Annotated in this window: 100 protein-coding genes, 1 tRNA gene and 1 pseudogene (1 of these 102 running past the window's edge); 46 read left to right on the top strand and 56 right to left on the bottom strand. The window is 64.0% G+C overall.

Going from position 1 to position 114,221, the window contains the following annotated elements; all coding sequences use genetic code 11:
* The 3 genes in view from ACKLLE_RS08550 to ACKLLE_RS08540 are tightly spaced (at most 43 nt apart) and all read left to right on the top strand, a layout consistent with a single transcriptional unit that may run on beyond the window.
* A protein-coding gene (locus tag ACKLLE_RS08550; RefSeq protein ID WP_064303593.1) for a hypothetical protein crosses the window boundary here: on the top strand, positions 1-426 show its 3' portion. The gene continues 144 nt to the left of window position 1, outside the view; the window shows 426 of its 570 coding nt (coding positions 145-570); the start codon falls outside the window, past its left edge; its stop codon occupies positions 424-426.
* A 12-nt stretch (positions 427-438) separates the two neighbouring features.
* Complete coding sequence (locus ACKLLE_RS08545; RefSeq protein ID WP_064303592.1) at positions 439-1,467, top strand: hypothetical protein; 1,029 nt, start codon at positions 439-441, stop codon at positions 1,465-1,467.
* A 43-nt stretch (positions 1,468-1,510) separates the two neighbouring features.
* Entirely contained in the window at positions 1,511-1,819 is a 309-nt protein-coding gene (locus tag ACKLLE_RS08540) for a YkgJ family cysteine cluster protein (RefSeq protein ID WP_279897865.1), read from the top strand.
* Between the two features lie 193 nt (positions 1,820-2,012).
* On the opposite strand, the gene ACKLLE_RS08535 is transcribed toward ACKLLE_RS08540, so the two are convergent.
* Positions 2,013-3,104, bottom strand: coding sequence for an NADH:flavin oxidoreductase/NADH oxidase (locus ACKLLE_RS08535; RefSeq protein WP_064303590.1), 1,092 nt, complete (start codon positions 3,102-3,104; stop codon positions 2,013-2,015).
* 81 nt (positions 3,105-3,185) lie between these two features.
* On the opposite strand from ACKLLE_RS08535, the gene ACKLLE_RS08530 reads away from it, so the two are divergent.
* Both ACKLLE_RS08530 and ACKLLE_RS08525 read left to right on the top strand, forming a co-directional pair.
* Positions 3,186-3,497: an ArsR/SmtB family transcription factor gene (locus ACKLLE_RS08530; protein WP_009406529.1), complete on the top strand. Its 312-nt coding sequence runs from the start codon at positions 3,186-3,188 to the stop codon at positions 3,495-3,497.
* A gap of 144 nt (positions 3,498-3,641) precedes the next feature.
* Positions 3,642-4,943: a transposase gene (locus tag ACKLLE_RS08525; RefSeq protein ID WP_420057606.1), complete on the top strand. Its 1,302-nt coding sequence runs from the start codon at positions 3,642-3,644 to the stop codon at positions 4,941-4,943.
* 33 nt (positions 4,944-4,976) lie between these two features.
* On the opposite strand, the gene ACKLLE_RS08520 is transcribed toward ACKLLE_RS08525, so the two are convergent.
* Positions 4,977-6,152 carry an MFS transporter gene (locus ACKLLE_RS08520; protein ID WP_420057605.1) on the bottom strand — a complete coding sequence of 392 codons (1,176 nt, stop codon included), beginning with the start codon at positions 6,150-6,152 and terminating at the stop codon, positions 4,977-4,979.
* 122 nt (positions 6,153-6,274) lie between these two features.
* On the opposite strand from ACKLLE_RS08520, the gene ACKLLE_RS08515 reads away from it, so the two are divergent.
* Complete coding sequence (locus tag ACKLLE_RS08515) at positions 6,275-6,850, top strand: TetR/AcrR family transcriptional regulator (protein ID WP_420057603.1); 576 nt, start codon at positions 6,275-6,277, stop codon at positions 6,848-6,850.
* A gap of 147 nt (positions 6,851-6,997) precedes the next feature.
* Here the strand turns inward: ACKLLE_RS08515 and ACKLLE_RS08510 are convergent, their stop codons facing one another.
* From ACKLLE_RS08510 to ACKLLE_RS08500, 3 genes are all read right to left on the bottom strand, one after another.
* Entirely contained in the window at positions 6,998-7,234 is a 237-nt protein-coding gene (locus ACKLLE_RS08510) for a hypothetical protein (protein WP_420057602.1), read from the bottom strand.
* Between the two features lie 349 nt (positions 7,235-7,583).
* The gene (locus tag ACKLLE_RS08505; protein WP_420057601.1) at positions 7,584-8,741 is read right to left on the bottom strand and encodes an MFS transporter; all 1,158 of its coding nucleotides are present in this window, start codon (positions 8,739-8,741) and stop codon (positions 7,584-7,586) included.
* Positions 8,742-8,844: 103 nt separating this feature from the next.
* The gene (locus tag ACKLLE_RS08500; RefSeq protein WP_420057600.1) at positions 8,845-8,988 is read right to left on the bottom strand and encodes a hypothetical protein; all 144 of its coding nucleotides are present in this window, start codon (positions 8,986-8,988) and stop codon (positions 8,845-8,847) included.
* A 332-nt stretch (positions 8,989-9,320) separates the two neighbouring features.
* On the opposite strand from ACKLLE_RS08500, the gene ACKLLE_RS08495 reads away from it, so the two are divergent.
* The gene (locus tag ACKLLE_RS08495; RefSeq protein ID WP_420057599.1) at positions 9,321-10,376 is read left to right on the top strand and encodes a hypothetical protein; all 1,056 of its coding nucleotides are present in this window, start codon (positions 9,321-9,323) and stop codon (positions 10,374-10,376) included.
* 139 nt (positions 10,377-10,515) lie between these two features.
* Complete coding sequence (locus tag ACKLLE_RS08490) at positions 10,516-10,980, top strand: NHL repeat-containing protein (protein WP_420057597.1); 465 nt, start codon at positions 10,516-10,518, stop codon at positions 10,978-10,980.
* Here ACKLLE_RS08490 and ACKLLE_RS08485 read toward each other — a convergent pair.
* Positions 10,974-12,314, bottom strand: a complete 1,341-nt coding sequence (locus tag ACKLLE_RS08485) for a sensor domain-containing diguanylate cyclase (protein WP_064304793.1) — start codon at positions 12,312-12,314, stop codon at positions 10,974-10,976. The genes ACKLLE_RS08490 and ACKLLE_RS08485 overlap by 7 nt on opposite strands.
* Between ACKLLE_RS08485 and ACKLLE_RS08480 the strand changes: the two genes are divergently transcribed.
* From ACKLLE_RS08480 to ACKLLE_RS08470, 3 genes are all read left to right on the top strand, one after another.
* Entirely contained in the window at positions 12,313-12,474 is a 162-nt protein-coding gene (locus tag ACKLLE_RS08480; RefSeq protein ID WP_158467821.1) for a hypothetical protein, read from the top strand. The two genes, ACKLLE_RS08485 and ACKLLE_RS08480, sit on opposite strands and share 2 nt — an antisense overlap.
* 49 nt (positions 12,475-12,523) lie before the next feature.
* Positions 12,524-12,600, top strand: a tRNA-Met gene (locus ACKLLE_RS08475).
* Positions 12,601-12,802: 202 nt separating this feature from the next.
* Positions 12,803-14,287 (top strand): methylenetetrahydrofolate reductase C-terminal domain-containing protein, encoded by a 1,485-nt coding sequence (locus ACKLLE_RS08470; RefSeq protein WP_420057596.1) that lies wholly within the window; start codon positions 12,803-12,805, stop codon positions 14,285-14,287.
* Here the strand turns inward: ACKLLE_RS08470 and ACKLLE_RS08465 are convergent.
* Positions 14,284-14,892, bottom strand: coding sequence for a LysE family translocator (locus ACKLLE_RS08465; protein ID WP_420057594.1), 609 nt, complete (start codon positions 14,890-14,892; stop codon positions 14,284-14,286). The genes ACKLLE_RS08470 and ACKLLE_RS08465 overlap by 4 nt on opposite strands.
* Positions 14,893-15,023: 131 nt before the next feature.
* Between ACKLLE_RS08465 and ACKLLE_RS08460 the strand changes: the two genes are divergently transcribed.
* On the top strand, positions 15,024-15,887 hold the full coding sequence (locus ACKLLE_RS08460; protein WP_420057593.1) for a LysR substrate-binding domain-containing protein: 864 nt from the start codon (positions 15,024-15,026) through the stop codon (positions 15,885-15,887).
* Positions 15,888-15,987: 100 nt separating this feature from the next.
* Here the strand turns inward: ACKLLE_RS08460 and ACKLLE_RS08455 are convergent, their stop codons facing one another.
* On the bottom strand, positions 15,988-16,506 hold the full coding sequence (locus tag ACKLLE_RS08455; protein ID WP_167654069.1) for a D-Ala-D-Ala carboxypeptidase family metallohydrolase: 519 nt from the start codon (positions 16,504-16,506) through the stop codon (positions 15,988-15,990).
* Between the two features lie 104 nt (positions 16,507-16,610).
* Between ACKLLE_RS08455 and ACKLLE_RS08450 the strand changes: the two genes are divergently transcribed.
* On the top strand, positions 16,611-17,759 hold the full coding sequence (locus ACKLLE_RS08450) for a hypothetical protein (protein WP_420057591.1): 1,149 nt from the start codon (positions 16,611-16,613) through the stop codon (positions 17,757-17,759).
* Between the two features lie 118 nt (positions 17,760-17,877).
* Here the strand turns inward: ACKLLE_RS08450 and can are convergent, their stop codons facing one another.
* The 3 genes from can to ACKLLE_RS08435 all read right to left on the bottom strand — a co-directional run bounded on the left by can (position 17,878) and on the right by ACKLLE_RS08435 (position 19,817).
* Positions 17,878-18,516 carry a carbonate dehydratase gene (can, locus tag ACKLLE_RS08445; protein WP_064304819.1) on the bottom strand — a complete coding sequence of 213 codons (639 nt, stop codon included), beginning with the start codon at positions 18,514-18,516 and terminating at the stop codon, positions 17,878-17,880.
* A gap of 67 nt (positions 18,517-18,583) precedes the next feature.
* The gene (gene rimI, locus ACKLLE_RS08440; protein ID WP_420057589.1) at positions 18,584-19,036 is read right to left on the bottom strand and encodes a ribosomal protein S18-alanine N-acetyltransferase; all 453 of its coding nucleotides are present in this window, start codon (positions 19,034-19,036) and stop codon (positions 18,584-18,586) included.
* Positions 19,029-19,817 (bottom strand): energy transducer TonB, encoded by a 789-nt coding sequence (locus ACKLLE_RS08435; RefSeq protein WP_420057587.1) that lies wholly within the window; start codon positions 19,815-19,817, stop codon positions 19,029-19,031. The genes rimI and ACKLLE_RS08435 overlap by 8 nt, the downstream gene beginning before the upstream one ends.
* Positions 19,818-19,993: 176 nt before the next feature.
* Here ACKLLE_RS08435 and mksB point away from each other — a divergent pair, with 176 nt between their 5' ends.
* The 3 genes from mksB to mksF are packed head-to-tail and all read left to right on the top strand — an operon-like array spanning position 19,994 to position 24,805.
* Positions 19,994-21,283: an Mks condensin complex protein MksB gene (gene mksB / locus ACKLLE_RS08430; protein ID WP_279897882.1), complete on the top strand. Its 1,290-nt coding sequence runs from the start codon at positions 19,994-19,996 to the stop codon at positions 21,281-21,283.
* The gene (mksE, locus tag ACKLLE_RS08425; protein ID WP_009398996.1) at positions 21,273-21,977 is read left to right on the top strand and encodes an Mks condensin complex protein MksE; all 705 of its coding nucleotides are present in this window, start codon (positions 21,273-21,275) and stop codon (positions 21,975-21,977) included. Before mksB ends, mksE begins: the two co-directional genes overlap by 11 nt.
* Positions 21,974-24,805: an Mks condensin complex protein MksF gene (gene mksF, locus ACKLLE_RS08420; RefSeq protein WP_420057586.1), complete on the top strand. Its 2,832-nt coding sequence runs from the start codon at positions 21,974-21,976 to the stop codon at positions 24,803-24,805. Before mksE ends, mksF begins: the two co-directional genes overlap by 4 nt.
* A gap of 106 nt (positions 24,806-24,911) precedes the next feature.
* Here the strand turns inward: mksF and ACKLLE_RS08415 are convergent, their stop codons facing one another.
* The 5 genes from ACKLLE_RS08415 to rplU all read right to left on the bottom strand — a co-directional run bounded on the left by ACKLLE_RS08415 (position 24,912) and on the right by rplU (position 28,600).
* A complete protein-coding gene (locus ACKLLE_RS08415) occupies positions 24,912-25,367 on the bottom strand; it encodes a CreA family protein (protein WP_064304824.1) in 456 nt (151 codons plus the stop codon).
* Positions 25,368-25,379: 12 nt separating this feature from the next.
* The gene (gene proB / locus ACKLLE_RS08410) at positions 25,380-26,498 is read right to left on the bottom strand and encodes a glutamate 5-kinase (protein WP_009398993.1); all 1,119 of its coding nucleotides are present in this window, start codon (positions 26,496-26,498) and stop codon (positions 25,380-25,382) included.
* 84 nt (positions 26,499-26,582) lie between these two features.
* Positions 26,583-27,806: an Obg family GTPase CgtA gene (cgtA, locus tag ACKLLE_RS08405; RefSeq protein ID WP_064304825.1), complete on the bottom strand. Its 1,224-nt coding sequence runs from the start codon at positions 27,804-27,806 to the stop codon at positions 26,583-26,585.
* Positions 27,807-27,992: 186 nt separating this feature from the next.
* Positions 27,993-28,250, bottom strand: a complete 258-nt coding sequence (gene rpmA, locus ACKLLE_RS08400; RefSeq protein ID WP_009398991.1) for a 50S ribosomal protein L27 — start codon at positions 28,248-28,250, stop codon at positions 27,993-27,995.
* 35 nt (positions 28,251-28,285) lie between these two features.
* On the bottom strand, positions 28,286-28,600 hold the full coding sequence (rplU, locus tag ACKLLE_RS08395) for a 50S ribosomal protein L21 (RefSeq protein ID WP_009398990.1): 315 nt from the start codon (positions 28,598-28,600) through the stop codon (positions 28,286-28,288).
* Positions 28,601-28,849: 249 nt separating this feature from the next.
* Here rplU and ACKLLE_RS08390 point away from each other — a divergent pair, with 249 nt between their 5' ends.
* From ACKLLE_RS08390 to ACKLLE_RS08380, 3 genes are all read left to right on the top strand, one after another.
* A complete protein-coding gene (locus tag ACKLLE_RS08390; protein WP_075801499.1) occupies positions 28,850-29,818 on the top strand; it encodes a polyprenyl synthetase family protein in 969 nt (322 codons plus the stop codon).
* Between the two features lie 98 nt (positions 29,819-29,916).
* Positions 29,917-30,258, top strand: coding sequence for a zinc ribbon domain-containing protein YjdM (locus ACKLLE_RS08385; RefSeq protein WP_064304826.1), 342 nt, complete (start codon positions 29,917-29,919; stop codon positions 30,256-30,258).
* 133 nt (positions 30,259-30,391) lie between these two features.
* Positions 30,392-30,640 (top strand): PA4570 family protein, encoded by a 249-nt coding sequence (locus tag ACKLLE_RS08380; protein WP_009398987.1) that lies wholly within the window; start codon positions 30,392-30,394, stop codon positions 30,638-30,640.
* A gap of 113 nt (positions 30,641-30,753) precedes the next feature.
* Here ACKLLE_RS08380 and ACKLLE_RS08375 read toward each other — a convergent pair whose 3' ends face one another.
* The 5 genes from ACKLLE_RS08375 to ACKLLE_RS08355 form a co-directional block, all read right to left on the bottom strand.
* Positions 30,754-31,371 carry a BamJ family beta-barrel-assembly machinery protein gene (locus tag ACKLLE_RS08375; protein ID WP_009398986.1) on the bottom strand — a complete coding sequence of 206 codons (618 nt, stop codon included), beginning with the start codon at positions 31,369-31,371 and terminating at the stop codon, positions 30,754-30,756.
* Positions 31,372-31,457: 86 nt separating this feature from the next.
* Entirely contained in the window at positions 31,458-31,763 is a 306-nt protein-coding gene (locus tag ACKLLE_RS08370; protein ID WP_064304845.1) for a DUF6482 family protein, read from the bottom strand.
* A gap of 124 nt (positions 31,764-31,887) precedes the next feature.
* Complete coding sequence (locus ACKLLE_RS08365; protein ID WP_009398984.1) at positions 31,888-32,376, bottom strand: TIGR00645 family protein; 489 nt, start codon at positions 32,374-32,376, stop codon at positions 31,888-31,890.
* 93 nt (positions 32,377-32,469) lie between these two features.
* Complete coding sequence (locus ACKLLE_RS08360) at positions 32,470-32,778, bottom strand: PA4575 family protein (protein WP_009398983.1); 309 nt, start codon at positions 32,776-32,778, stop codon at positions 32,470-32,472.
* Positions 32,779-32,945: 167 nt separating this feature from the next.
* A complete protein-coding gene (locus tag ACKLLE_RS08355; protein ID WP_420057584.1) occupies positions 32,946-35,384 on the bottom strand; it encodes a Lon protease family protein in 2,439 nt (812 codons plus the stop codon).
* 273 nt (positions 35,385-35,657) lie between these two features.
* Here ACKLLE_RS08355 and ACKLLE_RS08350 point away from each other — a divergent pair, with 273 nt between their 5' ends.
* The 4 genes from ACKLLE_RS08350 (at position 35,658) to ACKLLE_RS08335 (ending at position 39,196) form a co-directional block, all read left to right on the top strand.
* On the top strand, positions 35,658-36,146 hold the full coding sequence (locus ACKLLE_RS08350; RefSeq protein WP_009398981.1) for a DUF3015 domain-containing protein: 489 nt from the start codon (positions 35,658-35,660) through the stop codon (positions 36,144-36,146).
* A gap of 81 nt (positions 36,147-36,227) precedes the next feature.
* On the top strand, positions 36,228-38,081 hold the full coding sequence (locus tag ACKLLE_RS08345; RefSeq protein ID WP_420057583.1) for an Lnb N-terminal periplasmic domain-containing protein: 1,854 nt from the start codon (positions 36,228-36,230) through the stop codon (positions 38,079-38,081).
* A 193-nt stretch (positions 38,082-38,274) separates the two neighbouring features.
* A complete protein-coding gene (locus ACKLLE_RS08340; protein WP_420057581.1) occupies positions 38,275-38,622 on the top strand; it encodes a hypothetical protein in 348 nt (115 codons plus the stop codon).
* 70 nt (positions 38,623-38,692) lie between these two features.
* Positions 38,693-39,196, top strand: coding sequence for a GreA/GreB family elongation factor (locus ACKLLE_RS08335; RefSeq protein WP_064304849.1), 504 nt, complete (start codon positions 38,693-38,695; stop codon positions 39,194-39,196).
* Here ACKLLE_RS08335 and gdhA read toward each other — a convergent pair.
* Both gdhA and ettA read right to left on the bottom strand, forming a co-directional pair.
* Entirely contained in the window at positions 39,193-40,530 is a 1,338-nt protein-coding gene (gdhA, locus tag ACKLLE_RS08330; protein WP_064304850.1) for an NADP-specific glutamate dehydrogenase, read from the bottom strand. The genes ACKLLE_RS08335 and gdhA overlap by 4 nt on opposite strands.
* A 295-nt stretch (positions 40,531-40,825) precedes the next feature.
* On the bottom strand, positions 40,826-42,490 hold the full coding sequence (gene ettA, locus ACKLLE_RS08325; protein WP_009398974.1) for an energy-dependent translational throttle protein EttA: 1,665 nt from the start codon (positions 42,488-42,490) through the stop codon (positions 40,826-40,828).
* 329 nt (positions 42,491-42,819) lie between these two features.
* Here ettA and ACKLLE_RS08320 point away from each other — a divergent pair, with 329 nt between their 5' ends.
* Complete coding sequence (locus tag ACKLLE_RS08320; protein ID WP_420057580.1) at positions 42,820-46,662, top strand: sensor domain-containing protein; 3,843 nt, start codon at positions 42,820-42,822, stop codon at positions 46,660-46,662.
* Between the two features lie 119 nt (positions 46,663-46,781).
* Positions 46,782-48,035, top strand: coding sequence for a serine hydroxymethyltransferase (gene glyA / locus ACKLLE_RS08315; RefSeq protein ID WP_009398971.1), 1,254 nt, complete (start codon positions 46,782-46,784; stop codon positions 48,033-48,035).
* A 242-nt stretch (positions 48,036-48,277) separates the two neighbouring features.
* Here the strand turns inward: glyA and yjiA are convergent, their stop codons facing one another.
* The 3 genes from yjiA to ACKLLE_RS08300 form a co-directional block, all read right to left on the bottom strand.
* Positions 48,278-49,246 carry a GTPase gene (gene yjiA, locus ACKLLE_RS08310; RefSeq protein ID WP_420057578.1) on the bottom strand — a complete coding sequence of 323 codons (969 nt, stop codon included), beginning with the start codon at positions 49,244-49,246 and terminating at the stop codon, positions 48,278-48,280.
* Between the two features lie 80 nt (positions 49,247-49,326).
* On the bottom strand, positions 49,327-49,524 hold the full coding sequence (locus ACKLLE_RS08305) for a YbdD/YjiX family protein (protein WP_064303554.1): 198 nt from the start codon (positions 49,522-49,524) through the stop codon (positions 49,327-49,329).
* 15 nt (positions 49,525-49,539) lie between these two features.
* On the bottom strand, positions 49,540-51,606 hold the full coding sequence (locus ACKLLE_RS08300; RefSeq protein WP_009398968.1) for a carbon starvation CstA family protein: 2,067 nt from the start codon (positions 51,604-51,606) through the stop codon (positions 49,540-49,542).
* Between the two features lie 182 nt (positions 51,607-51,788).
* Between ACKLLE_RS08300 and ACKLLE_RS08295 the strand changes: the two genes are divergently transcribed.
* The 4 genes from ACKLLE_RS08295 (at position 51,789) to ACKLLE_RS08280 (ending at position 56,468) form a co-directional block, all read left to right on the top strand.
* Complete coding sequence (locus ACKLLE_RS08295) at positions 51,789-52,172, top strand: PilZ domain-containing protein (RefSeq protein WP_420057577.1); 384 nt, start codon at positions 51,789-51,791, stop codon at positions 52,170-52,172.
* A gap of 245 nt (positions 52,173-52,417) precedes the next feature.
* Complete coding sequence (locus tag ACKLLE_RS08290) at positions 52,418-53,941, top strand: nucleobase:cation symporter-2 family protein (RefSeq protein ID WP_037060104.1); 1,524 nt, start codon at positions 52,418-52,420, stop codon at positions 53,939-53,941.
* Positions 53,942-54,117: 176 nt separating this feature from the next.
* Complete coding sequence (locus tag ACKLLE_RS08285) at positions 54,118-55,653, top strand: tyrosinase family protein (protein ID WP_064303556.1); 1,536 nt, start codon at positions 54,118-54,120, stop codon at positions 55,651-55,653.
* A 2-nt stretch (positions 55,654-55,655) separates the two neighbouring features.
* The gene (locus tag ACKLLE_RS08280) at positions 55,656-56,468 is read left to right on the top strand and encodes a copper chaperone (protein WP_420057575.1); all 813 of its coding nucleotides are present in this window, start codon (positions 55,656-55,658) and stop codon (positions 56,466-56,468) included.
* On the opposite strand, the gene ACKLLE_RS08275 is transcribed toward ACKLLE_RS08280, so the two are convergent.
* The 8 genes from ACKLLE_RS08275 to radA all read right to left on the bottom strand — a co-directional run bounded on the left by ACKLLE_RS08275 (position 56,378) and on the right by radA (position 67,702).
* Positions 56,378-57,727: a TolC family outer membrane protein gene (locus ACKLLE_RS08275; RefSeq protein WP_420057574.1), complete on the bottom strand. Its 1,350-nt coding sequence runs from the start codon at positions 57,725-57,727 to the stop codon at positions 56,378-56,380. The genes ACKLLE_RS08280 and ACKLLE_RS08275 overlap by 91 nt on opposite strands.
* Positions 57,727-59,046, bottom strand: a complete 1,320-nt coding sequence (locus ACKLLE_RS08270) for an HlyD family type I secretion periplasmic adaptor subunit (RefSeq protein WP_420057572.1) — start codon at positions 59,044-59,046, stop codon at positions 57,727-57,729. Before ACKLLE_RS08270 ends, ACKLLE_RS08275 begins: the two co-directional genes overlap by 1 nt.
* A gap of 3 nt (positions 59,047-59,049) precedes the next feature.
* On the bottom strand, positions 59,050-60,816 hold the full coding sequence (locus tag ACKLLE_RS08265) for a type I secretion system permease/ATPase (RefSeq protein WP_420057571.1): 1,767 nt from the start codon (positions 60,814-60,816) through the stop codon (positions 59,050-59,052).
* Between the two features lie 169 nt (positions 60,817-60,985).
* Positions 60,986-61,591: a heme acquisition protein HasA gene (locus tag ACKLLE_RS08260; protein WP_009398960.1), complete on the bottom strand. Its 606-nt coding sequence runs from the start codon at positions 61,589-61,591 to the stop codon at positions 60,986-60,988.
* Positions 61,592-61,692: 101 nt separating this feature from the next.
* Positions 61,693-64,368, bottom strand: coding sequence for a TonB-dependent receptor (locus tag ACKLLE_RS08255; protein WP_420057706.1), 2,676 nt, complete (start codon positions 64,366-64,368; stop codon positions 61,693-61,695).
* A gap of 310 nt (positions 64,369-64,678) precedes the next feature.
* Positions 64,679-65,677, bottom strand: coding sequence for a FecR family protein (locus ACKLLE_RS08250; RefSeq protein WP_420057570.1), 999 nt, complete (start codon positions 65,675-65,677; stop codon positions 64,679-64,681).
* 68 nt (positions 65,678-65,745) lie between these two features.
* Positions 65,746-66,249, bottom strand: coding sequence for an RNA polymerase sigma factor (locus ACKLLE_RS08245; protein ID WP_009398957.1), 504 nt, complete (start codon positions 66,247-66,249; stop codon positions 65,746-65,748).
* An 82-nt stretch (positions 66,250-66,331) separates the two neighbouring features.
* The gene (radA, locus tag ACKLLE_RS08240; protein WP_420057569.1) at positions 66,332-67,702 is read right to left on the bottom strand and encodes a DNA repair protein RadA; all 1,371 of its coding nucleotides are present in this window, start codon (positions 67,700-67,702) and stop codon (positions 66,332-66,334) included.
* 168 nt (positions 67,703-67,870) lie between these two features.
* On the opposite strand from radA, the gene mscL reads away from it, so the two are divergent.
* On the top strand, positions 67,871-68,284 hold the full coding sequence (gene mscL / locus ACKLLE_RS08235; RefSeq protein WP_009398955.1) for a large-conductance mechanosensitive channel protein MscL: 414 nt from the start codon (positions 67,871-67,873) through the stop codon (positions 68,282-68,284).
* Positions 68,285-68,387: 103 nt separating this feature from the next.
* Here mscL and ACKLLE_RS08230 read toward each other — a convergent pair whose 3' ends face one another.
* Positions 68,388-69,164, bottom strand: a complete 777-nt coding sequence (locus tag ACKLLE_RS08230) for a ferredoxin--NADP reductase (protein WP_064303562.1) — start codon at positions 69,162-69,164, stop codon at positions 68,388-68,390.
* A 247-nt stretch (positions 69,165-69,411) separates the two neighbouring features.
* On the opposite strand from ACKLLE_RS08230, the gene ACKLLE_RS08225 reads away from it, so the two are divergent.
* A complete protein-coding gene (locus ACKLLE_RS08225; RefSeq protein WP_420057567.1) occupies positions 69,412-70,116 on the top strand; it encodes an autoinducer binding domain-containing protein in 705 nt (234 codons plus the stop codon).
* Positions 70,117-70,200: 84 nt separating this feature from the next.
* On the top strand, positions 70,201-71,325 hold the full coding sequence (locus ACKLLE_RS08220) for a methyltransferase (RefSeq protein ID WP_420057566.1): 1,125 nt from the start codon (positions 70,201-70,203) through the stop codon (positions 71,323-71,325).
* A 109-nt stretch (positions 71,326-71,434) separates the two neighbouring features.
* On the opposite strand, the gene ACKLLE_RS08215 is transcribed toward ACKLLE_RS08220, so the two are convergent.
* Genes ACKLLE_RS08215 through ACKLLE_RS08205 form a run of 3 tightly spaced genes read right to left on the bottom strand, consistent with a single transcriptional unit; the run spans position 71,435 to position 74,054 of the window.
* Complete coding sequence (locus ACKLLE_RS08215) at positions 71,435-71,590, bottom strand: DUF2474 domain-containing protein (protein WP_420057565.1); 156 nt, start codon at positions 71,588-71,590, stop codon at positions 71,435-71,437.
* 13 nt (positions 71,591-71,603) lie between these two features.
* Positions 71,604-72,611, bottom strand: a complete 1,008-nt coding sequence (gene cydB, locus ACKLLE_RS08210; RefSeq protein WP_064303566.1) for a cytochrome d ubiquinol oxidase subunit II — start codon at positions 72,609-72,611, stop codon at positions 71,604-71,606.
* A gap of 3 nt (positions 72,612-72,614) precedes the next feature.
* Positions 72,615-74,054 (bottom strand): cytochrome ubiquinol oxidase subunit I, encoded by a 1,440-nt coding sequence (locus ACKLLE_RS08205; protein WP_009398949.1) that lies wholly within the window; start codon positions 74,052-74,054, stop codon positions 72,615-72,617.
* Positions 74,055-74,431: 377 nt separating this feature from the next.
* Here ACKLLE_RS08205 and ACKLLE_RS08200 point away from each other — a divergent pair, with 377 nt between their 5' ends.
* The 3 genes from ACKLLE_RS08200 to trmA all read left to right on the top strand — a co-directional run bounded on the left by ACKLLE_RS08200 (position 74,432) and on the right by trmA (position 78,325).
* Complete coding sequence (locus ACKLLE_RS08200; protein WP_064303567.1) at positions 74,432-75,664, top strand: MFS transporter; 1,233 nt, start codon at positions 74,432-74,434, stop codon at positions 75,662-75,664.
* 283 nt (positions 75,665-75,947) lie between these two features.
* Complete coding sequence (locus ACKLLE_RS08195) at positions 75,948-77,243, top strand: NCS2 family permease (protein ID WP_009398947.1); 1,296 nt, start codon at positions 75,948-75,950, stop codon at positions 77,241-77,243.
* On the top strand, positions 77,240-78,325 hold the full coding sequence (gene trmA, locus ACKLLE_RS08190) for a tRNA (uridine(54)-C5)-methyltransferase TrmA (protein ID WP_420057563.1): 1,086 nt from the start codon (positions 77,240-77,242) through the stop codon (positions 78,323-78,325). The genes ACKLLE_RS08195 and trmA overlap by 4 nt, the downstream gene beginning before the upstream one ends.
* A 90-nt stretch (positions 78,326-78,415) precedes the next feature.
* Here the strand turns inward: trmA and ACKLLE_RS08185 are convergent, their stop codons facing one another.
* On the bottom strand, positions 78,416-79,570 hold the full coding sequence (locus ACKLLE_RS08185; RefSeq protein ID WP_420057562.1) for an alkaline phosphatase family protein: 1,155 nt from the start codon (positions 79,568-79,570) through the stop codon (positions 78,416-78,418).
* A 157-nt stretch (positions 79,571-79,727) separates the two neighbouring features.
* On the opposite strand from ACKLLE_RS08185, the gene ACKLLE_RS08180 reads away from it, so the two are divergent.
* Entirely contained in the window at positions 79,728-80,588 is an 861-nt protein-coding gene (locus ACKLLE_RS08180) for a shikimate dehydrogenase (protein ID WP_420057560.1), read from the top strand.
* Positions 80,589-80,624: 36 nt separating this feature from the next.
* On the opposite strand, the gene ACKLLE_RS08175 is transcribed toward ACKLLE_RS08180, so the two are convergent.
* Positions 80,625-81,293: a TetR/AcrR family transcriptional regulator gene (locus ACKLLE_RS08175; RefSeq protein WP_009398943.1), complete on the bottom strand. Its 669-nt coding sequence runs from the start codon at positions 81,291-81,293 to the stop codon at positions 80,625-80,627.
* Between the two features lie 203 nt (positions 81,294-81,496).
* A complete protein-coding gene (gene quiC / locus ACKLLE_RS08170; protein ID WP_009398942.1) occupies positions 81,497-83,413 on the bottom strand; it encodes a 3-dehydroshikimate dehydratase QuiC in 1,917 nt (638 codons plus the stop codon).
* A 286-nt stretch (positions 83,414-83,699) separates the two neighbouring features.
* Between quiC and ACKLLE_RS08165 the strand changes: the two genes are divergently transcribed.
* Positions 83,700-85,040, top strand: a complete 1,341-nt coding sequence (locus ACKLLE_RS08165) for an MFS transporter (RefSeq protein WP_009398941.1) — start codon at positions 83,700-83,702, stop codon at positions 85,038-85,040.
* A 59-nt stretch (positions 85,041-85,099) separates the two neighbouring features.
* On the opposite strand, the gene ACKLLE_RS08160 is transcribed toward ACKLLE_RS08165, so the two are convergent.
* The 3 genes from ACKLLE_RS08160 to ACKLLE_RS08150 form a co-directional block, all read right to left on the bottom strand.
* Entirely contained in the window at positions 85,100-85,960 is an 861-nt protein-coding gene (locus ACKLLE_RS08160; protein ID WP_009398940.1) for a DMT family transporter, read from the bottom strand.
* A gap of 31 nt (positions 85,961-85,991) precedes the next feature.
* Complete coding sequence (locus ACKLLE_RS08155; protein ID WP_420057558.1) at positions 85,992-86,807, bottom strand: sugar phosphate isomerase/epimerase family protein; 816 nt, start codon at positions 86,805-86,807, stop codon at positions 85,992-85,994.
* A 198-nt stretch (positions 86,808-87,005) separates the two neighbouring features.
* Positions 87,006-87,782, bottom strand: a complete 777-nt coding sequence (locus ACKLLE_RS08150; protein WP_009398938.1) for an IclR family transcriptional regulator — start codon at positions 87,780-87,782, stop codon at positions 87,006-87,008.
* Between the two features lie 162 nt (positions 87,783-87,944).
* Between ACKLLE_RS08150 and ACKLLE_RS08145 the strand changes: the two genes are divergently transcribed.
* Positions 87,945-89,660 (top strand): FAD-dependent oxidoreductase, encoded by a 1,716-nt coding sequence (locus tag ACKLLE_RS08145; RefSeq protein WP_420057557.1) that lies wholly within the window; start codon positions 87,945-87,947, stop codon positions 89,658-89,660.
* Here the strand turns inward: ACKLLE_RS08145 and ACKLLE_RS08140 are convergent, their stop codons facing one another.
* Positions 89,661-90,065 carry a VOC family protein gene (locus ACKLLE_RS08140; protein WP_009398936.1) on the bottom strand — a complete coding sequence of 135 codons (405 nt, stop codon included), beginning with the start codon at positions 90,063-90,065 and terminating at the stop codon, positions 89,661-89,663. It abuts the gene before it with no gap.
* Between the two features lie 60 nt (positions 90,066-90,125).
* Here ACKLLE_RS08140 and ACKLLE_RS08135 point away from each other — a divergent pair, with 60 nt between their 5' ends.
* A complete protein-coding gene (locus ACKLLE_RS08135; protein WP_420057556.1) occupies positions 90,126-90,434 on the top strand; it encodes a putative quinol monooxygenase in 309 nt (102 codons plus the stop codon).
* Positions 90,435-90,537: 103 nt separating this feature from the next.
* Here ACKLLE_RS08135 and pcaG read toward each other — a convergent pair whose 3' ends face one another.
* Positions 90,538-91,143 carry a protocatechuate 3,4-dioxygenase subunit alpha gene (gene pcaG / locus ACKLLE_RS08130; protein ID WP_064303574.1) on the bottom strand — a complete coding sequence of 202 codons (606 nt, stop codon included), beginning with the start codon at positions 91,141-91,143 and terminating at the stop codon, positions 90,538-90,540.
* Positions 91,144-91,154: 11 nt separating this feature from the next.
* Positions 91,155-91,874, bottom strand: a complete 720-nt coding sequence (pcaH, locus tag ACKLLE_RS08125) for a protocatechuate 3,4-dioxygenase subunit beta (protein ID WP_009398933.1) — start codon at positions 91,872-91,874, stop codon at positions 91,155-91,157.
* A gap of 194 nt (positions 91,875-92,068) precedes the next feature.
* Between pcaH and ypfJ the strand changes: the two genes are divergently transcribed.
* The 3 genes and pseudogenes from ypfJ to ACKLLE_RS08110 all read left to right on the top strand — a co-directional run bounded on the left by ypfJ (position 92,069) and on the right by ACKLLE_RS08110 (position 95,180).
* Complete coding sequence (gene ypfJ / locus ACKLLE_RS08120; RefSeq protein ID WP_009398932.1) at positions 92,069-92,947, top strand: KPN_02809 family neutral zinc metallopeptidase; 879 nt, start codon at positions 92,069-92,071, stop codon at positions 92,945-92,947.
* Between the two features lie 448 nt (positions 92,948-93,395).
* Positions 93,396-94,277, top strand: a pseudogene (locus ACKLLE_RS08115) (methyl-accepting chemotaxis protein); the annotation flags it as partial.
* 39 nt (positions 94,278-94,316) lie between these two features.
* Positions 94,317-95,180 (top strand): methyl-accepting chemotaxis protein, encoded by an 864-nt coding sequence (locus tag ACKLLE_RS08110; RefSeq protein ID WP_420057705.1) that lies wholly within the window; start codon positions 94,317-94,319, stop codon positions 95,178-95,180.
* Between the two features lie 104 nt (positions 95,181-95,284).
* Here the strand turns inward: ACKLLE_RS08110 and ggt are convergent, their stop codons facing one another.
* The 3 genes from ggt to mdaB all read right to left on the bottom strand — a co-directional run bounded on the left by ggt (position 95,285) and on the right by mdaB (position 98,588).
* Positions 95,285-96,952 carry a gamma-glutamyltransferase gene (gene ggt / locus ACKLLE_RS08105; protein ID WP_420057555.1) on the bottom strand — a complete coding sequence of 556 codons (1,668 nt, stop codon included), beginning with the start codon at positions 96,950-96,952 and terminating at the stop codon, positions 95,285-95,287.
* An 81-nt stretch (positions 96,953-97,033) separates the two neighbouring features.
* Complete coding sequence (locus ACKLLE_RS08100) at positions 97,034-97,930, bottom strand: LysR substrate-binding domain-containing protein (RefSeq protein ID WP_420057553.1); 897 nt, start codon at positions 97,928-97,930, stop codon at positions 97,034-97,036.
* Positions 97,931-97,997: 67 nt separating this feature from the next.
* Entirely contained in the window at positions 97,998-98,588 is a 591-nt protein-coding gene (mdaB, locus tag ACKLLE_RS08095) for an NADPH:quinone oxidoreductase MdaB (RefSeq protein ID WP_420057551.1), read from the bottom strand.
* A 184-nt stretch (positions 98,589-98,772) separates the two neighbouring features.
* Here mdaB and ACKLLE_RS08090 point away from each other — a divergent pair, with 184 nt between their 5' ends.
* On the top strand, positions 98,773-99,087 hold the full coding sequence (locus ACKLLE_RS08090) for a putative quinol monooxygenase (RefSeq protein ID WP_420057550.1): 315 nt from the start codon (positions 98,773-98,775) through the stop codon (positions 99,085-99,087).
* Here the strand turns inward: ACKLLE_RS08090 and ACKLLE_RS08085 are convergent.
* Positions 99,077-99,841: a sulfite exporter TauE/SafE family protein gene (locus ACKLLE_RS08085; protein ID WP_009397675.1), complete on the bottom strand. Its 765-nt coding sequence runs from the start codon at positions 99,839-99,841 to the stop codon at positions 99,077-99,079. The two genes, ACKLLE_RS08090 and ACKLLE_RS08085, sit on opposite strands and share 11 nt — an antisense overlap.
* Before the next feature lie 111 nt (positions 99,842-99,952).
* Between ACKLLE_RS08085 and ACKLLE_RS08080 the strand changes: the two genes are divergently transcribed.
* Positions 99,953-100,840, top strand: coding sequence for a LysR substrate-binding domain-containing protein (locus tag ACKLLE_RS08080; RefSeq protein WP_064303581.1), 888 nt, complete (start codon positions 99,953-99,955; stop codon positions 100,838-100,840).
* An 84-nt stretch (positions 100,841-100,924) separates the two neighbouring features.
* Entirely contained in the window at positions 100,925-101,269 is a 345-nt protein-coding gene (locus ACKLLE_RS08075; RefSeq protein WP_009397672.1) for a cupin domain-containing protein, read from the top strand.
* Between the two features lie 101 nt (positions 101,270-101,370).
* Here the strand turns inward: ACKLLE_RS08075 and mmsB are convergent, their stop codons facing one another.
* Entirely contained in the window at positions 101,371-102,258 is an 888-nt protein-coding gene (gene mmsB / locus ACKLLE_RS08070; RefSeq protein WP_420057549.1) for a 3-hydroxyisobutyrate dehydrogenase, read from the bottom strand.
* 10 nt (positions 102,259-102,268) lie between these two features.
* Entirely contained in the window at positions 102,269-103,795 is a 1,527-nt protein-coding gene (locus ACKLLE_RS08065; protein WP_009397670.1) for a CoA-acylating methylmalonate-semialdehyde dehydrogenase, read from the bottom strand.
* A gap of 131 nt (positions 103,796-103,926) precedes the next feature.
* Here ACKLLE_RS08065 and ACKLLE_RS08060 point away from each other — a divergent pair, with 131 nt between their 5' ends.
* The gene (locus ACKLLE_RS08060; RefSeq protein WP_064303589.1) at positions 103,927-104,874 is read left to right on the top strand and encodes a LysR family transcriptional regulator; all 948 of its coding nucleotides are present in this window, start codon (positions 103,927-103,929) and stop codon (positions 104,872-104,874) included.
* Positions 104,875-104,885: 11 nt separating this feature from the next.
* On the opposite strand, the gene recD is transcribed toward ACKLLE_RS08060, so the two are convergent.
* The 3 genes from recD to recC are packed head-to-tail and all read right to left on the bottom strand — an operon-like array spanning position 104,886 to position 114,126.
* Complete coding sequence (gene recD / locus ACKLLE_RS08055; RefSeq protein WP_420057546.1) at positions 104,886-106,967, bottom strand: exodeoxyribonuclease V subunit alpha; 2,082 nt, start codon at positions 106,965-106,967, stop codon at positions 104,886-104,888.
* The gene (gene recB / locus ACKLLE_RS08050; RefSeq protein ID WP_420057545.1) at positions 106,964-110,653 is read right to left on the bottom strand and encodes an exodeoxyribonuclease V subunit beta; all 3,690 of its coding nucleotides are present in this window, start codon (positions 110,651-110,653) and stop codon (positions 106,964-106,966) included. The genes recD and recB overlap by 4 nt, the downstream gene beginning before the upstream one ends.
* Positions 110,650-114,126 (bottom strand): exodeoxyribonuclease V subunit gamma, encoded by a 3,477-nt coding sequence (gene recC, locus ACKLLE_RS08045; RefSeq protein ID WP_420057544.1) that lies wholly within the window; start codon positions 114,124-114,126, stop codon positions 110,650-110,652. Before recC ends, recB begins: the two co-directional genes overlap by 4 nt.
* Between the last annotated feature and the right edge of the window lie 95 nt (positions 114,127-114,221).

Genomic DNA, 114,221 nt, shown 5'->3' with positions numbered 1-114,221 from the left:
ATCGTCACCGGCGACGCCGAACGCGAGCTGATCGAGGAACTGGTGCAGTCCACCGGCAGTGCTTCGGCCTTCGACAGCTTCTTCTCCTCGTCCTGCAACGTGGAACGGCGCCTGATCGATGCGCTGAAGAAGCTGCCGATGATCGTCGCCGAGAAACCGGAATATCGCGTCCAGGCCGCCACCAGCGTACTGCGCGAGCTGCTCAACGCGACCAGGTTCGAACTGCCGTCCACATCGAAGGTGGTGCTGTTCGAACTGTTCCTGGTGGCCCTGCGCGACGGCCACATTTCCAGCGTGGAATGGGCCCTGCTCAAGGAGTTCCAACTGCACCACAAGCTGGAAGACTTCATCTTCGACGACCTCCTGGAACGTGCCGAAACCATGAACCGTGAAGTCAGCAAAACCATCTCGCTCATTCTCGAATAAGGACACGAGCCCATGCCAATTCCACTCATCATCGGTGCGGTCGCTGCGGCGGCCGGCATCTACGGCGCGGTCAAAGGCGTCAGCGGCGCCATGGACCACAGCGAAGCCAAGGACCTCAATGCCAGTGCCGGCTCGATGGTCGATGCCGCCAACGCGAAGGTCGAGGAGCAGCGCACCAAGACCAACGCCACCCTGGAAGACTACGGCCAGCGCAAGCTGCGTGCCTTCAACGGCGTGGTCGACGAGTTCATCGAAACCTTCGAACGCCTGAAGAACGTCGAGCTCAGCCAGAGCCCGGAACTGGACAAGCTCAACGCTGGCGACTTCACCGGCAAGACCCTGGCCGGCCTGCGCCAGGACTACCAGGCCCTCAAGGACGCCGGCCTTGGCCTCGGCGCCGGCATGACCGGTGGCGCGGCACTGGCCTTCGGCGCCTACAACGGCACCATGCTGCTGGCCACGGCGAGCACCGGCACCGCCATCTCCTCCCTGGGCGGCGTAGCCGCGACCAACGCCACCCTGGCCTGGCTGGGCGGCGGGTCGCTGGCGGCCGGTGGCTACGGCATGGCCGGCGGCATGATGGTACTGGGCGGCATCGTCGCCGGCCCGGCCCTGGCGATCTTCGGCCACGTGCTCGGCAGCAAGGGCGAGGAAGCCCTGAACACTGCGCGCAGCAACATGGAACAGGCCCGGACCATCCACGAGCAGGCCAAGCTGATGGCCGGCAAGCTGCAAGCCATTGATGCGGTGACCTCGCTGGCCAACACCACCTTCTCCAACATCAGCTCGCAGTTGCGGCGTAGCGTCAGCGAGCTGAAGAAGGTGATCGAGAACAACGGCGTCGACTACCGCACCTTCTCTGAAGAAAGCAAGAAAGTGGTGTTCCGCGCGGTCAAGTTCGCCCAGCTGATCAAGGCGATGATCGACACCGCCATCCTCGACGAAGCCGGCAACCTGGTGCTGTCGACCGAGAAGCGCATCAAGGATGTCGCCGCGGTAGCCAGCGGACAGAAAGCCAGCCTCGACGCACCTGTCGCGTAAGGCAATGGCCCGCGCCTGGCGCGGGCCACTTCGAGCGACCGCCATGCCTTGCCAGATCACCTCGCCCTTCCCCTGCACCCAGTGCGGCTTGTGCTGCCAGCACGTGGACATGGCCGATGAAACCCGTTTCCTCGACCGTGGCGACGGCACCTGCCGGCACTACGACGCCAACAGCAAGGGGTGCGGGATCTACCAGGACCGCCCGGATATCTGTCGGGTGGACCTGCAGTTCACCGAGCGTTATGCCCGTGACTACAGTTGGGATGAGTTTGTGCGGCTGAACCTGGAGATCTGTAGCTATCTGCAGCACCAGCACGCCGTGACGACCATTCCCCTGGTCGCGGTGGACTGACGAATACTTGTGGGACTCCGCCCAGCCTTTTCGGGCTGCGCTGTCGCACAGAGAACAGCTCCAAGGCACAACGCGCACCCTGTGGGAGCGGGTTTACCCGCGATGGCTATAGTGAATTCACTACAGCAAATCGCGGGTAAACCCCACACAGGACGCTTAGCTGCCTAGGTTAGAGCGGTTGCACCAACCGTATTCAGCGATAGCGTTCCAGCCAGTGCGCATAAGGCGCCGGCAGGGTCCACGACGCTTTGTCCACACCCAGCTCCTTGGCCGCGAAGTACGCCCAATGCGGATCCGCCAGATGGGCGCGGCCCACCGAGACGATATCCAGTTGCCGCGAGCTGACCGCTTCTTCCGCCAGTTGCGGGGTACCGAAGCCCCAGGCCGAGGTCACCGGGATACCGGCCTCGTCACGCACCCGGCGCGATACTTCACCGAGAAAGGCCGGGCCCCACGGAATGTTGGTTTCAGCGATGGTGAAGCCGACACTGACGCTCAGCAGGTCCAGGCCACCGGCCTTGAAACGACGGGCCAGTTCAATGGACTCGGCGAGGGTCTGCTCGTCGCGGCCGTCGTATTCGATCACACCGAAACGGGCAGTCAGCGGCAGGTGCTCGGGCCAGACTTCACGCACGGCGGCCAGGGTTTCCAGAAGGAAACGGCTGCGGTTGTCGAAGCTGCCGCCATAGGCATCGGTGCGCTGGTTGGAGTGCTCGGAGAAGAAGCTCTGGGCCAGGTAGCCATGGGCGAAGTGCAGTTCGATCCACTCGAAGCCGGCGTCGCGGGCACGGCGCGCGGCATCGACGAAGTCCTGGCGGACCCGGGCGATATCGTCGAGGGTCATTTCACGCGGGGTTTTCGGCAGATGATGACCGAAAGCAATGGCGGACGGGGCGATGGTCTGCCAGCCGCGGGCGTCGGACTCGGCCATATGGTCGTCACCTTCCCATGGGCGGTTGGCGCTGGCCTTGCGCCCGGCGTGGGCGATCTGGATGCCCGGCACCGAGCCTGCCGCCTTGATCGCCTTGACCACCGGCACGAAGGCCTGGGCATGGGCATCGCTCCAGATCCCGGCACAGCCCGGGGTGATGCGGCCTTCAGGAGCGACCGCCGTGGCTTCCACCACGACAAGGCCAGCGCCGCCACGTGCCATGCTGGCGTAATGAACTTGATGCCAGTCGTTGATAACGCCATCCTCGGCCATGTACTGGCACATCGGAGGAATGGCGATGCGGTTGCGCAGGGTGACGTCCTTGAGGGTGAAAGGCTGGAAAAGTGCAGTCATGCGGAAGCTCCTGGGAGAGGACATGGATAGTTACGATTGTTCGATAGTATTCGAACTTTGGCATTTAGTGAAGCCTCCGGTATGATCCGCCCCATGCGTGCCTACAAACATCCAGACCCACAAGACTTCGTCCTCGAGCGCGTGCTCTACGCGCTGAGCGATCCCGTGCGCATGGAAATCGTCCGGACCCTGGCCAACTGCACCGAAGCCAGTTGCGGCGACCTGGACGGAGGGCGGCCGAAGTCGAGCATGTCCCACCACTTCCGGGTATTGCGCGATGCGGGGCTGGTGCAAACGCGCGCGGTGGGCACCACGCACATGAACTCCCTGCGCATCGAGGCGCTGGACGGGCGTTTCCCGGGGTTGATCGGGGCGATTCTGCAGCACGTCTGAGCTCCTGGACTTGTGTTGTTGCTGATGGCCTAATCGCTGGCAAGCCAGCTCCCACAGGACCTGTGGGAGCTGGCTTGCCAGCGATAGGCATAGGTATCTACACAACTCCCATCATGGTCTATAAAAGGACCGCATGGATTCGAAATGACCGGGCTCGATGCCCGACTGATCAAGCGGTACGACGAGTTAGTGATGGGACATACCAACGCACTGGCGGGCTTGGCCGCCGGAATGAAGGCCCTGCCGCGTAGCGACAGGGCCTTTGCGCAAACACAGGCCATGTGGCGGTTTCTGGGAAACGATCGGGTTAAACCCAGTGATCTGGTGAAACCCTTGCTGGCGTTGGCTCATGAGGGATGCAGCGAGGATTGCGATGAGTACGCATTGGTCATGCATGACTGGTCGCGTATCAACTTCATGCACCACCACAGCAAGACTGATCGACTGCAGATGACCCACAAGGGCGATGTCGGTTACGAACTGCAAAGCAGCCTGCTAGTGAGTGATCGTGATGGATCACCCATCTGCACGCCCGCTCAAAACCTGTCTGTGAAGGACGGAATACTCAGCACCCGTACTGATGAGCTCATTGCTCATGGCAAGCACATGGACGAGTTGGTGGACCGTGCTGCATGGCTTGAACAGCAAGGCTTTACCAAACCGCTGGTGCATATCGTCGATCGCGAAGCAGACTCGGCGGGACATCTGAGGCAACTGCAAGCTGGCAACCATCTTTGGTTGGTGCGGGCCAGGATGAACTCCACGGCTCAGTACCAGAATCGATCCCTCTCACTGAAGCTCATCGCTGAAGACTTGCCCTTCAGAGCCGCCCGAGGCGTCGTTTTCAAGGGAAAGCCGGCGATACAGTGGGTCGCAGAAACAGACGTAGTACTGACCCGAAAAGCCCAGCCAGCGGCTAAAAGCAGAGCAGAACGATTCAAGCTCCGCCAGCCAGGAACGCCTCTTCCTGCGCGCCTGGTTGTCAGCCGAGTCATGAGCGAGGCAGGAGAGCTGCTAGCCACCTGGTATCTGCTGAGCAATGTGGGCGAGGACGCAAATGCTGAGCAGATTGCGCTTTGGTACTACTGGCGGTGGCGAATCGAGTCCTACTTCAAACTGCTCAAGGAAGGTGGACAACAGCTCGAAAGCTGGCAGCAGGAAAGTGGTGAGGCCGTGTTCAAGCGACTGCTTATCGCAAGTCAGGCCTGTGCAGTAGCTTGGCGACTGATGCGTGCCGAGGGTCAGTTTGCCGAGCAAACCCGAACATTCCTGGTGCGGTTATCTGGCCGCCAGATGAAACGATCCCAGCCTGTGACTGCTTCAGCGTTGTTGGCAGGGTTGTACATGCTGTTAGCCATGACAGAAACGCTGGAGCAGTACAGTCCTCAGGAGCTTGCCGCATTTGCAAATGAAGCTGTTGGCTGGCTACCGAGGCAAAGGCGTTAGAGATGTGTAGATACCCATGCAGCGATAGGGCCCTCAAGTTCGACCACCCAACCGCCTGAATCCCCACCCGCCCACCAGCACCACGATCCCTCCCGCCACCACCGCCACCTCGAACCCTGCCCCTCCCAGATCCACCCCCTGCCCCGCCAGCGCCGCGCCCATTGCCACGCCGATATTCAACCCCGCCAGCAACCAGGTCATACCCTCGGTCAAGCGCTGCTCCGGCACACTGCGCTCGATCAGCGACATCGCCACGATCATGGTCGGTGCGAAAGACAGTCCGGCAATGAACACCGCCAGCGCCAGGCCCGGAATCGACCCGGCGAACCACACCGGCAAGGTGCTCGCCGCCGTCGCCAGGGCTCCGATCAACAGCAACCGCGGCAAAGGCTGGTTCAACTTCAACGCACCGAACACCAACCCCGCCAGGCACGACCCCAGTGCATACGCCGACAACACCAGGCTCGCCGCCCCCGCTTGCCCGCGCCCACTGGCGAAGGCCACGCTGGCGATATCCACGGTGCCGACGATCACCCCCATCGCCATCATCAACAGGGTCAGCAGGCGAACCTCGGCAACACGGATCAGCGAAGCACGCTCGCCCTGCCCGGGAGCCAGGACCGGCGGCTCGCTGCCTCGCTGCAGCACCAGCGCGCTTACGCCGAGCGTCAGTAATAGCGCCGCCAGCAACGGCCCGGCCTGGGGAAACAGCGCCACACAGAGACCCACCGACAACGGCGGCCCGACGATGAAGGTCAGTTCATCCAGCACCGTTTCCAGCGAATAGGCGGTCTGCAACTCCGCTCGGCCGCGATAGAGCACGGTCCAGCGCGCCCGCACCATTGCCGACAGGCTGGGCATGGCGCCGGCCAGCAATGCGCCGAGGAACAGGCTCCAATCCCCCAGCGGCCACCAGGTCCCGGCCAGCAGCAAGGCCGATCCGCTAACGCTGACCAGCGTCGCCAAGGGCAACACCCGGGATTGCCCCTGGCGATCCACCCACCGCGAGATCTGCGGCGACAGCAGCGCATAGGTCATTACGAAGGTCGCGGCCAGCGCGCCGGCCAACGCATAACTGCCGCGCAACTGGGAAACCAGGGTAATGATGCCGATTCCGGTCATCGGCAATGGCAGCCGCGCCAGCAATCCAGCCAGGGCGAAACCGCGGGTGCCGGGAAGGTCGAACAGTGATCGATAAGGGTTGGCCATCTTGCGCTCCTTTGCCTGTCCGCTTGCCTTCGGACAGGCATGCGGGGAAGATACATACAGCTCGTATGTTTAAAAGCCTATTTACATACGCCACGTATGTAAAGCCCCAAAGGAGTGTGCCAATGGCCCGCCGCACCCGCGCCGAAATGGAAGAAACCCGCGCCACTTTGCTGGCCGTGGCCCGCCAGGTCTTCACTGCAACCGGCTATGCCGACGCTTCGATGGACGACCTCACCGCCCGCGCCGGGCTGACCCGGGGTGCGCTGTATCACCACTTCGGCGACAAGCAGGGCTTGCTGGCGGCAGTGGTGGCGCAGATCGACGGGGAAATGGATGAGCGGCTGAGGGCGATTTCAGAGCGGGCGGATACGCCGTGGGAAGGCTTTCGCGAGAGATGCCGGGCGTACCTGCGGATGGCGCTGGAACCGGAGATCCAGCGCATCGTGCTGCGGGATGCGCGGGCGGTGCTGGGTGGGGTGCCGATGGCCGAGGAACAGCACTGCATCGCCTCGATGCGCGGGCTGATCGAGCGGAGTGCGATTGTCGGAGTAGATGCCGAGGCGTTGGCGCGGATGGTCCATGGCAGCCTGACGGAGGCGGTATTGTGGATTGCTGCCGGGGAGGAGGGTGAAACGCGGTTGGAGCAGGCCGACGCGACGCTGGATCTGCTTCTGGGCAATCTCTCGCCTGGAATATGATTTACAGGATGCACACAGCCCCTGTGGGAGCTGGCTTGCCAGCGATTTGGCCGGCACGTGCACCGATGCTGTCAGGTCCGCCGCTATCGCTGGCAAGCCAGCTCCCACAGGGACCATGCCAGCCAGCGATTGCGAGGCGGCCTCAACTCAGACAACCACCGCCCGGTGGTTCGCACAGACCTTCAACAACGCCAATCCAATCCTTATCTGCAATACGGCATCGCCAATCAGGGTTTCCTGCTTGAGCGGCGCGTCTTCCGCTGCCTCGTGGGCGTTATCGATGGCTCTGGTCAAATGCTGGCGCGCGAGGTACAGCGCCTCGTCGAGGGATAGTCCTTCGCGAATGCAAAGGTCCGGGGGTGGGTCGGGGACGAGCTTTTTCATGGGCATCTCCTGAAGTCATCGGGGCTGCCATCGGCTCGCTGTCAAACGAGAGGGTGGCAACTGTGCGTGGGTTGACAGACCAGGGACTTCAGGAGAATTAACCCGGCGCACCCGCAGGTGCCCACACGCACAGCCGCCATAACGACCGTTTGCGTCAACTGAAGTATTCCTCGGCCTGTCAAAGCCGGTCGTCACTCTCGCAACGACCGCCGAAGACTAGGCACTGATCTCCAAGAGCGCAACGGACAATCAGGCGCGGAAGTATGCTTGGGAAATTGCCTACACAAAAGACGGAAATGTCCGGTTTTTCGTAGCTGAATACGACACCTTATAAGCGTGCGGGTTAACGTTACTCCACCGCCGAAACCCGCCACACCCTCCGACTCGCCGACTGCGCAAAGCACACGAACAACGCCGCCATCACCGCCAGTGCCATCGGCAACCCTTCCGGCGCTACGTCCATCGCTGCGCCACTGACCAGCGGCCCGACCAGGCTGCCCACGCCCCATAACAGGCCGACACTGGCATTGGCCGTGACCAGGTCCTGCCCCTTGAATTGCTGTCCGATCAGCACCAGCGCCAGGGTATATACCCCGCCCGCCACCGCCCCGAGCAGCACCAGCGCCGGCCAGAGCAGCCATGGCACCTGGATCAGCCACGGCAGGGCCAGGCCGATCAGCATCGCCAGCACGCCACACACCAAGTGCACCATGGTTCGCTCGCAGCGGTCGGCGAGCCAGCCTATGGGCAACTGGAACAGCATGTCGCCGGTGAGGATCACCGTGACCATCAACGCCGCGACGCCGACCGCGTAGGCGTGGTGGGTGGCGTAGACCGGCAGCAGCGAGAGGATCACCGCGTCGAAGAAAGAGAAGAACAGCACGCCCATGCACAGCGCCGGGGCGACGCGGAAGAAGCCGGCCAGGGAGAAACTCTTTTCGCCGTCCTCACCATGTTCGACGTGGTCGTTGGGCACCGTCCAGACGATGCAGGCCAGCGCCAGCGCATAGCCCACCGACACCATCAGCACCAGCCACGGCCCCTCGGCCCCGAGCAGCGAGAGCATGGCCGGGCCGAGCATCTGGCAGCCGGTGAAGGCCGTGGCGTACAGGGCCATGATCTTGCCGCGGTTGTGCTCCTCGCTCAGTTCGTTGACCCAGGATTCGCCCAGGATGATCGCCACGCCCATGCCCAGGCCCAGCGCCAGGCGCAGCCCGGCCAACAGGTAGATCGAGGAAAACGCCCACTCGATCAGGCCGACGCTGAGGGCACAGACACTGAAGCTGAGCAGGTAGATAGTGCGCCGGGTCAGGTGCCGGCAACAGGCATCGACGAGAAACGCCGAGAGCATCATGCCGGCAGCCGGCATCGCCGAAAGAATACCGATCTGCAGGCTGCTGGCACCGGCCTGCAGCAAACGCAGGGACACCAGCGGCAAGGTCGCCCCCAGCGAGAAACCGACCACGGAAACGACGAACAGCACACCCACGAGAAAACGCTTGTTCACAACTCACTCCACCACCGCCGACGCACAGGCTCGATGCCTTGCGCGCGAGCGCACAGACGCTGAAATCGAAAGAAGACGAACGAGCCCGAAAGGCTCGCAGAGGTCAGGCGAAGCGGCGGTGTGGCGAGAAGGTGAAGGCGAACAGCACGCTGCGCCGGCGCTTGAGCACGGTGTCCTGCGGCCAGGCACGGCGAAGGGCCCGGAAAAGGGGCAGCCTGGCAGTGAAAGGACGGGCAACGGCGTTCATGTTCGGCAACAGCAAGGACGGAAAAGAGGGTCGGCACTCTAGGCCATGGCTGACATACCCGTCAATCGCCCTCGCCCCACACCGGCAACTTCGGGGGACCTGATATTTCTGCCAGTAGATGGGGTTGGCTCGCGGGCGTAGAAAATTGATCTCAACCCATCTCTACGAGAACTGCTGATGAACGCTCCGCAAACCACCAGAAACCCAGGCGATCTCGATGTCGATTTCGGATTTTCGGGCAGGGCCCCTTTCCGCCAGCCATGCGCAGCGGCAAATCGAAACTCCTCGGTGACCGCAGGATTCTTAGCGCCTGCTCCGACACCGTGACCCCGATGATCACCATGGCGCGCCATCTGTGGACCGGCGACCTTGATGTTTCATACGGCCCATCGGGCCTTGTCCACATCCAGCTACCGGAGGGTCCGGCCCCGAACACGGCCAATCTGGTCGAGCTCCTGGTACTGCCCGACGATAGCGCCCTTGTGTATGGCGCATTACGGGCCATGGATAAGGAGAAGTCGTCCGTGTTCCGGGTATTACCCAACGGAGAACTGGACAGCGCATTTGGCGTGGGCGGGTTCTGCATCCTCGATTTTGGCGACCAAAGCGCCATCATCACCGCGCTGGAGTTGCTGGATGACGGCAAGATCATGGCGTGCGTGATCTCGCACAGAACTACTGCTCCTGCATTTCACGGCAGCTACCTGGTACGCCTGGATAACGGGGTCGTGGACACCACCTTCGGCGATAACGGCATGGGCTACGTCGAGGCCAGCAACCATCCATTGCGTCACCTGGCAGTGTCCGCGGATGGCGGCTACCTGCTGGCCGGCCGCTCCGATGACCTGGGCAAGGCCGAGTTCCGCCAGTATCACGCCGATGGCAGCCCTGATCTCGCCTTTGGGGAAAACGGCCAGGTGCTTTTGCCCCTTCCCCCGGGCCAGGCGGAAATCCTTCAGGTGAAAGTGCAAACGGACGGCAGGATCGTCGGGGTCGGCATGGCCAACGTCGGCTTCGGCAATCACACGCTGACCACCCGATTGAATCCCGATGGCAGTCTGGACGGCACGTTCAACAACGGCGAACCGAAGATCATGGTCTTCCAGGGCCACGAAACGCAGAGTACCGGCGTCGATTTTCTGCCCGACGGCAGGATCGTGACAGCAGGCTACACCACCGACCCGATCGACGTGATTCTGATGCGCATGGAACCCAACGGCATGATGGACATGAGCTTCGGTATCAACGGCCAGGTCATAAGCGATCTGGGTGGACAGGAAACCTGCGAGGGCGTTGAAATCCAGGGCGATGGCAAGATCCTGGCATCCGGTAGACGCATCACCGACTTGCCGTTCAACCACCTGTTCCTTGCCCGGTATCTGGGCTGACGGAGGGAAGTCGCCCGTTATCGATCACTCCGCTTACAGCGCTCGATAACCGTCGGCACCTGACATTTTTGCCAGTAGACGGCCATCACTCCAAGGCTTAAAAAACAGGCTCCGTCCCCCAAGTTCCGCAGGCACGACCATGGCAACCCACTACAACAACCAAGCCGCGTTCGCTTCCGCTGATTTCCTGCCGCTGCCGTCCACCACCTACTGGGAGCAGTCGGTGCTGCTGCCCGACGGCAGGATCCTCATGGCCGGCATCGACCGCGACGCCGGGGCCTTCATGCTGGCTCGCCATCTGAAGAGTGGTGCGCTGGACGAGACCTTCGGCGACGCTGGGATCCAGCGTATCGCTGCTGATGTCGCCCGCGATGTGACCCATTTGTCGTTGGAGCTGGAGGCCGACGGCCGCCTGATGCTCGAAGGCACCCTGGGCGACCGCTTCAGCGCCCGTGACGGCTCTTGCCTGCTGTGGGTGCGTCCAACGACGGCGGCCTGGGTGCGCTTGGGGGTGGACGCCTTCCTGAGCATTTCCCGCTCGCCACTGGCCAGCGAGTTGCTGGTATCTCCCAACGTGGACTGCCCGGTACCGATGACTCAGTGAGGCGCAGCGGGCTCTTCCTGCCCGCCTTGCACCAGCCGGTTGCGTCCGCCCTGCTTGGCCCGGTACAGCGCAAGGTCGGCCACGCGCAACAAGGCACCGAGGGCGACGCTGTTATCGGGGTGGTCAGGGTCGTGGCTGGCACTGCCGATGCTGAGGGTCACCCGCTGCAGCGGACTCGCCAGATGTTCCAGATGGGCGTCGAAGACCTGCCGACAAAGATCCCGGGCAACGCTGCGAGCGCCATGGACGTCGGTGTCCGGCAGGATCACCGCGAATTCTTCGCCGCCATAGCGGCAGACCTGGTCGCCCGGCCTTTGCAAGGACTGGCCAAGGAGCACGGCGATACGTCGCAGGCATTCGTCTCCAGCCTGGTGCCCATAGTGATCGTTGAACACCTTGAAGTGGTCCACGTCCACCATCAGCAGCGACAGCGGCCGGCCTTCGCGGCGCGCGCGGGCCTTTTCCTGCAATAGGGCTTCGTCGAAGCGACGGCGGTTGGGCAGGCCGGTGAGAAAGTCTTCGCTCGCCAGCGCCTGCAGGCGCGCATTGGCCTCGGCCAGTTGCGCGTTGCTTTGCGCCAGGGCTTCGCGCATCAGGCGTTGCTCGGTGATGTCGCTGAAGGCCAGGGTCATGCCGAGGATCTGCTGGTCCAGGTCCCGGACCGCGCCGATACTCAGCAGATAGGTGCGCTCGCGCCAGTCCAGTTCGCAGTCGGCAACGGACCGGCCCAGCTCCAGCTCGGCCAGGCACTGCGCCAGATCGAGCTGCGGCATCAGCAGGGGCTGGCCCACCAGTTGCGTCGCATCACCACCGAGCAACTGGCCCAGGGCATGGTTGACATTGACCAGTATCCCTTGCCGGTCCACCAGCCCAAGCGCCACCGAGGCGGCGGCGTACAAGGCTTCGAGCTGTACTTCGCGGCGGTCCAGGGGACCGATGGCCGGTGTCACGTCGCGGTCGATGCCGCGATAGCCGATCAAGCTGCCCTGCTCATCGAACAGCGGAACCCCGCTGGTCTCCAGCACTACAAGACGGCCATCGGCACGCAGGTTGCGATTGATCAACCCGGCGAACGGCCGCTGCTCGGCGACGATGCCGGCGAAGATCGCACCGACCCGCGCCGCCTCTTCGGCCGGCATGAAATCGAAGGGTGTCTTGCCCAGCACCTCGCTCGGCGCGTAACCGAGCATCTGCCGGCTGTGCTCGGAGCAAAAGGTGTAGCGGCCCTGGCTATCGACTTCCCAGAGCCAGTCGGAGTTGTGCGCGATGATTTCCCGCAGACGAAGGACTTCCTGTTCCTCGGGGAGCGGCTCGGGTACGGAAGCGTTGGGCATGGAAGGCGACTTCGACGAACGACCAGGCAATTGCAAAACGCCACGTTACTGGATCGAAGCCCTTGCGGGCAAATCCGGCGTGACCTGGCGGAACTGCCCTGTGCGGGCCGTCTGGCCGGTGAATCCGGCTAAGCGGTTGAATGCGCGTAAAATTTTTTGAAAAAGAGTGTTGACAGATACCCGTTTCGAGCGAATAATGCGCGCCACTTGGCTACATAGCTCAGTTGGTTAGAGCATAGCATTCATAATGCTGGGGTCCGGGGTTCAAGTCCCTGTGTAGCCACCATACCTCGCCAGAGAGTCTCCGGATTCGATGGCAAACGAAGAAGCCCGCCTAGCGCGGGCTTTTTCGTGTCTGTCGTTCGGGCTTTTCCCTGTCAGGGACGCGCCCTGTCTTTTTCACGACATTTTCCTGCGCTCCCGGACAAGGGTCTCTCGATGCACTGGCCCACAATGCACCGTCATGTCCTGACCCCATGGCGCAGCTTATGAATTCGTTGAAACAGGCGCTCCGCGACCGTCAGTTCGTCTGCGTGATGGAGTTCGTCCCCAAGCCACAACGTTTCGCCGCCTTCGAGCAACTGATGCAGCGCGGCCACCTGTGCGGCTGGCCGATGCTCGCCGGGATCGCCGACCGGGTAGGCAGCAACCTCGACCTGTCGCCCCTGGATACCTTCGCCGCCCTCTCCACGCCCGTGCCGGTGATGCCGCATTTTTCCGGCAAGGACCGCGAACGCCAGGACCTGCTGGCACAACTCGAGCGCATGGACCGGCTGGGGCTCGACCAGCTTCTGCTGCTCACCGGCGACCGCCTGCACGGCCATGAACCGGGCCAGCGGCCGGTACGTTACCTGGAGTCGGTGGCAGCCCTCGGCATCGTCCGCCGGGCCCGTCCGGACTGGCTGCTCGGCGCCGCGCTCAATCCGTTCAAGTATTGCGAGGAAGAAGGCGGCGCGCAGTACTTCAAGGCCCAGAAAAAACTGGCCGCCGGTGCCGACTTACTGATCCTGCAACTGGGTTTCGACATGGCCAGGTACCGCGATGCCATGGACTGGATGCAGCGCCAGCCAACGCCGCGCCCGATGCTCGCCTGCATCATGGGCCTGACCCATGGCCGGGCGAAAATGCTCGAGCATGTGGCAGGCGTGACCGTATCGCCGTCGATGCTGGCACTGGTTGCGGCGGAAGAGGCGGTTTCGAAAGCCCATGCCCAGGCACGCAGTGTCGATCGCCTGGCCTTGCAGATCATCGGCCTGCAACGGATGGGCTATGCCGGGATCAACCTGTCCGGCGTGCATGACATCGCGCAATTGCTGGCGCTCGAACAGGCGCTGGACGCCTGGCGGGAAAAGATCCGCACCGATGAAGAATGGGCCCTGGCCTGGGCCCGAAGCTGGGAAATGCCGGGCGTGCCCGCGGTGACCTTCAATCCGCCGGAGTCGGACTGGAAAGCCGGGGAGTCAAGGGTAAGCGCTACACCGAAGGAAAAGCTGCGGTATCACCTGCTCTCTACGCTCCACTCGACCCTGTTCAACCGCACGACGCTGCTGAGCCGGGCTTTCGCTTGGACGGTGCGCCGGCCCCTGTGGTCTACGCAGGCCGGACAGCGCTGGCTGCACCGCCTCGAACGCGGCGTGAAACGCCCGCTGGTGGGCTGCGACACCTGCGGCAGTTGCCGCCTCGAAGACACGCTCTATATCTGCCCGGAAACCTGCCCCAAGGGTTTGGCCAACGGCCCCTGCGGCGGCACCCGGCTGAACCGCTGCGAGTTCGGCGACCGCGAGTGCATCCACAGCATCAAGTACCGCACGGCAAAGTCGGTGGGGCAGACGGCGGTGCTGACGCAGCGGTTGATTCCGTGCGTGGAGGTAGAGGGACGGCAGCGTAGCTCGTGGCCGGAGTGGTTTGCGGTTGGCGCAGAGCCGGCTGCGTCCGCAATGGCCGCCGACCTGAGCCCCGACCAGCCACGCTAGCGCACGCTGGCGAACAGCACCGTCACGCCCAATCCGAGCAGGGCCATGCCGATCACCCGGTCCACCAGGCGCTGGCGGTCGATCATCAGGCGCCGCAACGAGGTGCTGGAGAAGCACAGTGCGACCAGGCTGAACCAGAGCCAGTGGGCCAGGGACATGAACAGCCCGTAGGCGAATTGCCGGGCCAGCGAGCTGTCCGGCCCGACCACCTGGGTGTAGGCGCTGACCACGAACAGCAGGGTCTTGGGGTTGAGAGCGTTGGTGAGGAACCCCGAGAGGAAAGCGCCTCCGGCCTTGCGCCCACTTTCCCCTTCCAGCGACAGCCGACTGGTGTTGGTCAACGAACTGTAGCCGAGGTAGATCAGGTATCCGGCACCCAGCACCTTCATCACCAGGAACAGCGTCGGCGAATGCTGCACCAGCAGGGAAACGCCGAGCACGGTATAGAGCACATGCACCTGCACGCCACAGGCGATGCCCAGGGCGGCGAACAGTCCGTTGCGTCGCCCGAAGGCGTAGCTGGCGCGGGTGACCATGGCAAAGTCCGGGCCGGGGCTGATAACGGCCAGCACGGTGAATAAAGCGACGGCGATAAGTTCGTTCACGCGGGCTTTCCCTGTTTTCGATAAGCGATGAAATAACGCAGATGGGTTAGGTATTTGCCATTATCGAAAGCCTTACTGGCCTGGAAAAAGCGATTTATAGTGCGACAAATCCGCTAGTTTTCCTCACCGATATGAAACTGCCCGCACTCACCGCCTTGCGCTATTTCGACATGGCCGCCCGCACCGAAAGCTTCGTCCGTGCCGCCGAATTGCTGCACGTCACCCATGGCGCTGTCAGCCGCCAGGTGCGCCTGCTTGAGGCGTCGCTCGGGGTGGAACTGTTCGAGCGGCGCAACCGCGCGATCTTCCTGACAGCCGCCGGGCGCACCTTGCTGGGCACCACCCAATCGATCTTCGAACAACTGGAAGGCACGGTTTCGCGCTTGCAGCAACACTCGCGGGAAAACGTGCTGGTGCTGTCCTGCGAGCCGACCCTGGCGATGAAATGGCTGATCCCGCGGCTGGCGGATTTCCAGGCGCGGCATGCGGATATCCAGGTGCACCTGATGACCGCCGGAGGGCCGGTGGATTTCGTCCGCAGCGGGGTCGATCTGGCGCTGCGGCGGGATGATTTTCAGTGGGAGGACGGCCTGCATGTGCAGAAGATCTGCGATGAGTGGGTCGGGCCGGTGGCCAGCCCCAACCTGGCGTTGCCGGCCAGGGGCTTTGCCGGTCAGCGCCTGCTGCATAGCGCCACGCGGCCGGGGGCCTGGGCGACCTGGCTGCGACTGAACAGGAAGACCGGGCGTGGTACCGAGCGGGCGGATTACGAACATTTCTACCTGTGCATCCAGGCGGCGGTAGCGGGGCTCGGAGTGGCGATGGCATCGCGGTTGATGGTGGGCGATGAACTGGCCAGCGGGCAGTTGGTGGCGCCTCATGGGTTTGTGCCGGATGGGTCGGCATATGTGCTGTTGTGTCCGCAGGTGCTGGCGGAGACCGAGAAGGTTCAGCGCTTCACCGAGTGGGTGATGGAGCAGGCCAAGCCTCGCTAGCAAGCACGACGCGTACCCGCTCCCACAGGGTCCTTGTAAATCAAAAAGTTATGTTTTTTCTATGAGAGCTGGCTTGCCACCTCCCACAGGGTTATGTGAGTCAGTTGCAACCGGGTTCCATTCCCCAGGTGCGATAACCGGCGGTATCGATATGGATCCTCCCGGTCGGATACCGCCCCAGCCCCATGTTCCAGGCCTTGCCGTAGTGTTGCCAGAAATGGCACAGCGCCTGTGCATCGCCGTTGTTCGCCAGCAACAGATCCATCGCGAAGGCGCGCATATGGGCACTGCCTGCAGCACCGCCGGCACAGCGGTTGAGCGCAGGATCCCGATACCCGGACACCACCTCGAACGCCCCGAGAACCCGCTCATCCTGCAATAGATCGAGCAAGCGCAAGGTACTGCGTACATCCGCCCACTGCGCCTGCGGCGGCACGGCGAACGGCTGGCCCCGGCATTTACGCCAGTCACTCGCCGACCTCAGCAACTGATACAGCGGCACCACGCCATACAGCCGCGCATCCACCAGCATCTCGCGAAAGCCGCGGGTGGCGTGATCGCCGGTCCACTGGGCGAACATCCATGGATCCCGCTCGTCCGCACGGACGACGCCAAGCATCAACAGGGTCACCAGCGCCACCGCCCCTCTTCCCACGACCACGGCATGTCCTCCAGTATGGCGAGCCTCCCCTGCGCAGGGAGCCATCTGACAAGGAGTTAAGCATGAAGATCGCACCGATCGCCCTGGGCCTGCTCGCCCTCGGCATTGCCGGACAGTCCGTCGCCGATGCCCGCATCGATTTGGGCGACCAGGCCCGGGTCACCCGGCTGTTCGCCTATCCCAACAATTGCAGCGTGATCTGTTTCCGCGACTGGACGCTGGAACAGACCGTCGAGCACTACCTGAAGCAGAGCGTACAGCGCGACGGCTACCCGGCCGCGACCGTGACGGTCCGCCGTGACAACGACAGGTACTACGCCGATATCGCCGGCGTTCCCGGCGAATACCACAAGCCCCTGGATGCCCTGCTCGATGCCGGCGAACTGGCCTACAACGGTGCGAAAAAACTCAACAGCGATGGCAAGTGGGCGTACGACTGGTATCTGTTCCTGCCCCTGGGCATGGCCCTGGAAAACCGCCGCAGCATCGAACTGCTGCACTTCCCGCCGGATTATTCGCTGACCCAGGCCCAGGACTACCTGCGCTCCAACACCACCGACCGCTGGGCCAGCCTGCTGACCTTCAACGGCATCCCCGCCGAGCAGACCCCGGCCTACCAGACCATCGTCGATATCGCGCCGATCGCCGCACCGGCCAGCGCGGGCTCGACGCTTGAAGGTACCTACGGCTACTTCCAGGACTACCAGGTGCGCATGGTCAAGGACGTTACCCTGACCTCGAAAGGCCAGTCGCTGCCGATGGTGGCCTTCGGCGCGCCGGTGCGCAGCTGGATCAAGCAGCAGTACGGCGCCGACCTCAAGGTGCTGGGGCTGGCCGTCATCAGCCCGAATGCCGGGCAGAAGGTACCGGTACTGGGCTCCAACCACCCGAGCGCGATCTGGTATGCGGCAGACAAGGACAACAATGGCGGCGACCAGGACAAGGCCGATGCGGCGGGCCTGAAAATGATGGGCCAGGACCTCAGCGCCGCCTGCTGGCAAGCCGGAATGGGACGCAACCCAAGCGCCGACCCGCAACTGACGCTCAATGCCTGCACGCAGAAATGGCAGGTAACGGCGAAGAAGCAGACCTGTGAACTGTTCTATCGGACGATTCGCAACATGACGCCGGAGCAGGCCAGTGCGAAGTGCAATACGGGATCGGTGACGCGGGAACTGCGGGAGCTGCAGAAGCCTGCCGCAGAGATATGAGATAGCTGAGGCGCTGCTGGCCTCATCGCCGGCAACGCCGGCTCCCACAAGGACCGTGTAGAACGCCGAACCTTGTGGGAGCTGGCGTTGCCAGCGATGAGGCCAGCACAGGCAACACTTACTCCTGCGGGCGCAACCGGTACTGCGGCGGCAACTGCTCCAACCCGCTGATGGTCACGTCCAGGCTCTTCCAGCGACCATCCTGGATGCCATAGATGCAGCCATGCACCGACAGCTCCTGGCCGCGATGCCAGGCATTCTGGACGATGGTGGTATGCCCCACGTTGGCGACCTGCTGGATGACGTTGAGCTCGCACAGGCGGTCTACCCGCGCCTCCTCGGTCGGCAGCTTGCCCAGCTCCACCCGGTGCTCGTAGTACAGGTCGCGGATCGAACGCAGCCAACCGTCGATCAGGCCGAACTGGCGGTCCTGCATCGAGGCGCGCACGCCGCCACAGCCATAGTGACCGGTCACCAGGATATGGCGGACCTTGAGCACATCCACCGCGTACTGGATCACCGACAGGCAGTTCAGGTCGGTGTGCAGCACCACGTTGGCGACATTGCGATGGACGAACAGGTCGCCCGGCAGCATGCCGACGATCTCGTTGGCCGGAACCCGTGCATCCGAGCAGCCGATCCAGAGGAATTCAGGGGTCTGCTGGCGGGCCAGCTTGGCGAAGAAGTCCGGGTCCTTCTGCTTGATGCCGTCGGCCCAGCGCGCGTTGTTGTCGATCAGTTCCTGCAGGTCGTGCATGGTCAGGCCTCATGGATTGATGCGCTGTTGTGACAGGCAGCGACCCGCGCAGGTCTCGCTGCCGTTTTTATTCGATCAGGGTGCAGGCCATCACCAGGGCATCCTCGCGACCGCCCGGGGCCGGGTAGTAATCGCGGCGGCGCCCGACTTCGTTGAAACCGTAGCGCTCGTACAGGCGATAGGCCGACTGGTTGCTGGCACGCACTTCGAGGAAGCATTCGCGGCCATTGAGTTCATAGGCACGCTTCATCAGGTGTTCGAGCAGGCGCAAGCCGAGGCCGCGGCCCTGGCTCTCGGGCTTCACGGTGATATTAAGCAGGTGGGCTTCGTCGATGATCACGTTGATCACACCGTGCCCGACCTGCTGCTCACCTTCGAACATCAGCCAGATTTCATAGCTCTTCAGGCCGTCGAGGAAGATCCCGCGCGTCCACGGGTGGCTGAAGGCGGCGTATTCGATCTTCAGTACGGCATCCAGGTCCGCCTCGGTCATCCGGCGGAAGCTGAGGGTGTCACTCATTGCTCGTTTTCCAGCGCGCCATCAGCCGGCGCATGGCTTTCCAGACGTCCGCCTTGCGCTGCGGCTCGTCCATCAACACTTCAAGGCCGGGCAACGCCCAGGCGGTGCCCAGGCCCTCGACCGGAAACTCCTGGTAATACACAGACTCGTCGCGCTCGCCGGCATGGCGGATAGCGGGCAGGCCGACCAGCCACAGGCAGGCCGCAGGCTCGCGCTCCAGTTGCACCTGGGTGAAACCGTGGACGAAGTCGCGGGCGGCGTCCGGGCCCTGGTCGAGGCTGCCGCGGGCCAGCAGCGGCCAGCGGATCGGCTCGCCAAGGATCTGCGGGCTGTCCGGCAGACCGGCGGCACGCAGCATGTCCTTGAGCAACAGGTAGGAAGGATCGCGGCTCTGGAACGGCTGCCCGGTGGCCAGTTCCACCAGCAGCAGGCAATTGCCGGCGCGCAGCAGTTGCAGGGAAAAACGCGGGGGCGGCGCTGCGACCACCTTGGCCGGGGCCGGTTTCTCTTCCTCGCTTTCCACCGGTTTGCCAACGGCCTTGGCCGTGGCGCCCGGACGCGGAATCTCGATCTTCGGCCGTTCCGCTGGTTTCACCGTCGGCTGCACGGCAGCCGGTGCGGCCTGCTTCGGCATTTCCACCGGCAGCGCTTCCGGCACCGGCTCCAGCGGCAGCAACAGCTCGGGCCGCGACGGCGCGGCGAACGGCAGTTCGGTACGCGGCAGCCAGTGCACCACTTGCATGGCGTTGAGGTAGGCGCGGCGGCGGGACTCGGTCAGCAAGGAAGTTCGGCCATCTGTGGATAAGTCAGGGCGCACATTCTAACGCCGTTGCGCTGGTCGCGCCGCTGTCGATCGCACAAATCCGCCGGACAACCGCCGAATCGATCAAGGGTGAAACCATTGCGGTTCAATGCAGTACAATCCGGCGTTTTATTTGGCAGCGAGTCGACCCGCCAATGATCGAACCCAAACGCGTCCTGCGCGCCCTGGCCGAACACTGGAACCTGCTGGAACCTTTGTCGGAGCGTTTTGACGGCGGCACCCTGAGCCTGGGCGAATTGCGCCAGCAACTGGCCGCCCAGCAGCTGGAAAGCACGCCACAGGACATCACCGCCCTGCTCGACGTGTGGATCCGCCTGGACATCCTGGTTCCGGTGGCGAAAAGCCCCAACCGCTTCGAGCTGAACGCGCAGATCCACGATTTCCTCGCCTACCTGCGCCGCGAGCACCGCCTCGGCCTGTGCCTGGAGATCGAGGCCTACCTGCGCCACCTGGAGCGCCTGGCCGGGCATATCCAGGACGCCTTCGACATTCGCGACGGCCACGACCTGGCGCGCCAGTTGCGCCTGCTCGACATGCGCGTGCGCGATGTGCTGAAGAAGCTCGACAACGACGAACAGGCGCTGGTCGCCGTGGCCGAGCGGGCCAAGACCAGCGACCGGCAGATCCCCCTGCGCCAGCGCTATGCCGAGGTTTTGGCGACCTGGGACGAGTACGTCGAGCCGATGATCCAGTTGGTCAACGCCGACGGCGCCTTCGAGCAAGGCGTGCGCAAGGTCGAGACGGTGCTGCTGCGCCTGCTTGGCGAACAGGCCCGGCTCGGTCACCTGGTCGATGACGACATGCTCCTGCGCACCCACGCGCGCATCCTCGAAATGCAGACCAGCGCCCAGCTGACCCTGCGCCACGCCCGCGAGCTGCTCCTGCCCCTGCGTGAAGAAGCGCGTCGGCACAACGCCGTGACCCGCGGCGCCGCGCTGGCCCTGTCGGTGATCCGGCGCAAGGGCATCGACGCCGTGCCGCAGGCTGCCATGCCGCTGTTCACCCGGCCGCAGAGCACCTTCCTCGGCAGCGCCAGCCAGGTCGAGGCCTACGTCTATGCCCTGGCCCGCTTCGAGCCCAAGCCTGCGCGCTTCCCCAAGGCGCACAAGACCCAGAAGGGCGAGCCGCCGCGTGCGCCGCGCACGGTCAAGGAAATGCTCGAGCGCTGCGAGGACGCCCTGCCCTTGCCGGACCTGATGGTCTGGCTGCTGGAGCAGGAGCCGGAAGGCGCCACCGACGAATTGCTGTACTGGTTCTCGCGACTCTCGCGGGAAAAACGCTTCACCCGTGAACGCCTCGACCGCCGCGAGTACACCACCCGCGAACACCTGGTCAGCCTGCGCTCCTTCGCCCTGACTTCCAGCCGCGAGACCTCGCCCCAACTTTCGCCCGAACCTGCTGCGAGCCCTGCCCATGCATCTTGATCTTTCCGAACTGTCCCAGCTCGCACCGATCTTCCGCGAGCTGTTCAAGGGCTTCCACATCAGCCGGCGCGACCCCGAGCTGTACGCCCAGCTGTCGAACTTCCAGGACCAGTACCGCGGCCTGTTCAAGGCCCTGGGCTTCGAGCTGGTCTGCGATACCCGCGGCTTCTACTACTTCGTCCCCGAGCAGGCTGCCGCCCAGGTCAACAAGACCGCGCAACGCCTGGCGCTGTTCACCTTCATCCTGGTCGAGCACCTTGCCGACCAGGGCCGCGACCCGATGTCGGTGCTCGACGGCGGCAGCCTCGGCCGCGACGAACTGCCATCGATGCTCGACAAGTACCGCGACCTGTTCCTCCAGGCCGAGGTGCAGACCCCGGACGAGCTGGAGGAAAAGATCATGCGCCGCATGACCCAGCTCGGCTTCGCCTTCGAGGAGAACGGCATCTACCGCTTCCTGCCGCCGATGCACCGCTTCCTCGATGTCTGCCTGTCGGTCCAGCAGGACCGCGACCTGGCCGCCAGCCTGCACAGCAACCTGCCGCTGCCGACCCCGGTGCTGGTGGTCGAGGAAACCCCGGAAGAACTCAACCGTACCGACGACCCGCTGGACCTCGCGCCCTTCGCCGAGGAAAGCGAAGAAGAAGCGCTGGCCCGGGCCATCGCCGAAGAGCAACAGGAGATTGACGCATGAGCCAGGAACGCTACGGCATCCGCCGTTTCGCATTGCTCAACACCGCCGGCTACAGCCTTGGCCTGTTCCCGCTGGAGCATCCGCTGTCGGTCTATGGCGCCAACAACCTGGGCAAGAGTGCCTCGATCAACGCCCTGCAGTTCCCGATCCTGGCGCGCATGTCGGACATGAGCTTCGGCAAGTACAGCCTGGAGCAGTCGCGGCGCTTCTACTTCGCCAGCGACACCAGCTACATCCTCTGCGAAGTCAACCTGCCCCACGGCCCACATGTGATCGGCGTGGTCGGGCGCGGCCCGGGCGGCGGCTTCGGCCACCAGTTCTTCGCCTATGCCGGCGAGCTGGACCTGGGCCACTACCAGAAGAACGACACCTGCCTGCGCCAGAAAGAACTGTTCAGCAACCTCGAGCGCAACGGCCTGAAGGCCTACGAACTCAAGCCTGACGAACTGCGCCGGCTGCTGGTCGGCGGGCACACCTCGATCCCGCTGGACCTGACCCTGATCCCGCTGCGCTCCACCAGCGAGCAGAGCCTGAAGACCTTCCGCGCCCTGTTCATCAACCTGCTGCACATGCGCGAGATCACCGCGGCCAAGCTCAAGCAGCTGTTCCTCGATGCCTTCGAGCACAGCCTGCGCTCCGGCAGCGTCGATTACATCGCTGCCTGCGACGAAGCCTTCCGCGACGTACGGCGGATGGAGCAGGACTACAACTCGCTGGTCGCCGCCGGACCGCTGGTCGAAGCCCTGGCCAACGGCGTGGCCCAGCGCGACATCCTGCGCGGCAAGCTGCATCGCCTGTCGCCGCTGCTCGACTCGCTGCTGGGCACCTGGCAGGACTACTCCAGCGCGCGCAAGGAAGAGCTGGTCATCCAGGCCGAGCACTACCGCAACGAGCAGGACGCCCTGCAGAACGACCAGCGCAACGGTACCCAGGAGCTGATGCGCCTGGAGCGCGAGATCAGCGGTATCCAGCGCTGGCTCGGCGAATTGTCGGTGCTGAAGAACCGTTTCGCCCTGGTCGATGACGTCAAGGTCCTGGAGCAGCAGTTGCTGGCCGCCAAGGACGCCCACGACGAGTTGGCCGGTGCCCTGGCCCAATCCCGCCAGTTCAGCGCCGAGGACCTCGACGAGCGCCTGCGCGAGCTGGAAAAGCGCCTGAAATCGGTGAAGCAGCAACTCGATCACGCCGACAACAACAGCTATGCCCGCCTGCGCGAGGAATTCTCGCAGCAGGACGTCGAGCGCCTGATGCGCCTGTTCAACGGCGCGCTGTTCAGCCTGCCGCTGGGCGAGCGCGGCATCGAGCTGGACGAGAGCGACGTCTGGATCAAGACCCTCGAAGCCCTGCTCGACGGCTTCAAGGGCGAGCGCTTCGAAGCGCCGGGGATCTCCGTCGACCTGTCGCATATCGAGCCGCCGGCCCTGCAGGCCCTGGCCGATCGCGCCGCCCTGCGCGACCAGAAGGAGCGCCTGGAGAAGGAGCTCAAGCAGCTCAAGACCCAACAATCCGTAGCCGCCGACCGCGCCGCCAGCAAGACCCAGACCGAAGCCCTGTACCAGCAGGTGCTGGACGCGCAGAAGGCCCTCGAGGACTTCCGCCGCAGCCAGACCCTGAGCGCCGAGGAAGGCGACAAGCTGGAACAGCTGGCGCAACTGGAAGCTGCCCAGGACGAGCTCAAGCGTTCCAGCGATGCCTTCACCGAGCGCGTCCAGCAGCTCTCCGCCAAGTTGCAGCTGGTGGGCCGGCAGATCGCCGATATGGAAGCCAAGCAGCGCACCCTCGACGACGCCCTGCGCCGCCGCCAGCTGCTGCCGGCGGACCTGCCGTTCGGCACGCCGTTCATGGAGCCGGTGGACGATTCCATGGACAACCTGCTGCCGCTGCTCAATGACTACCAGGACAGTTGGCAGGGCCTGCTGCGCATCGACAACCAGATCGAAGCCCTGTACGCCCAGGTGCGCCTCAAGGGCGTGGCCAAGTTCGACAGCGAAGACGACATGGAGCGCCGCCTGCAACTGTTGATCAACGCCTACGCGCACCGCACCGACGAAGCCCTGACCCTGGGCAAGGCGCGTCGCGCGGCAGTCACCGATATCGCCCGCACCCTGCGCAACATCCGCAGCGACTACGACAGCCTCGAACACCAGCTGGCCCTGTTCAACCGCGAGATCAACCGGCGCCAGGTGTCCAACCTGGAAAGCTTCCGCATCGTCCTCGCGCCGAACAAGGAAGCGCTCAAGCACATCGACCAGATCATCCACAGCGCCGGCCAGTACGAGGAAGGCGAGACCCTGTCGGTATTCGACCTGAGCCAGAGCGCCGAGCAGGACAACAAGAACGAGGAAGCCAAGGAGTACCTGGCCCGCCTCGTTGCGGCGAACCACAACCAGCTGGGCCTGAAGGACCTGTTCGAACTGGCCTTCGAGATCACCAAGGTCAATGGCCAGCCGGTGATCCACACCGATATCGATGGCGCGGCGTCCAACGGCACCACCATGACCATCAAGGCGCTGACCAACATGTACCTGTTGCTGCACCTGATGGACCGCGACCTTGCCGGCCGCGTGAGCCTGCCCTACTACCTCGACGAAGCGGCGGACATCGACGAACGCAACCAGGCCGCATTGCTGGAAACCAGCCTGCAACTGGGCTTCGTACCGATCCTGGCGAGCGTGAAGCCGCAGGTGTCGGCGCGGGTGGCGATCGACCTGGAAGGGGGTAGCGGCCCGAACGGGATCTACATCGACGAGGCGGACTGGAAATACATCAGCCGGCGGGATGTGGAGAAGGCGGTGGTGCGGGAAGAGGCGGAAGAGACTTCAGCCTGAGCGTACGCGGTCAATGTGGGAGCGGGTTCACCCGCGATTGCGGCAGTGAATCCACTACCGCAATCGCGGGTGAACCCGCTCCCACAGGGTCCGCGCTCGACAGGGACTACCTGGCCCAGGGCAGGATCGGAATCGCCGTCACCGCATTCTGCGGGCTGCCCTCGATCAACCGGTCGCTGTACACCAGGTACACCAGGGTGTTGCGCTTCTTGTCGAGGAAGCGCACCACCTGCATGGTCTTGAACACCAGCGAGGTGCGTTCCTTGAACACTTCCTCGCCATCCTTGAGCTCGCCCTTGAACTGGATCGGCCCGACCTGGCGGCAGGCGATGGAAGCCTCGGCGCGGTCCTCGGCCAACCCCAGGCCGCCCTTCAGACCACCGGTCTTGGCTCGCGACAGGTAGCAGGTCACGCCTTCCACCTTGGGATCGTCGAACGCCTCGACCACGATCCGGTCATTCGGCCCGACGAACTTGAACACCGTGGATACCTGGCCAATCTCTTCAGCCGATGCCAGCAGCGGCAACGCCAGCACGGCGGCGGCAAACAGTCCCTTGAACACGCAATTCACTCCTCAGACCAGGATCAGGTTGTCGCGGTGCACCAGCTCCGGCTCGGCACTGTAGCCCAGCAGGCCTTCGATGGCGTCCGACGGTTGGCCGATGATTTTCTGTGCTTCCAGAGCGCTGTAGTTGGCCAGGCCGCGAGCCACCTCGGCGCCGTCCGGCCCGACGCACACCACCATTTCGCCGCGACGGAAGCTGCCCTGCACGGTCTTCACGCCGACCGGCAGCAGGCTCTTGTTGGCCTGGCGCAGGGCCTGCACGGCACCGGCATCCAGCACCAGGGTGCCACGGGTCTGCAGATGGCCGGCCAGCCATTGCTTGCGCGCCGCCAGCATGCCGCGCTCCGGCGACAGCAGGGTGCCGATGCGCTCGCCGGCCTTGAGACGATCCAGCACGCGCTCGATACGCCCGCCGATGATGATGGTATGGGCACCGGACCGGGCCGCCAGGCGCGCGGCCCGCAGCTTGGTCTGCATGCCGCCACGGCCCAGGGCACCGCCGGTCCCGCCGGCCACGGCGTCCAGGGCCGGATCGTCGGCGCGGGCTTCGTAGATCAGCTGGGCCTCGGGGTTGTTGCGCGGGTCGGCGTCGAACATGCCGTCGCGGTCGGTGAGGATCACCAGCAGGTCGGCCTCGACCAGGTTGGCCACCAGCGCCGCCAGGGTGTCGTTGTCGCCGAAGCGGATCTCGTCGGTGACCACCGTGTCGTTCTCGTTGATCACCGGCACCACGCCCAGCTCCACCAGGGTGCGCAGGGTGCTGCGGGCGTTGAGGTAACGCTTGCGATCGGACAGGTCGTCGTGGGTCAGGAGAATCTGCGCGGTGTGCTTGCCGTGCTCGGCGAAGCTCGACTCCCAGGCCTGCACCAGGCCCATCTGGCCGATGGAGGCGGCGGCCTGCAGCTCGTTCATCGCGCTCGGTCGCTTGGTCCAGCCCAGACGGCTCATGCCGGCAGCCACGGCTCCCGAGGAGACCAGCACCAACTCGACGCCCGCTTCGCGCAGGGCCACCATCTGTTCAACCCAGACACCCATCGCCGCGCGATCCAGGCCCTTGCCATCCGCCGTCAGCAGGGCACTGCCAATCTTCACGACCCAGCGCTGGGCACCTGTCACCTTGCTCCGCATCTTCTTCCAACCTATCGATCTGTGTGGATTCTGTAGATAACAAAACGCCGCTTGAAAAAGCGGCGTTCAGTGTACTGCAACGGATCAGTCGCGCACGTAAATGATTTCCGGGCCGTCCTCGTCGTCCTCGTCGTCCCAGAAGTCATCGTCGTCGCTGACATCGTCGACGCTCTTGACGCCGGTACGGCGCAGGGTGCGTGCATCGTCCAGGGCCTGCAGCTGGGCGCGGGCCTCGTCTTCGATGCGCTGGTCGAGGTCGGCCAGCTCGGCGGCGTAGGCCGGGTCGGCGGCCAGGCGGTCGGCGCGGTCTTCCAGGTAGCGCATCAGGTCGTGGCTGATCTGCTCGGTACCCTGGCGCGAGATGGCCGAGATCAGGTAGACCGGGCCTTCCCATTGCAGGCGATCGACCACTTCCTTGACCCGTGCTTCACGCTCATCTTCCGGGATCATGTCCGCCTTGTTCAGCACCAGCCAGCGCTCGCGCTCGCACAGCGACGGGCTGAAGCGCTCCAGCTCGTTGACGATGACTTCGGCGGCATCGGCCGGGCTGCTTTCGTCCAGCGGCGCAAGGTCCACCAGGTGCAGCAGCACGCGGGTACGCGCCAGGTGCTTGAGGAAGCGGATGCCCAGGCCGGCGCCGTCGGAAGCACCTTCGATCAGGCCGGGGATGTCGGCGATGACGAAGCTCTTCCAGCGATCGACGCTGACCACGCCCAGGTTCGGCACCAAGGTGGTGAACGGGTAGTCGGCAACCTTCGGCTTGGCGGCCGAGACGGCACGGATGAAAGTGCTCTTGCCGGCGTTCGGCAGGCCCAGCAGGCCGACGTCGGCGAGGACCTTCATCTCCAGCTTGAGGTCACGCTGCTCGCCCGGCTTGCCCGGGGTGGTCTGGCGTGGCGCACGGTTGGTACTGGATTTGAAACGGGTGTTGCCCAGGCCGTGCCAGCCGCCCTGCACCACCATCAGCTTCTGGCCTGGCTTGACCAGGTCGCCGATGATTTCCTGGGTGCTGGCGTCGATCACGGTGGTACCCACCGGAACGCGCAGGATCAGGTCATCGCCTTTCTTGCCGGTGCAGTCGGTGCTGCCACCGTTGGAGCCACGCTGGGCCTCGAAGTGACGGGTGTAGCGATAGTCGACCAGGGTGTTGAGGTTTTCGTCGGCAACCATGAACACCGAACCGCCGTCACCACCGTCACCGCCGTTGGGGCCGCCGTTCTCGATGAACTTTTCGCGACGGAAGCTCATGCAACCGTTCCCGCCATCACCGGCCTTGACCCGGATCGATACTTCGTCAACAAACTTCATAAAAACCGCCTCTCGTCAGACCGACGAGCTGAATGACCAGATACGTAAGGCTCTTGCAAAAATGAGCGCGGCTAACCCGTCAAGCGAATACAGCGCCGGCAGCCCATGCGGACAGCTTTGCAAGAGACTCACTCCATAAACGAAAAAGCCCCGTCGCAAGACAGGGCTTTCCCAGCGTTCGCACGATTACTCGGCGACAACGCTCACGTAACGACGACCGAAGGCGCCTTTTACTTCGAACTTGATCTTGCCAGCGATCTTGGCGAACAAGGTGTGATCCTTGCCCATGCCAACGCCGTAGCCAGCGTGGAACTGGGTGCCGCGCTGACGGACGATGATGTTGCCTGGAACGATAGCCTGGCCGCCATACATCTTCACGCCAAGGCGTTTGGCTTCTGAGTCGCGACCGTTACGGGTACTACCACCAGCTTTTTTGTGTGCCATGAGTTCAATTCTCCTGAAGGGGGATTAGGCTGGAATTAAGCCTGAATACCGGTGATTTTGATCTCGGTGAACCACTGGCGGTGGCCCATACGCTTCATGTGGTGCTTACGGCGGCGGAACTTGATGATGCGCACTTTGTCGTGACGACCTTGGGAGATCACTTCAGCAACAACCTTTGCACCAGCAACGACTGGAGCGCCGATGTTCACGTCGTCGCCATTGGCAACCAGCAGAACGCGGTCGAAAGTAACGGATTCGCCGGTAGCGACTTCCAGTTTCTCGATCTTCAGGTATTCACCTTCGGCGACTTTGTACTGCTTGCCACCGGTAACAATTACTGCGTAAGACATGGTATTTCTCCGATAATCCTGCTCACCCAGCGCTTTATAGGAAGAGTATTGGCTGGCATGGCTGCACGAGGCTGGAACGGCCCGGTGCAATTGCGTAAGGCAGGTGCTGCCCAGGAAGTAGGGTGCGCGATTGTACGCAAGCCCGCCGGGCCTTGCAAGTGGCGCCCGGGGCCGCCGGGCCGGGCGCCTTGACAGGCCGGGACCCGCAACCTAGCATGCCGCGCAACCTATATGGAGCACCTGTGGCCGATGCAACCCCAAGCTTTCTACCGCGCGGTAGCGGACGATTTCAGCGCCGTTGACGAGATCATCAAGAAACAGCTGACTTCGCGCGTTCCGCTGGTATCGAAAATCGGCGACTACATTACCTCGGCCGGCGGCAAGCGCCTGCGTCCGCTGCTGGTACTGCTCTGCGGCAAGGCCCTGGGCCGTGAAGGCGACGACCTGCGCCTGCTCGCCGCCACCATCGAATTCCTCCACACCGCCACCCTGCTGCACGACGACGTGGTCGACATGTCCGGCATGCGCCGTGGCCGCTCCACCGCCAACGCCCTGTGGGGCAACGCGCCGAGCGTGCTGGTGGGCGACTTCCTTTATTCGCGCTCGTTCGAAATGATGGTCGAGCTCGGCTCGATGCCGGTCATGCAGATCCTGTCGAAGGCCACCCGGGTCATCGCCGAGGGTGAGGTGCTGCAACTGTCGCGGGTGCGCGATGCCAGCACCACCGAAGAAATCTACATGGATGTGATTCGCGGCAAGACCGCGATGCTGTTCGAAGCCTCGACCCACAGCGCCGCCGCCCTGGCCAATGCCAGCGAAGAGCAGCGCGAGGCCCTGCGCACCTTCGGCGACCACCTGGGCGTGGCCTTCCAGCTGGTCGACGACCTGCTCGACTACAAGGGCGACGCGCAGACCCTGGGCAAGAACGTCGGCGACGACCTCGCCGAAGGCAAGCCGACCCTGCCGCTGATCTACACCATGCGCGAAGGCACCCCTGAACAGGCCGCACTGGTTCGCCAGGCGATCCAGAAAGGCGGGATCGAGGACCTGGAGCGCATCCGCGAAGCCGTGGAAGCCTCGGGTTCGCTGGACTACACGGCGAAAATGGCCCGCGACTACGTGGCCCGCGCCATCGCCTGCCTCGAAGTGCTGCCGGCCAGCGAATACCGCGATGCGCTGGTCGAGCTCAGCGAATTCGCCGTAGCCCGCACCCACTGACCCCCCTCCGGCCCGTCGCTCGACGGGCCTGCTTTTCCTCTGCCGGGCAAAACCCTATACAATGTGGGCTTTCTGCACGCATGACCCGAGGAAACTTAGTGAGCACCTTACCACCCTGCCCCAAATGCAACTCCGAATACACCTATGAAGACGGCACCCAGCTGATCTGCCCCGAGTGCGCCCACGAGTGGTCGGCCGGCGGCGACGCCGAGGCGGCCAACGATGACGTAGTGAAGAAGGACGCGGTGGGCAACGTCCTGCAGGACGGCGACACCATCACCGTGATCAAGGACCTCAAGGTCAAGGGCACCTCCCTGGTGGTCAAGGTCGGCACCAAGGTCAAGAACATCCGCCTGTGCGATGGCGACCACGATATCGACTGCAAGATCGACGGCATCGGTCCGATGAAGCTGAAGTCCGAGTTCGTCCGCAAGGTCTGAACCCCGCCTCATTCCAGGTGCGCGCTGCCATACGGGCGCGCACTTCGGCAGAAAATGCAAACTATTCCCAATTGCCACTTGCTATTTCGATAATAAGAATTATTCTCACTGGAAGTTTTCAAGGAGAATAGCCATGACTTATCTGATCGACGCCTGGCTGGACCGTCCCCACCCTTACCTGCGCATCCTCCACCGTGAAACCGGCGAAGTCTGTGCCGTGCTCGAAGAAGCGGCACTGGACGAACTGCGTGAACAGGGCGACCTGGATCTGAACGGATTGAATTCGAGTGAGCCGATCGTGCTCAAGGAACTGGTGAGGAACCTGTTCCTGTTCTGCTATGCCCGGGCCTTGCGCCCGAACACCCCGCATGCGGGGTTCTAGCTGATTCCTGCGTTGTTCTTCAGGGCCTCATCGCTGGCAAGCCAGCTCCCACAGGTTTCGCGGTGTGCAAAACCCTGTGGGAGCCGGCGTTGCCGGCGATGAGGCCAGAAGCCTTACAGAACGTCCAGCAGCTCGACGTCGAACACCAGCACGCTGTGCGGCGGGATGCTGCCGACGCCCTGGGCGCCGTAGGCCAGCTCGCTCGGTACGTACAGGCGCCATTTGCTGCCGGCATTCATCAGTTGCAGGGCTTCGGTCCAGCCGGCGATCACGCCGCCAACCGGGAATTCGGCCGGCTGGCCACGGTCGTAGGAGCTGTCGAACACGGTGCCGTCGATCAGGGTGCCGTGGTAGTGGGTGCGCACGCTGTCTTCGCGAGTCGGCTTGGCGCCTTCGCCTGCGGTCAGCACTTCGTACTGCAGGCCGGAGGCCAGGCTGGTGATGCCTTCGCGCTTGGCGTTCTGGGCCAGGAACTCCTTGCCGGCCGCTGCAGCGGCTTCGGCCTTGGCAGCCTGCTGGGCCTGCATGACTTCACGAATGACCTTGAAGCTGGCCGACAGGTCTTCTTCGCTGACGCGGCTGGCCGCACCGTTGAACGCGTCGGTCAGGCCGGCCAGGATGGCTTCCAGGCTCACGCCCGGTGGCGGGTTGTCACGCAGTTGGCCACCCAGCTGACGGCCGATGCCGTAGCTGACGCGGGTTTCGTCGGTGGACAGATTGATTTCGGACATTGGCTTGCTCCGCAGCAGGGCGCACGACAACCGCGCCCTTTATGAAAAGGGCTCGCAGCCTAGCACACTGCGGCGAAGCGAATCAGCTATCGGGCACTACGGCTGGACAACGGCACTTTAAGGTCTTCCTCGACCACGCTGGCCATCCCGCACATTTCGTCCTGCACCGACCAGTGCACCAGGTGCATCGGCATCTGCGGCAACCCTTCGAGCAGCAGGTGCGCCTGCTCCAGCGAATGCACTTTCAGGCGCCCGCCACGGGCGTCGGTAAGGGCGTGGGCATGACCATGGGAACGCGCTTCCAGCAAATAGTCGCCGCCTTCGATGGCGATCAGGTTGAGCTCGTCGATACGGCCCGCTCGGGCCTGGGTGTTCAGTTCGTGCAGGTTCATGGGCGTACCTCGCGACGTTGACCGCTCATTTTTTGTACAGCCCATTGCAAAGCACAAGAGCGAAACGCAACCGCCCGTCCGTTTTGCAACGGACGGGCGGTCAGTGACGCAGGCGACGCCTTGCTCAGTGCTTGGTGACCTTGTCCAGGTAACCCATGGCAAAGGCCGACACCACGAAGGTCATGTGGATGATCACGTACCACATCAGGTAGTTCGACGAGATGTTCTGCGCATCCATGAACACCCGCAGCAAGTGGATCGAGGAAATCGCCACGATCGACGCCGCTACCTTCATTTTCAACGACGAGGAGTCCATCTTGCCCAGCCAGTTGAGCTTTTCCTTGTCCTCGTCGATGTCCAGTTGCGAAACGAAGTTCTCGTAGCCGGAAATCATCACCATCACCAGCAGGCCACCGACCAGGGCCATGTCGATCAGCGACAGCAGCACCAGGATCAGGTCGGATTCAGCCAGGGAGAAGACGTTCGGCAGAACGTGGAAGATTTCCTGGAAGAACTTCAGCGCCAGCGCCAGCAAGCCCAGCGACAATCCAAAGTAGATCGGTGCGAGCAGCCAGCGCGAGGCGTACATCGCATTTTCGATAAAGCGTTCCATTGAGCTAGTCACCTGAAGGCGGGGGAAAATCGGCCGGGAGTATATCAGCCGGACGTGAAGGAAAAAGCCCGCGACGCGCTGCCGCAGGCTCCCTCAGTGATGGACGTGACCGTTGACCCGGCGCAGTTGGGCTTGCAGGTGCACGCTCCAGATCTGCGGGTCATCGGCCAGCTGGTAGCCATGCAGGGTCAGGCTATCGACGATGGCGTTGAGTACCGACTCGGCCACGAAGGGCCCATGGAACGGCCCTTGGGCCTTGATCGCGGAAGGTTGTTCGCCTGCCATGCCGGCGGCGAAGAGTAGGGTCCACATGCCGTTGTCACCGGCCAGCGGACGGATGCTGCATTCGATGCGGGTCACCAGACCCAGGCATTGGCGGGTAAGGCTGAGGCTGCGCGGCATGGCGAAGACCCTCGGTAGAACCTCGTTCAGCCTTCGACAAGGCTGTTTCCATCCTGTACCGACGACTATCCATGCTTTGAAGGATAGAAGAAAACCGGCCAGTACAAGCGCCTCACGGGCAACGGGCGCCGAGTGGTCATGTCACCGCAGCGCCCGCGCCCGGCCCGTCAGGCCGGCTTCACTTCGGCAAGTGCCTGTTCGGCCTGCTCTTTTTCCGCCTCCTTGAACTCCTCCTCGCTGATCATCTCGGCGATCACCCGCAGGCGCTCGACCACCCGGGCATTGACGCTGCCCTCAGGGAACTGGCCGTCGGCATCCGGCTCGCCGGCCGGCTCGCCCACCAGCAGGCTCAGGGCTTCATCGGCCTGGCTGACCGCATAGACATGGAACTGCCCGGCGCGCACAGCCTGGAGCACCCGCTCGTCGAGCATCAGGGTGGAGACGTTGGCTTTCGGGATGATCGCCCCCTGCTCCCCGGTCAGGCCGCGGGCCTCGCACAGGCGGAAGAAGCCCTCGATCTTCTCGTTGACCCCGCCCACCGCCTGCACTTCGCCGAACTGGTTGATCGAGCCGGTGATGGCGAAGCACTGCTTGAGCGGAGTCTTCGACAGCGCCGAGATCAGCGTGCAGGCCTCGCCCAGGGACGCGCTGTCGCCATCCACATAACCGTAGGACTGCTCCAGGGCAATGCTCGCGGAAATCGCCAGCGGGAATTCCTGGGCGTAGCGGCTGCCAAGGTAGCCGGTGAGGATCATCACGCCCTTGGAGTGGATCGGCTGGCCAAGGTTGACCTCGCGCTCGATATCGACGATCCCGCTGCCCCCCGGGTACACCGTGGCGGAAATCCGCGCCGGCACACCGAAGGCCGAATCGCCCACTTCCAGCACTGTCAGGCCGTTGCACTTGCCGACGGCGGCACCCTCGGTGTCGATCAGGATGATCCCGGCAAGCATGTCGTCGAGAATCCGCGCCGAGACCCGCCCGGTCCGGGTGGCCTTGGCCTTGAGCGCGCGCTCGATATGGCCGACATCGGTCATCTCGTCGTTGGCCAGGTGGCGGATGAAATCCGCCTCGCTGACCAACTGGAACAGGTCGCCGATGCGCGCCGACAGACGCTTCTGGTTTTCCGCCAGGCGCGCGCTGTAGGTCGCCAGGCGCGCCACCGCGTCGGCAGTCAGCGGCGCCATGCCTTCCTCGCTGGTGCGGGTCTTCAGCAACTGGGCGAACTGCTCCAGGCTTTCGTCGTGCATCGGGATTTCCTCATCGAAATCCACCAGCACGCGGAACATCTCCTGGAAGTCCGGATCATGGTCCTGCAGCGCGTAGTAGAGCTGGCGCGCGCCAATGATGATGACCTTGACCTGCAACGGGATCATCTGCGGGGTCAGGGTCACGGTGGCGATGCGCCCCAGTTCGCCCAGGGGCGACTCCATCTTCAGCTTGCGCGACTGCAGGGCACGCTTGAGCGCATCCCACACGAACGGCTCGCCGAGCATCTTCTCCGCTTCGAGAATCAGGAAACCGCCATTGGCGCGGTGCAGCGCACCCGGGCGCAACTGCCGGTAGTTGGTGTACAGCGCGCCCTGGTCGGTGCTGTATTCGATGCGACCGAACAGATTGTCGTAGGTCGGATGCGGCTCGAACACCACCGGCGCCCCGCCATTGACCGAATGACCGACCACCAGGCTCGGCGACAACTGCTCTTCGAGCATCTTGCGCGCCACGGCATCGACCTTGCTGTCATCCACCAGTTGCTCGACCACGGTACGCAGCAGGTGCACCTGCATGGCCTGCAGGTAAGCGCAGACCTCGGCATTTTCCGAGTACTTTTCCGACAACGGGCCGAGCAGCGGCTGCAGGGCCAGGGTGATGGTTTCTTCGTTGAGCTGGCGCAACTGGTTGTTCGACTCGCGCTTCCATTGCGGCAGGCTGGCCAGCTCTTCGTTGAGCCGCTCCTCGAGTTCGGCGATGTCGTTGTGGAAGCGCTCGCGCTCGGCTTCCGGCAACTGGGCGAACTCCGCTTCGTCCAGTGCCTTGCCGTCGCTCATCGGGGTGAAGGCGACGTTGCTGCTGTCGCGATACAGCGCCACGTCCTTCTCCAGCGAGGCACGTTCGATGATATCGAGGGCGCGGTCGTAGCGCTGGTTGAAGGCGCGGTCGATGGCGCTCTTCTTCTGCTGGTAGGACGGGTGTTCGAAGACTGCCGGGAAGGTGACGACCAGGTTGTCGATCAAAGCGCCGATATCGGCGATGAAGGTGGTCGCACTACCGGGCGCCAGCTCGACGGCGCGCGGTTCGCGCGGCTCGTCGAAATTGTTCACATAGACCCAGTCGGAAGGCGTCTGCAGGCGCTTGCCTTCGGCCTTGAGGTAGCGTTTGACGAACGAAAAGCGACCGGTCCCCGGTTCGCCCATGACGAAAACGTTGTATCCGGGACGGGGCATGGCGACACCGAACTGCAGCGCCTCTACCGCGCGTTCCTGGCCCAGCACACCGCGAAATGGCTCCAGATCATTGGTTGTGGAAAAAGCGAACTGTTCAGCGGAAAACGGCCGGGTCAGGGCTTCGGGCGCAAGACGCAGGCTCGCAGCGACAGGATCGGGCATCGGGCTTCCTTACTTCGGCGGGGCAGATGCCGGCATTCTGGCGCTGCCCGCGCCCGGGTTGCAAGGCTCTTGGCGCAATTGCCTACAGGGGGCCAAAACGTGACGCACCGCCTATGTGAACGCAATATTTCGCAATTAACTACGGAACCTCAGGATCGTGCCTAAACTCTACACTGCGCGGCCGGGTAGATAACCGGACCCGATCCGGCAGCCGTTGCAAGGCACGCCGGAAACCCTGACCTTTGGTTTGCAAATCAGAAAGAGAACAAAGCTATGAAACGGATTCTTCTGGGTACTCTGTTCACCGCGGTTTCGATCAACGCCATGGCCCAGGCGCCAGGCGGCCCGGACTGCGGCTGGGGCAACATGCTGTTCGAAGGCCAACGCGGCACTCCCGCTCACTTCCTCGCTTCCACCACCAACGGCACCTCGGGCAACGCCACCTTCGGCATGACCTCGGGCACCAACGGTTGCTCGACCAACGCCGCGCTGACCTACGGTGGCAAATCCTGGTTCGCCATGAACGGCATGATGAACGAGCTCTCCGAAGACATGGCCAAGGGCCAGGGCGAAGCCCTGACCACCTACGCCGTGGTTCTCGGTGTGGCACCTGAAGACCGCGCGCACTTCGCCGCCGTCACCCACCAGCACTTCCAGGACATCTTCAAGACCGCGGACATCACCGCTGAAGACGTTCACAACAACACCCTCGCCGTCCTCAAGTCGGATGCTCGCCTGGCCAAGTACGCTACCCCGGCCTGAGCCTGACCTTGCGTCACCCCGCCTCGGCGACGAGGCGGGTTGTGTTTCCCATCGGCTTCATTCGAGAAGTAGTCGCCCGACATGCTCAAACGCCTCGCCTATCTGGCGCTCTGTGCCTGTGCACCGTTGCACGCGGCACCTTCCATGGACGAATCGCGCCTCCAGGCCCTGGCCGCCGATCCTTACTGGATCGCCCTGGGGCACTATGAAACGGGCAAGCTGGGCGGCTGGCGCAGCTACGTCGATGACGACCGCTTCTTCCTCGCCCAGGACGGTGCCCATCACCCGGATCGCGAGCTCGCCGCCACGCTCGAGGCGCTCTACGCCCCGGCCAGCAAGGGCGACCAGCATGCCCAGTGCGTGTACCCGGCACGGACCCGCTGGCTGCGCGAACAATTGCAACTGACCGATTTGCCCAGCCCTGATTGCGCCGAGTACAAACGCTGGTTCCAGGACGTGTCGCCCCATAGCGCCGTGCTGATCTTCCCCGCCGCCTACCTGAACAGCCCGTCGTCCATGTTCGGCCACACGCTGCTGCGCATCGACCAGGCCGACGTGCAAAGCAACGAGACCGCCCTGCTCAGTTATGCGGTCAACTTCGGGGCCTATATCGAAGGCAACGACAACAGCATTCTTTACGCCTGGAAGGGCCTGATGGGCGGTTATCCCGGCCTGTTCGCCTTCGTTCCCTACCAGGAAAAGCTGTCCGAGTACCGCAGCCTGGAAAACCGCGACCTGTGGGAATACCGGCTGAACCTCACGCCCGAGGAAACCGGGCGCATGGTCGAGCATATCTGGGAACTCAAGCAGATCCGCTTCGACTATTTCTTCTTCGACGAGAACTGCTCCTACCGTCTGCTGGAACTGCTTCAGGTCGCCCGCCCGAGCCTGGACCTGACCTCGCACTTCCCGCTCACGGCGATTCCCACCGATACCGTGAAGGCGGTGAAGAAGGCCGGCCTGGTGGAACGCGTGGACTACCGACCATCGCGGGAACGCGAACTGCTGGCCCGTGCCGAGCCACTGGACAAGGCCGAACAGCAACAGGTGCTGGCGGTGGCTGCCGATACCGGCAAGCTGCAAAGCCCCGAATTCACTGCCCTGCCCCAGCCCCGCCAGGCCTTGGTGCAGGATGCTGCCTACCGCCTGGAACGGTATCGCGCCACTGGCCAGGAGCGCGATGCGGAGCAGGCCAGGCGCAGCTTCGAGCTGCTGCGGGCGATCAATCGCAATCCACCGCCGCCGCTGGAGATCGAGCGCCCGGGCCTGCCCGAAGACGGCCATGAGTCGCGCACCTGGCAGCTCGGGGTCGGCACCCGGGAAGATCGTGTATTCGCCGAGTACGGCCTGCGCATGGCCTATCACGACCTCAATGACAATGCCTACGGGTTCCCCCTTGGTGCGCAGATCGAGATCCTCCAGCTCAAGCTGCGCCAGTACGAAGGCAATGACTGGCAGGTGCAGCGCCTGGACCTGGCGACCATTCGCTCGCTGACGCCGCGCAACGACCTGTTGAAGCCTTGGTCGTGGCAGGTTTCCGGCGGGCTGGAACGGGTACCGGGCAAGCATGACGACGAGGTGCTGGTCAGCCACGTCAATGGCGGCGCGGGCGGCACCTGGAAACTCGGTGACGACATGCTCGGCTTTGCCCTCGGCACGGTGCGCGTCGAGCACCACAACGACTTCGCCCAGTTCATCGCCCCGGCGGCCGGGTTCAACACCGGTGTGCTGTGGCGCAACGGGCTGGGCAACCTGAGCGTCGAGGCCAAGGGCGATTACTTCACCAATGGCGAGGTGCGGCGCAGCCTCAGCCTTAACCAGCAATGGGAGCTGAGTGACAGCCTCGGGTTAAGGTTGAGCGCCAAGCGCGAGTTCAGCCAGCTGGCGACGGCGCAGAACGAGGTGATGCTGGAATTGAAGTGGTACAACTACTGATGCCGCGCCGCGTACCCTGTGGGAGCGGGTTCACCCGCGATTGCAGTAGTGAATTCACCATAGTAATCGCGGGTGAACCCGCTCCCACAGGGTACGCGGTGCTGCCACCAGCTCTGCGAGAGTTTCACGGCCTTTTGACACCACACTGACATTCCCCCACCTAGACTTTCCCCATCATGCGGAGAGTGTTGCGATGCGGCGGTACTGTTTTGTTGTGTTGTTGCTGTTGGCCGGTTGTCAGTCGACCCACCAGCAGTTGCTTGACCAGGGGTATCCACCGGCCTACGCCGACGGTTTCCAGGACGGCTGCGGCAGCGGCCAGCAGGCCGCCGGGGTGATGGCGGGGGCGTTTCGCAAGAACGTGCCACGTTACCTCCACGAACGCCAGTACGAAACCGGCTGGGACGACGGCTTCCGCCAATGCCAGGCGATGCGCCAGAGCCAGGACCAGCAACGCTACTACGACCGCCATTGGGACGAACGCGAGGAGCGCTGGCAGCAGGAAAAGGACCGCGACGCCGCCAGGGCCTATCGGCGCTGAACAGGTCGTAATCGGACATCCACTGCAACCCCGGGCCTGTCAGCATGGTCTTCTGGCAAAGGAGACCTTCATGAGCCGAGCATTCGTCAACGAAGACCAAGCTGCCAACCAGGCCAGCCAGCCGGTCGAGCGCAGCATCAGCGAGCAGCCCAACTACGTGACCGCCCGCGGCCTTGCGCTTCTGCAGGAGCGCGTCGCGCAGCTCAATCGCCTGCGCAGCGAACTGCTGGCCCAGGGCGAACGGGGCGACAAGCAACGCCTGGCCGATACCGAGCGCGACCTGCGCTACTTCAGCGCACGGCAACAGAGCGCCCAGGTGGTGCCCACGGCGACTTCAAGGGAAAAGGTACAGATCGGCAGCCGCGTGACCTACGTCGATGAGCAGGATCGCGAACACAAGGTGCAACTGGTGGGGGAAGACCAGGCCGACATCGCTGCCGGCCTGGTCAACTGGGGTTCCCCGCTGGGCCGGGCGCTGCTCGGAGCGGCGCCCGGTGACGAGGTGGTGTGGCGGCGACCGGCGGGCGATCAGTTGATCGAAGTCGTCACCATCGAGCCGGAGCCTGAATCCTAGACCACGCCCTGGGCCAGCATGGCATCGGCGACTTTCACGAAGCCGGCGATGTTGGCGCCCTTGACGTAGTTGATGCGGCCGTTTTCCTCGCCATAGTGAACGCAGGCGTGGTGGATCGATTGCATGATGTTGTGCAGCTTGCTGTCCACTTCACCGGCGGTCCACAGCAGGCGCATGGCGTTCTGCGACATTTCCAGGCCGCTGACCGCAACGCCACCGGCGTTGGACGCCTTGCCCGGGGCGAACAGGATTCCCGCTTCGATGAACAGGTCGACCGCTTCCAGGGTGGTCGGCATGTTGGCGCCTTCGGCCACGCAGATGCAGCCGTTGGCCAGCAGGGCGCGGGCATCGTCCAGGTCCAGCTCGTTCTGGGTCGCACATGGCAGGGCGATATCGCACGGCAGGTTCCAGGGGCGCTGGCCGGCGCGGAATTCCAGGCCGAACTGGCCGGCCAGTTCGCTCAGGCGACCGCGCTTGACGTTCTTGAGCTCCATCAGCGCATCCCACTGGGCGTCGGTGAGGCCGGCCTCGGCGAACAGGGTGCCTTCGGAGTCCGACAGCGAGATCACCTTGCCGCCCAGGTCCATGACCTTGCGCGCCGCGTACTGGGCAACGTTGCCAGAGCCCGAAATGGCCACGCGACGGCCATCGATGCGCTTGTCCTCGCGCTTGAGCATTTCCTCGGCGAAGTACACGCAGCCGTAGCCGGTGGCCTCTGGACGGATCAGGCTACCGCCGTAGGTCATGCCCTTGCCGGTCAGTACCGACGTGAACTGGTTGGCCAGGCGCTTGTACTGGCCGAACATGAAGCCGATCTCGCGCGCGCCGACACCGATGTCACCGGCCGGAACGTCCAGGTCGGCGCCGATGTGGCGATACAGCTCGCTCATAAAGGCCTGGCAGAAACGCATGACTTCCGCGTCGCTCTTGCCCTTCGGATCGAAGTCCGAACCACCCTTGCCGCCGCCCATGGGCAGGGAGGTGAGGGAGTTCTTGAACACTTGCTCGAACGCCAGGAACTTCAGCACGCCGATGTTCACCGACGGGTGGAAGCGCAGCCCGCCCTTGTACGGGCCGATGGCGCTGCTCATCTGGATGCGATAACCCCGGTTGACCTGGACCTTGCCTGCATCATCGACCCACGACACCCGGAACAGAATGGCGCGCTCCGGCTCGACCATGCGCTCGAGGATGCCGGCTTCGAGGTAGTGCGGGTTGGCTTCGAGGAACGGCCAGAGGCTGCGCAGGACTTCTTCGACAGCCTGGTGGAATTCGGGTTGGGCAGGGTCGCGTTGTTTCAGCCGTGCCAGGAAGTGATCGACAGATTCAGTCATGAGTAGACATCTCACCGAGGGAGTTGGACTTTTTGGTTTTTTCGGGACTTTACCAAGAAGCAATCGCACTGGAACAGGGCGAAATGTCGTTTTTATGAATTTTTTTGGTGCATTTCTGTAAATGTATACAGAATTCAAGGGGCCTCATCGCTGGCAAGCCAGCTCCCACAGGGACTGCACGCACCATGCCTGTGGGAGCTGGCTTGCCAGCGATGGGCCATCATCGATCTGAACCTAAGGCACAAAAATGGGGCCACTAAGGGCCCCATTCCTGTGCATCAATCGACCAGCCTTATCAGGCCAGCTTCTTGTGCCGTACCCGGTGCGGCTGGGCAGCAGCCTCGCCCAGGCGCTTCTTGCGATCGGCTTCGTACTCGGTGTAGTTACCCTCGAAGAACACCGCCTGCGAATCATCCTCGTAAGCCAGGATGTGGGTCGCGACACGGTCCAGGAACCAGCGATCGTGGGAAATCACGATGGCGGCGCCCGGGAAGTCCAGCAGGGCTTCCTCCAGCGAACGCAGGGTTTCCACGTCCAGGTCGTTGGACGGTTCGTCGAGCAGCAGGACGTTGGCGCCCTCTTTCAGGGTCAGGGCCAGGTGCAGACGGCCACGCTCACCACCGGACAGGTCCTTGACGAACTTCTGCTGGTCGCCGCCCTTGAAGTTGAAGCGACCGACGTAGGTGCGCGACGGAATCTCGTAGTTGCCGATACGGATCTGGTCGGAACCGTCGGAGATCTGCTGGAACACGGTCTTGTTGCCGTCCAGGTCCTCGCGGCTCTGGTCGACGCAGGCCAGTTGCACGGTTTCGCCGATCTCGATGCTGCCGGAGTCCGGTTGTTCCTTGCCCATCAGCATGCGGAACAGGGTCGATTTACCCGCGCCGTTACCGCCGATAACGCCGACGATCGCGCCTTTTGGCATGACGAACGACAGGTTGTCGATCAGTACGCGGTCGCCGTAGCCCTTGGTCACGTTCTTGAATTCGATGACCTTGTCGCCCAGGCGCGGACCGGCCGGGATGTAGATCTCGTTGGTTTCGCTGCGCTTCTGGAATTCCTGCGACTGCATTTCCTCGAAGCGTGCCAGACGGGCCTTGGACTTGGACTGGCGAGCCTTGGCGCCTTTGCGCACCCACTCCAGCTCTTCCTTCATGGCCTTTTCATGGGCCGACTGCTGCTTGGATTCCTGGGCCAGACGCTCGGACTTGGCTTCCAGCCAGCCGGAGTAGTTGCCCTCGTAAGGAATACCGGCGCCGCGGTCGAGTTCGAGGATCCAGCCCGCGACGTTGTCCAGGAAGTAACGGTCGTGGGTGATCGCCACCACGGTGCCCGGGAAGTCGTGGAGGAAGTGTTCCAGCCAGGCGACGGAATCGGCGTCCAGGTGGTTGGTCGGTTCGTCGAGGAGCAGCATGTCCGGCGCGGACAGTAGCAGGCGGCACAGGGCGACGCGGCGCTTCTCACCGCCCGACAGGTGTTCCACCTTGGCCTCCCAGGCCGGCAGGCGCAGGGCGTCGGCGGCGACTTCCAGCTGGCGCTCCAGGTTGTGGCCGTCGCTGGCCTGCAGGATGGCCTCCAGCTTGGCCTGTTCGGCGGCCAGCTTGTCGAAATCGGCATCCGGCTCGGCGTAGGCCGCGTAGACCTCGTCCAGGCGGGCCTGGGCGTCCTTGATCACGCTGACCGCTTCCTCGACCACTTCGCGCACGGTCTTGGAGGGATCCAGCTGCGGCTCCTGCGGCAGGTAGCCGACGTTCAGCTCCGGCATCGGGCGGGCTTCGCCGTCGAACTCGGTATCGACGCCGGCCATGATCTTCAGCAAGGTGGATTTGCCCGAGCCGTTCAGGCCCAGGACGCCGATCTTGGCGCCAGGGAAGAACGACAGGGAGATGTTCTTGAGAATTTCACGCTTGGGCGGAACAACCTTGCTCAGCCGGTGCATGGTGTAAACGTATTGAGCCAAAATGCGGACCTCGCTCGAATCGTTGGAAAAGCCCCGTCCACGGGACAGGGCTGGACAAAAACCGGGTATCGGGGTGGAGCGCCGTGTTCTGTCAGGGCAGGCTCACGGCGGGCACGGGCAGCGGCCTCACCCTCGGTAACGGATAATCGGAACCGCCAAGGTTACCCCAACTGGACGCCGCCGGGCAGGGGCAGCACAGCCGGGCAGGTGCCGGCCCGATGAACAGGACTGGCACTTTGCCACAAGTCAGGGCATGCTAGCCGCCCTTCGGGCGTCCGGCTTATAGTGCGCGCTGCGACGACCAGCCAGCCATACCGCAGGAACACCGTTTGACCGACCTCAATCAGCCGCCTTCCTTGCGCAAAGCCGCCGTTGCGTCGGGTCAGCCCCTGCGCGGCTCGCTCAAGGGTGCCCTGGCCACCCTGGCCTTGCTGTTGCTGGCCCTGCTGCTGTGGCAAACCTTCGATCAATACCGCCGCACCGTCACCGAACGCCGCCAGCACAGCATCGATGCCAGCGCCGAGATTGCCGATCGCCTCAACCTGAGCCTGGCCCTGGAAGCCGAACGCACACGCAACCTGCTGCCGGTCGGTGCCACTGCACCAGATGCCAACGTCCTGGCGGGGCTGTACGCCCGCCTGCACCAGCGCCAGCCCGCCCTCGCCAGCCTGGCCTGGCTCGATGGCGACGGGCGGATCCTGCGCGACAGCCTTGGCCCGTCGCCGGACCAGGCGGCCATGACCGAACTGCTGCGCCTGAACCACGAGCAGGATCATCACTTCAGCAATGCGCCCGGCAACGAGCGGGTCTATCTGTTGCTGCGCCAGCGCGACGGTGCTGGCTACTGGCTGCTGCGCTTCGAACCGGCCTGGTACCAGCAACTGGCCGAACGCCTGGAGCCCGCCGACCATCTCCAGTGGCAACTGGAAAACGGCCAGACCGCCGGGATCATCCACCAGCACCTGCAACGCCAACAGGCGACGTCGCCGACGACCGAAACCGCACCGCTGCAAAGCGTAATGCTGGCCTTCGTCGATAACAGCGACTGGCAACTGCGCGGCTTCCACGATGCCGAGCGCACCCGCGGTGAACTGCTCCCGGCGCTGGTCGGCAAGGCCCTGCTCGGCCTGCTCTGCGCGCTGCTGCCCGTGCTGGCACTGTTCAACATGCGCCGGCGCAACCAGATGCTCCAGGCCGGGCGCCGCCGCTACCAGGACATCTTCGAAAGCACCGGCGTCGCCCTGTGCGTGCTGGACCTGTCGGGCCTGGACCCGATCCTCGACCGCCTGCGCCTGCGCAGCCGCCTGGAACTGGAACAACGCCTGGACGCCGACCCGACCTTGCGCGAGCAATTGCTGCGCGAGCTGAAGGTGACGGAAGTCAACCAGGTTGCCCTGCAACTGCTGGGTGTCGATTGCTGCGAAGGCACCTGGCGGCACCTGATCGCCGGCAATGCCCTGGAAAACGGCGGCGTCGGCGTGCAACTGGTAGCGGCGGTGCTGGACCGCCAGGCGCGCCTGGAACTGGAAGTGCGCTTGCCGACCGCGCATGGCCTGGACCAGCACCTGTGGCTGATGGTGCGCTTCCCCGAGCAACGCCGCGATTATCGGGCGGTGATCCTCAGCATCAGCGATATCACCAGCCGCAAGCGTGTCGAACTGTCGCTGCTGGAGCGCGAGAGTTTCTGGTCCGACGTGGTCCGCACCGTGCCGGACCAGCTCTACGTCCAGGACGTGCAAAGCCTGCGGATGATCTTCAGCAACCGCCATCTTGGCCAGACCCTCGGCTACGAGCGCCACGAGCTGGCGCGCATGGGCGAATTCTTCTGGGAGATCCTGCTGCATCCGGAGGACGCCGAGCTGTACCGCGACCTGCGCCGCCAGCAGCGGGAAAGCGGCTATGTCGAGCAACTGCATTGCCAGTTGCGCTTCCGCCATCACGACCAGCGCTGGCGCCGCTACGACATCCGCGAACAGGTGCTGACCCGGGATGCCGCCGGCAACGTCACGCGGATCATCGGCGTGGCCAAGGACGTCACCGACCAGTTGGAGGCCAGCGAATCCCTGCGCGATAGCGAACAGCGCTATCGCATGCTCGCTGAAAGCATCAGCGACGTAATCTTCTCCACCGACGACCGCCTCCAGCTCAACTACGTCAGTCCTTCGGTGCAATCGGTGCTGGGCTACGACGTCGAGTGGATTTTCAGCAACGGCTGGCAGTCGACCATCGCCAACCCGGCACAACTGGCCGGGCTGTATACCCTGGTCGAGCGGGTCAACCGCGCGCTCGGCGATGCCGCGCAACTGGCCGCGCTGCGTACCCAGGTGCCGACCCAGTTGTTCCTCTTCGACTGCCTGCGCGCCGATGGCCGCAAGATCCCTATCGAACTGCGCCTGGTGCTGGTCTGGGACGAACATGACCAGTTCGGCGGGATCCTCGGCGTCGGTCGCGATATCAGCCAGCAGCGCCGTGCGGAAAAAGACCTGCGCATGGCCGCGACGGTCTTCGAGCATTCCACGTCGGCGATCCTGATCACCGATCCGGCCGGCTACATCGTCCAGGCCAACGAAGCCTTCAGCCGGGTCAGTGGCTATGCCGTGCGCGACGTGCTCGACCAGGTGCCGAGCATGCTCACGGTCGACGGCCAGCAGGACTCGACCCTGCGCTACATCCTCAAGCAACTGCACCAGCACGGCACCTGGGAAGGTGAGATCTGGCTCAAGCGACGCAATGGCGAGCACTACCCGGCGTGGGTCGGCATCACCGCGGTGCTCGACGACGAAGGCGACCTGGCCAGCTACGTGTGCTTCTTCACCGATATCAGCGAGCGCAAGGCCAGCGAACAGCGCATCCATCGCCTGGCCTACTACGACGCCCTCACCCACCTGCCCAACCGCACGCTGTTCCAGGACCGCCTGTACACCGCGCTGCAGCAGGCCGAGCGGCACAAGTCGTGGGTGGTGCTGATGTTCCTCGACCTCGACCGCTTCAAGCCGATCAACGACTCCCTCGGCCATGCCGCCGGCGACCGCATGCTCAAGGACATGGCCGAGCGCCTGCTCGATTGCGTCGATGACGACGACACGGTGGCGCGCATGGGTGGCGACGAGTTCACCCTGCTCCTGCAGCCGCGGGCGACCCGGGAAATGGCGCTGCACCGCGCCGTGCATGTGGCCGAGCAGATCCTCACCAGCCTGGTGCGGCCGTTCGTCCTGGAGAACCGCGAGTTCTTCGTCACCGCCAGTATCGGCATCGCCCTCAGCCCGCAGGACGGCAGCGAGCTGAGCCAGTTGATGAAGAACGCCGACACCGCGATGTACCACGCCAAGGAACGCGGCAAGAACAACTTCCAGTTCTACCAGGCCGACATGAACGCCAGCGCCCTGGAGCGCCTGGAGCTGGAAAGCGACCTGCGCCATGCCCTGGAGCAGAACGAATTCATCCTCTATTACCAACCGCAGTTCAGCGGCGACGGCAAGCGCCTGACCGGAGCCGAGGCCCTGCTGCGCTGGCGGCATCCACAGCGCGGGCTGGTGCCGCCGGGGGATTTCATCCCGGTGATGGAGGAACTGGGCCTGGTGGTGGATGTAGGCGACTGGGTCATCGCCGAAGCCTCGCGCCAGCTCAAGGCCTGGCACCAGGCCAGGGTGCGGGTGCCGAAGGTCTCGGTGAACATCTCGGCGCGGCAGTTCTCCGACGGCCAGCTGGGCAACCGCATCGCCGCCATCCTCAAGGACACCGGCCTGCCGCCCGCGTGCCTGGAGCTGGAACTGACCGAAAGCATCCTGATGCGTGAAGTCCACGAGGCCATGCAGATCCTCGACAGCCTGAAGAACCTCGGCCTGAGCATCGCCGTCGACGATTTCGGTACCGGCTATTCGTCGCTCAACTACCTCAAGCAGTTCCCCATCGACGTGCTGAAGATCGACCGCACCTTCGTCGACGGCCTTCCCGAGGGCGAGCAGGACGCGCAGATCGCCCGGGCGATCATCGCCATGGCCCACAGCCTCAACCTGGCAGTGATCGCCGAGGGCGTGGAAACCCATGAACAGCTGGAATTCCTCCGCGAACATGGCTGCGACGAAGTCCAGGGCTATCTGTTCGGCCGGCCGATGCCGGCCCACCAGTTCGAGGCGCAATTCAGCAACGAAACCCTGTTCATGCTGGAATAGCAGCCGGTTTTCCCCTGCTTGAATCCCATTTGTCCGCCAGATGACGCCCTTTCATATGCCAGACAAAAGTCTATGGGGTAGAATGCCGGCCTATTTCAGCCCGATCCTTGAGGACCGCCATGTTCAGCCGTGATTTGACCATTGCCAAGTACGACGCCGAGCTCTTCGAAGCCATGCAGCAGGAAGCCCAGCGCCAGGAAGAGCACATCGAGCTGATCGCTTCGGAAAACTACACCAGCCCGGCCGTGATGGAGGCCCAGGGCTCGGTCCTGACCAACAAGTACGCCGAAGGCTACCCGGGCAAGCGCTACTACGGTGGTTGCGAGTACGTCGACGTGGTCGAGCAACTGGCCATCGATCGTGCCAAGGAACTGTTCGGTGCCGACTACGCCAACGTCCAGCCGCACGCCGGTTCCCAGGCCAACGCCGCGGTCTACCTGGCCCTGCTGTCTGCTGGCGACACCATCCTCGGCATGAGCCTGGCCCACGGTGGCCACCTGACCCACGGTGCGTCGGTAAGCTCGTCGGGCAAGCTGTACAACGCCATCCAGTACGGCATCGACGGTAACGGCCTGATCGACTACGACGAAGTCGAGCGCCTGGCGGTCGAGCACAAGCCGAAAATGATCGTTGCCGGTTTCTCGGCCTACTCGCAGGTCCTGGACTTCGCCCGCTTCCGCGCCATCGCCGACAAAGTGGGTGCCTACCTGTTCGTCGACATGGCCCACGTGGCCGGCCTGGTCGCCGCAGGCGTCTACCCGAACCCGGTTCCGTTCGCCGACGTCGTCACCACCACCACCCACAAGACCCTGCGTGGTCCGCGTGGCGGCCTGATCCTGGCCCGTGCCAACGCCGACATCGAGAAAAAGCTGAACTCCGCAGTCTTCCCGGGCGCCCAGGGCGGCCCGCTGGAGCACGTGATCGCGGCCAAGGCCATCTGCTTCAAGGAAGCGCTGCAGCCTGAGTTCAAGGCCTACCAGCAGCAGGTAGTGAAAAACGCCCAGGCCATGGCCAGCGTGTTCATCGAGCGTGGTTTCGACGTCGTTTCCGGCGGCACCCAGAACCACCTGTTCCTGCTCTCGCTGATCAAGCAGGAGATCTCCGGCAAAGATGCCGACGCTGCCCTGGGCCGCGCCTACATCACCGTCAACAAGAACTCCGTGCCTAACGACCCGCGCTCCCCGTTCGTCACTTCGGGCCTGCGCTTCGGTACTCCAGCCGTCACCACTCGCGGCTTCAAGGAAGCCGAGTGCAAGGAACTGGCTGGCTGGATCTGCGACATCCTGGCTGACCTGAACAACGAAGCGGTGATCGACGCCGTTCGCGAGAAGGTCAAGGCCATCTGCAAGAAGCTGCCTGTCTACGGCAACTGATTCAGGGCTGTACTGAAAAAACCGATGCCGGGTGACCGGCATCGGTTTTTTTGTGGCTGCAAGATCGCCACCGACCACTGTGGGAGCGGGTTCACCCGCGATTGCAGTAGTGAATTCACCATAGCAATCGCGGGTGAACCCGCTCCCACAGGGTACGCGTCGTGCTTTGGAACTGTTCTCTGCGCGACAGCGCAGCCTGAAAGGCTGGGCGTACTCCCACAGGGGCCGCGGTGTTCTCTGGATCAGCGACTCAACGCCTCGAACCCCGCCCGGATCTTCTCTTCCGGCAACTGATCGGCGATGAACACCATCACGCTTTCCCTCGTTTCGCCCTCGGCCCACTCGGTGTCCCAGTCGAAGCCATACAGCTTCAGCACGCCCTGGAACACCAGGCGCCGATCCTCCCCGGCGATATTCAGCACGCCCTTGTAGCGCAGCAGCTGCTTGCCATGCTCCTCCAGCAGTTCGTTCATGAACTCGCTGAGCCGGTCGATATCCAGCGGCGTTTCAGTGCGCAGCACCAGGCTGGAAATCCGGTCCGGGGTGGTGGTCGCCAGCACCGGCCGCAGGCTCATGCCGCCACCGAGGTCGGCATTGAGATTGAAGCCCCGCACATCCAGCAATTCGGCCAGGTCGATCTGCCCGTTGTCCACCACCCGCACCGGCGCGCGACGGTTGATCCGGCCGAGCCGCGCCGTCAGCGCCTCGACCGTGGCGTCGTCCACCAGGTCGGTCTTGCTCAGCAGCAGGCGGTCGGCGAACCCGACCTGGGCCTGGGCGATGGCCTGGGTCAGGTGCAGGTCGGCATGGGCCGCGTCCACCAGGGTGATGATGCCATCGAGGATGTAGCGATCACGCAGTTCCTCATCGATGAAGAAGGTCTGCGCCACCGGCGCCGGGTCGGCCAGGCCGGTGCATTCGATCACCAGGCGGTCGAAGGCGATCTCACCGCTGTCCAGACGCTCCAGCAGCAGGAACAGGGCCTTGGTCAGGTCGGTGTGGATGCTGCAGCAGACGCAGCCGTTGGCCAGGGTCATGACCTCGACCGGCGCGTCGCCAAGCAGTTGGGTGTCGATGCCGGCATCGCTGAATTCGTTTTCGATGACGGCGATCTTCAGGCCGTGCTCGGCCTTGAGGATATGGCGCAGCAGGGTGGTCTTGCCGGCACCGAGGAAACCGATGAGCACGGTTACGGGAATGGGGGAATGCACACGAATTCTCCTGACGCTGAAAATGACTGTGGGAGCCCGGTGCCCCGGGCTCCCACAGGTTTGTCGCTAGCGGCCGAAGCTCAACAGCACTTCGGCCCACCCTTGCCGCCGTAACGGGCTTCCTGGCGTTCGCGGAAGAACGCCTCGTAGCTCATCACCGGCTGGTCCGGGTGCTTCTTCTGCATGTGCTCGACGTAGTTGTCGTAGTCGGGCATGCCGACCATCAGGCGGGCTGCCTGCCCCAGGTACTTACCCAGTCGACCCAGGTCGTTGAACATCACTGCATTCCTCTATCAAGCTTCCGGCTGGGCCTGGAACGGGGTTTCCTTGTCGCTGCGCTCCTTCTTGCCGAGGGCGGCGTAGCCGACCTTGAGGGCGAAGAACAGGATGCTGAAGACCACCACCAGGAACAGCACGGTCAGGGTTGCGTTGGTGTAGGCGTTGAAGATCACGTGCTGCATCTGCCCGATGTCCTTGGCCGGAGCCAGGACCTGGCCAGCGTCCAGCGCGGTGCTGTATTTCTTGGCCAGGGCCAGGAAGCCGACCGCCGGGTTCGGGTCGAACAGCTTGATCAGGCCCGCCGTGGTGGTGCAGATCAGCAGCCACACCGCAGGCACCAGGGTGACCCAGATGTACTGCTGGCGCTTCATCTTGATCAGCACCACGGTGCCGAGCATCAGGGCGATGCCGGCGAGCATCTGGTTGGAGATGCCGAACAGCGGCCACAGGGTGTTGATGCCTCCCAGCGGATCGATCACGCCCTGGTACAGCAGGTAACCCCAGAGCGCTACGCAGCCGGCAGTCGCGAGCAGGTTGGCGCCCCAGGACTCGGTGCGCTTCAGCGCCGGGACGAAGCTGCCCAGCAGGTCCTGCAACATGAAGCGACCGGCACGGGTACCGGCGTCCACCGCGGTGAGGATGAACAGCGCCTCGAAGAGGATCGCGAAGTGGTACCAGAAGGCCATGGTGTTTTCACCCGGCAATACCTGGTGGAGGATCTGCGCGATACCCACTGCGAGGGTCGGCGCACCACCGGCACGGGCCAGGATGGTGTGCTCGCCGATGTCGCGGGCGGTGGCTTCAAGTTGCTCGGGGGTGATGGTGAAGCCCCAACTGCTGACCGTCTGCGCCACCGACACGACGTCGGCACCGACCACGGCGGCCGGGCTGTTCATGGCGAAGTAGACACCCGGCTCGATCACCGAGGCGGCGACCATGGCCATGATGGCAACGAACGACTCCATCAGCATGCCGCCGTAGCCGATGTAGCGGGCGTTGACTTCGTTATCCAGCAGCTTCGGCGTGGTCCCCGAGGAGATCAGCGCATGGAAGCCGGACACCGCGCCACAGGCGATGGTGATGAACAGGAACGGGAACAGGGTGCCCTTCCAGACCGGGCCGGTACCGTCGGTGAACTGGGTCAGCGCCGGCATTTTCAGCTCGGGCGCGATGATCAGGATACCGATGGCCAGGCCGACGATAGTGCCGATCTTGAGGAAGGTGGAGAGGTAGTCACGCGGTGCCAGCACCAGCCATACCGGCAGTACGGCGGCGACGAAGCCATAGCCCACCAGCATCCAGGTGATCTGCACGCCGGTGAAGGTGAATGCAGGGCCCCATACCGGATCCGCGGCAACCTGGCCCCCCAGCCAGATGGACAGCAGCAGCAGGACCACGCCGATGATGGAGATTTCACCGATGCGGCCCGGGCGGATGTAGCGCATGTAGATGCCCATGAACATCGCGATCGGGATGGTCGCGATCACGGTGAACATGCCCCACGGGCTTTCAGCCAGTGCTTTCACCACGATCAGCGCCAGCACGGCGAGGATGATGATCATGATCAGGAAGCAGCCGAACAGGGCGATGGTCCCCGGGATCCGGCCCATCTCCTCGCGCACCATGTCGCCCAGGGAGCGACCGTTGCGGCGGGTGGAGAGGAACAGGATCATGAAGTCCTGCACCGCACCGGCCAGCACGACGCCGGCGATCAGCCACAAGGTACCGGGCAGGTAGCCCATCTGTGCGGCAAGCACCGGCCCGACCAGCGGCCCCGCGCCGGCGATGGCCGCGAAGTGGTGACCGAAGAGGATGTGCTTGTTGGTCGGGACATAATCCAGGCCATCGTTGTTGAGCACCGCCGGAGTGGCCCGGCGAGGGTCCAGCTGCATCACCTTGGTGGCGATGAACAGGCTGTAGTAACGGTACGCGACCAGGTAGATCGCCACCGAGGCGACGACAATCCACAAGGCATTGATGGCTTCGCCACGCCGCAGGGCAACCACCCCGAGCGCACAGGCCCCTAGTACTGCCAGCACCAGCCAGGGGATATGGCGGGCCAGGCTATTATTGTTGTTCATGGTTCGCTTCCAGCAAATTGATTAAAGGTAGCGTTTCGAGTCTAGCGACACTGGCCGGAAAGGCCAGCCCCCACGTTGGTCTAGAGCCTCTGAAGCCCTTCGCCACTATCGAAGATTGCGCCCCTTGGGCGGTGCTGGCAAGGGCTGGACTATAGTTGTCGAACCCACCCGGAGGGCCGAGCATGAGCGAGCAGAACGATCGTCGACGCTTCAAACGCATTGCCTTCGATGCCCCTACCGAATTGATCCAGGGCGCCCGGCGCTGGAAGGCCGCGCTGGTCGACATCTCCCTCAAGGGGCTGCTGGTGGAGGTCCCGTCCAGTTGGGATGCCGATGGCGAACAGTTGTTCGACGCCGAGGTCACCCTCAGTCCCGATGCGAAGGTGCTGATGCAGGTGCAATTGCGCCATGTAGAGAAAACCCAACTGGGCTTCATCTGCCTGCACATCGACCTGGCTTCGATGGAGCACCTGCGCCGCCTTGTGGAGCTTAACCTGGCAGACCGCACCGAACTGGAGCGCGAATTCCATCAATTGATCGAAGATCAAGATCTTTTAGCGCCCTAACCTTTTCGCCCCGCCTGCATTTCCTGTCCAACCAGACAGCTTATTTAGCGCTGTACACGGTTTTTTCCTACACCGTGGTACAGCGTCTCGCCTTTTTGGAACGATTACTGCAACCGCTATTTGGCCAAATCAATGGCCTTACTGTTCATGAGCCAATCGATAAATTGTATACAATTTCTCTGGCAATGTTTGGCAACAGATGTCTACAGTAGCGGCACAACAATAAATACCGAGATCCTGCTCCCATGAATACGTCCTCACCAAGCACGTCTTCCACTGCGCCTCGTCCGGAAGATGAAAACCTCGGCCTGGGTGCCAACGTCGCTTATGGTCTGCAACACGTTCTGACGATGTATGGCGGTATCGTTGCGGTGCCGCTGATTCTTGGCCAGGCTGCCGGCCTCGGCCCTGCCGAGATTGGCCTGCTGATCGCTGCATCGCTGTTCGCCGGCGGCCTGGCGACCCTGCTGCAAACCCTCGGCCTTCCGTTCTTCGGTTGCCAGTTGCCGCTGGTGCAGGGCGTGTCGTTCGCCGGTGTGGCGACCATGGGCGCGATCCTCTCCACCGAAGGCGGCGGCGGCTTGCCAGGCGTGCTCGGGGCGGTGATGGCCGCATCGTTCCTCGGTTTCCTGATCACCCCGATCTTCTCGCGCATTACCAAATACTTCCCCCCGCTGGTGACCGGCATCGTCATCACCACCATCGGCCTGACCCTGATGCCGGTCGCGGCGCGCTGGGTGATGGGCGGCAACAGCAAGTCGCCGGAATTCGGCAGCATGGAGAACATCGGCCTGGCCGCCCTGACCTTCACCTTCGTGCTGGCCCTGAGTAAGCTCGGCAGCGCCTCGATCTCGCGCCTGTCGATCCTGCTGGCCATGATCATCGGCACCCTGATCGCCTGGTCGCTGGGCATGGCCGACTTCAGCAAGGTGCTGGACGGCCCGCTGGTGGCGATGCCGTCGCCGTTCCACTTCGGCATGCCGACCTTCCACATCGCCGCGATCCTGTCGATGTGCATCGTGATCATCGTGACCCTGGTGGAAACCTCGGCCGACATCCTCGCCGTCGGTGAAATCATCGACACCAAGGTCGACTCGCGCCGCCTCGGCGACGGCCTGCGCGCCGACATGGCGTCGAGCATCCTGGCACCGATCTTCGGCTCCTTCACCCAGAGCGCCTTCGCCCAGAACGTCGGCCTGGTCGCGGTCACCGGCGTGAAAAGCCGCTACGTGGTGGCCACCGGTGGCGTGATCCTGGTGATCCTCGGCCTGCTGCCGATCATGGGCCGGGTGATTGCCGCAGTACCGACCTCGGTGCTGGGCGGCGCGGGCATCGTGCTGTTCGGCACCGTGGCGGCGAGCGGGATCCGCACCCTGTCCAAGGTGGAATACAAGAACAACATGAACCTGATCATCGTCGCCGCCTCCCTGGGCTTCGGCATGATCCCGATCGCGGCACCGAACTTCTACGATCACTTCCCCAACTGGTTCGAGACCATCTTCCACTCGGGCATCAGCTCGGCGGCGATCATGGCGATTTCCCTGAACCTGCTGTTCAACCACTTCAAGATCGGCAACTCCGACCAGCAATCGGTGTTCGCAGCCGGTTATGAGCGCACCGTGGTCTATTCCGACATCTCCGCCCTGCGTGACGGCGACTACTTCAAGGACGGCAAGCTGTTCGATGCCGACGGCAAGGAAATCCCGATGGTGGCCGAGGATGAGCATGCCGCAACGGCGCCGCGACGAAAGGCCGTTGCCGAGCACTGATTACACGGCAGTTCTCAAGGGGCCGATGCGCAAGCATCGGCCCCTTTTCGTTTGGTTGGTGCACGTATATTTCCTTCAACATCCCGACGCGCGGATATGGCACTTTGATGCCACAGGCCTATCGTGAGCAGGCCCGTATGGAACATCCCCTCACATGGAATATGGAGAGCGTGAACATGACGTATGTGCGTAAGGATCTGTGGGATCTGGGAGACGGCTGGAACGACACCATGTTGTGGTACGCCAAGGCCGTACAGGAATTGCAGAAGCGACCGATCACCGACAACACCAGTTGGCAATTCCTCGGCGCTATCCATGGTTTCAAGAAAGACCTGTGGATCAGCCACTGGCAGATCGACGAAGAAACGCCCCTGCCCACGCAGAAGGACCAGGATCTGTTCTGGAACCAATGCCAGCACCAGAGCTGGTACTTCCTGCCCTGGCACCGTGGCTACCTGCTGGCGTTCGAAAACATCGTGCGCGAGACGATCATCAAGCTCAATGGCCCATCGGACTGGGCACTGCCCTACTGGAACTACAACGAGATCGGCACCCGGTTGCACAGTGTCACCCTGCCGCACATCTTCTACGAAGCCAAGTTGCCCGACGGCACCAACAACCCGCTGGCCCTGCCGAAACTGCGCTTTGGCAACACGATCGACGGGCGCGTGGTTATCAACCCGCTGAAAATCAACCTCAAGTCCCTGGACATCGCCCTGTTCACCGGCGGCGCCACGGGCGGTACGCCTGGCTTCGGTGGCCCGGAAACCGTCTTCCATTTCGACGGCGACGTACAAGGCGGCCTGGAAAACAACCCGCATAACCCAGTGCACATCGCTGTAGGTGGCCACATCAACAGGCCCGGCGAGAAAGACCCGTTCGAAGGCCTGATGTCTGACCCGCAAATGGCCGGCCTGGATCCCGTATTCTGGCTCCACCATGCCAACATCGACCGCCTCTGGCAGGTCTGGCTCGATCGCAATCCGGCCCACAAGAACCCGGTCGATGATCCGGCCTGGGTCGAGGGTCCTCCTTCGGGTGGCCGCCCGTTCATCATGCCGGCACCGGACGGCAGCACCTACACCTACATCGTCTCGCAGATGCTCAGCCTGCAAGACCTGGGCTATACCTACCAGGACCTTCCAACACCACCCCAGGCGAACCTCGCCACCGCGAAGGTGGAGGCAACGGCAGTGGCCGATACCAAAGTCACCGAACTGCTCGGCGCCAATGCCCAGCCGATCAAGCTGCTCGGCAGTCGTTTCGAAAGCCCTGTACGCCTGGACAAGCCCGGTATCGCCAAGGTCGCGCAGAAACTTGCCGCGCGCGGGCTGCTGACGGCCGGCAACGCGGCGCCGTTACCAGAGGAGCGGGTCTACCTGAACGTGGAGAATATTCGCGGCAAGCTCAACGCCGTGATCCTCTCGCTCTACGTCAACCTGCCGGATGGTGCGTCGCCGGAGGCCCATCCCGAACTCTACGCAGGCGACATCGGATTGTTCGGCGTACGGGTAGCCAGCCAGAAGGATGAAAGTCACGCCGGGGCCGGCCTGACAGCGGTCCTCGACATTACCGACATCGTTAACCGTCTGAATGTACAAGGTGACCTGAACCTGGATCATCTGCACATCAGCCTGTTCGCCAGCACCGACCTGACCCCGGCGGCCGATATCTCCATCGGTCGCATCAGCGTCTACCGCCAGGGCCAGTAACGATGTTCAACCGGCAATTCGCAGCTAGGCTGCTGCACGGTCCATGGCCCTGGCTGGCCGTGGCCAGTCTCGCCGGTTGGGCGGCAATGCTCGGGGCACCAGCACAGCTGATGCTCCCGGCATTCTGCGGTTCGGTGGCTTCGCGGGTCTCCGATGGGCTGTGGTCCGCCTGGACCCTGGCCCTGACCTTCGACGCGCAAGGCCTGCTGGTCGCCTGGCTGCTGATGCTGCTGGCGATGATGCCGCTGTTGCTGGGTGGTCCGTTGGTCTACCTATGGAAGCGTAGCCTGCGCCGCCGCCGCCCCTGGGCCATCGGGCTGTTCCTGCTCAGCTATTGCCTGGTGTGGACTGCCGCCGGGGTGCTTATCGCCCTGCTCAGTGTCACCGCGCAGTTGCTCGGCAGCGACAGCCCGTGGCTCATGCTCGGGCTGGTGTTCGTCCTGTGCATGCTCTGGCAGGCCTCGCCGGCCAAGCAGCACTGCCTGAACAACTGCCACTATCCGCCGCGGATCTCCGCCTTCGGCTGGCCCATGCTGCGGGATTGCCTGCGCTACGGGCTGACCAATGGTTTCTGGTGCATCGGGGCCTGCTGGCCGGCGATGCTGCTACCCAGCCTGGTGCAACAGGGCCACAGCCTGCTGATGCTGGCGTGCATGGTCTGGCTGGCGTACGAACGCCTGCTCCCGGCCCGCAAAGCCCGCTGGCGCTGGCCGCTGCCGGGTGGTCAACGGCTGGCGGATGCCCTTGCACCACGGCTGGCGAAGTACCTGTCCAGCCGCTGCAAGTCACTGGCCTCCAGGGTCCCCGCCAGATAGTGAACCTGCAACCAGGCCCGCAAGTAGTCATGGCGGGCCTGGGCCAGGTCACGCCGGGCGCCGTACAACTGCTGCTCGGCATCCAGCACATCGAGATTGACCCGTTCCCCGCCGGCCACGCTCTTGCGCGTCGCTTCGATCAGGCGATCCGCCGACTCCACCGCGAGCTCATAGGCACGGATCTTCGCCGCGCTGCTGGCACACAGGTTGAACTGCTTGCGCAGTTCGTTGAGGGTCTCGCTCAGCAGCCCATCCAACTGGTACTGCACCTGGTCGCGCTGCGCCGCCGCCTGACGGGTCGCCGCCGACACACCGCCACCGGCGAACAGCGGCACGTTCAACTGGATGCCGATGCTGTCGGTGTCATAGCGCTGGTTGTAGGTGCTCTCCGAACTGGAGCTGGAGCGCCCGGTACTGGCATAGGCGCTGAGGCTCGGCAGGTGTCCGGCGCGATTGCGTTCGATGCCCTGGTCCGCCGCTTCCACGGCATGTCGCTGGGCAATGAGCTGGGCGTTGTTGCTCACCGCCAGGTTGCGCCAATGTTCGAAATTGCCCGGCGCCAGCGGCTCCACCTGGAAGTCGTCCGCCAGCGGTGCAAGATCCTCCACCTCCAGCGGCTCGCCGACGATGGCCTGCAACGTGCGCAACGCGGCATCGAGATTGTCCGTAGCCTCGATTTCCTGGGCCTTGGCCAGTTCATAGCGGGCTCGGGTTTCCAGGACATCGGTGCGGGTGCCCTCGCCGCCTTTGAGCAGCCGCTCGTTGAGGGTCAGTTGCTCGGCATAGGCCCGGCGCTGGGCCTGGGCCAGGGCAATCTGCTCGTTGGCGAACAGCGCCTCGCTGTAGGCCTGGAACAGACGCACCGCCAGTTCCTGCCCGCGCCCACGGAACTGCGCATCGGCCAGCAGGGCCTTGGCCACGCCCTGGCGATACTCGGCCCAGGCGCCGTAGTCGAACAGCGGCTGTTGCAGGGTCAGGGTCGAGGAGTAACTGCGGTAGTCGCGCTGCTGGGTGATATTCCCGACCGTGGTCGACTGGGTCACCTCGGAGTCATTGCGCGCACTGTTGTAGCGGTACGACAGGTTGGGCAACAGTTTCGCCCGGCCAATGGCCCGGTATTCCAGTCCGGCATCGCGCTCGGCGATGGCGGCGTGGAAAGCCGGATCGTTGCGCAGGGCCAGGGCGAAGGCATCGCTCAGGTCGACTGCCGCAGCCGGCTGGCTCAGGCCCAGCAACATGAAGCAGGACAGCAAACGCATCATTCCTCCGCCAGGGCGACATGGGCCCGGTCGGTCAAGGGCTTGAACAGGTAGTTGAGCATCGAGCGTTCACCCGTACGGACGAAGGCCTCCACCGGCATGCCCGGGCGGATGTCCTGGCCGGCCAACTGCCCCAGCCCGTCTTCGCCAACCCGTACACGCACCTGGTAGTAAGGCTGTCCGTTGTGCTCATCGAGCAGGCGATCGGCAGAAACCAGGATCACCTCGCCCTCGACCCGGGGCGTGGTGCTCTGGTTGAAGGCAACGAACAGCAGCTCCACCGGCAGCCCCGGATGCAGGCGGTCCACCAGTTCCACCGAGGCCCGGGCATCCACCAGCAGCGGCACATCACGGGGGACGATTTCCATCAGCGACTGCCCGCGGGCGATCACCCCGCCATTGGTGAACACGCTGGAGCCGACCACCGTGCCGCTGGCCGGCGCCTTGACCTCGGTATTGGCCAGGTCGAAGGCGGCGCTGCGCAGGCGGTTGTCGAGATCGGCAGCAGTCGACTGCGCCTCGGCAAGCTGCTGGCTGACCTCGCGCCGGTACTCCTGCTGACGCTGGGCGATGCGCAGCTTCAGCTCCTGCAACTGGCGACGGGTGCGGCCGATAGTGCCCAGGTCTTCGGAAATCGATCCGTTGACCTGGGCGAACAGGCGCTCGTTTTCCAGCAGCCGGTTGCGCGGGATATAACCGTCCCGGGCCAGCTCGCGCAGGCCGTGCAACTGCTCTTGCAAGGCGCGGCGCTGCTCCTGTTTTGCGGCCAGCGAGCCTTGCAGGCCGTCGAGGCTGGCCTGGGCGCCGGCGATGCTTTCGCGTACGCCGTCGAGTTCCATGGCCAGGGCCTGGCGGCGGCTGCTCAACAGTTGCCGCTGGGTCTCCAGGATCGCCGCCAGCCAGGGTTCGCTGGCGTCCTTCTGCAATTCGGCCGGGTACTGCACCGTCCTCTGCCCGTCACGCTCGGCGCTCAGGCGGGCCTGCATGGCCCGGGCGGTGAGTAATTGCACCCGCAACGACTCGTACTGGGCCCGGGCCTGGGTCGGATCCAGGCGCAACAGCACCTGGCCGGCCGTGACCTGGTCGCCATCGCGCACCAGCAGTTGTTCGATCACCCCACCTGCAGGGTGTTGCACCGCCTGGCGGCTGCCGGCGACCACCACGTTGCCGGACAGCGGCACCCCCTTGTCCAGCGGCGCCAGCGCGGCCCAGAGCATGAAACCGCCGAAGCCGGCGATCACCATCCAGCGCCCGATACGCGCAGGGCGGCGCTCGTCCATGGCGAGGACATTGTTGGGAAGAGGCGCGGTTGCAGTCATCGATCAGGCTCTCGGTGTGCCGTAGCTCATGCTGACGCTGGCCGGGCTGCGCAACGCGGTGGGGCCGGGGACCACGGCGGGACGGGCGGCTTTCTGCAGGTCCTGGAGCACCCGCACGGTGGGCCCGAAGGCCTGCAACTGGCCGTTCTGCAGGACCAGCAACTTCTCCAGGCCAGACAGCAATGCCGGCTTGTGGGTGATCAGGATCAGCGTGCGACGCGCTTCGCGCACCTTGGCCACCGCTGCGAGCAAGGCCTGTTCGCCGGCTTCGTCGAGGTTGGAATTGGGCTCGTCGAGGACGATCAGCGCAGGCAGCCGGTACAACGCCCGGGCCAGGCCGATGCGCTGGCGCTGGCCACCGGAAAGACCGCTGCCGCCCTCCCCCAGCACGGTGTCGTAGCCCGCCGGCAGCTTGAGGATCATGTCATGCACCCCGGCCAGTTGCGCGGCAGCGACCACGGCATCGGCATCCACCTCGCCAAGCCGGGCGATGTTCTCGGCGATGCTGCCGGCGAACAGTTGCACGTCTTGCGGCAAGTAGCCGATGTGCTGGCCGAGCAGGCTTTTGTCCCAGCGTTGCAGGTCGGCGCCATCGAGGCGCACCTTGCCGTCGAAGGGATTGGCAGCACCCACCAGCAAGCGGGCCAGGGTCGACTTGCCGGAGCCGGACGCACCGATGATGCCCAGGGAATCGCCGGGCTCGAGAGCAAAGGCGAGATTGCTCAGGCAAGGTTTGCGCGTTCCCGGCAGCAGCGCGGTAACCTGCTCGACGCACAGGCGGCCGCTGGGCGCCGGCAGCGGCATGCCGTCGGGACGCGGCGGCCGGGCCTGCAACAATTCAGTGAGGCGGACATAGGCCTGGCGTGCCGAACCCCACTGGCGCCACACCGCGATCAACTGGTCGATCGGCGCCAGCACCCGGCCCATCAGGATCGAGCCGGCGACCATCATCCCCGGGCTGACCTGCTTCTCCAGCGCCAACCAGGCACCGAGACCAAGGACCAGGGATTGCAGGGTCAGGCGCAGGCTCCTGGACACGGCGGCCACCGCGGCAGCGCGTTCGCTGCCATGGTTTTGCAGACCGAGAAAGCCATGGTGCAGCACAGTCCAGCGCTGGCGCACCGCATCGAGCATGCCCATGGCTTCCATGGCCTCGGCGTTGCGCAGGTTGCCGCTAGCCTGCGCACCGGCCTGCTGGGAGAGTCGCCCGGCGTCGGCGAACGGCTTCTGCGTCAGGCGTTCGTTCAAGCATGCCAGGGCAATCAGCAGCAGCGCGCCGGCCAGCGCCATCAACCCCAGCCAGGGGCTGAACAGGAACATCACCGCGAGGTAAACCGGAAACCACGGCGCATCGAAGAAGGCGAACAGTGCCTGGCCGGTGGCGAACTGACGCAGGCTGGTCAGGTCTGCCAGCACTTGCCCGGCGGCCCCCTTGCTGCCGGCCAGGCTGGCTTCATAGGCGGCCTGGAACACCCGGGGATTGAGGCCCAGGTCCATCTGCGTGCCGAGGCGGATCACCACCAGGCTGCGCACCCACTCCAGCAAGCCCATGAAGACGAACAGGCCAACGACCATCAGGCTGAGCATGAGCAGGGTCATCTCGTTGCCCGAGGACAGCACCCGGTCGTAGACCTGCAGCATGTACAGGGCCGGCGCCAGCATCAGCAGGTTGATCACCGCCGTGAACAGGCCGACATTGGCAAAGCCGGCGCGGCAGGCCTTGAGCGCCTGGCGCACTTCGTTGTTGGCCGAAACGGGAGCGGTTCCCATTGCTTGGATTCCTCGCAAACGGCGACGGCGGGCGATTGCAATCGCCGCACCCTCGCCACAGAATTCTCACCACCGCAGCCTGGGCCCGGCAAAGACACGGGCTGCGGGGTAAATGCAGCAGATCAGCGAATGCCAGGGCGACCTGCCATTCGCTTTTTATTGCCCGCTATCAGGCCGCCAGGGCGAGGTCGTCCACCTGCGCCTGGACGCCGACGGCGGTGGCCGAGGCCGCATTCAAGGCCGCGGTGATTTCGGCGAAGGTGTTGTCGGTAGACACGCTGTAGCTGGCCAGCAGGCTGTCGAGCACGCCTTCCAGGGCGGAGGTGTTGCCCTGCATCAGGCCGTAGATCACTTGGTGCACCTCGTTGCCGGTGCGGCCGGCGCCCAGCACCGAGTCCAGGTCCAGGCCGGAGAAGGTCACAACGTCGTTGCCCAGCGCGAAGTTGCTGCCGTTGCCACCGGACAGGTCGTAGCCCAGGGAAACGTTGTCCAGCGAGCCATACAGGTAATGGTTCTGGTTGCTGCTGGCCGGCAGGGCCGGGTTGAACACGTAATGCAGGCCATTGGCGGTATCGCTGCCGGCAATGAATGCGTAGTCCGAACCGTTGGCGCCGTGGGTGGCGTACTGGCTACCGTTGAAACCGCCGTTGTTGAAACCACCGGTGTTGCTGGTGCCATGGCCTGCGGTGGCGAATCCGGTGGCCCACTCCGCCAGGTACTCGTCGACGGTGTAGTTGGCGAAAATGGCGGCATCGTAAGTAACGGAAATGCTCATGACTGTTCCTCTGAACGTTGGGGTGGATTGACGAAGGCGCCTGCCTTCGTTTTTGTCCCGAAGGACAAAAGCGTTGCCAGCGGCCCGAGGGCCGTGTCATTTCAGAATCGGTATTCCAGCATTCCGGTCAGGGTGCGACCCCGAGCCAGGGACAGGTTGTTGACATCGCCCATGGCCACGAAATAGGCCTGGTCGGTGGCGTTCTCCAGGGCCAGCGACAGGTTCACCTGTGGCGTCATCCAGTAGCTGGCGAAAAGGTCGTAGACCTTGTATTTGGGCCACAGCGCCTGGTCGAGGGTGGCGTAGCCGGGGGTGTCGAGGTTGGCGCCATTGCCCTTGCTGTAGCGCAGGCGACCACCGACATCCAGGGTGTTGTCGAAGAAGCGCATGCCCAGGGTCAGCGAGCCACGGTCGGCGGGCATGTAGGTGGCATTGCCCATGATGTTGCCGCAGGTGATCTGGTTGCTCATGGCGTCGTTGGCCTGCGCCTCGCTGACCGGGAACTGGCGCATCACGATGCGGTTGCCAACCTGCACGGGGCGGGTCACGGTGCCGACCCTGACCACCTGCTTGGCGCCGCCCATGTAGAACTGCCGGGAACAGAAATCGTTACTGCCGATCATGTGGGTGTAGGCCAGGCGTCCGTACCAGGCCCCGGCGTCGTAGTCCAGCGAGTACTCGACGCCCCGAAAGCGCGTGGTTTCCTCGTTGTTCTGGTAAGCCATGCGGCCCAGGCCGGTGCCCGAGGAGGTTTCATCCGGCAGATTGACGTTGACGTCGAGGAACGAGAAGTTGTCGATCCGGGTATCGAAGTAGGCCACCTTCAGGCCGAAGCGGTCACCGTCGCGCAACAACGACTCGCGGAAGATGTTGAAACCCAGCTCCCAGTCGTGGGACGTCTCGGGCTTGAGGTATGGATTGGGGTAGACCATCTCGGAGGCGTTGCCTGCGTGCGGGCGCCCGGTCATGAACACTTCGGTGACCGCCGGCGAGCGCCAGCCTCGACCCCAGCGGGTGTACAGCTGCAGCCAATCGACACCCGGTTTTACCGCGATGCCGAAGGTCGGCGAAAAATGCCCCTGTTCCGTCGTGTCATCGAAGAGCAGGGTTTGGCGGGTCTTAGTCGAAGCAGCACCTTCCCAGGTGCCCTCGGGGTACATCCACAGGGTCATGCCACTGGCGCCACTGAGGCGATAGCGGTCATAGCGCAGGCCGGCGTCGAGGGTCAGCCAGTCGCCGTGCTCATATTGAGCATTGGCGAACAGGCTGGCGGTCAGCTTCTTGCCCTCCGGCGTAGCGCCCTCGACATATGGCAGCGCCTGCTCGTTGGTCGCGGCCACGCGATCGGTCGCCGGCTTGAAGCGGTCTTCGAAGAGTTCGGTGCCGTAGTTGATGGTCAGCTTGTCCGCCGCGCCGATATAGAAGCGCGAGGTGTTCTGCAGTTGCAGGCCCCAGGTGTCGGTCTGGAAACGGTCGTTGTATGCGCCGAACCAGTTGCCGCTGCCGGGGCTGGCGGTGCTCGCGGCGTTCCAGCGATCCATGCGGGTGCGCACGAAATAGACCTTCGCCTGCACATCGATCAGGTCGTTGTCGGGCGTGAAGCTGTAATCGATCGAAGCGTTCTTCGCGTTGAGGTCGGTGGCGCCGCTGCGCTGGTAGTAAAAGGCGCTGAGATCATCGGTCGGCCAGGTCCAGGCATCCTTGCTGTCGGTGTCGGTCTCGATGTAGTTGAACTGCAGGCGCTGGTCCTGGGGCAGGTTGACGCCGAGCTTGAACAGCCGCGAGCGGGTCACGCTGCCCATGTCGCCGACCTCGCTTTCCAGCCAGTTTTCCCACGCCTGGGGCCAGACTTCACGGGCACGGATCTGGGTGCCCAGGTTGTCCTTGTCGTTGGTACCGGCGCGGTAATCGCCGAAGTGGCGTTCGCTGACGCCAAGCAGCAGGTCGCCTACTTCATTGCCGAAGGCGAACAGCGCGCTGCCATTGAAGTAGGTGCCATTGCCCAGCTCGCCAATACCGTGACCGGCACGGATACGACCACCGTACTCCTTGTCCGGCCCAAGGAATTCGCTGGCCTGCACGGTATTGAAGCTGGCAATGCCACCGAGCACGCCGGCGCCGCCCATGCCCGATTGCGAGCCCTTTTCGATTTCCACCGAGCTGACGAACTCCGGGTCCACCACCATGATGCCGTTGCGCTGCTGATGGCCGTTGACATTGAAGTTCTGGCGCATGCCGTCGATGTTCATGTTGACCCGACCGTAGTCCTGCACGCCGCGGATGTTCACCGACAGGCCGGGGTCGCGCTGGTTGACCGCGGTATAGACACCGGCGGTTTCCTCCAGCATGTCGGCGGCGTGGCGGGGCGGGCGCTTGTCGATCTGCTCGCGGGTGATCACCGCCACCGAGCGCGGCGCGGTGTAGACCCAATCGCCGTCACTCACCGAGCGGATCCGCGTGGCGCCCAGTTCCAGGGCCTTGCCGTCATCGCTCAGGCGCTCCAGGCCGACCTGGTCATTGCCGCCGAAGCGATAGCGCACCGGGTTGGCCCCCAGCAGCAGGGCCAGGCCCTCGCGCGAGGTATGTTCGCCGTGCAGGCCTTCGCTGCGCAGGCCGGCCAGCTTGCGGCTGTCGAAGAACACCTGGACCTTGGCCTGCTCGGCGAAGGCCAGCACGGCGCTATCGAGGGGCTGGGCCGGGATATCGAAACGGATCAGGGCGCTGCGCTGGCTCGCGTCCGGGCCCGGCTCGGCCGCCTGTACCACGCCGATCCCCATCGGCAGGGTGCAGACGCTCAGCAGCAGATTGCAGGCCAGGGCAATCCGGTTGAGGTGCAAGGGTCGTTGTTGTGGAGTGGTCACTTCAGGTGGCTCGCTGTGTTGGCATTTTCTAGTAATGAAAATCAATCTCAACAATCAGACGAGCGGGGTGGGGAAAGTCAGTAAATAAATTTTGGGGAATTTTCAGCAGGGGGATTTTCGAGGGCCTCATCGCTGGCAAGCCCGCTCCCACAGGGTCAGCGGTGCATGCAATCCTTGTGGGAGCTGGCTTGCCAGCGATTACGCCCGAAAGAGCGACGAAAAGTTTTCAATAGATCAAGGTCAGCCCAGGCAAATCGACCCGCTTCACCTTCAGCTCTTCGGTCAGCATCACCAGCGCCTGGTCCAGGTTGTCCAGGCGGAACATGCCACTGACCTCGCGCCGCGCCAGCGCCGAATCGGTAATGACCACATGCCCGCCACGGTAGCGGTTGATCTGTTCGGCTACCTTCGCCAGCGGCTCGCGCTCGAAGATCAGCAGCCCGCGCTGCCAGGCACTGGCGCGGCGTACATCCTGTTCCGGCCAGGCGCGGATGCCATGCTGCGAGTCGTAGCGCAGGCTCAGGCCCTCCTCTAGCACCCGCTCGGCAACGCCGCTGGCCGGCGGCTCGAGCAGGCTCACCCGGGTGCTGTGCTCGAGCATGCCGACCCAGCCACCCTGCCCTTCCCCACCGACCACGAAGCGCGTGCCAAGCGCACGGGTCGTGGCGCCGGCGTATTCGACGACGAAAGGCCGCGTTTCCTTGCCACCGATCGGCACTGCGTCGAACAGCGCATCCCCCGACCACAAGCGCACGCGCCGCTCGCTATCGCTGTAGGCCAGGCTGATGGCGCTGCCACTGTCGAGGTCGACCTTGCTGCCATCGGGCAGGACGACCAGGCGGATTTCCCCACGACTGGTGACGTAGTCGGCGTTCAGGCGCTGGACGGTATCCGGCCCGCGAACCACGGCGAACACCGCCAGCAGCACCGCCGCCGCACTCGCCGCCAGGCGCAGACGCGACCGGCGACGCCGGCCAGTGACCGGCCGCGGCAGTTGCGGCAGCAGCAGCGCCGCAGGCTGCGGCTCGTCCAGGGATCCCAGGCGCCCAAGATCGGCCCAGGTCGCCCGGGCGAACGCCAACGCCCGCGCATGACGCGGATCGCGTTCACGCCATTCGGCCAATGCCTGTTCCTGCCCGGGGCTCAGGCATCCGGCCTCCAGCAATACCGCCCACTCGGCGGCCTGCTCGCGAATCGCTTGCTCTGGCGGGATCTGGCTGCTCACACGGTTCTCTCGAATTCTGCTTATGTAAGGGCTGACGTCCGAAGGCGTATTTCCCAGTAAACCGTTCGTCATCCCGGTTCCTGAAGACACTGCATGACATAGGCCAAGGCCTTGGAAAGGTGCTTCTGCACCGAGCTGTCGGAAATATCCAGGCGCCTGGCAACCTCGGCGTGGGTCAAGCCCTCGAGGCGGTTGAGGCGGAAGATTTCCCGGGTTCGTGGCGGCAGCTCGTTCATCGCCGCACGCAGACGGCGCATATGCTGCTCGGTCGCCGTGCTGTCTTCAAGGCCGGGGCTGTCTTCGACGATGCCTTCGAGGGCTTCGTGGGGAACCAGGTCGGTCTTGCGCCGCTGTTGCTGGCGCAGGTGATCGATCATCAGGTTGTGCGCCGTGCGATAGAGATAGGCCGGCGTGTTGTCGATGCGCTCGCCGGCCTTCTGCTCGACCAGGCGCAGGAAGCTTTCCTGCACCAGGTCGGCGGCCAGTTGCGGGTCGCGTACCTTGCGTGTGAGCAGGCCCTGCAGGCTTTTCGCGTGCTTGAGGAACAGGCGCTTGAGGTCGGACTCCGCCACGCGAACTCCAGAGGGCTATCGGGATGGAGGCGCCATGCTACTCGCTAGTGAGAATCACTTGCAAGAAGACCTCGCCGCCGCCCTACTCCTCGAAGAGTGCGTCGAGCGCCTGCTCCAAACGAGTAACGGCGATCACCTGGAGGCCCGCCGGCGCTTCCTTCGGCGCGTTGCCCTTGGGCACGATGGCACGCTTGAAGCCGTGCTTGGCAGCTTCCTTCAAGCGCTCCTGGCCGCTCGGCACCGGGCGCACCTCGCCTGACAGACCGATCTCGCCGAACACCAGCAAGCCCTGGGACAGTGGCTTGTTGCGCAGGCTGGACATCACGGCCGCGATCAGCGCCAGATCGGACGCGGTCTCCAACACCTTGACCCCGCCAACCACGTTGAGGAACACGTCCTGGTCATGCGTGGGGATCCCGCCATGCCGATGCAGGACCGCCAGCAGCATGGCCAGGCGGTTCTGGTCGAGGCCGAGGGTCACCCGGCGCGGGTTGGCCAGGTGACTGTCATCCACCAGGGCCTGGACCTCCACCAGCATCGGCCGGGTACCCTCCCAGGTGGCCATGACCACGCTGCCCGGCACTTCCTCCTGGGTCCGGGTGAGGAAGATCGCCGAGGGGTTGGACACTTCCTTCAGGCCGCGATCGGTCATGCCGAACACGCCGAGTTCGTTGACCGCGCCGAAGCGGTTCTTCACCGCCCGCAGCAGGCGCAGGCGGCCATCGGATTCACCTTCGAAATACAGCACGGTATCGACCATATGCTCCAGCACCCGCGGGCCGGCCAGGGCGCCTTCCTTGGTGACGTGGCCGACCAGGAAGATCGCCGTGCCGCTCTGCTTGGCGTAGCGCACCAGCAGCGCCGCGCTTTCACGCACTTGGGCAACACCGCCGGGGGCCGATTGCAGTTGCTCGGTGAAGATGGTCTGGATCGAGTCGATCACCATCACCTTGGGCTTTTCGCTGCGCGCGGTGGCGATGATGCTTTCAATGCAGGTCTCGGTCATCACCCGCAGCTTGTCCAGCGGCAGGCCCAGGCGGCGACCACGCATGGCCACCTGTTGCTGGGACTCCTCGCCGGTGACGTACAGCGCCGGCATGCGCGCGGCGATGTGGCAGAGGGTCTGCAGGAGGATGGTGGATTTGCCGATCCCGGGATCGCCGCCGATCAGCACCACCGAGCCGTCCACCAGGCCGCCGCCCAGGACGCGGTCGAGTTCGGCGCTGGCGGTGGAGAAGCGCGGGATCTCGTCGATGGAGACTTCGGCCAGGGTCTTGATCTGCGCCTGCTGCCCGGCCCAGCCAGTGCGCCCGCTGGGCGCCGCCGCCCCGCCGCTTTCGATCATGGTCTCGGTGAGGGTGTTCCAGGCGCCGCATTCACTGCATTGGCCGGCCCATTTCGGGAAGGTCGCACCGCACTCGGTGCAGCCGTACAAGCGCTTGGCCTTGGCCATGGGCAATCTCCTGGAAAAAGTCGCCATGATAGCCGCCGTGCCGGGAAAGGTGCCAATCACGACCAAACCATTGGCTATCAGCGGGGTCATTTGTTGCGACGCAGCGCATTAAGCCAGCAGCTGAATTACACTGCGTTGACCCCTTTCAATTGTTACAAGGAATAAACCATGGGCCTGATCAGTGAATTCAAAGCCTTTGCGGTCAAGGGCAATGTCGTCGATATGGCCGTCGGTATCATCATCGGCGCGGCATTCGGCAAGATCGTTTCTTCTTTCGTCGGCGATGTGGTGATGCCGCCGTTGGGCCTGTTGATTGGCGGGGTGGACTTCAGTGACCTGGCAGTGACGTTGAAGGCCGCCGAGGGCGATGCACCGGCGGTGGTGCTGGCCTATGGCAAGTTCATCCAGACGGTGGTGGACTTCGTGATCGTGGCGTTCGCGATCTTCATGGGTGTCAAGGCGATCAACCGCTTGAAGCGTGAAGAAGCCGTCGCGCCGTCGGTGCCACCTGCGCCGACGCCGCAGGAGACGCTGCTGACCGAGATCCGCGATTTGCTGAAACAGCAGAACAATAAACCCTAAGGTTTACACGTACCCTGTGGGAGCGGGTTCACCCGCGCTACGGTAGTGAATTCACCGACGTCATCGCGGGTGAACCCGCTCCCACAGGGGTCAGCGTACAGACTTACCAGTAAGTCTCGACCGCCACCTGCCCCGGCCGCCGGCTCAGGCTCAGGTTCAAGCCACGTGCTTTGAGCACCTGCCGGGTGTCGTCGATCATCTGCGGGTTGCCGCACAGCATCACCCGCGAATGCTCGGGGCTCAGTTCCAGGCCCGCTGCCCGCTCCAGCTCGCCGTTCTCGATCAGGGTGGTGATCCGCCCGTTCAAGGCTCCCGGATGCTGCTCACGGGTCACCACCGGAATGAACTGCAACTTGCCGGCATGTTCGGCCAGATACTCACGCTGCTCCAGGCCGGCGATCAGGTCCAGGTAGGCCAGTTCACGGGCTTCGCGCACCGAATACACCAGCTTGATGGTTTCGAAGCGCTCCCAGGCTTCGAAGTCCTGAAGGATCGAAAGGAACGGCGCGATCCCGGTGCCGGTCGCCAGCAACCAGAGATCACGGCCATCGACGAACCGGTCCAGGGTGAGGTAGCCGAACGCCTGGCGATCGACCAGCAACTCGTCGCCCTCGCGCAGACGGCTCAGTTCGCTGGTGAACTCGCCGCCGGGCACGACGATGGAATAGAAGTCCAGATGCTCGTCGAACGGCGACGAAACCATCGAATACGCCCGCCAGACCACACTGCCGTCGGCCTTGGCGACGCCCAGGCGAGCGAACTGGCCAGCACGGAAACGGAAACCGGCATCGCGGGTGGTACGCAGGCTGAACAGGCTGGACGTCAGCGGCTGGACGTCGAGCAGGGTCTGGCGGGTGTATTTCTCCGCGCTGGCAGTCATGGTTCGCTCCATAAATCAGGTGCGCCCAGTTTCGCCCAAAGCCGTATGAATAAACACCACCGGTTTGTAGTGGCTTGAGAGATGAAGACGGAAACGCATACACATCGCGTTTACCCCAACCAAGCGTTACCGACCATGATCTGGATCAAGTTATAGCGAAAAAAACCAATCATCTTGTAGGACGATTCCTATACTCAGCAGACGAAAAAGCGCAAGTTGGATCCATTTAAAAGGGAGCGACACTCAAATGGCGCATTGGAAGCAAGAGCAGCTCGAAAGCCTGATCGCGGAGCAGGAACCCGAGCGCATCTTCGAATCCGCCCTGTCGCTGGCGCAGCAACTGGACATGGAGTACCTGAGCCTGGTGGTACAGAGCCAGGCCAGCGGGATGACCGCGCAGATCATCATGTTCAACAACTATTCGGCCGAGTGGAACGCTCATTACCAGGCGTGCAACTACCTCGCCCAGGATCCGACCTTTCAGCACTGCCGCCACTCGCTGATTCCCCTGCTCTGGGAAGACGCGGTATTCGTCGAAACGCCGCAACTGCGCGAAGACGCCAGGACTCATGGGCTGACCCATGGCTGGAGCCAGGCCGCGCACGATATCCGCGGCAACAACAGCATGCTCAGCCTGGTGCGCAGCACAGGGGCGATCGACAGCTGCGAGTTCTACGACAAGACCGGCCAGGCCCTGTGGCTGTGCAATGTCATGCATACCGTCATGGTCGAACGCATCAACCCGTTGCGCCCCAACGGCTTCGGCCTTTCCGACCGCGAGCGCGAAGTGCTGAAATGGTCCGCAGCGGGCAAGACCGCATCCGACATCGCCTGCATTCTCACCCTGTCGCAAAGCACGGTGAACTTTCATATCCGTAGCGTCATCACCAAGATGCGCGCCAACAACAAGGCCGGCGCCGTGGCCATCGCCGCCATGCATGGACTGCTCTGACCCCGCTATACGGCAAAGCCCTGTAGAATCGGCGCCTGTCTGACACTGCCCGGCAGTGCCACCCATGCCCCAGAGCCTCGTACCATGCCTTTGCTGACCAGCCCCTTCGCCGAACTCGACCTGATCCGCCAACCCGAATACGCCAACGATCCACTGCAAGCGTTCGACGCCGCGGACGAATACCTGCTGGAGCATCTGGCGGCCCGCAACCTGCCGGCCAACGCCCGGGTGCTGGTACTCAACGACAGCTTCGGTGGCCTGGCGATCAGCCTGCGCGAGCGTTTCCCGGTGACCAGCAGTGGCGATTCGTTTCTTGCCCGCCTGGGCCTGGAAAAGAACCTTCCGCGCAATGGCCAGCCGTGGGATGGCGTAGCCTTCGTGCCGTCCAGCGAAGCGTGGCAGGGGCCTTTCGATCATGTATTGGTGCGGGTGCCAAAGACCCTGGCGCTGCTGGAAGAGCAACTGATCCGCCTGCAAGGGCACCTGGCCCCAGGCGCGAAGGTGGTGGCCGGGGCGATGATCAAGCACCTGCCGCGGGCTGCAGGTGACTTGCTGGAGCGGTACATCGGCCCGATGCAGGCATCCCTGGCCCAGAAAAAGGCGCGCCTGCTGGTCGCCACCTTCGAAGAAAAACCTCGCGCCAGCTCGCCCTACCCGACCCGCTACCGGCTGGACAAGCCAGCGCTCGAGCTGGTGAATCACGCCAACGTGTTCTGCCGCGAAGGCCTGGATATCGGTACTCGCGCCCTCCTCCCGCACTTGCCGCGCAACCTGGGCAGTGCGCGGGTCGCCGACCTTGGCTGCGGCAACGGTGTATTGGCGATCGCCAGTGCATTGGAAAACCCGCAGGCGCACTACACGCTGGTGGACGAGTCGTACATGGCGGTGCAATCGGCGCAGGAAAACTGGCGAGCGGCCCTGGGCGAGCGCGAAGCGCAGATCCGTGCGGCCGATGGGCTGGCCGGACAGGCCGAGCAATCGCTGGATGTGGTGTTGTGCAACCCGCCGTTCCACCAGCAGCAGGTGGTCGGCGACTTCCTCGCCTGGCGCATGTTCCAGCAGGCCCGGGAGGCGCTGGTGGTGGGTGGTGCCCTGTATATCGTCGGCAACCGGCACCTGGGCTATCACACCAAGCTGGCGCGGCTGTTCCGTGGGGTGGAACAGGTAGCGGCGACGCCGAAGTTCGTGGTGCTGAAAGCGCGGAAATAAGCGCTGGTGCTACTGGCCTCATCGCCGGCAACGCCGGCTCCCACAAGGTAAGGTGGTGTACTCCATTCCTGTGGGAGCCGGCGTTGCCGGCGATAGCAACGACACAAGGTCAGTGGGTACTCAACCCCGCCGCACTCATGAACATCCGCATCAGCCACGCCACCACCGCCAGGCTCGCCACGCTCAGCGTCCAGATCAGCGCCAGCCAGCCGAGCCGCTGCCACAGCGGCTTCTTTTCCGGCTCGAAGGTGTGTTTCCCGGTCATGACCTGAACCCTCCTAGTGGTAACCATGCTCGTGGGTCACCTTGCCGCGGAACACGTAGTAGCTCCAGAAGGTGTAGCCGAGGATGAACGGCAGGATGAACAGCGTCCCCACCAGCATGAAGCCCTGGCTCTGCGGCGGCGCGGCGGCGTCCCAGATGGTGATCGACGGCGGGATGATGTGCGGCCAGAGGCTGATCCCCAGCCCGCTGTAGCCAAGGAAGATCAGCACCAGGGTCAGCAGGAACGGCGTGTAGTGCGCGTTGCGCTTCACCGCCTGGAGCAGACCGTAGAAGGTGACCAGCACCAGCAACGGCACAGGCATGAACCAGAACAGGTTGGGCATGCTGAACCAACGCTCGCCGATCTGCGGATAGGCCAGCGGCGTCCACAGGCTGACGATGCCGATCACCAGCAGCAGCACCAGCGCCAGCGGCCGGCCAAGCGCGTGCATCTGCTCCTGCAGCTTGCCCTCGGTCTTCATGATCAGCCAGGTGCAGCCGAGCAGTGCGTAGGCCACGATCAGCCCCAGGCCACTGAAGATGCTGAACGGGGTCAGCCAGTCGAGCGTGCCGCCGGCATACTGGCGATCGACCACCTTGAACCCTTCGATGAAGGCGCCGAGGGCCACGCCCTGGAAGAAGGTCGCGGTCAGCGAACCCCAGATGAATGCCTTGTCCCATAGGTGACGCTTGTCGGCCTTGGCCTTGAAGCGGAACTCGAAGGCCACGCCACGGAAGATCAGGCCGACCAGCATCAGCATCAAGGGCAGGTACAGCGCCGAAAGCACCACCGAGTAGGCCAGCGGGAAGGCGCCGAACAGCCCCGCGCCGCCGAGCACCAGCCAGGTTTCGTTGCCGTCCCACACCGGTGCCACGGTGTTCATCATCACATCACGGTCCTGCTCGCCCTTGACGAAGGGAAAGAGGATGCCGATGCCCAGGTCGAAACCGTCCATGACCACGTACATCATCACGCCGAAGATGATGATCACGGCCCAGATCAGTGAAAGATCGATTCCCATGATTCAGTGTCCTTCTTTGTTCAGGCTGACATCGCCGATGTCGTGTTCGTCCTTCGCCGCCGACAGCGGACGCGCCGGGGTACGGGGCTGGCCAGGGCCGCCCGGGTTGCTCTCGTCGCCTTCGCCGGTCTTCGGTCCCTTGCGCACCAGGCGCATCATGTAGCCAAGACCCGCGCCGAACAGGGCGAAATACACCACCACGAACATGATCAGGGTGAAGCCCAACTGGGCGTAACTGTGGTTGGAGGCACCGTCGGCGGTGCGCATCAGCCCGTAGACCACCCAGGGCTGGCGGCCGACCTCGGTGGTGAACCAGCCTGCCAGGATGGCGATAAGCCCGGACGGCCCCATCCACAACGCCAGGTGCAGGAACGGCCGCGAACTGTAAAGCGTGCCGCGCTTGCGCAGCCACAGGCTCCACAGGCCGACGAAGATCATCAGCATGCCCAGCCCGACCATGATGCGGAACGACCAGAACACCACGGTGGAGTTGGGCCGATCCTCGGGCGGGAAGTCCTTCATCGCCGGCACCTGCTTGTCCAGGCTGTGGGTCAGGATCAGGCTGCCCAGGGCCGGAATTTCCAGCTTGAAGCGGGTGGTTTCGGCCTGCATGTCGGGAATGCCGAAGAGAATCAGCGGGGTCGGTTCATCACCGACGTTTTCCCAGTGGCCTTCGATGGCGGCGATTTTCACCGGCTGGTGCTTGAGGGTGTTGAGGCCGTGGAAATCGCCGATCACCGCCTGGATCGGCGCAACGATCAGGGCCATCCACATGGCCATCGACAGCATCTTGCGGATCGCCGGGTTATCGCGGCCACGCAGCAGGTGCCAGGCCGCCGAGGCGCCGACGAAGAAGGCGGTGGCGACGAAGGCGGCAGTGGCCATGTGCATCAGGCGGAACGGGAAGGACGGGTTGAAGATCACCGCCAGCCAGTCCACCGGGATCACCCGGCCGTCGACGATCTCGTAGCCCTGGGGCGTGTGCATCCAGCTGTTGGACGCAAGGATCCAGAAGGTCGAAACCAGGGTGCCGAGGGCCACCATCACCGTGGAGAAGAAATGCAGGCCGCGGCCCACGCGGTTCCAGCCGAAGAGCATGACGCCGAGGAAGCCGGCTTCGAGGAAGAACGCGGTCAGCACCTCGTAGGTCAGCAAGGGGCCGGTCACCGCGCCGGCGAAGTCGGAGAAGCGGCTCCAGTTGGTGCCGAACTGGTAGGCCATGACCAGCCCGGAGACCACGCCCATGCCGAAGTTGACGGCAAAGATCTTCGACCAGAAATGGTAAAGGTCGCGGTATACCGCTTCGTTGGTTTTCAGCCACAGGCCTTCGAGCACCGCCAGGTAGCTGGCCAGCCCGATGGTGATGGCAGGGAAAAGAATGTGAAAGGACACGGTGAACGCAAACTGCATTCGGGCGAGATCGAGAGCCTCTGATCCGAACATGGTGCTTCCTCTGTCAGGTAAACCGGCGTCAGGGTCCGTTGCCTTGACGTCAACTTGCCCCCTTGGTGGTGGAGTGCACTCGGCTGGATTTGTTCTGATTAATTTCCCACCGCAGGGATTGGCGGCCTGAATGGCCTGGCGCCGCTGATCAATCGTTGCAGATACAAGTATTGATACAGATCAACGCCAGGAAAAAGGATAGTCCCGAAAGCCCTGCAGGGTTGTGTGGTCGTTTGCCGCGTGACCGGTTGCCTCACCCTCTTTACCCAAGGACGGATCGGTGCGCTGACCGCACGGGTTTTGCCGCTTCATGCAACCTTTTGTTACAGCCTGGTGTTACGCTGCAACACCCCTTCCCTATAAAGACCCCGCGCTCGATGTCCGATCAGGCTCCGTTGTTGTTGCGTCATCACCGTCCGTTCCTGTCCTTCTGGCTGGCCCGGGTGTTTACCGCCAGCGGTTTCCAGATGCTCACCGTGGCGATCGGCTGGCACCTTTACCAATTGACCGGCAACGTGCTCGACCTGGGGCTGGTCGGCCTGGTGGAGTTCGCCCCGCGGGTGCTGTTCATGCTGCACACCGGGCATGTTGCCGACCGCTACGACCGGCGCCGCGTGGCCGCGCTGTGCCAGAGCCTGCAGGCGCTGATCGCCCTGTCGTTGGCGCTGGCCAGCAGCACCGGCTCGGTGACCCGCGAGCTGATCTTCATCCTCGCCTTCCTCCTTGGCGCCGCCCGCTCCTTCGAGATGCCCGCGACCCAGGCGCTGCTGCCCAACGTCGTCCCGCCAGGGCTGTTCCCCCGTGCAGTCGCGGCGTCGGCTTCGGCGATGCAATCGGCGACCATCGTCGCCCCGGCGCTGGGCGGGTTCCTGTATGCCTTCGGCAGCGTCTGGGTCTACGGGCCGACCGTCTGCCTCTATGTGATCGCCTGCTGCCTGACCTTGAGCCTGACCTCGCGCCAGGTCCCGCTGGCCCAGGGGCGCGCCAGCATCGAGTCGCTGCTGGCGGGGATCCGCTTTATCCGCAGCCGCCCGGACATCCTCGGGGCGATCTCCCTGGACCTGTTCGCTGTACTGCTGGGCGGCGCTACCGCGCTGTTGCCGGTATTCGCCAAGGACATCCTGCTCACCGGCCCCTGGGGCCTGGGCCTGCTGCGCTCGGCACCGGCGGTGGGGGCGCTGCTGATGTCGCTGTGGCTGGCACGCTTCCCTGTGGAGCGCAACGTGGGCCGGGTGATGTTTACGGCGGTCGGGGTGTTTGGCGTGGCGACCATCGCCTTCGGCCTGTCCACCTCGTTCTGGTTCTCGCTGGCGGTGCTGGCCGTGCTGGGTGCGGCGGACATGATCAGCATGGTGATCCGCGGCGCCTTCGTGCAACTGGAGACGCCGGACGAGATGCGCGGCCGGGTCAGCGCCGTGAACGGTTTGTTCATCGGCGCCTCGAACCAGCTGGGCGAGTTCGAATCCGGCGTGACCGCACACTGGTTCGGCACGGTACCGGCGGTGGTGCTGGGCGGCGTCGGCACGCTGGTGGTGACCGGGGTATGGATCAAGCTGTTCCCGACGCTGGCGGGGCGGGATCATATGCATAGCCGGCGGTCGGACACTTAACCGCCAGACAACACACATCCCTGTGGGAGCCGGCGTTGCCGGCGATTGGCCAGAACAGACAACACCATTGCTCCTGCGGGCCTCATCGCCGGCAACGCCGGCTCCCACAAGGTTCTCGGCCAGCCTTGAAAGGCCCGGTGGACGCATTACCCTCGGCCAGCCATGCTGGTATCATGCGCGGCTTTTTTCCGGCCCGGTCGAAACGGCACCAATGCGGTACGCTTTGTGCTTTCCTGACCGGGTCGACAATTTTTGGCGCCGATCGCGCCACGGGGAGCAGGACATGCTGGAAAGGCTGTTTCAACTGAAAGCCCACAATACGAATGTGCGGACCGAGATCCTGGCGGGCGTGACCACGTTCCTGGCCATGGCCTACATTCTATTCGTCAACCCGAGCATCCTCGGCGAGACCGGCATGGACAAGGGCGCGTTGTTCGTCGCGACCTGCCTGGCTGCGGCCATCGGCTCCACCACCATGGGCATCATCGCCAACTACCCGATCGCCCTGGCCCCGGGCATGGGCCTGAACGCCTTCTTCACCTATACCGTGGTCCTGCACATGGGCCACACCTGGCAGGTGGCCCTGGGCGCAGTGTTCATCTCGGCGGTGCTGTTCTTCCTGCTGTCGATCTTCCGTATCCGCGAATGGATCGTGAACAGCATCCCGCTGCCGCTGCGCTCGGCCATCGCCGCCGGCATCGGCCTGTTCCTGGCGCTGATCGCGCTGCACAACGCCGGTATCGTCGTCGATAACCCGGCCACCCTGGTGGGCCTGGGCGACCTCAAGCAACCGGCACCGATCCTCGCCACCCTGGGCTTCTTCCTGATCGTTGCCCTGGAAGCCATGAAGGTCCGCGGCGCCGTGCTGATCGGCATCCTCGCCGTGACCATCGCCTCCATCGCCCTGGGCGTCACCCCGTTCGGCGGCGTGGTGTCGATGCCGCCATCCCTGGCCCCGACCTTCCTGCAACTGGACATCAAGGGCGCCCTGGACGTCGGCCTGGTCAGCGTGATCTTCGCCTTCCTGTTCGTCGACCTGTTCGACAACTCCGGCACCCTGATCGGCGTCGCCAAGCGCGCCGGCCTGATGCGCAAGGACGGCCATATGCCGAAGATGGGCCGCGCCCTGATCGCCGACAGCACCGCGGCCATGGCCGGTTCGCTGCTGGGCACCTCGACCACCACCAGCTACATCGAATCGGCAGCGGGCGTCAGCGCCGGCGGCCGCACCGGCCTGACCGCCATCGTCGTCGCCATCCTGTTCCTCCTGGCGCTGTTCTTCGCCCCGCTGGCCGGTAGCGTGCCGGCCTTCGCCACCGCGCCTGCGCTGCTGTTCGTCGCCGTGCTGATGGCCTCGGGCCTGGCGGAAATCGACTGGGAAGACATCACCGAAGCCGCGCCGGTAATGATCACCGCACTGGCCATGCCGCTGACCTACTCGATCGCCAACGGCATCGCCTTCGGCTTCATTTCCTGGACCGCCATCAAGCTGCTGTCCGGCCGCCGCCAGGACCTCAACCCGGCGCTGGTCATCCTCTCCATCCTGTTCGTCATCAAGCTGGGCTGGTTCAACGCATGAGTGCTGTCTTCGACCCCTCCACCTACGACCAGCAGCTCGCGGCCAAGGTAGAACGCCTGCGTGCGCTGCTGGCGCCGTTCGATGCGCCGCAGCCGGCCGTCTTCGACTCGCCGCGCGAGCACTATCGCCTGCGTGCCGAGTTCCGCCTGTGGCGCCAGGATGGCCAGCGCCACTACGCGATGTTCGCCCCGGGCGAGAAGCACACGCCGATCCTGATCGAGGATTTCCCCATCGCCAGCCAGCGCATCAATGACCTGATGCCGCGCCTGAAAAGCGCCTGGCAGGCCAGCGAAGCGCTGAGCAACCGGCTGTTCCAGGTGGAGTTCCTCACCACCCTGGCCGGCGATGCGATGGTCACCCTGTGCTACCACCGCCCGCTGGACGAGCAGTGGGAAGCCGAGGCACGGCAATTGTCCGCCGAGTTGGGGGCGAGCATCATCGGTCGTTCCAAGGGCAAGCGCCTGGTGATCGGCCGGGATTACGCGGTGGAGGAACTGCAGGTCGCGGGCCGCACCTTCCGCTATCGCCAGCCGGAAGGCGCCTTCACCCAGCCCAACGGCCAGGTCAACCAGAAGATGCTCGGCTGGGCTTATGAAGCCCTGGGCCAGCGCCAGGACGACCTGCTGGAGCTGTATTGCGGAAACGGCAACTTCACCCTGCCGCTGGCAACCCGGGTGCGCAAGGTGCTGGCCACCGAAATCAGCAAGACCTCGGTGAACGCCGCGCTGCACAACCTCGATGACAACGCGGTGGAAAACGTACGCCTGGTGCGGCTGTCGGCGGAAGAACTGACCGAAGCGCTGAATGAAGTGCGGGCGTTCCGCCGGCTGGAAGGGATCGACCTGAAGAGCTACGCGTTCGGCAGCGTATTCGTCGATCCGCCGCGGGCCGGGATGGACCCGGACACCTGCGAGCTGACCCGGCGTTTCGACAATATCCTGTACATCTCCTGCAATCCGGAGACGCTGGCGGCGAACATCGCACAATTGCATGACACCCACCGGGTGGAGCGCTGCGCCTTGTTCGACCAGTTCCCGTATACCCACCATATGGAGAGTGGGGTCCTGCTGGTTCGGCGCTGATCTCTCGGGCCTCATCGCGGGTGAACCCGCTCCCACCCGGATCGCGCTGACCCTGTGGGAGCGGGTTCACCCGCGATGAGGCCCTTACAGTCAACACATCAACAACGGCACCACCTGGTCGGCATCGGCCAACGCCCCATGATGCCCCTGCCAACGGCTCGCCGCCGGCTCCACCACGCTGCGAATGATTCCCCCGCCAGCATTCGGCACCACGATCAGGTCGCCGATCCGTCCTTCCGCCTGGCTCAGCATCACATCGCCGAACAATCCGCCGGCGATCGCATTGGCCTTGCTCAGCACCGTGTAATCGTCGCCAAGCCGGTCCCGCCAGCGTTCCAGCACCCGGTCGTGCCGCGCAGCATCGATATAGACATGCCGCGCGCGGATATCCCCGGCGATCGCCAGCACATCCTCCTGCAACCCGTGCTCAAGGTCGAAATCCACCACCTCGGCGCTGTCCAGGCCGAGCATGCCGTGGTCGGCGCTGACCAGCAGCCGCGCGCCCTGCGGCAGTTGCCGGAAGATCGCCTCGGCCAGCCGGTCGGCGCTGCGCAGCTGTGCCAGCCAGGCTTCGGAGCCGGGGCCGAACAGATGGCCGGCGAAGTCCAGGTCGGCGAAGTAGGCGAAGCAATAGGCCGGAGCGTCGACACTCAGCGCCTGGCGCACCAGCAGCGGATAAGCGTCAAGGGACGGCGCCCCGAGAATCTGCGAACCGCGGTAGACGGCCCGGGTATAGGGCGAGTCGGCATAGCGCGCCGGCATCACCGTGCTGATCCGCAGGCCCTGCTCGCTGGCTTGCTCCCAGGCGGTTTGCGGCACGATGAAGCGCTCCGGCGGCGGGGCCGGGGTTGTTGGCTTTTCTTCGGTGAAGGGCGAACAGGTCCAGGTCAGTGGCGAGAATTCACTGTCGGCATCGAGGGCGAAGGTGCAACCGACGATCCCGTGCACCCCGCTGGCCATGCCCGAGGACAGCGTTGCCAGGCTCGACGCCGTGGTCGCCGGAAAACCCACGCGAAACACGCCTTCAGGTTTCGCCAGGGCCGCCAGGAAAGGCGCCTGTTGTGCATGTTCCTGCAGCAAGGCATGCCCAAGCCCGTCGATCAGCAGCAGGCAGGTCGCCGACGACGGTGCCAGCTCGAAGGCATTGCGAAAGCCCACGCCGCCCAGCGCGGCAAGAATCGACTGGCTCAGGTTGGCCAGCCCGGGCCAGGTCGGCTGCCGGGTTACGTCCATCGGCACTGTCATGTATGCCCCTCCTCCATGTTCGAAGCACAAGGTTTAGCACGAGCCTGTTCGATCAGCGAACACTAAACGCGGCAGCCGGTTGATTCCTGTTAACCAAACGGTACATTTTGTCGGAACTCCTCTTCCAATCGCCAAGAACAACAACGGAGTCTTACCGATGAATCTGGCCAAACCGCCCGGCATTCTCGCCGGCCTGATCGGCGCGGGCATCCAGGCCTCGCGCACCCCTGCGCTGCACGAGCACGAAGGCGCCGCCCAGGGCCTGACCTACCTTTACCGCCTGATCGACCTCGACCAGTTGAAGCTCGACAGCACTGCCCTCGAAGAACTCCTGACCGCCGCCCAATACATGGGCTACACCGGCCTGAACATCACCTTCCCGTGCAAGCAGGCGATCCTGCCGCTGCTGGATGACCTTTCGCCGGAAGCCCGTGGCATCGGCGCAGTCAATACCGTGGTGCTCAAGGACGGCCGGCGCATCGGCCATAACACCGACTGCCTCGGCTTTGCCGAAGGTTTCCGTCGCGGCCTGACCGACGTTTCACGGCGGCGCGTAGTGCAGATGGGCGCCGGTGGCGCAGGTGCCGCCGTCGCTCATGCCCTGCTCAGCGAGGGCGTGGAACAGCTGATCATTTTCGACGTGGAAAGCCAACGGGCCCAGGCCCTTGTGGATAACCTCAACCAGCACTTCGACGGCACCCGGGCCAGGGTCGGCCATGACCTCGACAGTGCGATGAACAGCGCCTGCGGCCTGGTCAACACGACGCCCATGGGCATGGCCAAGCTGCCGGGCATGCCGGTGCCGAAGGCATTGTTGCGGGCAGATTTGTGGGTGGCGGAGATCGTCTATTTCCCGCTGGAAACCGAACTGCTCAAGGAGGCCCGGGCCCTGGGCTGTCGCACCCTGAACGGCGCCACCATGGCGGTGTACCAGGCGGTCAAGGCGTTCGAGCTGTTCACCGGCATTACCCCCGATCCGCTGCGCATGACCGAGCACTTCCACAGCCTGGGCAACTGAAGACAGCGACACCGCAGGGCAATCCTGCGGTGTTTCTCAAGCCTGCAGGTAACGCAGCACCGACTCGCAGATCATTTCCTTGTGCCGGGCCTTGATGGCCTGGTCCTCGAAATCGATCTGGAAGATTTCGCCGAAGGTGTGGCGGTTGGACACCCGGTAGAAACAGAACGAGCTGATCAGCAGGTGCACGTCCAGTGCATCCAGGCCCTTGCGGAACAGCCCTTGGTCCGCGCCCCGCCGCAGGATCTCGTCCAGCGCCCGCAGCACCGTATTGTTCATCGAACGGATGGCCGTGGACTGCTTCACGTATTCGCCGTGGTGCATGTTCTCGTTGCACACGATACGCACGAAATCGACGTTGCGGTCATGGTGGTCGAAGGTGAACTCGATCAGCCGGCGGATGCCGGTACGCGGCTCCAGCTCGTCCAGGTGCAGGTTGCTTTCAGTGCTGCGGATATCGCCGTAGAGCTTTTCCAGCACCTCGACGTACAACTGCTCCTTGCTGTTGAAGTAGTAGTAGATCATCCGCTTGGAGGTCTGGGTACGCTCGGCGATGGCGTCCACCCGGGCACCGGCCAGCCCCTGGTGGACGAACTCGGTGATCGCCGCCTGGAGAATGTTCTCGCGGGTTTTTTCCGGATTGTTCTTGCGACCTTTGCGCGGTGTGCTGTCCGTCGCCTCGGCAAGTGCAGGGGTAGTCGTCATACGGGACTCGTGGCCTTCGATTAACGGCGCAATTATGGGCCCGGGTTGCACCAGAAGAAAGCCTTAGGGTTGTAGGGGGATTTACCCCGATCATTGTGGGTGCTGCTGAAGACCTCATCGCCGGCAACGCCGGCTCCCACAAGTTCTGCGGCGCACACCAAACCTGTGGGAGCTGGCGTTGCCAGCGATGAGGCCCTCAAGCCTTACAACTTGGCGTGGCGCAACCCACCACTACGCGCCTTGGCCATCGCTGCCAGCCTCACCGCCACGTTCGCCGCACCATACCCGGCGTAGCCATTGCGCCGCTGGATCACCTCGAAGAAGAAGCGGTCCTCGAACGGCTCGGTGTACACATGGAACAGCTCGCCGCCATTGGCGTCACGGTCGTACAGCACGTTGTAGTAGGCCAGCTCGCTGAGGAACTCGTCGTCGAAGTCGAAGCGCGCCGCGAGGTCGTCGTAGTAGTTCAGCGGGATGTCCAGCAATGCCACGCCCGCCTCCTTGGCCTTTTTCACGGCGGTGAAGATGTCCTCGCAATCGAAGGCTATGTGATGCACGCCCGAACCGCGATAGTGGGACAGCGCGTGGGAAATCGCGGTGTTGCGGTTCTCCGAGATGTTCAGCGGCAAGCGGATGCTGCTGCACTGGCTGCGCAGCGCGCGACTCTTCACCAGGCCGTAAGGGTCCGGGAGCACCACTTCGTCGTCGGCCTTGAAGTCCAGCAGGCTCTTGTAGAACAGCACCCAAGTGTCCAGGCCGTCGGCCGGCAGGGCCATGGCCATGTGGTCGATGCGGGTCAGGCCGAGGCCGTTGTCCGCGACCCCGCCGCTGAGGCTGAAGTCGGTGTCGTAGATGGTCTGGCCATCGGCGCCCTGGTCCACCAGGTAGATCAGGCTGCCGTCCGGCGCACGTACCGCCGCCAGTTCGCGTTCGTTGGGACCGACCAGGCCACGGTAGGGCTGGCCGTGATAACCCACGGCACGGGCCAGGGCCCTGGCGCTGTCCTTGACCCGCACGGCGGTGGCGCATAGCGACGGGCCGTGGCTTTCGAAGAAGTTGTGAGCGAAGGAATACGGCTCGGCGTTGAGGATCAGGTTGATATCGCCCTGGCGCAGCAGGCTGACATTCTTCGAGCGGTGCTGGCCGACCTTGGCGAAACCGAGGCCTTCCAGCCAGCCACCGAGCTTGGCACCGGAAGCATCGTCCACCGCAAACTCAAGGAATTCGACACCGTCATAGGTATCCGCCGCCGGCGGGGCGAACAACAGGTCCGGCTCGGCGGCTACCGCAGGTGCGGTCTGCAGCAGGCGCTCGCGGGTTTTCTCCTCGAGGTACAGCAGCGAACGCAGGCCGTCGGCGGCATTGGCCCGCGGCGGCGCGGCGCGGAAGCCGTCGTTGAAGATTTCCAGGGACAGCGGGCCGCGATAACCGGCCTTGAGGATCGGCGCAAGGAACGCCGGCAGGTCGAACTCGCCCTGGCCCGGGAAGCAGCGGAAATGCCGGCTCCACTCCAGTACGTCCATGGCCAGGATCGGCGCGTCGGCCATCTGCACGAAGAAGATCTTTTCGCCCGGGACGTCGGCGATACCGCTCGGGTCGCCCTTGATCGAATAGGTGTGGAAGCTGTCGAGGATCATGCCCAGCGCCGGGTGGTTCGCCTCGCGAACGATGTCCCAGACCTGCTGCCACTGGTTGACGTGCCGCCCCCAGGCCAGCGCTTCGTAGCCGATGCGCAGGTTGCGCGCGCCGGCACGCTCGGCCAGCAGGCCGAGGTCATCGACGAGAATCTGCTTGTCGCCGAGGGCATCGGCGGCGACGTTGCTGCATACCAGCACCAAATCGGTGCCCAGCTCCTGCATCAGGTCGAACTTGCGCTCGGCGCGGTCGAGGTTGCGGGCCAGACGGTCGCGGCGGCAGCCTTCGAAGTCGCGAAATGGCTGGAAAAGGGTGATATCCAGGCCCAGGTCGGCGCAGCGCTGGCGGATTTCACGGGGGCTGCCGTCGTAGTAGAGCAGGTCGTTTTCAAAAATCTCGACACCGTCGAAACCCGCAGCGGCTATGGCTTCGAGCTTTTCCGGCAGGGTGCCGCTCAGGGACACGGTGGCAATCGAACGCTGCATCTTCAGTCTCCTACGGGCAGGCAGTGCCCAAACTATGAAGAATTATTGGCCGGGGCCAAAATCCGCTCAAGAAAAAGGTACGAACTGGTTAGTTTTGTGTGCGATTATCGCCCGAAATGCGTTGAGACGAATTGACCCTTTTTTGAGCAGTGGCGCACCATTTCCAACCATGAAGCAGGCTACTCGGCCAAACTCCGGCGCCGATCCTGCCAAATAACCTGTAATGCCCGCTTTTCTTGCGTCACCCAGGCTTGACCCATAAACATAAAAATACGGGTAACCCACGATGATCCACAGCTCCAGCACTCCCGTTGCTCAGACGCTGAGCAGCAACCCGCACGCCGGTATCGGCGACAAGATCCGCGGCGCCATGGCCGTCGGCAAGACCCGCTGGGTCATGCTGGCCCTGGTCTTCTTCGCCACGACCCTCAACTACATCGACCGTGCCGCCCTTGGCGTGATGCAGCCCATCCTGGCCAAGGAGATGAGCTGGACGGCGATGGACTACGCCAACATCAACTTCTGGTTCCAGGTCGGCTACGCGATCGGCTTCGTCCTGCAGGGCCGGCTGATCGACCGGGTCGGTGTGAAGCGCGTGTTCTTCTGCGCCGTACTGCTCTGGAGCCTGGCAACCGGTGCCCACGGCCTGGCCACCTCGGCGGTCGGCTTCATGGTCTGCCGCTTCGTCCTCGGCCTGACCGAAGCCGCCAACTACCCGGCCTGCGTCAAGACCACCCGCCTGTGGTTCCCCGCCGGCGAGCGCGCGGTGGCGACCGGCATCTTCAACGCCGGCACCAACGTCGGTGCCATGTTCACCCCGATGCTGCTGCCGCTGATCCTCACCGTGTGGGGCTGGCAGGCCGCGTTCATGGCCATGGGCGCACTGGGCCTGGTCTGGGTGATCTTCTGGGGCCTGAAATACTTCAACCCTGAAGACCACCCAACCGTGACCGATGCCGAACGTGCCTACGTGATGGGCGAAGCCGAACCCGAGCAGAAAGGCGTGCCGTTCTCGCGGATCCTGCGCATGCGCGGCACCTGGGCCTTCGCCCTGGCCTACTCGATCACCGCGCCGGTGTTCTGGTTCTACCTGTACTGGCTGCCACCGTTCCTGAACCAGCAATATAGCCTGGGCATCAGCGTTACCCAGATGGGTATCCCGCTGATCGTCATCTACCTCAGCGCCGACTTCGGCAGCGTCGGTGGCGGCATCCTGTCCTCGTTCCTCATCGGCCGCGGCATGGCCCCGGTCAAGGCGCGCCTGCTGTCGATGCTGATCTTCGCCGCTACCATCATCGGCGTGATCTTCGCCGCCGGCGCCAGCAGCCTGTGGGTCGCGGTCATCGCGATCTCCCTGGCCATCGCTGCGCACCAGGCCTGGACCGCCAACATCTGGAGCCTGGTGATGGACTACACGCCCAAGCACATGATGAGCACGGTGTTCGGCTTCGGCGGGATGTGCGCGGCCATCGGCGGCATGTTCATGACCCAGATCGTCGGCTATGTGCTGACCACCACCAACAACAACTATGCCGTGCTGTTCACCATGATCCCGACGATGTACTTCATCGCCCTGACCTGGATGTACTTCATGGCGCCGCGCAAGGTCCCGAAAGTCGAAGACTGATCCACCCTGCGTGACCCCGGGCGGGGCCTGTCCTTCGGTGGACAGGCCCCGCTTGCGTTTCAGCGGCGCCTTTGCAGCCAGGCTGCGGCGAGGCCGCTGAGGCAGACGATGGCAATGCCGATCACGCCCCAGCGGTCCGGGCTCTGGCCGAACAGCACGATGCCCATCAACCCCGCGAAGACAATCTGGCAATAGCTGAACGGCGCCAGCATGGCCGGCGGCGCATGGCGGAAGGCCTGGGTCAGGAACAGATGGGCGAGCATGCCGAAGGTACCCAGGGCCAGGGTCATGAGGCCGTGGGTCAGGCTTGGCACGATCCAGAACAACGGCACCAGGGCGCTCATCACCAAGGTGTTGAACAGCCCGGTGAAGAAGTTGGTGGCGGTCGGGCTGTCCACCTGGCTCAGCTTGCGGGTGAGGATCTGGTAGAAGCAGAAACAGGTCGCCGAGCCGAAGGGCAACAGCACTGCCGGGGTGAACAGCGCCCCGCCCGGATGGACGATGATCAGCACCCCGACGAAGCTCGCCAATACCGCGACCCACTGCCCCTTGCTCACCGACTCCTTGAGCAACGGCACCGACAGCGCCGTCACCATCAGCGGGGCAAGGAAGTTGACTGCGGTCGCCTCGGCCAGCGGCAGGTACTGCAAGGCCTTGGTGAACAACAGGCTGCAGCCGAGCAGGCACAGCGCCCGCGCCGCCTGCAGGCCGGGCCTGCGCGTATACAGCCCGCGCAGGCCGGCCTGGGGCAGGAAGATGCCAAGCATCAGCAAGGTGTGAACCAGATAGCGCGCCCAGACCACCCAAACGATCGGATAGAAGCCCGACAGGTACTTCGACATGGCGTCGTGGCTGGAAAACAGGAAGGTCGCCAGGACGACCAGGAGGATGCCTTTGAACGGTTGACTGACAGAGGGCATGGGCGCGACTCGGGACGTTGGGCTCGGGGCCTTAAAGGGGGCTCAGTACGGAACGGGCCTTGTCCAGCGCCCATTGCGCCCGCTGCAACGCGGACACGCCCTGCTCCAGCAACTGCCGGGTGGGGATTTCCAGGCTCAGTGGCATATCGGGCGAAACGCTGGCGAGCAGGCCGCGCAGGTCACAGTCGCCGTCGCCGGGGAACCGCCGCTCGTTGCGCGCCTGGCGCAGGATCTCGGCCATATCGTCGGGACGCGGCCCGGCAACGTCGCACAATTGCAGGTAGCGCATGCGCGAGGCCGGAATTTGGCGCAGGTCGTCCAGGCGCGAGGCGGAGCGGTCGAAGTGGAAGGCATCGACCAGCACGCAGGCATTCTCGCGGTTGGCGGCGCTGACGATATCCCAGGCCTGGGTGAGGTTCCGGCAGTCGGTCCAGGGCATGAACTCCAGGTGCGGGTAGATGCCGTACTTCGCGGCGAGGTCGCAGAGCGCGGCGAAGTTGTCGGTCAGGCGGGCCTGGTCGGGGTCGTTGCCGGCCACCAGCAACTCGGTGGCGCCGAACCCTGCGCCAACGGCCAGCAGGGCATCGAAATCGTCGACGCGGGTTTCCGGCTTGAGCCGGAGGATCTCGATATCGAGCACCTTGATGCCGGTGTCACGCAGGCGCTCGGCGGTCTGGCGGCGCAGGCCGGGATCGCCGACCAGGGGAAAGTGATGTTCTTCGGCGGTGGCCGGTTCCAGGCGCAGGCCGACATGGCTGTAGCCGGCCCGGGCAGCGACCTCGACCATGTCCGGCGGGGACAGCTCGAGCACGGTCAGGGCGGCCAGGGAGAAGATGCGTTGGCTCATTTTCGCGGGGGTCTCTTGGGGTTGTTGTTCTGACGCAATTATTTAGAACTTGGTTCCAGATTCATTGCAAGCAGAAAAAAATCACTTCCCCGGTTGACGCGGACCTTGTGGGAGCGGGTTCACCCGCGATTACGATAGTGGGCTCACTACCGCAATCGCGGGTGAACCCGCTCCCACAAGGGTCGCGGCGTGCTTGAGTTAACTGAACAACTCCGAAGCCGGACTCGCCGCCGCCAACTCTTCTACGGTTTCCAGCAGATAAGGCGCCAGTTCATGCATCCGCGCCTCGCTCATCCGCGCCGTAGGCCCGGCAATGCTGACCACCCCGACCGCCCGGCCATCCCGAGGATCCGCCACCACCGCCGCCAGCGCCGACATGCCTACCGCCGAGCTCTCCACCACCCAGGCGTAGCCGCGCTCCCGGGCCAGGCGCAGGCGCTCCAGCAATTCGGCATTGGATTTGGGTGCGTTCGGCCCGAATTCCTCGGCCGGGCCCACGCCCTGGCGCTCCACCAGCAGCAGGGCCTGGGCATCGCTCAGGCTGGCCAGCCAGGCATGCCCCGAAGCGCTGTAGAACAACGGTGCATCCCGGCCCATGTCCGGATCGTACTTGAGCCCCGAGCGGGCGCCCTGGGACTTGGCGATCCAGGTCTGGCGCTCGCCTTCGATCACCCCGAGGCGCACCAGCTCGCCGCTCTTGCGCGCCAGATCGTCAAGGATCGGCTGGACGATATCCGCGCCGCTGTTGGCGAGGTAGCGAAAGCCCATGGCAACCAGCCGGGTGCTGAGCAGGTAGCGGCTGTTCTCCGGATTCTGCCGCACATAACCCAGCCGGATCAGCTCGGCGAGCATGCGGTGGGTCGCGCTTTTCGGAATGTCGAGCTGCTCGGCCAGCGTCTGCATCGGCAGCCCGCGAGGCTCGCTGGTAAGGCTTTCGATAAGGCTCAACGCGCGTTCGATCTGACTGCCGGCCATGGTCACGGTCCTTGGAAATGTGGGGCGAATTCTAAAGAGCGCCGAACAAAGCGCAAACCACTGTTCGATCTTCGCCCAACTTCGATAACGGAGGCTTGGCACCGTCCGCGTCATTAGCGATTATGGAATCAAGTTCCAAAAATAACATCCCGAGGATCGTCCATGACAGCTCTGCCCACCCCATCCCGCACCGTTGCGTGCGATGTTCTGGTGATAGGTTCCGGCGCCGCCGGCCTGAGTGCCGCGGTTACCGCCGCGTGGCACGGGCAGAAGGTCATCGTGGTCGAGAAGGACCCGGTGTTCGGCGGCGCCACCGCGTGGTCCGGCGGCTGGGCCTGGGTACCGTGCAATCCGCTGGCCCGGCGCGCCGGTATCGTCGAGGACCGTTCGGCGCCGCGCACCTACCTGGAACACGAGTTGGGCGAGCGCTTCAACGCGCCGTTGATCGACGCCTTTCTCGACGCCGCGCCACACATGGTCGGCTTTTTCGAAAAGCACACCCGCCTGCAGTTCGCCGATGGCAACGGCATCGCCGATATCCATGGCGACACCCCCGGCGCCGGCACCGGCGGCCGCTCGGTGATCGCCGCGCCCTATGACGCTCGCGAAACCGGCAAGTTGCTCAAGCGCCTGCGCCGCACCCTGCGCGAAACCGCGTTCTGGGGCATGCCGATCATGGCTGGCAAGGACCTCACGGCCTTTCTCACCCTGACCCGCTCGTGGCGCTCGGTGCTGCATGTGGGCAAACGTGTCACCCGCCACCTGATCGGCCTGGCGACCCACGGCCGCGCCTTGCAGCTGGTCAATGGCGTGGCCCTGGTGGCGCGGCTGGCGAAGTCCGCCGAGGACCTGGGCGTGTTGCTCTGGGAGTCTGCTCCGGCCCGTCGCCTGCTGCGTGAGGACGGCACGGTGACCGGCGCCGTGGTGCACACGGCCAAGGGCGAAGTGACCATCAAGGCCCGCGCCGTGGTGCTGGCGGCGGGTGGTTTCCCCAACGATATCGAGCGGCGCAAGGCGATGTTCCCGCGCACGCCCACCGGTCACGAGCACCTGGCCCTGCCGCCGCTCTCGGCCAATGGCGACGGCCTGCGCCTGGGCGAAAGCGCAGGCGGCAAGGTCGCCGACGACCTTTACAGCCCGGTAGCCTGGGCGCCGGTGTCCAGGGTGCCGTACAGCGACGGCAGCAGCGGCCACTTTCCGCACATCATCGAGCGCGGCAAACCGGGGATCATCGGCGTGCTGAGCAACGGCCGGCGCTTCGTCAACGAGGCCGGCGGCTACTACGATTACGTCAGTGCGATGGTCGCCGCAGCGCCCGGGGAAAAGGTCGAGTCCTGGCTGATCTGCGACCACCGCTTCCAGCGCCGCTACGGCCTGGGCATCGCCCGCCCCTTCCCGCTGCCGACGCACACCCTGGTGCGCAACGGCTACCTCAAGCGCGCCGACAGTCTCCAGGAACTGGCCAACCAGTGCGGCATCGACGCACGCGGGCTGATCGACACCGTGACCGAGTACAACCACCACGCCCGCCTCGGCGAGGACCCGCAGTTCGGCCGTGGCAGCACCCTGTACAACCGCAAGCAGGGCGATGCGCTGCACGGGCCGAACCCCTGCGTGGCGCCCATCGAGCAGGGGCCGTTCTATGCCGTGAAGGTCGAAGCCGGCTGCTTCGGCACCTTCGCCGGGCTGCGCACCAACGAGCACGCCCAGGTGCTGGATGGCGACCGGCAACCGATCCCCGGCCTGTATGCGGCGGGCTGCGACATGGCCAGCATCATGGGCGGCCACTATCCTGCGGGCGGGATCAACCTCGGGCCGGCACTGACTTTCGGCTATATCGCCGCCCGCCATATCGCCGGCGTCACCGACTACGAGTGATCAGGTGAAGCGCTGGCCGGAAATCGCCGGGTGATAGATCGGCTGGACCTTGTTCCCCGCAGGGTCCAGCAGGTGGAAGCTCCAGGTCCCGTCGCCGTGGGCGAACGGCGTGTCCAGCAGGGTTACCCCGCATTCCTTCAGATAGGCATGCCAGGCGTGCAATTCGTCGAGGCTGTCGACCACGAAGCCGTAGTGGTCCACCGCCTGCACACCGCTGCTCGGAGCGAAGGCACGTCCCAGGGAGAGGTTGTCGTTGCCGCAGGTGAGGTAGACGAGATCCTCGTTGGCGCGATGCAGCACCTCCATGCCGAGCACCTCCACGTAGAAACGCTCGCAGACTTCGAGGTTGGGCACCAGGATCGCCAGATGGCGCAGGCCGTTGAGCCGGCTTGGACGGGCAGGCATGGTTTCGACTCCATTTTTGTATACAATTTTGCGCAAATATAAGACAAAAAGGAGTTCGACGTGTACAGCCTTCTACTCAAGACCCAATTGCAGCCCGGCACCCTGGAGCGCTTCATGGACGCGATGCGGATCAATGCGGCCAGTTCGGTGAGGGACGAGCCGGGATGCCTGGTGTTCGATGTGATCCGCGACTACAGCGATCCGGACCTGGTCTGGCTGTACGAGGTGTACGAAAGCGAGGCGGCGTTCGAGGCGCATATGCTGACGGCGCATTTTCTCGCCAGCCGGCCGTTGGTGGAACCGTTGATCGTGCGGCAGGAAGTGGTGGAGGGGGAGGTGCTGGCTCTTAACTCAAAGGCCGGAAGCTGACGCGGATCCTGTGGGAGCGGGTTTACCCGCGATTACGTAGGTGAATTCACCATAGCAATCGCGGGTGAACCCGCTCCCACAGTTCTGCAGCGTCAACGAGTCATCAGAAGTCGAAGAACACCGTCTCCCCTTCACCCTGGATACGGATATCGAAGCGATACGCCGTTTTCCCGTCCACTTCGCAGCGCTTGGCCACCAGGGTCTCGCGGCGCTGTGGCTGCTCGATCAGGTTGAGCACGGGGTCCTTGGCGTTGGCTTCGGCCTCGTCATCGAAGTAGATGCGGGTCTGCAGGTGGATGTTGATGCCGCGGGCGAACAGGCTGATGTTGATGTGCGGCGCCATCGGCACGCCGGCGGCGTTCTTCGCCACGCCCGGCTTGATGGTGTGCATGGTCCATTCGCCGGCGTCGAACGTGGTGGCGGTACGGCCGAAGCCGTTGAAGGCGTTCTCCAGGTTGTAGTCGGTCTGGTAGGCACCGGTGTGGTCGGCCTGCCAGAACTCGACGAAGGAGTCGCGCACCAGGTGGCCGTTGCCGTCATAGACGTTGCCGAACACCAGGATATGCTCGCCCGGCGCGCCGTCCTTGGCCATCCGGCTCCAGATTTCCTGGTCGCGGGTCGGGTTGCCGGCGGCTTCCAGGGCCAGGCCGATGTGGACGTAGGGGCCGGCGGTCTGCGAAGGGGTTTCCGGCAGCAGTTCGATAGGCATGACGGGGCTCCTCAGCGGTTTTCGAAGTGAGTGGCGCGCTGGCCGCGCAGGACGATATCGAAGCGGTACGCCAGGCAGTCCATCGGGTTGGCGTTGCTCATGTCGAGACGGGCGATCAGCAAATCGACCGCCGCCGGATTGGCGATGCTCTTGACGATCGGGCACAGCGGGATCAGCGGATCGCCTTCGAAGTACAGCTGGGTGATCAGGCGGGTCGAGATCGACGGGCCGCTGATCGAGAAGTGGATATGCGCCGGACGCCAGTCGTTAGGGCCATTGCGCCATGGGTACGGGCCCGGCTTGATGGTACGGAAGCTGTAGCGGCCTTCGCTGTCGGTCAGGGCCCGGCCGACGCCACCGAAATTCGGGTCCAGCGGCGCCAGGTAGCGGTCGTTCTTGTGGCGATAGCGGCCGCCGGCGTTGGCTTGCCACATCTCCACCAGGGTGTTGGGGATCGGCTTGCCGTACTGGTCGAAGACCCGGCCGGTGACCAGGATGCGCTCGCCAACGGGCAGGCCACCGTTGTTGAAGTTCAGCAACAGGTCGTTGTCGTGTTCGCCGAAGCGCAGGTGGGAAAAGTCCGGGCCGGTGCTCTCGCTGATCGACTGCGGAATGCTCACCAGCGCCTGGCGTGGCGAACGGGCGACGGAAGTCTTGTAGTCGGGGGTGAGGGCCTTAGGGTGCCAGTTTCGATCACGGATAACGAAGCGACTGTTGTCTGTAGCAGACATGCCGTTCTCCTGTTCTTGGATTTATGGAGAGCCCGATCAGGACGGGCAGGTGGTGCGGCGAAGTGTCTCTCGTGACGAACCCGGCGAAAACTGAATTGTCCTACCTGACTCATAACCACATGGTTATGTGTAACCTGATGTCTCCCGACTGGACTAGTCTTAGGGCGACGACACCACCCCGTGGAGAACTACCCATGCAATGGCGAAAAGGCAGACGCAGCGACAACGTGGTCGACGCTCGGGGCGAGAGTCCGGGCGGCATGCGCATGGGCGGCGGCAAGGGCCTGACCCTGGGCGCCGTGGTGCTGATCGTCGGGATCGGCCTGCTGACCGGGCAGGATCCGATGCAGATCCTGGGGCAACTGGCCGGGCAGATGCAGCAGGGCGCGCCCACCCAGTCCCAGACAGCGCCGCGCCCGGCGGCGAACGACGAGGGCAGCCAGTTCGTCGCCAGCATCCTGGGTGATACCGAAGACACCTGGCGGGCGATCTTTGCCCAGGCCAACAGGCAGTACAAGGATCCGAAGCTGGTGCTGTTCAGCGGCCAGGTGAATTCCGCCTGCGGCTTCGCCACCTCTGCCACCGGGCCGTTCTACTGCCCGGCAGACCAGCAGGTGTACCTGGACATGAGTTTCTTCCGCGAAATGGAGCAGCGCTTCGCCGCTGCGGGCGACTTCGCCCAGGCCTACGTGATCGCCCATGAAGTCGGCCATCACGTGCAGACCCTGCTGGGCATCTCGGCCAAGGTCAACGACGCGCGGCGCAGCGGCCAGCGGGTCGAGGGCGCCAGCGGCCTGCTGGTACGCCAGGAACTGCAGGCCGACTGCCTTGCCGGGGTCTGGGCCTACCAGGCGCAACAACGGCACAACTGGCTGGAGCCGGGAGATGTCGAAGAGGCCCTGAACGCGGCCAATGCCATCGGCGATGATCGCCTGCAGCAGCAGGGTCAGGGCCGCGTGGTACCGGACTCCTTCACCCACGGAACCTCGGCGCAAAGGGTGAAGTGGTTCAAGGCGGGGTTCGACAAGGGGGATATCAACCAGTGCGATACCTTCACCGCCAAGGTGCTGTGATTTCCCAGGCGCCGCTGCCCCCCTGTGGGAGCTGGCGTTGCCAGCGATGAGGCCAAACCTGACAAAGCAGTTGCCTGACCAGACGCCATCGCCGGCAACGCCGGCTCCCACAAGAATTCCTGCCAACTTCGATTACCCGACAGGCCCCGCATTTGCGGGGCTTGTCACATCTTGTTGAGTATTTTCGTCGGTTTTATTGAAAAAGCGTTTCAGCCCGCCGGGTTTACGCCGATAAAGCGTCCTCTACACACGCTGGCCTCCAAGAAAAAGAACTTTCAGCGACCGCCGATCACACCTTTTCTGGAGGGAACCCATGAACAGTTGGTTTGCCAACATCAGTGTCAATCTCAAGCTCGGGCTCGGTTTCGGCCTGGTCCTGGTGCTCACCGCCCTGCTCGCACTCACCGGCTGGAGCAGCCTGGGCAGCCTGATCCAGCGCAGCAACTGGATGAGCGACATCACCCGCCTGAACAGCGACCTGACCAACCTGCGGGTCGCGCGCCTGCAGTACATGCTGGCCAACGGCGACGACGCCACCGCCAACAACGTGCAGGCCAAGCTCAATGACTTCAACCAACAGCAGCAGCAGTTGCTGAAGACCTTCAAGAGCCCGGAAAACCTCAAGCTGCTGAACGAGCAGGCGCAGATCATCGCCGCCTACCAGGTCACCCTCGACCGTATGCGCGCCACCTACAAGGCCAGCGCGGTGGCACGTACCGATCTGGAAACCACCGCCGCCGCCGCGCTGCAACTGATCGATAACATCAACCGCGATGTGCTCGGCCAGGGCGAAAGCGATGCCGCACGCCTGGAGCAATACCGCGCGGCCAGCGCCGCCAAGGAGCAGTTGCTGCAAGTGCGCTTCGAAGTGCGCGGCTACATCGCCGACAACTCGACGCAGAGCGAGCAGACGGCGCTGCGCCAGCTGGACAACGCCCTCGACTATGCGCGCAAGCTGGGCCAGGTGCTGCCCAACGAAGCAGCGCGCATCCAGCAGTTCGAGGCTGCCGTGGTCAGCTACCGCGATGCCTTGAACCGCTACAAGGCCGCCATCGCCGACATCGCCGCCGCCCGTGCGGAAATGACCACCCAAGGCTACGACATCGTCAGCCGCAGCGAAGCGCTGTACAAAATCCAGCTCGAACGTCGCGACGCCGAAAGCGCCGAAGCCCGTACCCTGCAATTGATCGCCACGCTGCTGGCCTTGATCGTCGGCATTGCCGCCGCATTGATCATCACCCGCCAGATCGTCCGCCCGCTGCGTGAAACCATGACCGTGGTCGAACGTATCGCCGCCGGCGACCTGACCCACGAACAGCGGGTCACTCGTCGCGACGAGCTGGGCGTGCTGCAACAGGGCATCCAGCGCATGGGCACCACCCTGCGCGAGCTGATCAGCGGCATCCGCGATGGCGTCACCCAGATCGCCAGCGCTGCCGAAGAGCTGTCGGCCGTCACCGAGCAAACCAGTGCCGGCGCCAACAACCAGAAAAGCGAGACCGATCAGGTCGCTACCGCCATGCATGAAATGGCGACCACCGTGCAGGAAGTCGCGCGCAACGCCGAACACGCCTCGGCAGCGGCCACCGACGCCGACCGCCAGGCGCGTGCCGGTGACGACGTGGTCGGCCAGGCCATCGCCCAGATCGAAAAACTGGCCGGCGAGGTACAGCGCTCCACCGAGGCCATGGCCGAGTTGCAGAAGGAAAGCCAGAAGATCGGCAGCGTCATGGATGTGATCAAGTCGGTCGCCGAGCAGACCAACCTGCTGGCCCTCAATGCCGCCATCGAGGCGGCCCGTGCCGGCGAAGCCGGGCGTGGTTTTGCGGTGGTGGCCGATGAAGTGCGCGGGCTGGCGCAGCGCACGCAGAAATCCACCGAGGAAATCGAAGAACTGGTGGCCGGCCTGCAGGCCGGCACCCAGCAGGTGGCCAATGTCATGCTTGGCAGCCGCAGCCTGACCGACAGCAGCGTCGAGCTGACCCGCAAGGCCGGGACCTCACTGGAGAGCATCACCCGCGTGGTCTCCGACATCCAGTCGATGAACCAGCAGATCGCTGCGGCAGCCGAGCAGCAGAGCGCGGTGGCCGAGGAAATCAGCCGGAGCATCCTAAGTGTGCGGGACGTGTCGGAGCAGACCGCTTCGGCCAGCGAGGAGACGGCGGCGTCCAGTGTCGAGCTGGCGCGGCTGGGGAATCAGTTGCAGATGATGGTCAGTCACTTCCGGGTCTGACCTGACACGGATCTGTGGGAGCGGGTTCACCCGCGATTGCGTCGGTGAGTTCACCACTGTAATCGCGGGTGAACCCGCTCCCACACTGACCGCGTCAAACCAACTTACTTGACTACCTGCCCCACCCCTCTCCCGCGCGGATCCGAAGCCGTCTCCAGCTTGCCGCCACTGACCCGGATAGCCTGCACATCCCCCATCTCCCAGCCCTGATCCTCCAGGGTATATCCCATCTTCTTCAGCTCCTGCGCCACCTCACCGGTCAACGGCGCATAGGCATCGAAGTAAATGGTGTCCTTGGGCAGCAACTGGTGATGCACGCGCTGCGCGGCCACGGCTTTGTCCAGTGGCAGGTCGTAGTCATACAGGTTGTTCAGCACCTGGAAGATCGAGGTGAAGATCCGCGAGCCACCCGGTGTTCCCAGCACCAGGGTCACCTGGCCATCGCGGGTCACCAGGCTCGGACTCATCGACGACAACATGCGCTTGCCCGGCTCGATGGCATTGGCATCGCCACCCACCACGCCGAAGGCATTGGCTACACCCGGCTTGGAACTGAAGTCATCCATTTCGTCGTTGAGCAGGAAGCCCGCGCCCTTGACCACCATGCCGCTGCCGTAGTCCCAGTTCAGGGTGTAGGTATTGCTGACCGCATTGCCCTGTTTGTCGACGATGGAGAAGTGGGTAGTCTGGTGCGGTTCAAGGCCCGGGCGGACTTTCCCGGTTTCGGAAATCGCCGTCGGATTGATCTCTTTCGCGCGCTTTGCCAGGTAATCCGGCGCCACCAGTTCGGCCACCGGCACCTTGGCGAAGGCCGGGTCGCCCAGGTAGTCGGCGCGGTCCGCGAATACCCGCTTCTCGATCTCGGCCAGCAGGTGGATATAACGTGCCGAGTTCAGCCCGACGCCCTTGAAGTCGGCCGCACGTTGCTCCTTGATGCCCAGCAACTGAGCCAGCGCTATGCCGCCCGAGCTGGGCAGCGGCGCGGTGTACACCACGTTGCCGCGCCAGTCGATGCGCATCGGCTCACGCCAGACCGCCTTGTAGTCCTTGAGGTCATCCTTGCTGATCAGGCCGTTGCTGGCCTGCATCTGCGCCACCAGCAGGTCGGCGGTCCTGCCCTGGTAGAACTCGCTGACCCCCTTGTCGGCGATGCGCTCCAGGGTCTGCGCCAGCTCGGGCTGCTTGAAGGTTTCGCCGACCTTCATGTGGCCGAAGTAATCGTTGAAGTTGGTGCTGTCCTTGAACAGGCCCTGGGCGTCCTCGCGGTATTGATATTGCTTTTCGGCGACCTTGAAACCGTTCTTCGCATAGCCGACGGCCGGGGTCAGCAGCTCCGACCAGGGCAGCTTGCCGAACTTCCGGTGGGCCTCCCAGAGCCCCATCACCGTGCCCGGTACACCCGCCGCACGGGCGCCTACCAGGCTTAGGTTCTCGATGATCTCGCCCTTGTCGTCGAGGTACATGTTGCGCGTGGCAGCCTTGGGCGCCACTTCGCGGTAGTCGAGGAAATACGCCTTGCCGTCCATGTACAGGGTCATGAAGCCACCGCCGCCGATGTTACCGGCCTCGGGGTAGGTCACGGCGAGGGTGAAGGCGGTGGCGACGGCGGCATCCACCGCGTTGCCACCCTTCTTGAGAATGTCGGCGGCAACCTGTGCGCCATATTGATCGGGAGCGGCGACAGCGCCGCCTTCCAGTGTCACTGCGTAAGCCGCAGAGCTGGCGAAAATCGCCGCGGAGAAGCCCAAGGTTCGAAGCATCACTACGCGCATAAAACGTCCCTGGTGTTGTTTTCGTTGAACACTCATTAAGGCCCATGAAGGAAGAGTTATCAAACGAAGTGGGATGTTTCCTCAGCAGGCGTAGGCAGCGAGCTTGTGCTGGATGAAGTCGAGGAAGCACTGGATGCGCAGGGCCAGCTGCGAGTTGCGGTAGTACACGGCGTGGATCGGCTGACGGTAGCCGCTGTTGGCTTCGCCCAGCAGGACCTGCAGACGACCGCTGCGGATATCCTCGTGGGTCATGAAATGGGACAGGCAGGCGATGCCCTCGCCAGCCAGGGCCAGGGCGCGAATGGTTTCGCCGCTGGACGCACACAGGGTCGGACGGATCAGCCAGCGATCGCCCTCGGCGTGGCGCAACGGCCAGTGGTTGAGGGTTTCGGTCTGGGTGAAACCGATCAGGGAGTGCTGCGCCAGATCCTCGACCCGTGCCGGAATGCCATGGCGCTCCAGGTAGAGCGGGCTGGCCAGCAGGTTCAGCGGGCTGCAACCCAAGGAGCGGGCATGCAGGCTGGAGTCGGCCAGCTCACCGATGCGGATCGCCACATCGGTGCTCTGCTCCAGCAGGTCGATAATCAGGTCGTTGGTGTTCAACTCCAGCTGGATCTGCGGATACAGCGCACGAAACTCGCCGATCCAGGGCACGATGGCATGGAGCATGAACGGCAGCGCGGCATTGACCCGCAGGCGCCCGGACGGGGTCTGGTGATGCTGGGAGAGGTGTTCCTCCAGCTCGTCCATCTGCTGCAGGATCGCCTTGGCCCGCTCGAAGAAAAAACGCCCTTCCTCGGTCAGGTCCATGCGCCGCGTAGTGCGGTTGATCAGGGTCGTGCCCAGCTTGCTTTCCAGGCGCGACAGGGTCCGGCTGATGGCCGAGGGCGTCTGCCCGCCCTGTTCGGCGGCGGCGGAAATCGAGCCGCACTCGATCACCGAGACGAACACCTGCAATTCATCGGACCTGGCTTTCACTGAAGGACTCTCACGATCGACAACCGGCAGAGTCATAGCCCGTCGCCGCGCGATACGCAAGGCCGGATCAGGCCTTGCCGGCGAATACCCGGGCCAGGTGCGCCTCGTAGGCAGCGACGGTCGCCGGCACATCGGGACGTTTCATCACATCGGTGGCGAGGAAAGTCGGCAGGCGGCTCATGCCGAGGAATTCATTGGCCTTGTGGAACGGGAAGTACACCGCGTCCACGCCCTTGCCCTCGAAGAACTGGCCCGGCTCGTCGAATGCCTCCTGCGGGGCGTTCCAGGTCAGCGACAACATGTACTGCTTGCCCTGGATCAGGCCACCGCTGCCATATTTCTTCGAGCCGTCGGCACGGGTTCGGCCATCGCTCGCATACAGGCTGCCGTGGCCGGCGGTGAAGACCTCGTCGAGGTATTGCTTGACGGTCCAGGGCGCTCCCATCCACCAGCCGGGCATCTGGTAGATGACCACATCGGCCCACAGGAACTTCCCGACTTCCTCCTGGGTGTCGTAGCCGCCGTCGATATAGGTGCTCTTCACGTCGTAGCCGGCGCGGTCGAGGAAGGCCACCGCGGTTTCATGCAGGGTTTCGTTCAAGCGGCCATCGGAATGGGCGAATTGCTTGCCGCCGTTGAGCAGCAGGATCTTTTTCATTGCGAAGCCTCGTCGTTCGTTCGGGTCCGCCTCGAAGGGGACCGGGATAACTGGATGCCGGCAGATTAATCGGCAGCCGACGAGGGAAAAACCGTCCCACGAGCAAAATACTTTTGACGTGAAAGCACAAATTGGCTGCCGATTATTGAAATAGAATCAGCGCTTCACTTTCCGGAGATTTCCCATGAGCGAACCCTACGGCTTCATTCTCAAAGCCAAGACCCGCCCGGAACAGGCCGATGCCTTCGAGCGCCTGTTCCGCGCCTACGTCGAACCGAGCCGCGCCGAGCCGGGCTGCATCGAGTACCACATGCTGCGCGACAAGGAAGACCCGACCCTGTTCGTGTTCTATGAAGTCTGGGCCAGCAAGGAAGCGCTGGACGTGCATTCCGCCCTGCCGCACATGACTGAATTCTTCGAGCGGCGCATGGACTACCTGGAGCGGGATTTCGACATCCAGTTGATCGAGATGCTCAGCGAGTCCTCGGCTAACCGTTGATCATCAGGTGCGCGCCGAGCAGCGCCAGGCCGATGAAGAAGCAGCGCTTGAAGAGCTGGGCGCTGATGCGCTGGCGCAGCCACTGGCCGACGAACATACCCAGCAGCGCAGGCGCCAGCACCAGCAACGACGCACCCAGGGCCTGACTGCCGAGGGCGTCCTGCCCGGCCAGGCCGATGGCCAGTGCGACGGTGGAAACGGTGAAGGACAAACCCAGGGCCTGGACCCGCTCATCGCGATCCAGGTCCAGCGCACCGAGGTAAGGCACCGCCGGGATCACGAAGACACCGGTAGCGGCGGTGATCAGTCCGGTCAGCGCGCCACACACGGGCCCCAGCCACACTTCCTGCCGCGGTTTCAGGCTGAACGGCGGCAACCACAATCCCACCAGCGCATACAGCAACAGCGCCGCGCCCAAGGCATGGGCCGCCCAGGCGCCACTGCTGATCCCCAGCCAGGCGCTGCCGGCCAGGGTGCCGAGGAAGATCATCAGCAGCATGGGCCACAAACGATTGATCAAGCCGCGCAGGTGTCCGCCGCTTGCCAGTTGCCAGATATTGGTCAGGGTCGAAGGGACGATCAGCAAGGCCGCTGCCTGCGCCGGAGGCATAGCCAGGCCGAGCAGGCCCATGGCGATGGTAGGCAGGCCGAGGCCGATCACGCCCTTGACTGCACCGGCGAGGAGGAAGGTGAGGAGAACCAGCAAGGTAAGGGCTGGGCCGATTTGTTGGTAGAAGGCGAGGAAGGTTTGCATGGGGAAATAGTGCCCGGATAACCATCAGTAGCCTATTCGTAAATTCGGCAGCCAGCCTATCGTATGGCAATAGGCTTCTCTAAACTCAACCAATTTCTGGCGGCCGCTCTCATGCACTTCGACCTCACCGACCTCCGCCTTTTCCTCCATACCGTGGAGTGCGGCAACATCACCGCCGGTGCGCGGCGCAGTCATTTGTCGCTGCCGGCAGCCAGTGCGCGGATCCGGGCGATGGAGAGTTCACTGGGAATCGCCCTGCTCGAACGCAATCGCCGGGGCGTGCAACCCACGCCAGCGGGACAGGCGCTGGTCACCCATGCGCGGCAGATCGGCCTCCAGGTCGAGCGCCTGCGATTCGACCTGGCGCAGTACGCCAATGGCCTGCAGGGCCAGGTTCGCCTGTTGTGCAATACCGCGGCGCTGACCGAGTACCTGCCGGAACTGCTCGCCGGGTTCCTGCGCCAGCGTCCGCAGATCGATGTGGATATCCAGGAATTGCCGAGCCTGCGCATCGTCCAGGCGCTCGGCCAGGGCATCGCCGATATCGGGATCATCTCGACGGCAGTGGCTTGCGGCGACTTGCAGACCCGGCCATTCCGCGATGATCCGCTGGTGCTGATCATGGCGCCCGACCACCCGCTCGCGGCTGTGGACAATCCCGGCTTTCCCCGCTCACTCGAACACGGCTATGTCGGTCTCGGCGCCAGCAGCGCCCTGGCCCTTCATCTGGAAGAACAGGCGCTGCACCTGGGCCGACGCATGCAGGTGCGAGTAAGGGCCGAGGGCTTCGACGGGGTGATCCGCATGGTCGCCCACGGTGCCGGGCTGGGCATCGTGCCGCTGGCGGCGGTGCGCCGTTGGCAGGGCATGCTGCCGTTGCACAGTGTGGCCTTGCAGGAAGAGTGGGCGCAGCGCCGGTTGCTGCTCTGCGCACGGGATTTCGCCAGCTTGCCCGGTCAGGCCCTGGCCCTGCTCGAGGCCCTGGCGCCGCGCGTTTAGACAACTGGACGTCGAACACAGGCAATTGCCGTGCAGACCGGCCCGCTAGGCTGCGGACTCTTTCAATTGCCTGACGGAGCCCTTATGAGCAAGCCAATCGTGGTCCTTCGCGATACCCATCCGCTGCCGGTACTCGACGCCTGCAAATGGGAAAAACTGGCGGGCGATCCGCACACCGTCAACCTCAACGCCTACACCAGCGAAGACGGCAGCAAGATCATGGGCACCTGGATCTGCACCCCGGGCAAATGGCGAGTGGCCTACGAGAAGTGGGAGTACTGCCATTTCCAGGAAGGCTATTGCGTGATCACCCCTGACGGCCAGGAGCCGATTCACCTGCGCGCCGGGGATATCTTCATCGTCGAGCCGGGAATGAAGGGCACCTGGGAAGTGGTCGAGACGGTGCGCAAGTATTTCGTCTTTGCTTGATTTACGCGGCCCCTGTGGGAGCGGGTTCACCCGCGATTACTGTAGTGAATTCACCATCGTAATCGCGGGTGAAACCGCTCCCACAAGGTCCGCGTCGTCAGTTACTCCGACTTACGGTAACTCTCCACTATCGCCGAAAAGTCCTTCCCGCCATCCCCGCGCAAGCTCATCGCCTGGTAGAGCTGCTGTGCCACCGCTCCGAGGATCACCGGCTGATGTGCCTGTTTCGCCGCTTCGGTCGCCAGTCCCAGGTCCTTGAGCATCAGGTCCGCCCCGAAGCCCCCGGTATACCCGCGAGCCGCAGGTGCGGTATCGATGATTCCCGGCCACGGATTGTAGGTGTCGGAACTCCAGCATCGCCCGGTTGAGCTGTTGATGATGCCCGCCAGCACCTTGGTATCGATTCCCAGCGCATTGCCCAGGGCCATGGCCTCGGACACGCCGACCATGGAAATCCCCAGCAGCAGGTTGTTGCAGATCTTGGCGATCTGCCCGGTGCCGACATCGCCGCAATGCACGATATTGCGGCCCATCTGCGCCAGTACCGGCTGCAGGGTGGCGAACAGCGCGTCGCTGCCACCGACCATGAAGGTCAAGGTCCCCGCCGCCGCGCCCCCGGTCCCTCCCGACACCGGCGCGTCGCCCATGTCCACGCCCTGTTTCTTCGCGGCAGCGGACACGTCACGGGCGGTCTGCGGATCGATGGTGCTGCAGTCCACCACCGGCGTACCGGCACGGACACCGGCCAGCACCCCGTTTTCACCCAGGTAGACGCTGCGCACATGAGCCGCGGCAGGAAGCATGGTGATGACCAGCTCGGCGTTGCTGGCGGCATGCCGCGGCGAATCGCTGATATGCCCGCCCAGACCCGCCAGTTCGGCGAGAACGCTGGTATTGAGGTCGAACAGGTCGAGGTGGTGCCCGGCCTTGATCAGGTTGCGCGCCATCGGCGCGCCCATGTTGCCCAGTCCTATGAATGCGATACGCATGATCGACTCCTTAGCGCAGGCTGATGGTGGTGTTCACGCCGTCGTTGACGCTGTCGTCATCGAACCAGCGGGCAGTGACCGTCTTGGTCTGAGTGTAGAACTGCACCACCTGCTTGCCGTACGGGCCGAGGTCGCCGAGCTTGGAGCCACGGGATCCGGTGAAGCTGAAGAACGGCACCGGCACCGGAATCGGGATATTGATGCCGACCTGGCCGACGTCGATCTCCGCCTGGAACTTGCGCGCTGCCGCTCCGCTCTGGGTGAACAAGCCGGTACCGTTGCCGAATGGGTTGCGGTTGACCAGGGCAATGGCTTCGTCGAGGGTGTCGACTTCCAGCACCACCAGCACCGGGCCGAAGATTTCCTGGGTGTAGATCTGCATGTCGGTCGTCACCCCGGAGAACAGGGTCGGGCCGACGAAGTTGCCGTTCTCGTAGCCCGGCACCTTGACGTCGCGACCGTCCAGTTCGAGCCTGGCGCCCTCGCGGATACCGCTTTCGATCAGGCCCAGCACACGTTCCTTGGCGCGCTTGGAGATCAGCGGGCCGACATCGGTGCCCGGCTCGTTGCCGGCATTGACCTTCAGCTTCGCAGCCAGGGCCTTGAGGTCCGGCAGCCACTCGCGGGCCTTGCCTACCAGCACCGCCACCGAGGTCGCCATGCAGCGCTGGCCGGCGGCACCGAAGGCCGCACCGGCCAGGGCATTGAGGGTCTGCTCGCGATTGGCGTCAGGCAGCACCACCGCGTGGTTCTTCGCCCCCATCATCGACTGCACGCGCTTGCCGTGCTGGCCGGCCAGGTTGTAGACGTGGGTGCCGACTTCGGTAGAGCCGACGAAGGAAATCGCCTTGATATCGCTATGGGTGCACAACGCATCCACCACGTGCTTGCCGCCGTGCACGACATTGAGCACACCGGCCGGAACCCCGGCTTCGATCGCCAGTTCGACGAGCATCATGGTCGACAGGGGATCCTGCTCGGACGGCTTGAGCACGAAGGTATTGCCGCAGACGATCGCCATCGGGAACATCCACAGCGGGATCATTGCCGGGAAGTTGAACGGGGTGATGCCGGCGCACACTCCGATCGGCTGGCGCAGGGTGTAGGTGTCGACCCCACCGGCCACGTTCTCGGCGAACTCGCCCATCTGCAGGGTGCCGATGCTGCACGCATGCTCCACCACTTCCAGGCCGCGGAAGATATCGCCCTCGGCGTCGGCGATGGTCTTGCCCTGCTCGGCGCTGAGGGTCACGGCGATGCGCTTGGAATGTTCACGGATCAGCGCCTGCAGGCGCAGCATGATGCGCATGCGTGCGCCGATCGGGGTGTCCTTCCAGGTCTTGAAGGCGCGCTGGGCGGCAGCCACGGCGGCATCCACTTCCTCGGCGGTGGCAAAGGGCACGCGCGCCAGCACTTCCTGGGTGGCCGGGTTGACGATGTCTCGCCATTCGCTGGTTTTCGACTCGACCCACTGGCCGTCGATCAACAGGCGGACCTGATCGACCTTGGTCTGGCCGGGCGTGAGGGATGCGTTCATGGGGCTTCTCCTGGACATTATTGTTAGCGAGAGAATCGGCCGCGCCGCTGCTAGGCGCTTGGGGGCCTGGGGTGTTTTGGAGTATAGATGTGCAAATCTCCAACAAAAACGCACATAAAAACCGGTCCAACATGCAAAAAAACATCACCTCCCTGGGTTCGCTGAACTGGGACGACCTGAAGTTCTTTCTCGAAGTGGCGCGCACGCGCAAGGCCAGCAGCGCGGCCAAGCGCCTGAACGTGGACTACACGACCGTGTCGCGGCGGATCAATTCGCTGGAGCAGGCACTGGGCACCTTGCTGTTCGAGAAGTCGCGGACCAACGGCTTCGTGCTGACCGCAGAGGGCCAGCGCCTGCTGACCTATGCGGAAGCCATCGAAAGCACCCTGCATATGGCCTGCGAACAGGTTTCCGGGTCAGGCGTGGCGCTTTCCGGACATGTGCGGATGGGCTGTACCGAAGGGTTCGGCAGCTTCTTCATCACCCCGCAGCTCAGCCACTTCGTCGATACCTGGCCGGCGATCTCGGTGGATATCCTGCCGCTGCCACACTTCATCAGCCTGTCCAAGCGCGAGGCGGATATCGTCATCGCCCTGGAGCGGCCGGAGCATGGGCCTTATGTCTGCTGCAAGCTGTGCGACTACCGCTTGCGCCTGTATGCGACCCGGGACTATCTGGAGCGCCATGCCCCGATCCGGCAGATCAGCGACCTCGCAGAGCATCCCTTCATCAGCTATGTGGACGACCTGGCATTCAGCTCGGAGCTGCTGTACCTCAACAACCTGCTGCCCAATGCCAGTGCGCACCTGCGCAGCACCAGCGTGATCGCCCAGTACGTGGCGGCGCAGCAGGGCCGCGGGCTGGCGATCCTGCCCTGCTTCCTGGCGGCGCAGGACCCGGGGCTGGTGGCGGTGTTGCCGGACCAGGTGGAGATCACCCGGCAGTTCTGGATGTACTGCCGGGAGGATCTGCGCAAATTGAAGCGGATTACCTTGTTGTGGGATTACATCCGGGATGTGACGGAGAGGAATGGCGGGTTGTTGATGGGGGAATCGCGGGAGATGGTATTCCCGGATTAACACCCGGTCGCCTAGGTCCTCTCCAGCATCAACCCCGAAATCCGCTTCACCTTGCGTTCCACCGCCTCTTCCAGCACGCCTTTGCGTGGCTCGACCAGGCTGAACCAGTGCTTGGCCCGGGTGATGCCGGTATAGATGAGTTCCTTGGTCAGCACCGGGTTCAAGGCATCCGGCAGCACCAGTGCGGTGTGGGCGAATTCCGAGCCTTGGGATTTATGCACGGTCATGGCGTACACGGTTTCCACTTCGCTGAGCCGGCTGGGCAGGACGAAACGTACGCCGCCACGACCGTCGTTGCGCGGGAAGGCGACCCGCAGCGGTGCTTCCTCGGAGTGGCCATCCGGCACGCGCAGGGCGATGCCGATGTCGCCGTTCATCAGGTTCAGGCCGTAGTCGTTGCGGGTCACCAGTACCGGACGGCCTTCGTACCAGGGCAGGTCGCCTTCGATCAGGCCGGCATGGGTCAGCACACGGCAAACCCGCTGATTCAGCCCTTCCACGCCCCAGGGGCCCTTGCGCACCGCACAGAGCAACTGGAAGCGCTCGAACGCCTTGAGCACGCCAAGCGCCCATTCACCCCAGCAAGGTTCGTCCCCGGCCCGGTCGGCAGGCGGGCGCCCCTGGCGGATCGCATGTAGGTAATCGCGATAGCCCAACGGGCCCTCTGCCCCTTGCTCCAGGCCATCCAGCACCAGTCGGTCAAGGGCGCGGTCCTGTTCACCGCGCAGGGTCAGACCGAAGACATCGGCATGCTTGCCCTGCTGGAGCAGTTCGCGCGCCTTGCCCGCCTGCTGGCGATTGACCAGGCGAGCCAGCTCGCCAATCCCGCTTCCCTCGCCGAACCGCCGCGATCGCCGCAACATGACCACCTGCTGGGCCAAGGGGTGCTGTTGCGCATCGCCGGGAAGCAGGCCACTGTTCGCCAGGGACTCGCCACTGACCTGCTCCAGCCAGGCAGCCGTTTGCGGACTGTAGCGACCTTCCTCGGCATCCCGGCAAAGATCGCCGAGTACCGCCCCGGCCTCCACCGAGGCCAACTGGTCCTTGTCACCCAGGAGAATGAGCCGGGCACTGTCCGGCATGGCGGCCAGCAGGTTGGCCATCATCTCCAGATCGATCATCGAAGCTTCGTCCACCACCAGCACATCCAGCGGCAATTGATTGCCCGCATGGTGGCGGAAGTGCCGGGAGTTGGGACGACTGCCGAGCAGACGGTGAACGGTGGAGACATCGCAGGGAATATGCTCACGTACCTCGGCACTGACCTCGAGCAACTCGACCTGCTGGCCTATGGATTCGGTCAGGCGCGCAGCCGCCTTGCCGGTCGGCGCCGCCAGGCGAATGCGCAAGGGACGCCCTGCTTCGACTGCCGGCGCCTGCAACAAGGCCAGCAACCGCACCACCGTGGTGGTCTTGCCGGTACCGGGACCGCCGGTGATGATGCTGAACGCGCTTCGGGTGGCCAGGGCACAGGCGAGCTTCTGCCAATCGACCTGCCCGGGTTCGGCGCCATCCTTGAACAGGCTGTCCAGCCGCGCACGCAGATCCCGTGGAGTGGCGTCATGCTGCGCCAGTCGCTGGCGCAGGGCCCCGTCGATCTGCCGTTCGTAGGCCCAGTAGCGGCGCAGGTACAGGCGACCCTCGCTGAGGACCAGCGGCCGGGAAAGCTGCTGTGCATCATTACCTGCGGCCACCAGTGCGCTGGCGTGCAAATGCTGCAGCCAGGTCTCGGCGCTCAGGCGTTCGAGCAATTGCGATGGCAATAGCAGGGGCCCCGCCAGGGCATCACCCTCGGGAGGCAGCGACAAGGCGAAGTCCGGTTCGGCAAGGGTCTTGTGCAGGTCGAGGCAGACGTGGCCATGGCCCAGCTGGTGGCTGGCCAGCGCCGCAGCCAGCAGCACCAGGGGGCCGCCGTGGGGGTCGCGGTCACGCAGGAAGCCGACGAAGGCGCGGTCCAGCGAGCGCAGCCAGCCGCGTTCGACCCAGCGATCGAGCAAGGCCAGCAGGTCGTTGCTGTCGGTCAGCGGCGCAAGGGCGGCGAGGTGTTCAGCGTCCAGCGGGGTCGGCAACAGGTCGTCGAAGGTACGGATCATGGGACATCTCCAAACAGGTCCTGTTGCACCCCTTGCGGGGCGCCGCGGAACAGCGCGTCGAGCGCTTCGATCAACGCGCGCGGCGGCTTGACGAAGTACGCGCCCTGGCCTGGTGAATGCGCACCGCGCAGGAACAGATACAAGGCGCCTCCGATATGCCGGTCATAGTCGTAGTCCGGCAGCCGGGCGCGCAGTTGGCGATGCAGGGCGAGCAGGTAGAGGACATATTGCAGGTCGTAGCGGTGCTCGAGGATCGCGGCTTCCATGGCCGCCTCGCTGTAGGCAAGGTCGTCGGGGCCGAGCCAGTTGGATTTGTAGTCGGCGACGTAGTAGCGCCCATCGTGCTCGAAGACCAGGTCGATGAAGCCCTTGAACATGCCATTGAGCAGCGCTGCCTGGGCGGCTGGCCGCGGAGCGCCCTGATGGGTATGGCGGGCCACCAGGCGGTCGAGCTGCAACACGTCGACGCGATGACTGGCGAACCAGAACTCCATTTCGATCTGGTACTGGCCCAATGCGCCGAGGACCACCGGACTACGGTCATTTCCAACAGGCATGGGCGTGCTCAGCAAATGTTCGAGCCAGTCGCCGAGGGTATTGATCCAGCCTTTCCAGTCGCGACGGTTACAGCGCTGGGCAATCATCTGGCGCAGTTCACCAGGCGCAGCCGCGACACGTTCGAAACCTTGCTGACCGGCCCATTCCAGCAATCCATGAAGGAAGGTGCCGGGGTTGGGGCCGCGCGGGAAACGGTGGATATCCCCGGCGGTCGTCATGACTTCGCGCGCGGCATGCGGGTCGGGACGCTCGTCGTCCAGCAACTGCTGGGCCTGGGCGACATCGGCATCGAGCGCCAGCGCCTCCTCACCGATGCGCAGTGCGCTGTAGGAAGCGATCCACCAGTTTTCTGCGGCACGGCGTTTCGGCTCACGCGGGGCCAGCAATTCGGCGGTCTGGCGCGCAGGAACGTAAACCTGGTCATCGGCTTCAGGTGGCGGCAGGCGGCTGATCGCATCGCAGCCCTTGCCCAGGTCATCGAGCCAGCCCGCCAGGGCGGTCGAGTCAGCCAGCGGCTCACCGCCCCCGAGCAGGTAGCCGAAGGCGCTGCGATGCAACAGCGATTCCTTGCCGGTACCGCGCTTGAGATCGGCGACGCCCAGCCAGCAGGCGTGCCGGGCCCGTGTCAGGGCCACATAGAACAGGCGCAGGTCCTCGGCCAGACGCTCATCGTCGGCCATGGCGATCTGCTCGTCGCTCGGGCTCAGGGTCAGGTGCGCCACACCCTGCTCGTCATGCCAGCCCAGCGGCAGGCGCTTGCCGTCCACCGGCTTGGCGGTACAGATGAAGGGCAGGAACACCAACTCGTATTCCAGGCCCTTGGACTTGTGGATGGTCACCACCTTGACCAGCTGTTCATCGCTTTCCAGGCGCAGGATCTGCTCCTCGCCGGCCTGCCCGGATGCCGCCAGGTGTTCGGCCAGGTGCCGGATCAGCGCCTGCTCGCCGTCCAGCTCGGTCGCGGCTTGCTGGAGCAGTTCCGAGAGGTGCAGGAGGTTGGTAAGCACACGTTCGCCATCAGTGCGGCTCATCAACAGCCCGGGCAAGCGGAAGTCATGCAGCAGGTGCCGCAGCATCGGCAGCACGCCCTGGATCCGCCAGATCATTCGATACTGGCGGAACTGCATGACGCGATCTTCCCACAGCATCTCGTCTTCGTTGAGACGGGCCAGGGCACACAGCGACTGGGCCAGGGTGTGGCTGGCCAGCGCAGCCTTGAGCAGGCGTTCGTTGTCCGGTTCGGCACAGGCCTTGAGCCAGGACAGCAAGTCGCGGGCTTCCTGGGCGGCGAATACCGAGTCCTTGTCGGAGAGATAGACGCTACGCACGCCGCGAGCCGCGAGTTCGGCACGCACCAACTGCGCCTCGTGACCATCCCGCACGAGGATGGCGATATCCGAGGGCAGGCAACCGCGCAAGGAGCCGTCGGCCTGGATGAAACCGGCACGGCCCTGCTGGCCGCCATTGAGCAACTGGACGATGCGGGTGGCACAGCCTGCGGCCATCGTCTGGCGATACAGGGTGCTGGAAAGCGGCGTGTCGCTGTCCTGGTGCCAGAGGGTCAGCGCTGGCAGCGGCTGGCCATCGACCTGCAGGTGCTCCTTGTGCCCACGGGCCTTCACTGCAACGAACGGTACCGGGTTGTCGCCCAGCGAGTCACGGAACAGGAAGGCTGCACGCCCCTCCTGACGCTGTTCGGCGGTCATGAACACATGGTTGACCGCCGTCACCATCGGCTGGGTCGAGCGGAAGTTGGTGTCCAGGCTGTGCAGGCGCCCGGCGGTAGCCCGGCGCGCGCCAAGGTAGGTGAAGATGTCGGCACCACGGAAGGCGTAGATCGCCTGCTTGGGGTCGCCGATGAGGAAAAGCCCGGTATCGCGCGCGTTGTCCTCGATGCGATAGATGCATTCGAAGATGCGGTACTGCACCGGGTCGGTGTCCTGGAATTCATCGATCAGGGCCACCGGGAACTGCTCGCGAATCAAGCCGGCCAGACGCTCGCCGGCAGGGCCGGCCAAGGCCTGGTCGAGGCGCTGGAGCATGTCGTCGAAGCCCATCTCGGCGCGGCGGCGCTTTTCCTGTTCGAAGCGCTGCGAGACCCAGGCGGCTGCATGTTCGAGCAGTTGCGCATCCGGGGTCGGCAGCGCCTTCAACTGTTCGCGCAGGGTGACCATCACCTCCAGCGCAGGATGGCTCGGCGGCTCGCTCTTCCAGGCTTCGGCCAGGCCGTCGGGCGTCAGCCGGGTGAAACCGGTGCCTATATCGAGATCATGTGCCAGGTCGTCCTGCGCCCAGGCCAGAAGCTTGTCGCACCAGGGTTTGAAATAACGCTCCTGGATCATGCTGCCGTTGACGGTCTTTGCCTTGATCCCGGCGCGAAGGATTTCCAGCAATTCCTGCGACCACTGTGCCCAGGGGGCCTTCAAGGAGCACAGCAACTCGCCGCGCTGGCGCAGAACTTCGCGGATCACCTCTTGCGGCTCCAGCGCCTGTACCTCGGCCGAGTGCCGGCCGAACAGGGCGCGCACCCGCGGCAGAAGCTGGTCCGGACTGCCCCAGTTCTCCCGCACCCAGTGCAGCGCATCACCTTCCAGGCCATAGCAGAAACGCCGCCAGTAATCGCGCATGACCTGGCCGAGCAGCTCGCTGTGATCGGTTTCCAGGGTCTGGGTAAACAGGCTGCCGCTGTCGAAAGCGTGCTCGCGCAGCATCCGCTGGCACCAGCTATGGATGGTGGAAACGGCCGCTTCGTCCATCCATTGTGCAGCCACTTCGAGTCGGTTCGCGCAGGCCGGCCAGGCATCGGCAGGATAGTCGTCGCGCAGTTGCGTCAGTAGCAGATCGGCCTCGGCAAGATCGCCACGGAAGAACCGCGCGGCCTCGGCCAGACGGGTGCGGATACGTTCGCGCAACTCCTTGGTAGCGGCATCGGTGAAGGTCACCACGAGGATCTGGGGAGGCAGCAGCTCGCGGCCAAAACCCTGCTCGCCACCATGGCCGAGCACCAGGCGCAGGTAGAGTGCGGAAATGGTAAACGTCTTGCCGGTACCGGCGCTGGCCTCGATCAGTTGGCTGCCGTGGAGCGGGAAGGTGAGGGCCAGTGGCGGCTGTTCGACTGCTGCGCTCATGGACGCACCTCCTCTGCCGCCAGGGTTTGCCACGGGGCCTCGAACATCGGTCTGTACAGGCTTTCGCACCAGCCCTCGAACTCCTCGCTGGCAGTCAACGCCGCGAAGTCGCTGAACTGGCGGGCCAGCGCCGCATTCTCGCTGCGCTCGCCCTTGCGCCGGTCATCACCGTCGTAGGCCTTGGCGGCTTCGGCGAGGGCCTTGTCCGGGTCCTTGCCAGCCAGCCAGGCGAAGGCCGTCTTGATTGCTACCGGCAACGGGGCATTCATGCCGGCCTGGCGGGAAATCAGCAGGTTGCCCAACTGTTCGCTGGCTTCAGCCTGGTCGAGCGGATCCAGCATCAGGGTGACATCGGTGGCGACCACCGCGCTGTGCAGTCGATGGCCAACGGCACAAGCGGCCAGGTGGGTGACCCAGATACCGGTCAACCGATGCCACTTCAGCGTGCGCCCACTGATGATGCCGTTGGGCAAGGCAGTGATGCTCAGCAGCGCCTGGTCGGCACGCTGCTGCACACGTCCGAGCCAACCCTCGAGCTTGAGCTCACCGACCTCGAAGCGGATCGGCAAGGCGCTGTCGATGCGGGTCGGCCATCCTTCCAGCAGCTTTCGATGACGGCGCAGAAGATCCGGCAGCGGCTCGATCAGTTCTTCGCGCAGGCAATCGCCAAAACCAGCCAGGGGCAGAAGCCCACTGCCCTGCAGACGTCTGGCCTGGGTTAGCAGGGCCGTCTCGCCTTGCTCCGGGTCGAGCATCGCGGCGCCGAGCAGGCTTTCACTCAGGCCGTAGCGCTGGCGAGCATCGAGCAGGAAGGGCTCATCGTCGGCAATTGGATCTTCCACTACCTCAAAAAACACTTTCAGCCGCTGACTGAAGAAATGCCGCACGGGATGGCGGAGAAAGTCCTGCAGCAATGCCAGGGTCAGGGGCTCTTCAGGCCGGAAACGCTCCAGTTGCTCGTCCGTGGCGGTCGCACTTTCACTCCCGAGGTGCAGGCCGCGCCATTCTCGCGCATAGCTGAACAGGTCGCCGCCCTGGCGGAAATAGCGCGCGCTGAAAGGCTGTAACGGGTGCTCGGTGGTGAGCTTGTCCAGCAGTTGTTCGCCCGCGTCGTGCTTGTCGTCCTTGCTAGCGCCCTTGAGTCGCCAGCCGGCAGCGATATGGTCGCGCAACTGCCCGATCAGCACCGAGGCAGGACGCTCGCTGTTGTCACGGATACTGCGCCCGACCCAACTGACATACAGCTGGGCGCGGGCCGACAACACGGCCTCCAGCAACAGGTAGCGGTCATCTTCCCGGCGCGAGCGGTCGCCTGGACGGTAGTCGCTGCCCATCAGGTCGAAGTCCAGCGGTGGTTGCGCCCGGGGATAGTCACCGTCGTTCATGCCCAGCAGGCAGACGACCTTGAATGGAATGGCACGCATCGGCATCAGGGTACAGAAATTCACAGAACCGGCGAGGAAACGCTGGGACAGACGCCCCTGATCGAGGCCGGCGAGCCAGGCCTCGCGTACCACGGTGAGTGGCAGCAAGTCCTGCAGGCCCACCGCCTCGCAGGTCTGCAGCCAGTCGTCGCAAAGCGTCTGCAACTGGACCAGCAGATAGTCGTCGTGCTCGCTTTCGGCAAGGAAGAAGACTTGCAGCAGCGCATTGAGACGCTCGCCCCAACGGGTCGCGGTAGCCGGCTGGGATAGCTCGGAGTGTGCGACTTCCAGAGCATCCAGCAAGGCCACCAGCGGACCGATCAGAGCGGCGTCGAGGCCGCCGATCTCGTCATAGGGAACGATCCCGTCGCAGCTTTCACCAGCACCGACCGCGTAACCCAGCAGCATGCGACGCAGCCCGAAACGCCAACTGTTCTGTTCCAGTTCGTCCGGCAGGCCGAGACCGGCACGTTGCCCGGCGTTCAGGCCCCAACGGATGCCGGCACCTTCGATCCAGCGGTGCAGGGTTGGCAGGTCGCTTTCCTTGATAGCGAAACGCGCACGCAAGGCCGGAACGTCGAGCAGGTCGAGGACTTCGCTGACCGGGAAGCGGCTGTCAGGAAGTTTCAGCAGATGCTCCAGGGCGATCAGCAACGGATCCCGCCCCCTTTGCCCCTGGTCGGTAAGGGTGAACGGGATAAAGCGGCTGTCGCTACGGTCGAGCTGCCCGAACACTGCGCGGATATGGGGCGCGTAGGCGTTGATATCCGGCACCATGACTATTATGTCGCGAGGACGCAGGGTGGGGTCGGCGCTGAAGCGGGCGAGCAACTGGTCATGGAGGATCTCGACTTCGCGCTGGGCGCTGTGGGCAATGTGAAAGCGCACCGAAGGGTCCTTTTTTGGATCGACATCGGGCCACAGTTCGCGGGTTTCGCCGAGCGGGCGCAGTTCGAGGATATCGTCCTGGAGCTGGCCCAGGAGGTGCTTCGGCTCTTCGTCGCTGAACAGGTCGATGCGGCCATCGCTGAAGGCGGTTTGATAGCTGGCGGGATCGTCATAGCTGTCGAGGAGGTTGATGTAGTCACGCCCCTGCTTGCCCCAAGCGGCCAGCAAGGGATGTGCGTGCTGGTGCAGGCTTTCGGCGTCAACAGGGCCGGCCATGCCCTGCTTGCGTTGTTGGCGCTTGTATTGATGGCGCAGCAGATCCTTGTCGGCGACGATATCAGCCCAATGGTGACGACAGGGGTTGTGCACGCAAAGCAGCACCTGGCTGAAGCGGGCCAGGCCAGCCAAGGCTTCCAGGGCTTGCGCGGGCAGCGAGGAAATGCCGAACACGATCACCCGCGACGGCAAGCCCGGCGGCGCCTGTTCCAGTGCATTGATGCGTTCGATGAAGCGCTGGTGAACACCGGCCCGACTCTGTGCCATCCCCTCTTCCCCCACGTCATGCAGGAGCGCACGCCATAGCTCGGCTTGCCAGCAATTGGCCGGCGACAGTGGCTTGGCTTCGCCGCGGGCATTGATCATGACGTGACGCCCTGCCGCCCATTCCTTCAGCCAGTCGGCGCGATAGACCTGGTACTGGTCGAACAGGTCGGCCAGGCGCTCGGCCAGTTGGTAACGCTTGCGCAGGTCGCTGTCGTCGAGAAGAAAACGCTGCAGCGGTTCGAAGTGTGGGTTGTGGATAAGTTCGGGTAGCAGCCGCATCAGGCGCCAGGTCAGCGGAGCCTTGTCCAGCAACGAGGTTTCCGGGATTTCCTCGCGTCCCAGCACCTTGCGGTAAAGCTGCCACATGAAGCTGCCGGGTAGCTGGACTTCGATTGCCGCAGCGATACCGCTGCCGCCCATGTCGTCGTCCTCCGGGTCCTCGGCCAGCGCCAGTTTCAGCCACTGGGCGATACCGTTGCTCTGCACCAGGACGATCTCGTTTTCCAACGGTGCCAACGGGTAACGCCGCATCCAGCTCACCACCAGGCTGCGCAGCTCGTCCAAGCGGTTGCCGTGGACAACCATGAATCCCGGAAGCAGCTTGCTGGTATGCGACATGAGACGTCCCTGGGCAGTCGAAAAGAGAGGGGAACATAGCATGGAGCCGGTTCCCTGGGTCAGACAGGATCTGGATCGATTTGTGTCGAACCGGA

This window comes from Pseudomonas bharatica (genome assembly GCF_048586865.1).
GTDB lineage: Bacteria > Pseudomonadota > Gammaproteobacteria > Pseudomonadales > Pseudomonadaceae > Aquipseudomonas > Aquipseudomonas bharatica.
Note: the sequence above shows the minus strand (reverse complement) of the source record. Positions and strands in the feature narration are given on the sequence as shown.

Bases quoted from the DNA above. Each gene is read 5' to 3' on its own strand.
- cgtA (WP_064304825.1), bottom strand. From the start codon at position 27,806: ATGAAGTTTGTTGACGAAGTATCGATCCGGGTCAAGGCCGGTGATGGC.
- ACKLLE_RS08140 (WP_009398936.1), bottom strand. From the start codon at position 90,065: ATGCCTGCCCGTCCAAGCCGGCTCAACGGCCTGCGCCATCTGGCGATC.
- ACKLLE_RS08485 (WP_064304793.1), bottom strand. From the start codon at position 12,314: ATGCCCAACGCTTCCGTACCCGAGCCGCTCCCCGAGGAACAGGAAGTC.
- recB (WP_420057545.1), bottom strand. From the start codon at position 110,653: ATGAGCGCAGCAGTCGAACAGCCGCCACTGGCCCTCACCTTCCCGCTC.
- ACKLLE_RS08195 (WP_009398947.1), top strand. From the start codon at position 75,948: ATGCTGGAAAGGCTGTTTCAACTGAAAGCCCACAATACGAATGTGCGG.
- ACKLLE_RS08080 (WP_064303581.1), top strand. From the start codon at position 99,953: ATGCACTTCGACCTCACCGACCTCCGCCTTTTCCTCCATACCGTGGAG.
- ACKLLE_RS08230 (WP_064303562.1), bottom strand. From the start codon at position 69,164: ATGACTGCCAGCGCGGAGAAATACACCCGCCAGACCCTGCTCGACGTC.
- ACKLLE_RS08265 (WP_420057571.1), bottom strand. From the start codon at position 60,816: ATGGGAACCGCTCCCGTTTCGGCCAACAACGAAGTGCGCCAGGCGCTC.
- mscL (WP_009398955.1), top strand. From the start codon at position 67,871: ATGGGCCTGATCAGTGAATTCAAAGCCTTTGCGGTCAAGGGCAATGTC.
- ACKLLE_RS08450 (WP_420057591.1), top strand. From the start codon at position 16,611: ATGAAGATCGCACCGATCGCCCTGGGCCTGCTCGCCCTCGGCATTGCC.
- ACKLLE_RS08215 (WP_420057565.1), bottom strand. From the start codon at position 71,590: ATGACCGGGAAACACACCTTCGAGCCGGAAAAGAAGCCGCTGTGGCAG.
- trmA (WP_420057563.1), top strand. From the start codon at position 77,240: ATGAGTGCTGTCTTCGACCCCTCCACCTACGACCAGCAGCTCGCGGCC.
- ACKLLE_RS08490 (WP_420057597.1), top strand. From the start codon at position 10,516: ATGGCAACCCACTACAACAACCAAGCCGCGTTCGCTTCCGCTGATTTC.
- ACKLLE_RS08455 (WP_167654069.1), bottom strand. From the start codon at position 16,506: ATGCTTGGCGTCGTCCGTGCGGACGAGCGGGATCCATGGATGTTCGCC.
- ACKLLE_RS08540 (WP_279897865.1), top strand. From the start codon at position 1,511: ATGCCTTGCCAGATCACCTCGCCCTTCCCCTGCACCCAGTGCGGCTTG.
- recD (WP_420057546.1), bottom strand. From the start codon at position 106,967: ATGATCCGTACCTTCGACGACCTGTTGCCGACCCCGCTGGACGCTGAA.
- rplU (WP_009398990.1), bottom strand. From the start codon at position 28,600: ATGTCTTACGCAGTAATTGTTACCGGTGGCAAGCAGTACAAAGTCGCC.
- ACKLLE_RS08290 (WP_037060104.1), top strand. From the start codon at position 52,418: ATGAATACGTCCTCACCAAGCACGTCTTCCACTGCGCCTCGTCCGGAA.
- ACKLLE_RS08525 (WP_420057606.1), top strand. From the start codon at position 3,642: ATGACCGGGCTCGATGCCCGACTGATCAAGCGGTACGACGAGTTAGTG.
- ACKLLE_RS08355 (WP_420057584.1), bottom strand. From the start codon at position 35,384: ATGCCCGATCCTGTCGCTGCGAGCCTGCGTCTTGCGCCCGAAGCCCTG.
- mmsB (WP_420057549.1), bottom strand. From the start codon at position 102,258: ATGCGTATCGCATTCATAGGACTGGGCAACATGGGCGCGCCGATGGCG.
- ACKLLE_RS08300 (WP_009398968.1), bottom strand. From the start codon at position 51,606: ATGAACAACAATAATAGCCTGGCCCGCCATATCCCCTGGCTGGTGCTG.
- ACKLLE_RS08220 (WP_420057566.1), top strand. From the start codon at position 70,201: ATGCCTTTGCTGACCAGCCCCTTCGCCGAACTCGACCTGATCCGCCAA.
- recC (WP_420057544.1), bottom strand. From the start codon at position 114,126: ATGTCGCATACCAGCAAGCTGCTTCCGGGATTCATGGTTGTCCACGGC.
- ACKLLE_RS08145 (WP_420057557.1), top strand. From the start codon at position 87,945: ATGACAGCTCTGCCCACCCCATCCCGCACCGTTGCGTGCGATGTTCTG.
- ACKLLE_RS08175 (WP_009398943.1), bottom strand. From the start codon at position 81,293: ATGACGACTACCCCTGCACTTGCCGAGGCGACGGACAGCACACCGCGC.
- ACKLLE_RS08360 (WP_009398983.1), bottom strand. From the start codon at position 32,778: ATGCCGCGCAGCCTCAGCCTTACCCGCCAATGCCTGGGTCTGGTGACC.
- gdhA (WP_064304850.1), bottom strand. From the start codon at position 40,530: ATGACTGAATCTGTCGATCACTTCCTGGCACGGCTGAAACAACGCGAC.
- ACKLLE_RS08185 (WP_420057562.1), bottom strand. From the start codon at position 79,570: ATGACAGTGCCGATGGACGTAACCCGGCAGCCGACCTGGCCCGGGCTG.
- ACKLLE_RS08225 (WP_420057567.1), top strand. From the start codon at position 69,412: ATGGCGCATTGGAAGCAAGAGCAGCTCGAAAGCCTGATCGCGGAGCAG.
- ACKLLE_RS08090 (WP_420057550.1), top strand. From the start codon at position 98,773: ATGAGCGAACCCTACGGCTTCATTCTCAAAGCCAAGACCCGCCCGGAA.
- ACKLLE_RS08510 (WP_420057602.1), bottom strand. From the start codon at position 7,234: ATGAAAAAGCTCGTCCCCGACCCACCCCCGGACCTTTGCATTCGCGAA.
- ACKLLE_RS08160 (WP_009398940.1), bottom strand. From the start codon at position 85,960: ATGCCCTCTGTCAGTCAACCGTTCAAAGGCATCCTCCTGGTCGTCCTG.
- ACKLLE_RS08530 (WP_009406529.1), top strand. From the start codon at position 3,186: ATGATCCGCCCCATGCGTGCCTACAAACATCCAGACCCACAAGACTTC.
- ACKLLE_RS08180 (WP_420057560.1), top strand. From the start codon at position 79,728: ATGAATCTGGCCAAACCGCCCGGCATTCTCGCCGGCCTGATCGGCGCG.
- ACKLLE_RS08380 (WP_009398987.1), top strand. From the start codon at position 30,392: ATGACTTATCTGATCGACGCCTGGCTGGACCGTCCCCACCCTTACCTG.
- ACKLLE_RS08350 (WP_009398981.1), top strand. From the start codon at position 35,658: ATGAAACGGATTCTTCTGGGTACTCTGTTCACCGCGGTTTCGATCAAC.
- ACKLLE_RS08060 (WP_064303589.1), top strand. From the start codon at position 103,927: ATGCAAAAAAACATCACCTCCCTGGGTTCGCTGAACTGGGACGACCTG.
- ACKLLE_RS08370 (WP_064304845.1), bottom strand. From the start codon at position 31,763: ATGAACCTGCACGAACTGAACACCCAGGCCCGAGCGGGCCGTATCGAC.
- ACKLLE_RS08375 (WP_009398986.1), bottom strand. From the start codon at position 31,371: ATGTCCGAAATCAATCTGTCCACCGACGAAACCCGCGTCAGCTACGGC.
- ACKLLE_RS08075 (WP_009397672.1), top strand. From the start codon at position 100,925: ATGAGCAAGCCAATCGTGGTCCTTCGCGATACCCATCCGCTGCCGGTA.
- ACKLLE_RS08545 (WP_064303592.1), top strand. From the start codon at position 439: ATGCCAATTCCACTCATCATCGGTGCGGTCGCTGCGGCGGCCGGCATC.
- ACKLLE_RS08470 (WP_420057596.1), top strand. From the start codon at position 12,803: ATGAATTCGTTGAAACAGGCGCTCCGCGACCGTCAGTTCGTCTGCGTG.
- ACKLLE_RS08365 (WP_009398984.1), bottom strand. From the start codon at position 32,376: ATGGAACGCTTTATCGAAAATGCGATGTACGCCTCGCGCTGGCTGCTC.
- cydB (WP_064303566.1), bottom strand. From the start codon at position 72,611: ATGGGAATCGATCTTTCACTGATCTGGGCCGTGATCATCATCTTCGGC.
- ACKLLE_RS08255 (WP_420057706.1), bottom strand. From the start codon at position 64,368: ATGGGGATCGGCGTGGTACAGGCGGCCGAGCCGGGCCCGGACGCGAGC.
- ACKLLE_RS08110 (WP_420057705.1), top strand. From the start codon at position 94,317: ATGGGCACCACCCTGCGCGAGCTGATCAGCGGCATCCGCGATGGCGTC.
- glyA (WP_009398971.1), top strand. From the start codon at position 46,782: ATGTTCAGCCGTGATTTGACCATTGCCAAGTACGACGCCGAGCTCTTC.
- ACKLLE_RS08065 (WP_009397670.1), bottom strand. From the start codon at position 103,795: ATGAACGCATCCCTCACGCCCGGCCAGACCAAGGTCGATCAGGTCCGC.
- ACKLLE_RS08260 (WP_009398960.1), bottom strand. From the start codon at position 61,591: ATGAGCATTTCCGTTACTTACGATGCCGCCATTTTCGCCAACTACACC.
- ACKLLE_RS08280 (WP_420057575.1), top strand. From the start codon at position 55,656: ATGTTCAACCGGCAATTCGCAGCTAGGCTGCTGCACGGTCCATGGCCC.
- ACKLLE_RS08270 (WP_420057572.1), bottom strand. From the start codon at position 59,046: ATGACTGCAACCGCGCCTCTTCCCAACAATGTCCTCGCCATGGACGAG.
- ACKLLE_RS08205 (WP_009398949.1), bottom strand. From the start codon at position 74,054: ATGTTCGGATCAGAGGCTCTCGATCTCGCCCGAATGCAGTTTGCGTTC.
- ACKLLE_RS08165 (WP_009398941.1), top strand. From the start codon at position 83,700: ATGATCCACAGCTCCAGCACTCCCGTTGCTCAGACGCTGAGCAGCAAC.
- rpmA (WP_009398991.1), bottom strand. From the start codon at position 28,250: ATGGCACACAAAAAAGCTGGTGGTAGTACCCGTAACGGTCGCGACTCA.
- ggt (WP_420057555.1), bottom strand. From the start codon at position 96,952: ATGCGCGTAGTGATGCTTCGAACCTTGGGCTTCTCCGCGGCGATTTTC.
- ACKLLE_RS08340 (WP_420057581.1), top strand. From the start codon at position 38,275: ATGCGGCGGTACTGTTTTGTTGTGTTGTTGCTGTTGGCCGGTTGTCAG.
- ACKLLE_RS08500 (WP_420057600.1), bottom strand. From the start codon at position 8,988: ATGAACGCCGTTGCCCGTCCTTTCACTGCCAGGCTGCCCCTTTTCCGG.
- rimI (WP_420057589.1), bottom strand. From the start codon at position 19,036: ATGAGTGACACCCTCAGCTTCCGCCGGATGACCGAGGCGGACCTGGAT.
- mksE (WP_009398996.1), top strand. From the start codon at position 21,273: ATGCATCTTGATCTTTCCGAACTGTCCCAGCTCGCACCGATCTTCCGC.
- ACKLLE_RS08345 (WP_420057583.1), top strand. From the start codon at position 36,228: ATGCTCAAACGCCTCGCCTATCTGGCGCTCTGTGCCTGTGCACCGTTG.
- ypfJ (WP_009398932.1), top strand. From the start codon at position 92,069: ATGCAATGGCGAAAAGGCAGACGCAGCGACAACGTGGTCGACGCTCGG.
- ACKLLE_RS08275 (WP_420057574.1), bottom strand. From the start codon at position 57,727: ATGCGTTTGCTGTCCTGCTTCATGTTGCTGGGCCTGAGCCAGCCGGCT.
- mdaB (WP_420057551.1), bottom strand. From the start codon at position 98,588: ATGAAAAAGATCCTGCTGCTCAACGGCGGCAAGCAATTCGCCCATTCC.
- ACKLLE_RS08480 (WP_158467821.1), top strand. From the start codon at position 12,313: ATGGAAGGCGACTTCGACGAACGACCAGGCAATTGCAAAACGCCACGT.
- ACKLLE_RS08535 (WP_064303590.1), bottom strand. From the start codon at position 3,104: ATGACTGCACTTTTCCAGCCTTTCACCCTCAAGGACGTCACCCTGCGC.
- pcaH (WP_009398933.1), bottom strand. From the start codon at position 91,874: ATGTCTGCTACAGACAACAGTCGCTTCGTTATCCGTGATCGAAACTGG.
- ACKLLE_RS08305 (WP_064303554.1), bottom strand. From the start codon at position 49,524: ATGTTCAACGACCTGGGTCGACTGGGTAAGTACCTGGGGCAGGCAGCC.
- ACKLLE_RS08200 (WP_064303567.1), top strand. From the start codon at position 74,432: ATGTCCGATCAGGCTCCGTTGTTGTTGCGTCATCACCGTCCGTTCCTG.
- pcaG (WP_064303574.1), bottom strand. From the start codon at position 91,143: ATGCCTATCGAACTGCTGCCGGAAACCCCTTCGCAGACCGCCGGCCCC.
- ACKLLE_RS08295 (WP_420057577.1), top strand. From the start codon at position 51,789: ATGAGCGAGCAGAACGATCGTCGACGCTTCAAACGCATTGCCTTCGAT.
- ACKLLE_RS08285 (WP_064303556.1), top strand. From the start codon at position 54,118: ATGACGTATGTGCGTAAGGATCTGTGGGATCTGGGAGACGGCTGGAAC.
- ACKLLE_RS08515 (WP_420057603.1), top strand. From the start codon at position 6,275: ATGGCCCGCCGCACCCGCGCCGAAATGGAAGAAACCCGCGCCACTTTG.
- ACKLLE_RS08495 (WP_420057599.1), top strand. From the start codon at position 9,321: ATGATCACCATGGCGCGCCATCTGTGGACCGGCGACCTTGATGTTTCA.
- proB (WP_009398993.1), bottom strand. From the start codon at position 26,498: ATGCGGAGCAAGGTGACAGGTGCCCAGCGCTGGGTCGTGAAGATTGGC.
- ACKLLE_RS08460 (WP_420057593.1), top strand. From the start codon at position 15,024: ATGAAACTGCCCGCACTCACCGCCTTGCGCTATTTCGACATGGCCGCC.
- ACKLLE_RS08150 (WP_009398938.1), bottom strand. From the start codon at position 87,782: ATGGCCGGCAGTCAGATCGAACGCGCGTTGAGCCTTATCGAAAGCCTT.
- ACKLLE_RS08520 (WP_420057605.1), bottom strand. From the start codon at position 6,152: ATGGCCAACCCTTATCGATCACTGTTCGACCTTCCCGGCACCCGCGGT.
- can (WP_064304819.1), bottom strand. From the start codon at position 18,516: ATGCACGACCTGCAGGAACTGATCGACAACAACGCGCGCTGGGCCGAC.
- ACKLLE_RS08085 (WP_009397675.1), bottom strand. From the start codon at position 99,841: ATGCAAACCTTCCTCGCCTTCTACCAACAAATCGGCCCAGCCCTTACC.
- quiC (WP_009398942.1), bottom strand. From the start codon at position 83,413: ATGCAGCGTTCGATTGCCACCGTGTCCCTGAGCGGCACCCTGCCGGAA.
- mksB (WP_279897882.1), top strand. From the start codon at position 19,994: ATGATCGAACCCAAACGCGTCCTGCGCGCCCTGGCCGAACACTGGAAC.
- ACKLLE_RS08335 (WP_064304849.1), top strand. From the start codon at position 38,693: ATGAGCCGAGCATTCGTCAACGAAGACCAAGCTGCCAACCAGGCCAGC.
- mksF (WP_420057586.1), top strand. From the start codon at position 21,974: ATGAGCCAGGAACGCTACGGCATCCGCCGTTTCGCATTGCTCAACACC.
- ACKLLE_RS08390 (WP_075801499.1), top strand. From the start codon at position 28,850: ATGCAACCCCAAGCTTTCTACCGCGCGGTAGCGGACGATTTCAGCGCC.
- radA (WP_420057569.1), bottom strand. From the start codon at position 67,702: ATGGCCAAGGCCAAGCGCTTGTACGGCTGCACCGAGTGCGGTGCGACC.
- ACKLLE_RS08155 (WP_420057558.1), bottom strand. From the start codon at position 86,807: ATGAGCCAACGCATCTTCTCCCTGGCCGCCCTGACCGTGCTCGAGCTG.